The 113,917-nt window shown below is 64.2% G+C and carries 108 protein-coding genes, 3 pseudogenes and 1 riboswitch (1 of these 112 cut by a window edge); of the genes and pseudogenes, 47 read left to right on the top strand and 64 right to left on the bottom strand.

What is annotated here, in order from left to right; all coding sequences use genetic code 11:
• Positions 1 to 529, bottom strand: a 529-nt coding sequence (locus tag SJY41_RS21860; RefSeq protein ID WP_380784442.1) for a hypothetical protein, incomplete at its 3' end; no start/stop codon positions are given.
• A 455-nt stretch (positions 530 to 984) separates the two neighbouring features.
• On the opposite strand from SJY41_RS21860, the gene SJY41_RS21865 reads away from it, so the two are divergent.
• From SJY41_RS21865 to SJY41_RS21940, 16 genes are all read left to right on the top strand, one after another.
• Positions 985 to 1,632, top strand: coding sequence for a muramidase (locus tag SJY41_RS21865; protein ID WP_380784443.1), 648 nt, complete (start codon positions 985 to 987; stop codon positions 1,630 to 1,632).
• On the top strand, positions 1,629 to 1,982 hold the full coding sequence (locus SJY41_RS21870; RefSeq protein WP_380784444.1) for a hypothetical protein: 354 nt from the start codon (positions 1,629 to 1,631) through the stop codon (positions 1,980 to 1,982). The genes SJY41_RS21865 and SJY41_RS21870 overlap by 4 nt, the downstream gene beginning before the upstream one ends.
• Entirely contained in the window at positions 1,979 to 2,578 is a 600-nt protein-coding gene (locus SJY41_RS21875) for a lytic transglycosylase domain-containing protein (protein ID WP_380784445.1), read from the top strand. The genes SJY41_RS21870 and SJY41_RS21875 overlap by 4 nt, the downstream gene beginning before the upstream one ends.
• A complete protein-coding gene (locus tag SJY41_RS21880; RefSeq protein WP_380784446.1) occupies positions 2,575 to 3,903 on the top strand; it encodes an LPD7 domain-containing protein in 1,329 nt (442 codons plus the stop codon). The genes SJY41_RS21875 and SJY41_RS21880 overlap by 4 nt, the downstream gene beginning before the upstream one ends.
• A 21-nt stretch (positions 3,904 to 3,924) precedes the next feature.
• A complete protein-coding gene (locus SJY41_RS21885; RefSeq protein WP_380784447.1) occupies positions 3,925 to 4,251 on the top strand; it encodes a TrbC/VirB2 family protein in 327 nt (108 codons plus the stop codon).
• Between the two features lies 1 nt (position 4,252).
• Positions 4,253 to 4,588, top strand: coding sequence for a type IV secretion system protein VirB3 (locus SJY41_RS21890; protein ID WP_380784448.1), 336 nt, complete (start codon positions 4,253 to 4,255; stop codon positions 4,586 to 4,588).
• Entirely contained in the window at positions 4,581 to 6,947 is a 2,367-nt protein-coding gene (locus SJY41_RS21895; RefSeq protein WP_380784449.1) for a VirB4 family type IV secretion/conjugal transfer ATPase, read from the top strand. Before SJY41_RS21890 ends, SJY41_RS21895 begins: the two co-directional genes overlap by 8 nt.
• Before the next feature lies 1 nt (position 6,948).
• Positions 6,949 to 7,674 carry a type IV secretion system protein gene (locus SJY41_RS21900; protein WP_380784450.1) on the top strand — a complete coding sequence of 242 codons (726 nt, stop codon included), beginning with the start codon at positions 6,949 to 6,951 and terminating at the stop codon, positions 7,672 to 7,674.
• A 2-nt stretch (positions 7,675 to 7,676) separates the two neighbouring features.
• The gene (locus SJY41_RS21905; protein WP_380784451.1) at positions 7,677 to 7,949 is read left to right on the top strand and encodes a hypothetical protein; all 273 of its coding nucleotides are present in this window, start codon (positions 7,677 to 7,679) and stop codon (positions 7,947 to 7,949) included.
• A 59-nt stretch (positions 7,950 to 8,008) separates the two neighbouring features.
• Positions 8,009 to 9,073 (top strand): type IV secretion system protein, encoded by a 1,065-nt coding sequence (locus SJY41_RS21910; RefSeq protein ID WP_380784452.1) that lies wholly within the window; start codon positions 8,009 to 8,011, stop codon positions 9,071 to 9,073.
• Between the two features lie 70 nt (positions 9,074 to 9,143).
• Positions 9,144 to 9,503 carry a hypothetical protein gene (locus SJY41_RS21915; RefSeq protein WP_380784453.1) on the top strand — a complete coding sequence of 120 codons (360 nt, stop codon included), beginning with the start codon at positions 9,144 to 9,146 and terminating at the stop codon, positions 9,501 to 9,503.
• A gap of 13 nt (positions 9,504 to 9,516) precedes the next feature.
• Entirely contained in the window at positions 9,517 to 10,194 is a 678-nt protein-coding gene (locus SJY41_RS21920) for a virB8 family protein (protein WP_380784454.1), read from the top strand.
• 1 nt (position 10,195) lies between these two features.
• Positions 10,196 to 11,203 carry a TrbG/VirB9 family P-type conjugative transfer protein gene (locus SJY41_RS21925; RefSeq protein WP_380784455.1) on the top strand — a complete coding sequence of 336 codons (1,008 nt, stop codon included), beginning with the start codon at positions 10,196 to 10,198 and terminating at the stop codon, positions 11,201 to 11,203.
• 1 nt (position 11,204) lies between these two features.
• A complete protein-coding gene (gene virB10, locus SJY41_RS21930; protein WP_380784456.1) occupies positions 11,205 to 12,515 on the top strand; it encodes a type IV secretion system protein VirB10 in 1,311 nt (436 codons plus the stop codon).
• A gap of 4 nt (positions 12,516 to 12,519) precedes the next feature.
• Positions 12,520 to 13,542 carry a P-type DNA transfer ATPase VirB11 gene (virB11, locus tag SJY41_RS21935; RefSeq protein WP_380784457.1) on the top strand — a complete coding sequence of 341 codons (1,023 nt, stop codon included), beginning with the start codon at positions 12,520 to 12,522 and terminating at the stop codon, positions 13,540 to 13,542.
• Between the two features lie 13 nt (positions 13,543 to 13,555).
• Positions 13,556 to 15,481 carry a type IV secretory system conjugative DNA transfer family protein gene (locus SJY41_RS21940; protein ID WP_380784458.1) on the top strand — a complete coding sequence of 642 codons (1,926 nt, stop codon included), beginning with the start codon at positions 13,556 to 13,558 and terminating at the stop codon, positions 15,479 to 15,481.
• Positions 15,482 to 15,609: 128 nt separating this feature from the next.
• Here the strand turns inward: SJY41_RS21940 and SJY41_RS21945 are convergent, their stop codons facing one another.
• The 10 genes and pseudogenes from SJY41_RS21945 to SJY41_RS21990 form a co-directional block, all read right to left on the bottom strand.
• Positions 15,610 to 16,866: an AI-2E family transporter gene (locus tag SJY41_RS21945; RefSeq protein ID WP_380784459.1), complete on the bottom strand. Its 1,257-nt coding sequence runs from the start codon at positions 16,864 to 16,866 to the stop codon at positions 15,610 to 15,612.
• Between the two features lie 133 nt (positions 16,867 to 16,999).
• Positions 17,000 to 17,410, bottom strand: a complete 411-nt coding sequence (locus tag SJY41_RS21950; protein WP_380784551.1) for a BLUF domain-containing protein — start codon at positions 17,408 to 17,410, stop codon at positions 17,000 to 17,002.
• 141 nt (positions 17,411 to 17,551) lie between these two features.
• Positions 17,552 to 18,934, bottom strand: a complete 1,383-nt coding sequence (locus SJY41_RS21955) for an NAD-dependent succinate-semialdehyde dehydrogenase (RefSeq protein ID WP_380784460.1) — start codon at positions 18,932 to 18,934, stop codon at positions 17,552 to 17,554.
• Positions 18,935 to 18,976: 42 nt separating this feature from the next.
• On the bottom strand, positions 18,977 to 20,014 hold the full coding sequence (locus tag SJY41_RS21960; RefSeq protein ID WP_380784461.1) for a zinc-dependent alcohol dehydrogenase family protein: 1,038 nt from the start codon (positions 20,012 to 20,014) through the stop codon (positions 18,977 to 18,979).
• A gap of 148 nt (positions 20,015 to 20,162) precedes the next feature.
• A complete protein-coding gene (locus tag SJY41_RS21965) occupies positions 20,163 to 20,813 on the bottom strand; it encodes a sensor histidine kinase (protein WP_380784552.1) in 651 nt (216 codons plus the stop codon).
• Positions 20,814 to 20,855: 42 nt separating this feature from the next.
• Positions 20,856 to 21,047: pseudogene (locus SJY41_RS21970) on the bottom strand (PAS domain-containing protein); the annotation flags it as partial.
• Between the two features lie 208 nt (positions 21,048 to 21,255).
• A pseudogene (locus SJY41_RS21975) lies at positions 21,256 to 23,358 on the bottom strand (copper-transporting P-type ATPase); the annotation flags it as partial.
• 148 nt (positions 23,359 to 23,506) lie between these two features.
• Complete coding sequence (locus SJY41_RS21980) at positions 23,507 to 24,154, bottom strand: BON domain-containing protein (RefSeq protein ID WP_380784462.1); 648 nt, start codon at positions 24,152 to 24,154, stop codon at positions 23,507 to 23,509.
• 91 nt (positions 24,155 to 24,245) lie between these two features.
• Positions 24,246 to 24,827, bottom strand: coding sequence for a hypothetical protein (locus SJY41_RS21985; RefSeq protein WP_380784463.1), 582 nt, complete (start codon positions 24,825 to 24,827; stop codon positions 24,246 to 24,248).
• Positions 24,824 to 25,471 (bottom strand): BON domain-containing protein, encoded by a 648-nt coding sequence (locus SJY41_RS21990; protein WP_380784464.1) that lies wholly within the window; start codon positions 25,469 to 25,471, stop codon positions 24,824 to 24,826. The genes SJY41_RS21985 and SJY41_RS21990 overlap by 4 nt, the downstream gene beginning before the upstream one ends.
• 258 nt (positions 25,472 to 25,729) lie before the next feature.
• Here SJY41_RS21990 and SJY41_RS21995 point away from each other — a divergent pair, with 258 nt between their 5' ends.
• Genes SJY41_RS21995 through SJY41_RS22005 form a run of 3 tightly spaced genes read left to right on the top strand, consistent with a single transcriptional unit; the run spans position 25,730 to position 28,351 of the window.
• Positions 25,730 to 26,314: a GNAT family N-acetyltransferase gene (locus tag SJY41_RS21995; RefSeq protein WP_380784465.1), complete on the top strand. Its 585-nt coding sequence runs from the start codon at positions 25,730 to 25,732 to the stop codon at positions 26,312 to 26,314.
• A 23-nt stretch (positions 26,315 to 26,337) separates the two neighbouring features.
• Complete coding sequence (locus tag SJY41_RS22000; RefSeq protein ID WP_380784466.1) at positions 26,338 to 27,063, top strand: alternative oxidase; 726 nt, start codon at positions 26,338 to 26,340, stop codon at positions 27,061 to 27,063.
• A gap of 4 nt (positions 27,064 to 27,067) precedes the next feature.
• Entirely contained in the window at positions 27,068 to 28,351 is a 1,284-nt protein-coding gene (locus SJY41_RS22005) for a glycoside hydrolase family 130 protein (protein ID WP_380784467.1), read from the top strand.
• Positions 28,352 to 28,890: 539 nt separating this feature from the next.
• On the opposite strand, the gene SJY41_RS22010 is transcribed toward SJY41_RS22005, so the two are convergent.
• The 5 genes from SJY41_RS22010 to SJY41_RS22030 all read right to left on the bottom strand — a co-directional run bounded on the left by SJY41_RS22010 (position 28,891) and on the right by SJY41_RS22030 (position 35,924).
• Entirely contained in the window at positions 28,891 to 30,537 is a 1,647-nt protein-coding gene (locus SJY41_RS22010) for a SulP family inorganic anion transporter (RefSeq protein WP_380784468.1), read from the bottom strand.
• A complete protein-coding gene (locus SJY41_RS22015; protein ID WP_380784469.1) occupies positions 30,530 to 33,172 on the bottom strand; it encodes a cation-translocating P-type ATPase in 2,643 nt (880 codons plus the stop codon). The genes SJY41_RS22010 and SJY41_RS22015 overlap by 8 nt, the downstream gene beginning before the upstream one ends.
• Positions 33,169 to 34,149 (bottom strand): L,D-transpeptidase, encoded by a 981-nt coding sequence (locus SJY41_RS22020; RefSeq protein ID WP_380784470.1) that lies wholly within the window; start codon positions 34,147 to 34,149, stop codon positions 33,169 to 33,171. The genes SJY41_RS22015 and SJY41_RS22020 overlap by 4 nt, the downstream gene beginning before the upstream one ends.
• Before the next feature lie 369 nt (positions 34,150 to 34,518).
• Entirely contained in the window at positions 34,519 to 35,277 is a 759-nt protein-coding gene (locus tag SJY41_RS22025) for a VIT family protein (protein WP_380784471.1), read from the bottom strand.
• Positions 35,274 to 35,924: a BON domain-containing protein gene (locus tag SJY41_RS22030; RefSeq protein WP_380784472.1), complete on the bottom strand. Its 651-nt coding sequence runs from the start codon at positions 35,922 to 35,924 to the stop codon at positions 35,274 to 35,276. Before SJY41_RS22030 ends, SJY41_RS22025 begins: the two co-directional genes overlap by 4 nt.
• 222 nt (positions 35,925 to 36,146) lie before the next feature.
• Between SJY41_RS22030 and SJY41_RS22035 the strand changes: the two genes are divergently transcribed.
• From SJY41_RS22035 to SJY41_RS22105, 15 genes are all read left to right on the top strand, one after another.
• Positions 36,147 to 36,965 (top strand): universal stress protein, encoded by an 819-nt coding sequence (locus SJY41_RS22035; RefSeq protein WP_380784473.1) that lies wholly within the window; start codon positions 36,147 to 36,149, stop codon positions 36,963 to 36,965.
• A gap of 10 nt (positions 36,966 to 36,975) precedes the next feature.
• Positions 36,976 to 37,959: a zinc-dependent alcohol dehydrogenase family protein gene (locus SJY41_RS22040; protein ID WP_380784474.1), complete on the top strand. Its 984-nt coding sequence runs from the start codon at positions 36,976 to 36,978 to the stop codon at positions 37,957 to 37,959.
• A gap of 169 nt (positions 37,960 to 38,128) precedes the next feature.
• A complete protein-coding gene (locus SJY41_RS22045; protein WP_380784475.1) occupies positions 38,129 to 39,604 on the top strand; it encodes an FAD-binding protein in 1,476 nt (491 codons plus the stop codon).
• Complete coding sequence (locus tag SJY41_RS22050) at positions 39,601 to 40,509, top strand: NAD(P)/FAD-dependent oxidoreductase (protein WP_380784476.1); 909 nt, start codon at positions 39,601 to 39,603, stop codon at positions 40,507 to 40,509. The genes SJY41_RS22045 and SJY41_RS22050 overlap by 4 nt, the downstream gene beginning before the upstream one ends.
• Positions 40,510 to 40,586: 77 nt before the next feature.
• Positions 40,587 to 40,727 carry a hypothetical protein gene (locus SJY41_RS22055; protein WP_380784477.1) on the top strand — a complete coding sequence of 47 codons (141 nt, stop codon included), beginning with the start codon at positions 40,587 to 40,589 and terminating at the stop codon, positions 40,725 to 40,727.
• 127 nt (positions 40,728 to 40,854) lie between these two features.
• The gene (locus tag SJY41_RS22060; RefSeq protein ID WP_380784478.1) at positions 40,855 to 42,438 is read left to right on the top strand and encodes a PAS domain S-box protein; all 1,584 of its coding nucleotides are present in this window, start codon (positions 40,855 to 40,857) and stop codon (positions 42,436 to 42,438) included.
• Positions 42,431 to 43,054 carry a response regulator transcription factor gene (locus SJY41_RS22065; RefSeq protein ID WP_380784479.1) on the top strand — a complete coding sequence of 208 codons (624 nt, stop codon included), beginning with the start codon at positions 42,431 to 42,433 and terminating at the stop codon, positions 43,052 to 43,054. The genes SJY41_RS22060 and SJY41_RS22065 overlap by 8 nt, the downstream gene beginning before the upstream one ends.
• Before the next feature lie 73 nt (positions 43,055 to 43,127).
• A complete protein-coding gene (locus tag SJY41_RS22070; RefSeq protein WP_380784480.1) occupies positions 43,128 to 43,547 on the top strand; it encodes a response regulator in 420 nt (139 codons plus the stop codon).
• A gap of 117 nt (positions 43,548 to 43,664) precedes the next feature.
• Positions 43,665 to 45,326, top strand: coding sequence for an oleate hydratase (locus SJY41_RS22075; RefSeq protein ID WP_380784481.1), 1,662 nt, complete (start codon positions 43,665 to 43,667; stop codon positions 45,324 to 45,326).
• Positions 45,327 to 45,453: 127 nt separating this feature from the next.
• Positions 45,454 to 46,059 (top strand): general stress protein, encoded by a 606-nt coding sequence (locus tag SJY41_RS22080; RefSeq protein WP_380784482.1) that lies wholly within the window; start codon positions 45,454 to 45,456, stop codon positions 46,057 to 46,059.
• Positions 46,060 to 46,062: 3 nt separating this feature from the next.
• Positions 46,063 to 47,250 (top strand): NAD(P) transhydrogenase subunit alpha, encoded by a 1,188-nt coding sequence (locus tag SJY41_RS22085; RefSeq protein ID WP_380784483.1) that lies wholly within the window; start codon positions 46,063 to 46,065, stop codon positions 47,248 to 47,250.
• A gap of 1 nt (position 47,251) precedes the next feature.
• Entirely contained in the window at positions 47,252 to 47,593 is a 342-nt protein-coding gene (locus tag SJY41_RS22090; protein WP_380784484.1) for an NAD(P) transhydrogenase subunit alpha, read from the top strand.
• Position 47,594: 1 nt separating this feature from the next.
• The gene (locus SJY41_RS22095) at positions 47,595 to 49,046 is read left to right on the top strand and encodes an NAD(P)(+) transhydrogenase (Re/Si-specific) subunit beta (RefSeq protein WP_380784485.1); all 1,452 of its coding nucleotides are present in this window, start codon (positions 47,595 to 47,597) and stop codon (positions 49,044 to 49,046) included.
• Positions 49,047 to 49,067: 21 nt separating this feature from the next.
• A complete protein-coding gene (mgtA, locus tag SJY41_RS22100) occupies positions 49,068 to 51,644 on the top strand; it encodes a magnesium-translocating P-type ATPase (protein ID WP_380784486.1) in 2,577 nt (858 codons plus the stop codon).
• Entirely contained in the window at positions 51,641 to 52,669 is a 1,029-nt protein-coding gene (locus tag SJY41_RS22105) for a YbhN family protein (RefSeq protein WP_380784487.1), read from the top strand. Before mgtA ends, SJY41_RS22105 begins: the two co-directional genes overlap by 4 nt.
• Here the strand turns inward: SJY41_RS22105 and SJY41_RS22110 are convergent.
• From SJY41_RS22110 to SJY41_RS22160, 11 genes are all read right to left on the bottom strand, one after another.
• Positions 52,666 to 53,616 (bottom strand): CHAD domain-containing protein, encoded by a 951-nt coding sequence (locus SJY41_RS22110; protein ID WP_380784488.1) that lies wholly within the window; start codon positions 53,614 to 53,616, stop codon positions 52,666 to 52,668. The two genes, SJY41_RS22105 and SJY41_RS22110, sit on opposite strands and share 4 nt — an antisense overlap.
• Positions 53,617 to 53,670: 54 nt before the next feature.
• Positions 53,671 to 53,961 (bottom strand): hypothetical protein, encoded by a 291-nt coding sequence (locus tag SJY41_RS22115; RefSeq protein WP_380784489.1) that lies wholly within the window; start codon positions 53,959 to 53,961, stop codon positions 53,671 to 53,673.
• 116 nt (positions 53,962 to 54,077) lie between these two features.
• Positions 54,078 to 55,145: an acetate/propionate family kinase gene (locus SJY41_RS22120; RefSeq protein ID WP_380784490.1), complete on the bottom strand. Its 1,068-nt coding sequence runs from the start codon at positions 55,143 to 55,145 to the stop codon at positions 54,078 to 54,080.
• Positions 55,145 to 57,550 (bottom strand): phosphoketolase, encoded by a 2,406-nt coding sequence (locus SJY41_RS22125; RefSeq protein ID WP_380784491.1) that lies wholly within the window; start codon positions 57,548 to 57,550, stop codon positions 55,145 to 55,147. Before SJY41_RS22125 ends, SJY41_RS22120 begins: the two co-directional genes overlap by 1 nt.
• Complete coding sequence (gene adhP, locus SJY41_RS22130; protein ID WP_380784492.1) at positions 57,547 to 58,584, bottom strand: alcohol dehydrogenase AdhP; 1,038 nt, start codon at positions 58,582 to 58,584, stop codon at positions 57,547 to 57,549. Before adhP ends, SJY41_RS22125 begins: the two co-directional genes overlap by 4 nt.
• A gap of 173 nt (positions 58,585 to 58,757) precedes the next feature.
• Positions 58,758 to 60,272: an acetyl-CoA hydrolase/transferase family protein gene (locus SJY41_RS22135; protein WP_380784493.1), complete on the bottom strand. Its 1,515-nt coding sequence runs from the start codon at positions 60,270 to 60,272 to the stop codon at positions 58,758 to 58,760.
• A complete protein-coding gene (locus tag SJY41_RS22140; RefSeq protein ID WP_380784494.1) occupies positions 60,262 to 60,738 on the bottom strand; it encodes a potassium channel family protein in 477 nt (158 codons plus the stop codon). The genes SJY41_RS22135 and SJY41_RS22140 overlap by 11 nt, the downstream gene beginning before the upstream one ends.
• 243 nt (positions 60,739 to 60,981) lie before the next feature.
• Positions 60,982 to 61,686, bottom strand: a complete 705-nt coding sequence (locus SJY41_RS22145) for an NAD(P)H-dependent oxidoreductase (RefSeq protein WP_380784495.1) — start codon at positions 61,684 to 61,686, stop codon at positions 60,982 to 60,984.
• 226 nt (positions 61,687 to 61,912) lie between these two features.
• Positions 61,913 to 62,791, bottom strand: a complete 879-nt coding sequence (locus tag SJY41_RS22150) for a hypothetical protein (RefSeq protein ID WP_380784496.1) — start codon at positions 62,789 to 62,791, stop codon at positions 61,913 to 61,915.
• Positions 62,788 to 64,185 (bottom strand): relaxase/mobilization nuclease domain-containing protein, encoded by a 1,398-nt coding sequence (locus tag SJY41_RS22155; RefSeq protein WP_380784497.1) that lies wholly within the window; start codon positions 64,183 to 64,185, stop codon positions 62,788 to 62,790. Before SJY41_RS22155 ends, SJY41_RS22150 begins: the two co-directional genes overlap by 4 nt.
• A 32-nt stretch (positions 64,186 to 64,217) precedes the next feature.
• Entirely contained in the window at positions 64,218 to 64,799 is a 582-nt protein-coding gene (locus tag SJY41_RS22160) for a hypothetical protein (RefSeq protein ID WP_380784498.1), read from the bottom strand.
• Between the two features lie 290 nt (positions 64,800 to 65,089).
• Here SJY41_RS22160 and SJY41_RS22165 point away from each other — a divergent pair, with 290 nt between their 5' ends.
• Both SJY41_RS22165 and SJY41_RS22170 read left to right on the top strand, forming a co-directional pair.
• Positions 65,090 to 65,350 (top strand): hypothetical protein, encoded by a 261-nt coding sequence (locus tag SJY41_RS22165; RefSeq protein WP_107959486.1) that lies wholly within the window; start codon positions 65,090 to 65,092, stop codon positions 65,348 to 65,350.
• A gap of 70 nt (positions 65,351 to 65,420) precedes the next feature.
• Positions 65,421 to 65,819, top strand: a complete 399-nt coding sequence (locus tag SJY41_RS22170) for a VOC family protein (RefSeq protein WP_380784499.1) — start codon at positions 65,421 to 65,423, stop codon at positions 65,817 to 65,819.
• 424 nt (positions 65,820 to 66,243) lie between these two features.
• On the opposite strand, the gene SJY41_RS22175 is transcribed toward SJY41_RS22170, so the two are convergent.
• The 4 genes from SJY41_RS22175 to SJY41_RS22190 all read right to left on the bottom strand — a co-directional run bounded on the left by SJY41_RS22175 (position 66,244) and on the right by SJY41_RS22190 (position 69,070).
• Positions 66,244 to 66,609, bottom strand: a complete 366-nt coding sequence (locus SJY41_RS22175) for a hypothetical protein (protein ID WP_128082145.1) — start codon at positions 66,607 to 66,609, stop codon at positions 66,244 to 66,246.
• Positions 66,606 to 67,292, bottom strand: a complete 687-nt coding sequence (locus tag SJY41_RS22180) for a ParA family protein (protein ID WP_029624110.1) — start codon at positions 67,290 to 67,292, stop codon at positions 66,606 to 66,608. The genes SJY41_RS22175 and SJY41_RS22180 overlap by 4 nt, the downstream gene beginning before the upstream one ends.
• A 675-nt stretch (positions 67,293 to 67,967) precedes the next feature.
• Entirely contained in the window at positions 67,968 to 68,114 is a 147-nt protein-coding gene (locus SJY41_RS22185) for a hypothetical protein (protein ID WP_380784500.1), read from the bottom strand.
• Between the two features lie 563 nt (positions 68,115 to 68,677).
• The gene (locus tag SJY41_RS22190; RefSeq protein ID WP_380784501.1) at positions 68,678 to 69,070 is read right to left on the bottom strand and encodes a DUF3768 domain-containing protein; all 393 of its coding nucleotides are present in this window, start codon (positions 69,068 to 69,070) and stop codon (positions 68,678 to 68,680) included.
• A gap of 247 nt (positions 69,071 to 69,317) precedes the next feature.
• Here SJY41_RS22190 and SJY41_RS22195 point away from each other — a divergent pair, with 247 nt between their 5' ends.
• Positions 69,318 to 69,644 carry a hypothetical protein gene (locus tag SJY41_RS22195; RefSeq protein ID WP_380784502.1) on the top strand — a complete coding sequence of 109 codons (327 nt, stop codon included), beginning with the start codon at positions 69,318 to 69,320 and terminating at the stop codon, positions 69,642 to 69,644.
• A gap of 194 nt (positions 69,645 to 69,838) precedes the next feature.
• Here the strand turns inward: SJY41_RS22195 and SJY41_RS22200 are convergent, their stop codons facing one another.
• Positions 69,839 to 70,003 carry a hypothetical protein gene (locus SJY41_RS22200; protein WP_380784503.1) on the bottom strand — a complete coding sequence of 55 codons (165 nt, stop codon included), beginning with the start codon at positions 70,001 to 70,003 and terminating at the stop codon, positions 69,839 to 69,841.
• Between the two features lie 749 nt (positions 70,004 to 70,752).
• Here SJY41_RS22200 and SJY41_RS22205 point away from each other — a divergent pair.
• Positions 70,753 to 70,953, top strand: a complete 201-nt coding sequence (locus tag SJY41_RS22205) for a hypothetical protein (RefSeq protein WP_380784504.1) — start codon at positions 70,753 to 70,755, stop codon at positions 70,951 to 70,953.
• Positions 70,954 to 71,047: 94 nt separating this feature from the next.
• Here SJY41_RS22205 and SJY41_RS22210 read toward each other — a convergent pair whose 3' ends face one another.
• The 18 genes and pseudogenes from SJY41_RS22210 to SJY41_RS22295 form a co-directional block, all read right to left on the bottom strand.
• The gene (locus tag SJY41_RS22210) at positions 71,048 to 71,458 is read right to left on the bottom strand and encodes a single-stranded DNA-binding protein (protein WP_131534417.1); all 411 of its coding nucleotides are present in this window, start codon (positions 71,456 to 71,458) and stop codon (positions 71,048 to 71,050) included.
• 815 nt (positions 71,459 to 72,273) lie between these two features.
• Positions 72,274 to 72,429, bottom strand: a complete 156-nt coding sequence (locus SJY41_RS22215) for a hypothetical protein (RefSeq protein ID WP_380784505.1) — start codon at positions 72,427 to 72,429, stop codon at positions 72,274 to 72,276.
• 189 nt (positions 72,430 to 72,618) lie between these two features.
• Complete coding sequence (locus SJY41_RS22220; protein WP_380784506.1) at positions 72,619 to 73,578, bottom strand: DUF2493 domain-containing protein; 960 nt, start codon at positions 73,576 to 73,578, stop codon at positions 72,619 to 72,621.
• 227 nt (positions 73,579 to 73,805) lie between these two features.
• Positions 73,806 to 74,291 carry a hypothetical protein gene (locus SJY41_RS22225; protein WP_380784507.1) on the bottom strand — a complete coding sequence of 162 codons (486 nt, stop codon included), beginning with the start codon at positions 74,289 to 74,291 and terminating at the stop codon, positions 73,806 to 73,808.
• A 52-nt stretch (positions 74,292 to 74,343) separates the two neighbouring features.
• Complete coding sequence (locus SJY41_RS22230; RefSeq protein ID WP_380784508.1) at positions 74,344 to 74,502, bottom strand: hypothetical protein; 159 nt, start codon at positions 74,500 to 74,502, stop codon at positions 74,344 to 74,346.
• Between the two features lie 50 nt (positions 74,503 to 74,552).
• Positions 74,553 to 75,533: a hypothetical protein gene (locus tag SJY41_RS22235; protein ID WP_380784509.1), complete on the bottom strand. Its 981-nt coding sequence runs from the start codon at positions 75,531 to 75,533 to the stop codon at positions 74,553 to 74,555.
• The gene (locus tag SJY41_RS22240; RefSeq protein WP_380784510.1) at positions 75,526 to 76,137 is read right to left on the bottom strand and encodes a DUF6927 domain-containing protein; all 612 of its coding nucleotides are present in this window, start codon (positions 76,135 to 76,137) and stop codon (positions 75,526 to 75,528) included. The genes SJY41_RS22235 and SJY41_RS22240 overlap by 8 nt, the downstream gene beginning before the upstream one ends.
• 24 nt (positions 76,138 to 76,161) lie before the next feature.
• Positions 76,162 to 76,797 (bottom strand): hypothetical protein, encoded by a 636-nt coding sequence (locus SJY41_RS22245; RefSeq protein ID WP_380784511.1) that lies wholly within the window; start codon positions 76,795 to 76,797, stop codon positions 76,162 to 76,164.
• Positions 76,798 to 76,870: 73 nt separating this feature from the next.
• Entirely contained in the window at positions 76,871 to 77,080 is a 210-nt protein-coding gene (locus SJY41_RS22250) for a hypothetical protein (RefSeq protein WP_380784512.1), read from the bottom strand.
• Positions 77,077 to 78,048 (bottom strand): phosphoadenosine phosphosulfate reductase family protein, encoded by a 972-nt coding sequence (locus tag SJY41_RS22255; protein ID WP_380784513.1) that lies wholly within the window; start codon positions 78,046 to 78,048, stop codon positions 77,077 to 77,079. The genes SJY41_RS22250 and SJY41_RS22255 overlap by 4 nt, the downstream gene beginning before the upstream one ends.
• Entirely contained in the window at positions 78,045 to 78,968 is a 924-nt protein-coding gene (locus tag SJY41_RS22260) for an ArdC family protein (RefSeq protein ID WP_380784514.1), read from the bottom strand. The genes SJY41_RS22255 and SJY41_RS22260 overlap by 4 nt, the downstream gene beginning before the upstream one ends.
• A 139-nt stretch (positions 78,969 to 79,107) precedes the next feature.
• Positions 79,108 to 81,165 carry a ParB/RepB/Spo0J family partition protein gene (locus SJY41_RS22265; protein WP_380784515.1) on the bottom strand — a complete coding sequence of 686 codons (2,058 nt, stop codon included), beginning with the start codon at positions 81,163 to 81,165 and terminating at the stop codon, positions 79,108 to 79,110.
• 125 nt (positions 81,166 to 81,290) lie between these two features.
• Positions 81,291 to 82,925: pseudogene (locus SJY41_RS22270) on the bottom strand (strawberry notch C-terminal domain-containing protein); the annotation flags it as partial.
• 33 nt (positions 82,926 to 82,958) lie between these two features.
• Complete coding sequence (locus SJY41_RS22275) at positions 82,959 to 85,937, bottom strand: Tn3 family transposase (RefSeq protein WP_380784516.1); 2,979 nt, start codon at positions 85,935 to 85,937, stop codon at positions 82,959 to 82,961.
• A gap of 4 nt (positions 85,938 to 85,941) precedes the next feature.
• Positions 85,942 to 86,526 (bottom strand): recombinase family protein, encoded by a 585-nt coding sequence (locus SJY41_RS22280; protein WP_183937244.1) that lies wholly within the window; start codon positions 86,524 to 86,526, stop codon positions 85,942 to 85,944.
• Between the two features lie 221 nt (positions 86,527 to 86,747).
• Positions 86,748 to 88,166: a YncE family protein gene (locus tag SJY41_RS22285; RefSeq protein ID WP_055879837.1), complete on the bottom strand. Its 1,419-nt coding sequence runs from the start codon at positions 88,164 to 88,166 to the stop codon at positions 86,748 to 86,750.
• Positions 88,163 to 88,543 carry a DUF305 domain-containing protein gene (locus tag SJY41_RS22290; protein WP_268795101.1) on the bottom strand — a complete coding sequence of 127 codons (381 nt, stop codon included), beginning with the start codon at positions 88,541 to 88,543 and terminating at the stop codon, positions 88,163 to 88,165. Before SJY41_RS22290 ends, SJY41_RS22285 begins: the two co-directional genes overlap by 4 nt.
• A 23-nt stretch (positions 88,544 to 88,566) precedes the next feature.
• Positions 88,567 to 89,046, bottom strand: a complete 480-nt coding sequence (locus tag SJY41_RS22295; RefSeq protein ID WP_156348345.1) for a hypothetical protein — start codon at positions 89,044 to 89,046, stop codon at positions 88,567 to 88,569.
• 244 nt (positions 89,047 to 89,290) lie between these two features.
• Here SJY41_RS22295 and SJY41_RS22300 point away from each other — a divergent pair, with 244 nt between their 5' ends.
• From SJY41_RS22300 to SJY41_RS22325, 6 genes are all read left to right on the top strand, one after another.
• Positions 89,291 to 90,460 carry a YncE family protein gene (locus tag SJY41_RS22300; protein WP_051583499.1) on the top strand — a complete coding sequence of 390 codons (1,170 nt, stop codon included), beginning with the start codon at positions 89,291 to 89,293 and terminating at the stop codon, positions 90,458 to 90,460.
• 46 nt (positions 90,461 to 90,506) lie between these two features.
• Positions 90,507 to 91,490 (top strand): malate dehydrogenase, encoded by a 984-nt coding sequence (locus SJY41_RS22305; protein ID WP_380784553.1) that lies wholly within the window; start codon positions 90,507 to 90,509, stop codon positions 91,488 to 91,490.
• An 88-nt stretch (positions 91,491 to 91,578) separates the two neighbouring features.
• On the top strand, positions 91,579 to 92,451 hold the full coding sequence (locus SJY41_RS22310) for a LysR substrate-binding domain-containing protein (protein WP_380784517.1): 873 nt from the start codon (positions 91,579 to 91,581) through the stop codon (positions 92,449 to 92,451).
• A complete protein-coding gene (locus tag SJY41_RS22315; protein ID WP_107955916.1) occupies positions 92,448 to 93,599 on the top strand; it encodes a TDT family transporter in 1,152 nt (383 codons plus the stop codon). The genes SJY41_RS22310 and SJY41_RS22315 overlap by 4 nt, the downstream gene beginning before the upstream one ends.
• A gap of 106 nt (positions 93,600 to 93,705) precedes the next feature.
• Entirely contained in the window at positions 93,706 to 94,950 is a 1,245-nt protein-coding gene (locus SJY41_RS22320; RefSeq protein ID WP_267396390.1) for a molybdopterin-dependent oxidoreductase, read from the top strand.
• A gap of 12 nt (positions 94,951 to 94,962) precedes the next feature.
• A complete protein-coding gene (locus SJY41_RS22325) occupies positions 94,963 to 95,439 on the top strand; it encodes a hypothetical protein (RefSeq protein ID WP_107955917.1) in 477 nt (158 codons plus the stop codon).
• Between the two features lie 9 nt (positions 95,440 to 95,448).
• Here the strand turns inward: SJY41_RS22325 and SJY41_RS22330 are convergent, their stop codons facing one another.
• The 11 genes from SJY41_RS22330 to SJY41_RS22380 form a co-directional block, all read right to left on the bottom strand.
• On the bottom strand, positions 95,449 to 96,813 hold the full coding sequence (locus SJY41_RS22330) for a voltage-gated chloride channel family protein (protein WP_267396388.1): 1,365 nt from the start codon (positions 96,811 to 96,813) through the stop codon (positions 95,449 to 95,451).
• Between the two features lie 23 nt (positions 96,814 to 96,836).
• Positions 96,837 to 96,913, bottom strand: a riboswitch (Fluoride riboswitch).
• A gap of 240 nt (positions 96,914 to 97,153) precedes the next feature.
• On the bottom strand, positions 97,154 to 97,594 hold the full coding sequence (locus tag SJY41_RS22335; RefSeq protein WP_267396387.1) for a YidH family protein: 441 nt from the start codon (positions 97,592 to 97,594) through the stop codon (positions 97,154 to 97,156).
• Entirely contained in the window at positions 97,594 to 98,679 is a 1,086-nt protein-coding gene (locus SJY41_RS22340) for a sulfite oxidase (RefSeq protein ID WP_267396386.1), read from the bottom strand. The genes SJY41_RS22335 and SJY41_RS22340 overlap by 1 nt, the downstream gene beginning before the upstream one ends.
• A gap of 301 nt (positions 98,680 to 98,980) precedes the next feature.
• Positions 98,981 to 101,608 carry a strawberry notch-like NTP hydrolase domain-containing protein gene (locus tag SJY41_RS22345; RefSeq protein WP_380784518.1) on the bottom strand — a complete coding sequence of 876 codons (2,628 nt, stop codon included), beginning with the start codon at positions 101,606 to 101,608 and terminating at the stop codon, positions 98,981 to 98,983.
• 177 nt (positions 101,609 to 101,785) lie between these two features.
• Entirely contained in the window at positions 101,786 to 102,688 is a 903-nt protein-coding gene (locus tag SJY41_RS22350; RefSeq protein ID WP_133192380.1) for a replication initiator protein A, read from the bottom strand.
• 264 nt (positions 102,689 to 102,952) lie between these two features.
• Positions 102,953 to 104,287, bottom strand: a complete 1,335-nt coding sequence (gene repC / locus SJY41_RS22355) for a plasmid replication protein RepC (RefSeq protein ID WP_267382051.1) — start codon at positions 104,285 to 104,287, stop codon at positions 102,953 to 102,955.
• A gap of 680 nt (positions 104,288 to 104,967) precedes the next feature.
• The gene (locus tag SJY41_RS22360) at positions 104,968 to 105,438 is read right to left on the bottom strand and encodes a MarR family transcriptional regulator (RefSeq protein ID WP_267382052.1); all 471 of its coding nucleotides are present in this window, start codon (positions 105,436 to 105,438) and stop codon (positions 104,968 to 104,970) included.
• Positions 105,408 to 105,887: a hypothetical protein gene (locus tag SJY41_RS22365; protein ID WP_267382053.1), complete on the bottom strand. Its 480-nt coding sequence runs from the start codon at positions 105,885 to 105,887 to the stop codon at positions 105,408 to 105,410. The genes SJY41_RS22360 and SJY41_RS22365 overlap by 31 nt, the downstream gene beginning before the upstream one ends.
• Positions 105,888 to 105,910: 23 nt before the next feature.
• On the bottom strand, positions 105,911 to 106,252 hold the full coding sequence (locus tag SJY41_RS22370) for a hypothetical protein (protein WP_267382054.1): 342 nt from the start codon (positions 106,250 to 106,252) through the stop codon (positions 105,911 to 105,913).
• Positions 106,253 to 106,279: 27 nt separating this feature from the next.
• Positions 106,280 to 106,789 (bottom strand): RNA polymerase subunit sigma-70, encoded by a 510-nt coding sequence (locus SJY41_RS22375; protein ID WP_267382055.1) that lies wholly within the window; start codon positions 106,787 to 106,789, stop codon positions 106,280 to 106,282.
• Positions 106,790 to 107,004: 215 nt separating this feature from the next.
• On the bottom strand, positions 107,005 to 107,316 hold the full coding sequence (locus tag SJY41_RS22380) for a hypothetical protein (RefSeq protein ID WP_267382056.1): 312 nt from the start codon (positions 107,314 to 107,316) through the stop codon (positions 107,005 to 107,007).
• A gap of 670 nt (positions 107,317 to 107,986) precedes the next feature.
• On the opposite strand from SJY41_RS22380, the gene SJY41_RS22385 reads away from it, so the two are divergent.
• Positions 107,987 to 109,120, top strand: a complete 1,134-nt coding sequence (locus SJY41_RS22385) for a retropepsin-like aspartic protease (RefSeq protein WP_267382057.1) — start codon at positions 107,987 to 107,989, stop codon at positions 109,118 to 109,120.
• Positions 109,121 to 109,160: 40 nt separating this feature from the next.
• Here the strand turns inward: SJY41_RS22385 and SJY41_RS22390 are convergent, their stop codons facing one another.
• Positions 109,161 to 109,565 carry a helix-turn-helix domain-containing protein gene (locus SJY41_RS22390; protein ID WP_267382058.1) on the bottom strand — a complete coding sequence of 135 codons (405 nt, stop codon included), beginning with the start codon at positions 109,563 to 109,565 and terminating at the stop codon, positions 109,161 to 109,163.
• A gap of 75 nt (positions 109,566 to 109,640) precedes the next feature.
• On the opposite strand from SJY41_RS22390, the gene SJY41_RS22395 reads away from it, so the two are divergent.
• Both SJY41_RS22395 and SJY41_RS22400 read left to right on the top strand, forming a co-directional pair.
• On the top strand, positions 109,641 to 110,267 hold the full coding sequence (locus SJY41_RS22395; RefSeq protein ID WP_267382059.1) for a cation transporter: 627 nt from the start codon (positions 109,641 to 109,643) through the stop codon (positions 110,265 to 110,267).
• Entirely contained in the window at positions 110,267 to 112,222 is a 1,956-nt protein-coding gene (locus SJY41_RS22400; protein ID WP_267382060.1) for a cytochrome c/FTR1 family iron permease, read from the top strand. The genes SJY41_RS22395 and SJY41_RS22400 overlap by 1 nt, the downstream gene beginning before the upstream one ends.
• 38 nt (positions 112,223 to 112,260) lie before the next feature.
• On the opposite strand, the gene SJY41_RS22405 is transcribed toward SJY41_RS22400, so the two are convergent.
• Both SJY41_RS22405 and SJY41_RS22410 read right to left on the bottom strand, forming a co-directional pair.
• Positions 112,261 to 112,584 (bottom strand): copper-binding protein, encoded by a 324-nt coding sequence (locus SJY41_RS22405; RefSeq protein WP_267382061.1) that lies wholly within the window; start codon positions 112,582 to 112,584, stop codon positions 112,261 to 112,263.
• A protein-coding gene (locus SJY41_RS22410) for an efflux RND transporter permease subunit (RefSeq protein WP_380784521.1) crosses the window boundary here: on the bottom strand, positions 112,581 to 113,917 show its end. Its footprint extends 1,825 nt past the window's final position; 1,337 of the gene's 3,162 nt are visible here — the last part of the coding sequence; the start codon falls outside the window, past its right edge — the gene reads right to left on this strand; the stop codon is at positions 112,581 to 112,583. Before SJY41_RS22410 ends, SJY41_RS22405 begins: the two co-directional genes overlap by 4 nt.

Below are 113,917 nucleotides of genomic sequence, written 5' to 3' on the forward strand. Positions count from 1 at the left end.
CGCGGCGCTCGCAGACCAGTCGCCACAAGACATAGGCCAAGGCATTTTTGTCGCCCGCGTTCGCCTGGCCGCGCCGGGGCTGCAGCCACAGATCGCGCAGGTCGAGCGGCGCGCCGCCAAGCGAGATCGGGATCAGATGGTCGAGTTCGTAATCGGCTGACGACTCGCCCGGATGCTGCGCGTCCATCAAACGCCGTTTGATCGGCTCGGTAACCGCAAATGCGGGGCGGACCGATCGAGCATAGCCGGGTCGGCAGATCGTCGCGCCGATGTTCGCCTGGGTGATAGAAGGGGCGACCGCCCCTGGCGTGTCGCGGGGCGGCAGGATGCTGGTTCGGTCCACCCGCAAGAGGGGATTGCGGAGCGCCGTCGATAGGCCGGCAACGGCATCGCAGAAGTCATCCGTCGCGGCGACGCGGCAGGTCGAAACCTCACCTCGCTTCACAGCCCGTTCGTCGTCGGTTGGCCGATGCCAAAAAGCGATGGCGATTAAGAGCGCCAACCCGCCTGATATAGCTTGCAGCTTCAAGAGCTCATCGCCCGCATATCCACGCTGTTCCCAGTCGTCCCGAAATCACTCGACAAGTTAATTAGCTAGGCTCTGGCCTTGCTCACGATTTTCAAAGCCGTCTAAACATTGCCTCCAAGGATCAGAGTGCAATAGCGCGCATCTAGTCGCAATGGTTTCCACCACATTACTCCATAATCGTGACTGGTTCGCTCCAAATATGCTGTTGTTTGCGTGTAGCTTCGGACCTAACCTTTTGATGCAGATGTCTTTCAGATACTGACATCTGCTTGGGTACAATTCAGTAACGGTGCGTTGATGTGCTTCCGGCAAGTATTGTAGCGAAGGCAATTCAACTCTGTGCCGCCGGGCTTGCCGGGGCCGGAACGCCATCTCCCGCGTCGCTCACGGTCTCCGTTCGTTCGGGTGCGGTCCTTGCTAGGCAGCCGAGCAACGCAGCTGACGCAGAGGCGACGGTGCGTGACCTGATCGCGCTGGGTGCCGACTTTAGCGCTGGACCATTGAAGATCGCGGGCCACGACTTTGCGAGTTACGGTATCACGTCGGCGAGCGTTTTTGATGCCTGCGCGCTCGCGCATATCGAAGACGACCAGTCTCCTGTCGGCTCCCTCGGCGCGCCCTCAGTGTCGAACGTCGCTGCCCTCGTCCGTCGCGCCTTTGGCGCGCGGATCACCGATACGATCCGCCCGAGGAACGCCAGCTACGGCGCCCGGTATAGCTGGCATAAATACGGCCAAGCGATCGATTTCGTGCCAGCAGGCGGCGTCGACGCGATCGACCGCGAGCAGGTTCGCGCCCTCATGGGACAGAGCGGCATTCGTATCATCGAGCTGCTCGGGCCGGGAGATCGCGGTCACTCGAACCACTGGCATATCGCGTTCGCGCGGCCTGGGCAGGTCATCGACCGGACCCGACCGGTCGAAGGCGACGAGGACTGGCTCATCACCGTCGCACAAGCGGACAAGCCGGCATCGCCCACGCCCGTCGGAGCCAAGGCGCCGACCGCGCCCGCCTCGACCCTCGCCTTTGCCGCGAAAGCCCCGCCGCAATGGGACGTGTTCGCAATCGAGGAATGGCGCGCAACTCATGGAGGTGGCTCATGATCCGACATTCGATGACGAAGTTGGGCAGCACTATTGGCGCCATCGCGCTGTGCGCGGCCGGCGTCGTGGCGGTTGCCGTCCCGCAACCTGCCTACGCGTCGGACTGGGGGTGTCAGGTCGTCCTCTGCCTCGCGACCCCCGGTTCGCCGACGAAATATGCCGAGTGCGTCCCGCCGATCACGAAACTCTGGAACGCCCTCGCTATCGGCGGGTCGTTCCCGACCTGCACCGGAGTCGGCATCAAGACGACGAAGGCCAAGCACGGCTACGACCTGACCGTGACGCAAGCCGATGGCGGAACGTCGCGGTACGCGCTCGACACCCGCTACCAGACGGTGACGCCGCAATGATCCACGCCGTCGCCGCGATCATCATGCTCGCGCAGCAATGCGCGCCTGAGATCGCGACCGAGGCGGTCGTTCCCCTCGTCCTGACCGAAAGCAGCGGCGACGATCTGTCGATCAATATCAACAAGGGGCCGCGTGTCCGCGCCGCGTCTATCGCCGACGGTGTCGCGCTGGTGCGCCGGTATATGGCGGCCGGCTATACCGTCGATGTCGGGCTGGCGCAGGTGAACTCGGCCAATTTCGCGCGATTGGGTGTCACTGTCGAGCAGGCCTTCGACCCTTGTACGAACCTGCGGCTCGCATCCTCGATGCTGCGGGCGGGATATGGCCTCGCGATCCAGCATTATACGGGGCTGGACGCGATCTCCGCGACCTATTCGCTCTACAACACCGGCACGCTGACGCGCGGTTTCCGCAATGGCTATGTCGGTCGCGTCTGGTCGACGGCGAGCGGCATGGGGACGATCCAGACACCCCCGCCCATCCCGGGCTCACCGTCCGCGGCGGTTCCGACGGCGAGCCCGACCAAACCAGCGGTCGCCATCGATAGCTGGGTGGTGGGGCAGATCGCTTCCAGCACAGTCGAGGTCTTCAAATGACCGCGGATAACAGCGTTGCGCGGGGCGGACGCGACGCGGAGACGCAAGCCGGACAGGCGGCGTTCCAGATTCCGCCCGAACTGGCGACACGTTATCAGGTGCGTATCATCGAGCCGTCCGACGGCAGCGAGCGCCGCGTCGGCATGTTCCTGCCGACAGATCGTGACAACCCGTCGATCGAGATCGCCGGCGATCGCATCATTGCTCGAAACGAGGACCCCGAGACCGTCTCGGCCCTGGTCACGATCGCCAAGCACAATGGCTGGGCGGGGATCGACGTCGAAGGTTCGCCTGAGTTTCGCCAGGCCGTGTGGACGGCGGCGTCGCGCGAAGGCCTGACGGTGCGCGGCTATGAGCCGAGCTTCGACGAACAGGCGCGGTTGGAAGAGCTGCGTCGCGCCGCTGCTGCACGACGCGACCGTGAGGTGGCGGAGAAGCCGGCTCCGACTGTCGAACCCGTCGCTGCGACGGCGGCTGTCGGAGCGGCCGAGGCGACTATCCTCGCGCCGTCGGCCGACGTGGAGAAGAACGGCGCGCTTCAGCCGTTGCCAAGCGGAAGCAGCACCGAATTATCCGACGCGGACAAGCGCCTCCTGTTGACGGTGAGCGTCCACACGCAGGATCGCAAGGCGCTCTACGAGGCCGTCAGCGCGGACATGGAGCCGCTGCGCAGCGAGGTCCAGGCCGAGCGCATCGATCTGAACAGGGATGCGCTGAACGGGGCGCTGGAGCGGGCCTTGGACAGCCCGACGCTGGTCAGCGCCTTCTCCAGGGCCGGTTATGAACCCGACGATCTGCGCCGGATGGCGCGCGAGGGAGCGTGGGACGGCGAGGTCGCCGACGCGATCTACCTCGTCCGGTCCGCGCTCAACCGGCACGAAGTCGGCAGGGAAGTCGGCGCGAACATGTCGCTCGGCGACGAACTCGCCGGCGCGCGCGAAGACCGCCTGGTCGGGGGGTCGACGGCCGAGCCCGAACGGCAGCCCGAACCGGAACCACTCCTCGTCCGGGAGGAGCGCCTACATCGGCCCGCGCCTAAGCGACGTCACGAGAATGACGAACTGGCCGAGCTGTTCCTGCATGGCGAGGCGAAGCGGATTGCTGCCGAGCCGCGCCTCGCCAACGCGCTGCAGGCGCAGGCGGCGATGGAACAGCATCTCGGTGCAGCTTTCGACGGAGACGCGGACTGGATGGCGTCCGCGAGCGTCGAGAGCCGCCACATGATCTCGGACGTGCTGCGGCGCGGCCTCGATGTTTCGGTCCGCGAGCCGACACCTGTGCGGCAGGTCGAGCAGATCCGACCCACCCACGATCTCGAGAGGTAACCTCAAGCCATGGAGACCCGTATGAAGTTCACTCAGCCCATGGGCAGGATGATGTCCGACGCCCGCGCCCGGCAGGTCATCGGCTTTGCCGGTGCGCTTGTTCTCCTCTCGATTGCGCAGCCCGTCCTTGCACAGAGCAGCGGCACGTCGATCGAGACCGGGCTTGGCACGATCAGGACCTGGATGACCACCGTCGCGTCCGTCGTCGGTGTCATCGCCGTCATGGCGGTTGGCTATGCCAAGCTGACCGGTCGGATGGATTGGGGAAAAGCGGTCACGGTGCTGATCGGCATTGGCATCATCTTCTCGGCAGCGACGATCGTCGGCTGGATGGGCGGATCTGCGTAACATGGACGACAAGCTCGCCGAGGATAAGGTGTTCCTCGCCCTGACCAGACCATCGGTGTTCATGGGATTGCCGCTCGAGGCGATCCTGCCGATCATCATGGTCTGCATGGTGATCTGGGGGATCTTCCACAATCCGTTCTACCCCCTCGCCTTGTTCGGAGCGCTCTACTTCCCGGCGCGCATGATCTGTCACTACGATTTCAATGCGTTCCGGCTGTGGGGCCTGTGGTTCCAGACCGGCTTCCTATCCAAAAACCGCAAGTTCTGGGGGGGTGGGAGTTACTCTCCCGTCCGCCTCGCCAAAGGCGTGAAGCGGAAGCATTTCGGCAATGACTGATACCAGGCTGAGGCATAAGAAGATCGCGGTTCGCGAGACGGATGACATCAAGTTCATTCCCTACACGCGGCACGTCGACGACACGCTGGTTGCTCTCGAAGACGGCTCGCTCATGCGCATGTACCGCGTCGATGGGCGGCCGTTCGAGACCAGCGACATCGGCGACCTCAACACCTGGCATAACAAGCTCAACATCGCGTGGCGCTCGATCGGTGACGATCGCGTCGCGCTGTGGACCCACCTCGTGCGGACAGCCACCGACCCCGTTCTCGGCGGCGACTTCCACTCCGACTTCGCGCGAACCTTGCAGGAGAAATACGCCGACACGCTGAAGGAGAAGGTTCTCTACCACAACGAGTTCTACGTCACGATCATCGTGCGGCCGTCGAGCATGGCCGGCGAGCAGGTGACGCGGCTCTTCTCGAGGCGAAAAGCCAACGCCGAGATCGACGATCGCGCGCTCACGATCATGGCGGACAAGTGCCGCGACTTCGAAACGCTGCTCGCCGATGTCACGCCGGAGCCGCTCTCGATGTATGAGCACAACGGCATCCTTTTTTCCCGACCGATGGAGGTGCTGCACTTCATCCTGACCGGCGACCGCATCCGCGTGCCGCTGCTCGACGGCAGGCTGGGTCAAGCCCTGTATGCCTCACGGGTGGTGTTCGGTCGCGAGGCGGCCGAGATCCGGCTGCCGCACAAGTCGCATTTCCTCGGCATGTTCGGTGTGCGCGAGTATGTCGCCAGCACGCGGACCGGTCAGTTCAACAGCCTGCTCACGCTCGACTTCCCGTTCGTGCTGACCCAGAGTTTCGCGCCGTTGGTGAAGTCGGTCGCGAGCGAGCGGTTCACCAAAAAATACAAGCAGATGGTTTCCTCGGACGATGCCGGCGTCAGCCAGGCGGAGGAGCTGCTCGACGGCGTCGACGATCTCATGGCGAACCGCTTCGCCATGGGCGAGCATCACCTCTCGATCGCGGTCATCGACGAGAACCCGAAGCGGCTGCTCGAGCGCTTGTCGATCGCCCGATCGGCAGCGGCCGATACGGGCATGGTGATGGCGCGCGAGGACGTCGCGCTTGAGGCCGCCTTCTGGGCGCAGCTTCCCGGCAATTTCAAGATGCGCGCGCGCCCCGCGGTCATCAACACGCGCAATTTTGCAGGCCTGAGCCCGTTTTACACCTTCCCGGCCGGCCGCAAGTCGGGAAACCACTGGGGCGAGGCGGTGACGCTGCTCAAGACCCGCGCGGGCTCCTCCTTCTGGTTCAATTTCCACCGGGCCGACATCGGCCACACGCTCATCATCGGGCCGACCGGTGGCGGCAAGACGGTGCTGCAGAACTTCCTTCAAGCGCAGCTCGAAAAGACCGGCGCGAAGCAGGTGTTTTTCGACAAGGACCGCGGCGCCGAGATTTTCGTGCGCGCTTGTGGCGGCACCTATCTGGCGCTGCGCGATGGCGAGCCGACCGGCTTCGCGCCGTTGAAGGGTCTGACTCCGTCTCCGCACGACATCGCGTTTCTGCGGCAGTTCATTCGTGTCCTGGTACGCCGGGACAACCGGCCGCTCAGCGTCGCCGAAGAGCGACTGATCGACGAGGGTATCGAGGCGGTGATGCGGCTGCCGGGGCCGTCACGCTCCTTCAGCGCCCTGCGTGAGATGCTGGGCTACGCCGATGCCGAGGGCATCGGCGCCCGGCTGGAGCGTTGGTGTCTGGGCGGCCCGCTCGGCTGGGCTTTCGACGGTCCGCAGGACGAGGTGTCGATGTCTGCGCGGTTCATCGGCTTCGACATGACGGACTTCCTGGAGAACCCGGAAATCCGCACCCCGACGATGTTGTACCTATTCCACCGCGTCGATGAGTTGCTGGACGGGCAGCGTGTCGTGGTCGACGTCGACGAGTTCTGGAAGGCGCTTCAGGACGATGCCTTTCGGGCGTTTGCGCAGGACGGCCTCAAGACCTTCCGTAAGCGCAACGCCTTCATGGTGTTCGGCACGCAGTCGCCGGCCGATGCGCTGCGGTCGCCGATCGCGCACTCGATCATCGAACAGACCGCGACCAAGATCCTGCTTCCCAACTCGGACGCCAAGCGATCGGATTATTGCGACGGGCTGGGCCTGACGGACGCGGAGTACCGGCTGATCCGTGAGGATCTGACGCCGGAGAGCCGCACCTTTTTGGTCAAGCAAGGGCACACCTCTATCGTCGCGAAGCTCGATCTCGGCGGGATGCCCAACGAGCTGAAAGTGCTTTCTGGCCGCGAGGAGACCCTCGTCGCCATGGAGGAGGCGATTGCCCTAGCAGGCAACGATCCAGCGGCGTGGCTGCCGCATTTCTATGCAAATCAAAGGAGAAGCTGACATGTCGCTAAAGCGCATCATCATGGTTGCAGCCGCGCCGATCGCGCTCGCTGCGTTCGCGTCGCCGGCTGCTGCGCAGGGCATCCCCGTTTTTGACACGTCCACCTATGTGCAAGCGCTCGCCCAGGTTCAGAATACGATCAAAATGATCCAGCAGGGCGAGCAGCAGATCCAGACGGCGACGACGACACTCAGCTCGCTTCAGAAGCTGACCAACGTCAACGCTGTCGCCCCGCAATTGCTCAACGCGCAGGTGCGCAACATCCTGCCTAACACGACGATCGACGCCGCGACGCTGCTCGGTGGCGACCTGTCGAAGATCGGATCGCTGGGTTCGCTCGCATCGAGCATCCAGTCTCGTTACGCACTGCCGGCAACATCGTCCTCCGACGCGGACGCGGCCTACAACCAGGCGCTCAGGGACGCGACCGGTTCATCGGCCGCCACGGCCGCCCTGGGTGAGCATACGCTCAGCATCGCCCAGACCCGGATGCAGGGCCTCGACCAGCTCCGCGAGCAGCTGTCGTATGCCAAGGATCCGAAGGACGTGATGGACCTGCAAGCCCGTATTTCGGTCGAGCAGGCGCAGCTTCAGAACGATATGCTCAAGATGCAGGCGATCCAGATGGCCCAGGCCGGTCAGGCGAACATGCAGATCAGTGCGGCGCAAGTGGCGGCCGGTCGCGACGAAGCAGCATTCTTCAGTGCAAACACAATCAGGAAGTAATCGTGCGCAAGATACTAGCCCTATGCTCTTTGCTCGTCGTCTGCGGATGCCAGCAGAACGTCGTGGTGCCTACCGCCAAGGAGCTGATCGCCAGTCCGCAACTCCTCACGGAGTGGCAGGCGAAGTGCGACGCGGGGGAGTACAGCCATCTCCCTGCGGATCAGAAGGCCAAAATGTGCGCGACGACCGGAGACGCCACCATCTCGGATGCCCAGACCAAGGCCGGTAACGAAGAAGCCGACTTCTTCAAACAGAACACGATCCGCAAGAAGTAGACTTACTCGCTGCGCTTTGATCGCCGCGCTTTGATCGCCGAAGATCGGAACCTGACGTAATGGCTGCCGGCCCACCCAACATAATGACGCTGTTCACGACGATGTATTCGTATGTGGAGACCGCCATAGCGACCTCGGTCGCGAGCTTCGGGTCGGGGCTCGTCAGTTTCGTTGCAGCGCCTTTGGCGCTGGCGGCGATCATCTACTTCTTGCTGTTGGGCTTCGCCGTGCTGCGGGGTGCTATCCAGGCCCCCTTGCGCGAACTGGTGTTCCAGGCTGGCAAGGTCGGGTTCGCCCTCGCGGCTGCCAGCGCGGTCGGCTATTCGGCGTTTGTGGTGAACGTAGTCACCAACTTGCCGAGCGATATCATCGCGGCCGGATCGGGCACGCCCGTCACCAACCCGGGCACCACCTTCGATACCTATGTCTCCGATACCGGCAAGCTTTCGGAGAAGTTGGTCAATGCGAACCTGAAAGTTCAGTCGCAGGAGCAGAAGGGCATCACCGACTTTCGCACGCCAGTGATCCAGCTCAGCGCCACCCTGATCACCTATCTGTGCGTCGCCGTCCTCTACATCTTCGCGTTCCTTTCGGCGTCGATTGGCTTTTGCATCGTCATTTTTGCCAAACTGTCGGTCGCGATATGCGTAGCGCTCGCACCGCTCGCGCTGGCGTGTCTGCTTTTCAACTCCTCCCGCTGGCTGTTCGACGGGTGGTTGAAGCAGACCGTCAATTTCATCCTGCTGATGGTCGTCATGGCGATCATGACGAAGTTCATCACCGGCCTCCAGGAAGCCGCGATGGACGGTATCATGGGATCGATCCCCGAGGATGGCTCGTCCTTCGTCATGGCGCAGGACGGCTACATCGTTTTGAAAGCTGCCGTGATGCTCGTCGCGACGATCGCCTGTGCGGCGATCTACATCGTCGGCACGATCTTCTTCTTTCAATCGCCGGCCATCGCTGCGGGTATCTCGGGTGGTGCGTCATCCGGCGGCCACGGGTTCCTGCAGACCGGGGCGAACATGTTGACCAATCGGCTCATGTTCCGGCGCGCGGCGCAGGCGAACCGTCCCCCCGCAGCAGGAAGCGGCACGGGCGGCTCGGCCTCTCGGTCCAGCTAAACCGGCCGGCCCGTCCAGAACCATGAATCACGAAACACCGCAGGTGCGGGACCTTACGAACGGAGACCGTATGAAAAGGCTGACCATCGTGGCGATAGGCGCGCTTGCGCTTGGCGGCTGCACCGGGACCCGTATCAAGCCCGTCTCGGTCTGCGACGGCAAGCACCGGCGTCCCGCCAATCTCTACGGGTCGATCCTGCCGAGCTTGCCGGTGCCCCTGCCGGCGTCACAGCAGGGCGCAGGGCAGTCGATGGTGGCTCCGCCATCTCGCGAGCCGGCACCGATGCCGCTCCCCGCTCCGGCTCCGGCCCCGACGCCCGGTGCCGTGGGCGCGCCTGCCGCCCCTATCGGACCTGGGGCCATGAATATCCCGCGATCGGCGCCACGCATGTCCGAGCAGGACGTCGCGCCGACCTACTCCTCCTGCTGAAGGGATCGACGCCATGGGCGCGGTGAAGGCCGAAGATAAAGAGAAATACTACGAGACCTCGAGAACGTGGGAATATGATCGTATGCGTGCGGCGATCCAGTCCAAGCGGCTCGCTTGGGGTGTCGCCGCGGGTGCCTGCACGCTCGCCGTGGCGTCGGTTGCGGCAGTCGCGATGCTGAGTCCGCTAAAGACCGTCGAGCCCTATGTCATCAGGGTGGACAAGAGCTCGGGCGAGACGCAGGTCGTGACCGCGCTCAAAGGGCCGCAGCCGCGTACCTATGAGGATGCGGTCAACCGCTACTTCATCTCGCAATATGTGCGGTTGCGCGAAGGCTGGCTCAACGATGCCGCGCGCGAGAACGCCTATACCGTCATGCTGACCAGCGATCAGGCCGAGAGCGGTCGCTATCTGAACAGCGTTCAGGCCAACAACAAGAACGCGCCCTCCAACATCTATGGCGACAAGGGCTTCGTCTCGATCTCGATCCGGACGATCAGTTTCCTCAGTCCTACCGTGGCGCAGGTCCGCTTCACGAAGATCATTACCTTCGGGCAGAACACGCCGATCGCGCAAAATTGGAACGCGATCATGACCTTCAGATACACGACGGCGCCGGAGCATGAGAAGGATCGGAATATCAATCCGCTCGGCTTTCAGGTCGTGAATTATCGTTCTGACCCGGAGGCGTGACATGAGCGATCAGCCAAATACGTCGGACAAGGGCGACCGTGTCGTCATCCCCTTCCTGCCCGCCCTCCGCAAGACGCTGGACCTGCGCCTGTCACCGCGGGCGACGGAGTTAGTGCTGACGGAGGATGGCGCCAGGAACCGCTTCTGGCGCGGGGTCGGGGCGGTATGGCACCGCCTCGTCGCATTCTCGATCGTGGGTGCCGCGGCAGTCACGCTCGCGCCTCACCCCGCGTCCGCATCTGAGACCCCCGTTCCCGGGGCCAAGGACGCCCGCGTTCGCAACGTCAACTACGATCCGGATCAGGTGGTGACGATCGTTGGCAGTTTCCGGCACGCGATCGAAATCCAGTTCGGGCCCGGCGAAACGGTCACGCAGGCCGCCTTGGGCGATACGGTCTCCTGGCAGATCGCGCCCGTAGGCAATATCGTCTTTATCAAGCCCCGCGAGAGGGCTGGAGGCACCAACCTGATCGTCGTCACCAACGCGGGCGGCGGGCCGCGCACCTATCATTTCAACCTCGCGCTAGGGACCGGCGCCACGATGTACGGCGTGCGGTTCCGCTATCCGCGCGAGGAACGAGCGATGGCGGCGCTGCAGCTGCAGCTTGCCCAGATCCAGGCCGCCAAGGCAGTCGAGACCACCATCACCACCGCCGCGCTCGACCATGCCGTGATCGAGGGCACCCGGAACATGAATTACACCGTGCAGGGTGACGTCGCGCTGCAACCCACGGAGATCTCCGACAACGGCGAGTTCACCGTGCTGCGCTATCCGGGCCACGCCGACATTCCCTCGATCTTCGCGGTCGACGTCGACGGGACCGAGACGATCGTCCCCTACGATGTTCGCGAGGATTTCGTCGTGATCCATGCGGTCTACCGTCAGCTACGCCTGCGGCGCGGGGCGACGGTGCTGTGCATCTACAACGAGGCGCCACCGCGGAACGATCGCGGCGATCGAACGGGCACCGTCTCCAACGTCGTCGAACGCAAAGTGAAGGGGCAGTAACATGGTCGGAACCGTCATTGACCGCGGCGGCGAGGTCGCTGCCGACACCGTTGCTTCAGGCGAGGTGGATAGCCCGGTCGCGCGTAGCGGCGGGTGGGGCAATATCGCTTTCATCGGTGCGGGCATCGGCCTGCTCGGCGCCATGGGCGGCATCGTGATAGGCTATGGTGCGTTCCACCAATCGGCGAGCACCGCGGCTGCGGCGCAGCCTGCCAAGGCTAGTGACCGCTCCGTGGACGACGTGATGGGATCACCGAACGCGCAGCGAGCGGCGCTCGCGGGTCAGCTTGGCCAGCAGGGTGCGGCGCAGACCGACATTTTCGGGCGGCCGATCGCCGCAGCGGCGGGGACGCAGGTCGCCGATGCCAACGGAAATCCGGTGCCGACAACGGGCGGGACAACCACCGCCACGGCGAACGGACAGCAATCTCCCAAGCAGCGACGTGCCGAGCAGGCGCGCGCCATGGCCGATGCAGCGCGGCGATCGCCGATCATGGCCTTTGGCAACACCGGGCTGACCTCTACCGCTCTTCCCGCCTCCGCGCCCGGTGCCGACGCCCAACAGGGGATGGACCTTGACGACCGGACGCGCGGCGCTGGACAATCCACCGTCGCGCGGCGGGGTCTAGGTGCCAGTGGCTTCGGAGCGCCGGGGGAAGACAGTCCGGCCGAGATTGGCAAGGGCTCGACCGATTTCAGCGATCAGCTCGGCCATGCCGCGATCCAGACGGTCCGGGCAACGATGGTCGCGGACCGCAACCTTCTGCTGAGTGCGGGCACGGTCATCCCCTGCACGCTCCAAACGGCGATCAACTCGACTCAGGCCGGGTTCGTGTCCTGCGTCATCAATCACGATGTCTATTCCGAGAACGGCCGCATCGTCCTTCTCGACAAGGGGACCAAGGTCCTCGGGCAATATTCCGGCGGCATCACGCAGGGGCAAGCGCGCCTGTTTGTGCTGTGGACGCGCGCCCTGACACCACGCGGCGTCGCAATCGACCTCGGGTCACCGGCAGCTGATAGCCTTGGTCGGGCCGGTTTGCCGGGCGGTGTCGATACGCAATTCTGGGCCCGGTTTGGCGTTGGGCTCGTCATCTCCGTGCTGGAGGATGCCTCGCAGATCGCCGGTCGGGCGGTTGCCAATGAGGGAAGCAACACCACGCAGGTTCCCGGGCAAACCGGGCAGACGGTCCTTCAGCAAACCATGAACATCAAGCCGATCCTGAAAAAGAACCAAGGCGACACCGCTGCGATCTTCGTCGCCAAGGACTTCGATTTCCGCTCGGTCTATGACGTGGGACTGAGGCGTTAAGGCCGTGGCATCCAGTCCGACGTCGCTGATCTACGAGCATAATGCCGAGCCGATCCGACGGCACCTTCTGCGCGATGATGTGACCGAGCTGGTCATCAACGAGCCGGGGATGATCGGCCTTGAAACGCGGGATGGCTGGGAGTGGCATGAGGAGCCCGCATTGGACAATGCGGCACTCATGACGCTGGCGAAGCTGATCGCGGGGCTGACCAAGCAGGACATCAATTCCGAATATCCGATCTGCTCCTCGGTCCTGCCGGGCGGCGAGCGCGCACAGGTCGTCGTTCCCCCGGCAGTCGAGCAAGGCTTCATCTCGATTACGATCCGCAAAGCGTCGGGCGTGACAATGGACATCGACGATTTCGAGCGCGGCGGCCTGTTCAGCGAGGTCCGCGCGCACGGTCTCTACGAGGAGGTCGACCCCGACCTGCTGCGCCTACGCGAGGCGGGCGACTGGCGCGCGTTCTTCAAGCTGGCGGTCGAAGCCCGCAAGAACATCCTCATTTCCGGAGCGACGGGGTCCGGCAAGACGAGCTTTTCGAAGGGACTCATCAAGCTGATCCCGGACTATGAGCGGATCCTGACAATCGAGGACACACGCGAGCTGGTCGTACCCCAGCGCAACCACGTCCACATGATGTACGCCAAAGACGGGAAGAGCCTACAGAAGGCCGGCGCCAAGGAGTTGCTAGAGTCGGCGCTGCGGATGCGGCCCGACCGCATCCTTCTGCAGGAGCTGCGGGACGGCACCGCGTTCTTCTACCTGCGCAACGTCAACAGCGGTCATCCCGGTTCGATCACCACGGTCCACGCCAATACCGCCGAGGGTGCGCTCGAGCAGCTGACGCTGTTGGTGAAGGAGTCGGAAGGCGGCAACGATCTGGACCGTCACGACATTCGGGCGCTGCTGCGCTCCCTCGTCGATATCGTCGTGCAGATGCACCGCCTGCCGCCCGGCGAGGGCCAGCCGGCACGCTATCGCATGACCGAAGTATGGTTCGATCCGGCGAGCAAGCCGACCGACTGAAGGGGATGCCGGCATGAACGGAAAGTGGGTGCGAAGCGACGAAGGGTCGCAGCCGGGCGCGATCGCGTTCCTCTGCGTCGTCGGCCTGTTCGTCAGCGCCGCGATCGGCGCCCTCGCCGTCCTTTGGCGTGCCCACCTTCTCAACGTCCATACCCCGTGGCGCAAGGTGCCGGCCGCCCTATGGGCGCTGAAGGGGTATCCGATCGTCTACACGCCGTTTCTCATAGGGCTCGGGATCGGCCTGGTCCTGACGATCGCCATTGTCGTGTCCACGCTGTTTTCCCGACAGAAACTTCACGGCGAGGCGCGATGGGCACGCGTTGGGGAAGTCCGCAAAGGCCTGCTGCTCGCCCAATCCGGGATCGTACTGGGAAAGTTCGGCGGCAAGGTCATGCGCTTCGGCGGTCCCGAACACGTCCTGCTCGAGGCCCCGACTCGTGCCGGCAAAGGCGTGGGCGTCATCATTCCAAATCTGCTCGACTGGCTCGATTCTCTGGTCGTGCTCGACATCAAGCAGGAGAATTACGACAATACCGCCGGATATCGGCTGAAGGTGCTCGGGCAGCAGGTTCTCCTGTTCAACCCTCTCGACCCACAGGGCCGGACCGTCCGCTACAACCCGCTGAGCTACATCAACCGCCGGGACCCGGTCGAGGTGATCAACGAGCTTCAGAAGATCGGCGTCATGCTGTTTCCCGACCCGCTGTCGGGCGAGAGCTTCTGGGCGGAGAGCGCGCGGACCGCCTTCCTGGGAGTCGCGGCCTATGTGGCGGCAACGGTGGACGATGGTAATGACGCGTTGCCCTTTACGATCGGCGAGATTTACCGTCAGTTTGCTGCGGGGGACGCCGCCAAACGCTTCCCGAGGATAATCTCGAAGCGGGAGCAGGCCGGCAAGCCGCTCTCGGGAGGATGCGTCTCGGCGCTCCGGGATTTCGTGACCGCATCGCCCAACACGTTCACGTCCATTCGCCAGTCGGTAACTGCCAAGATCAACGCCTGGCTGAACCCGTATGTCGACGCGGCGACGTCCGAGAGCGATTTCGACCTAAGCGAGTTTCGCGACCGGCGGATTTCACTGTATCTCGGCGTCTCTCCCGACGATCTCGAACGGGTGGCCCCAATCTATGGATTGTTGTTCCAGCAGCTCATCGACCGAAACGTCCGCGAGCTGCCGAAGGGCGACCGGCACCAAATCAAGGTGCTGGTCGCCTTGGACGAGTTTGCGAGTCTCGGGAAATGCTCGGTGCTGGCAAATGCGTTCAGCTATGTCGCGGGCTATGGATTGCGCCTGCTTCCGGCATTCCAGTCGATGGAGCAGATCCAGGGTGTCTATGGTGACAAGGTCGCCGCCGACATCGAGCGCAACTGTGCCGTGAGATTGGTCCTGCGCCCGGCAGGGCTATCGGATGCCAAGAAAGTTTCGGATCAGTTGGGCACCTACACCTTCAAGGCCCGATCGCGCTCGATGGGCACCTGGGGCGGCGGAGGCGGGTCGACTTCGGAATCGGATCAGCGCCGGCCGCTTCTGCTGCCGCAGGAGGTCGAGATGCTGCCCGAGAACGACTTGATCGTATTCCGGCGTGGCATGTATGCGACCTACGGCAAGAAGGTCCGCTACTATGTCGAGAAGAAGCTGGCGGCGCGGACAAAGATACCGGCACCCGAAATGCCGACGATCCGCGTCGATCCGACGGTCGCCCACAACAGCCTTCGCGTGATCGCCGCCGCGGAGGCTGAAGGCAACGCCAGCGTCGCACCGGATAGCTCTGCTACCGCGTCCTCCCACGGCATGCAGCAGCCGGCTGATGCCTTCGCGCCGGGCACACGTCGCTTGAACAGAGCGGCGATCGAGGCCGCCAGAGCGGCCCCTCCCGGCGAGCGCACGACCAGATTATTCGAGCACCTCGTCGCTGTCGGACCTAGCGCGTCCGGATGATGGCCGCGTATGATAACGAGCGGATCACTGGCTATTCGGACGAGACACTACGTGTCCCGCATGGGTCTCTCTCGAGCGTTCGATGACAAATTGGCCGGCTTTACCGATGGCTTCGGCGATAAGCGCCTCTACGGCTTGAGGTCCTCGCGTCGAGGGCACGTTCCACGCGCGTGGCTCTCCGCCATGCCAGCTGGGTCTGCGGGAAGGCAGGCGTGATCGCTCCCCCCGGCCGCAGATCTCGTCAGACCGGGGGTCACGTGCCCCCATACCGAGATGAACAATGCAGCCGCCAGGGGACCGATCAGAAGCCCGTTGAAGCCGAATGCCGCAAGGCCGCCGAGGGTCGCGACCAGCACGAGGAAGTCCGGTATCTTCGTCTCACGTCCGATCAATATCGGGCGAAGCACGTTGTCCACCGATCCTATGATCAGGAGACCCGAAAATAGCATCGCAAGTCCATGCCACATGCCCGCCGTCGCGAAGAGGTAGATCGACACCGGCAGCCAGACGATGCCAGTCCCAACCGCGGGCAAGAGCGACGAAAGCGCCATCACAACCGCCCAGAGGAGAGGGTTCGGGACACCGAGCAGGGCCATGATGACACCGCCTACCGACCCTTGCGCTACGCCAACGATAACGCCTCCCTTCACCGTCGCGCGGACTACCACTACGAAGCGATCGGCAAGCAGCCGGCGGTCGTCGGCGATAAGCGGGACGGCCGAGCCGATCGTTCGTGCCAAGGCGCGCCCGTCGCGCAGCAGGAAGAATGTCAGGTACAGCATCACTGCCAGCGAGAGTAGGAAGCTCGCCGCCCCTTGCCCGATCGTCAAAGCATGCGAAGCCAGCACCTGCAGTCTGGCTGTGATACCGATCGAGATCTGTTCGCGGAGCGAGTCCAGATCGGTGACCCCAGTCCGTCGCAACAAACCGGTCGTCCAGTCCGGGAGAGACGCCTGAAGACGCTCGAACGTAGCGGCTATGTCGATCTGGCCGGTTTGAACCGCGGCGTAGATCGTTCCTGCCTGGTCGAGCAGGAACATCGTCAGCGCGACGGCTGGCAGAACCGCCATTGCAATGACCACCAGAAGAGTGACGGCCGCGGCCAGATTTTTCCGACGAGGAAAGCGCGCCAGAACCCACTCGTTGAGCGGTGAGAACATGATCGTGGCGACGACGCTCCAAAGGATGGCACCAACAAAGGCAGCGACCGACCAGACGAAGATGACCGAGATCGCCGCGACGATAAAGCCGAAGGCGATCGTCATGAGGCGCGAACGCCGCAAGGGCCGGGGAGTGATCCCGCCAGCATCCTGCAAAATTACGGGCGCCATATGAGTACGAGCTCTTGCTGGATGCCAATCACCGCAAGCAGCTCGGCGCACCATGCGACGGACATGCTGACTGGAAGTATCAACGCTGCATCGCTGGTCTGCCCTGCCCTATTTTGCGGATCGTACTGGGGCGAATACACCCTGAACCGGTTGAATGGCTGAGCGGTGATTTCGGATACGCCGAACATCAGAGCGAGAACTCGTAGATCAGGGCTCGTAACTGCTTGGCGGCTTCGCCCTTCTGCATCCCGGCAGCTGGATCGAACAATGCGGTGATATGGCGCTCTACAAAACGAACGCGACCCGAATAGGCCATGCTCCACTCATCAAAACGACGGTGGAGCGCCGGCAGCCGATCAGCGACGACAATGTCCTTGTGCCGAGGATCGGATTCGATCGAGCCCATCATGAGGTCGACCGATGCCGTGGGTCCTTCGAAGATCTGGGCGAAGTTCGATCCGGTGAAGATCAGCGCCCCGGTCAGGTTCAACAGCGGATTTCTTCGGTGGGCCGTCGCGACGATGTCCAACACAGCCGCTTCGGCCACCGAGGCCGCAATGGTGCTTCGACTCACATAGAGGAGCGACAACAAGGTCATCGGTGCCACGTCCCTTTCGTTTTCCGATACGCCGAAATGGCGACGTCGTGACCGCGACTGCCGGGCTCGCCACCGATCAAGGTGGCAGCAGCTACCTCGATGCAGCCCGGCAGACTCGACCCGTCTAAGACTACAAAGCCATCAGGCAGGCGCTGGCATCGACGCCGTGCGGACCAGCTTCTTGTTAACGAACTGCTGGATCCCCATGTCGCCCAACTCGCGGCCATAGCCTGAGTTCTTGATGCCGCCGAACGGCAGCTCGGCATCGGACCAATCGATATTGTTGATGAACATCATCCCCGTCTCGACCTTGCTGGCCACCCGGCGACCGCGCGCGACGTCTTTCGTCCATACCGACCCGCCTAGCCCGAAGTCAGAATCGTTGGCGAGCGCGATGGCGGCCGCTTCGTCCTTTACCCGGTAGAACGATGCCACCGGCCCGAAAAACTCATCCCGGAACGCGGGATTATCAGGCGCAATATCGGCGAGGATGGTTGGCGCCATGAACGCGCCGGGTCGATCGATACGTTTACCGCCCATCACGAGCCGGGCCCCGTGCGCAACGGCGACATCGACCTGAGCCACCAGCTGGACCAACGCTGCTTCGCTGGAGAGCGGCCCTAGCGTGGTGGCCGCATCCAGCGGATCGCCGGCCCGCAACGCCTCGAGCGCGGCCTGAAACCGTGTCAGGAACGCGTCGGCCAGCGATTCCACGACGATGAACCGCTTGGCCGCGCAACAGGTCTGGCCGGTATTGTACATGCGGCCCCAGACCGCCCACGGGATGGTGTGATCGAGATCGGCGTCATCGAGCACGATGAAGGCATCGCTGCCGCCCAGTTCCATCGAGGAGATCTTCAGGTTGCGCCCGGCGCGCGCCGCGATGCTCTGGCCCGCAGCGACGCTACCGGTCAGCGCGACGCCCTTGATGCGCGGATCGTCGATCACGCGATCGGATTGCTCATGGGTGATGAGCAGGTTGGTATAGAGGCCGACCGGGGCGCCTGCGTCGAGAAGCAGCTTCTCGAAGGCGATCGCGCATCCAGGCACGATCCCGGCGTGCTTCACCACCAGCGTGTTGCCGGCCATCAGGTGCGGGCCAGCGATCCGGGCGAGTTGGTAATACGGGAAATTCCACGGCTCGACACAGAAGATGACGCCGATCGGGCTGCTTTCCATGTGTGCCTCGCCGACGGTCGGATCGAGCTTGGTCGGTGCGAGGAAACGTTCGGCGTTCTTGGCGTAATATCGCATGATGCGCGCGCTGAAGGCGACTTCGCCGCGTGCTTCGCCTATGCGCTTGCCCATCTCCAGGGTCATGGTCCGCGCGAGCTCGTCGGCCCGTTCGTCGAGGAGGTCGGCTGCCCGCGCGATGATGACGGCGCGTTCGGCGTAGCTGGTGTGCCGCCATGTCTCGAAGCAGGTTTGCGCCGCGGCCAGCTTCACCTCGAAATCGACGTCGGACAAGTCGGTGAAGTTCTCGATCAGCGTGCCGTCGAACGGATTAAGGCTCTGGTAGGTCATGGCTGGTCCTTTCGGGATCCGGATCGTGTGCATCGGTGTCGGTCAGGCTTCGATGATGACCTTGAGCGCCCTGGTTTCCGCGGCATTCCCGAAGGTCTCGTAGGCCTCGAGCATCTGCTCGAACTTGAAGCGGTGGGTGATGAGAAGCGTGGGATCGATCTTCTTCGATCCCACGATCTTCAGCAGCATCGGCGTGCTCGAGGTATCCACCAAGCGCGTCGTGATTGCGATGTTGCGGTCCCACAGCGCCTCGAGATGGAGGGCAACCGGTTTGCCGTGGACGCCGACGTTGGCGATCACGCCTCCAGGCGCGATGATCCGCTCGCACATCTCGAAGGTCGCGGGCACGCCGACCGCCTCGATGGCGGTATCGACGCCGCGATTACCAGTCATCGCCATCACTTGCTCGACGGCCGTGCCAGCCCCGCTGTTGACGGTCGCAGTTGCGCCGAAGCGCTTGGCGATATCCAGGCGGTTGTCGTCGAGATCGATCATGATGATCTCGGCCGGCGAATAGAATTGCGCGGTGAGCAGCGCGGCCAGGCCGATCGGTCCCGAACCGACGATCGCCACGGTCGCACCAGGCTGCACCTTGCCGTTCAGGACGCCGCACTCGAAACCGGTGGGGAGGATGTCGCTGAGCATGACAAGAGCCTCTTCGTCCGCCCCTTCCGGGATGGGATATAGGCTGGTGTCGGCATGCGGTGTTCGCACGAACTCCGCCTGCGTCCCGTCGATCGTGTTGCCGAGGATCCAGCCGCCCGTCGTGCAGTGGGAGAACATGCCCTTGCGGCAATATTCGCACTTGCCACAGGCGCTGACGCACGAGATCAGGACCCGGTCTCCCGGTTTGAACGCGGTCACGGCAGCCCCCACGGCATCGATGACGCCCACGCCCTCGTGGCCGAGGATCCGCCCCGGCGTGCAAGTGGCGACGTCGCCTTTCAGGATATGCAGGTCCGTGCCGCAGATCGTCGTCCGGGTAATCCGGACGATGGCATCGGTCGGATCGCGAAGCTCCGGCTTGGCGTGTTCCTCATACGCTTTGAGGCCTGGGCCCTTGTAGACGAGAGCTTTCATGGACGAGTCGCTTGCATCCGAGGTCGCTCGCTGGCGCGGTCATGCCATCAAGCGGATCACAGCTCGCGAAGAGCGCAGGATCTGGGACGCCCGCTTTAGAGTGATGTGTACCCGCCCGGGCAGCCTCGGGAACTACGCAAGCCCCGCATCAGGCAAGTCGAGCGGGATCGATGCAGAGAGCAATGACGACGCCCTCGCTCGACCAGTCGTATTCGATCGAACCGCCAAGTTGGCCAGTCATGCTGCGCTTGATCAGCGTGCTGCCAAAGCCTCCAGCGCCTTCCGGCGCGACTACCGGCGGCCCGCCCCGCTCGGTCCACAGAAGGACAAAGCCCTCCGCTTCGATACGCTGCGAAAGGTCGAGGGTGCCGCTCGCGGTCGAAAGCGCGCCATATTTCAGTGAATTGGTCGCAAGCTCATGGATCACTAGCGCGAGCGTGGTCGCCGCGCGTTCGCCGACGCGCATCCTCGGCACGGCTACCCGCACCCGTCCGCTGAAGGCACCATCGTCGTCGTAGGGGGCGAGCAAAACCGAAAGCAGATCACCGAGCAATGCGCCGTCCACGTCACCGCCCGGCACTGGCCGCGTCAAATCGTGAGCGCGACCCAGGGCAACCAGGCGCTGGGACAGTGCCTTGGCCATTTCAGGCGCGGACTTGGACGTCCGAGCCGTGATTTCCGTCAGACCCGACGCGATGGCCAATAAGTTCTTGACCCGGTGGCTCATCTCGCCAGCGAGCAATTCCTGGCTCTCCTCGACCTGCTTGCGAGCGCTAACGTCGAGGAAGATGCCGAACATCACGCGATCGACGATACCGATGTCATCGCCCTTGCCACGCGCGGAGATCCAGCGAATCTCATCCCCGATCATGATCCGGAAATCGATCTCGTAGGCTCCGAGAACAGCGCGTGTCGCAGCGAATGCTACCCGTACCCGGTCCCTGTCCAATGGATGGATATGGACCGAAAGATCCTCGAAAGTGACTGCCCCGCTGGGCGCGACTCCCCAGAGTTCGAACGCCCGATCGTCCATTTCGAACAGATCATCATCGACGTTCCAGGACCATAGAGCGACGCCCGCAGCCTCCACGGCGAGCCTCAGCCGTTTGGCACCCCAGAATGATGAAACGCGGTCGTCGGGGCTTACGGTGATAGATATTCCTTCCGATTGACGCAGGTTAGGTAGCACGCGGCGGCGTAATAGCGCCCGCGGTTATGGTTCGATCGACCGATGATCGCGATCACAGAGCCACCGTCCTCAGCCGCAACGCGTTCAGGACAACCAGCAGCGACGACAAAGCCATGGCGGCGCCAGCGAGCATCGGTGATAGCAGCAGACCGGTCCACGGATAGAGCGCGCCCGCCGCGATCGGCACGCCAAGCCCGTTGAAGACGAACGAAAACAGCAGGTTTTGCCGGATGTTGCGCATCGTCGCACGCGCAAGTCGTCGCGCCCTTACGATCGCCATAAGATCGCCGCCGATGAGCGTCACGCCGGCGCTTTCGATCGCCACGTCGGTGCCGGTGCCCATCGCGATACCGACGTCGGCCGTGGCAAGAGCGGGCGCGTCGTTGACGCCGTCGCCGGCCATCGCGACCTTCGCACCGGTCGCTTTCAGTTCTGCGACGATGCGGGCCTTGTCCTCGGGCCGCAGATCCGCGCGAACCTCGTCCAGTCCCCCAACCGTGCGCCCCACGGCGTCGGCGGTGCCCCGGCTGTCGCCGGTCAACATGACGATGCGAAGGCCTTCCTGCCGAAGTGCGATGATGGCAGGCGCTGCCGATGGTCGGATCGGGTCGGCGACGGCGACCAGTCCCGCAAGGACCCGGTCGATTGCGACGAAAGCGATGGTCGCTCCCTGACGGCGCCACCGTTCTGCCGCCTCGGCGACGGGTGCGATGTCGACGCCGACGGTGCCCATCTGCGCTTCGTTGCCGATCGATATCTGCCGGCGCTCGACCATGGCGCTGACCCCCGAACCTGTCTGCGACGCAAAGTTCGATACCGCACCAGATTTCAATGTCCGCGCGCGCGCTTCCGCGACGATTGCGGCAGCCAGGGGGTGCTCAGACATCGCCTCGACCGCCGCTGCGAGACCAAGCACGGTATCCGCCTCGAAGTCGCCCGTTGTTTCGATGCCCACCACGCTAGGCTTGCCCTCGGTGAGGGTGCCCGTCTTGTCGATGACGAGCGTGTCGACCGTATCCAACATCTGTAGCGCCTCGGCGGCCTTAACGAGGACGCCGGCCCGCGCGCCACGCCCCGTCCCGACCATGATCGAGAGCGGCGTTGCGAGACCGAGCGCACAGGGACAAGCGATTACCAGCACCGAGACAGCGTTCAGCAGGGCATGGCCGACCCGAGGCTCGAGGCCGACCAGCATCCAGATCGCGAAGGTGCCGACTGCTACCAGAACGATAGCCGGCACGAACCAGGCGGACACGCGATCCGCGAGGGCCTGGATCGGCGCGCGACTGCGCTGCGCATCTGCGACCATCCGGACGATCTTTGCCAGCATGGTCGCTGACCCAACCGCGCGCGCTTCCATGATGAAACTGCCGGCGCCGTTCACGGTGCCAGCGGTGACGACCGCGCCGACCTGCTTCGCCTGTGGCGAGGGCTCGCCGGACAGCATCGACTCGTCGATCCAAGACTGCCCCTCCAGCACGACGCCATCGACCGGGATGGCTTCTCCAGGACGCAGGCGCACCCTATCGCCAACGGTAAGACGGGCGACGGGTACGACGCGTTCGGTGCCATCTGGCATCACGCGACTGGCCGTTCCGGGGGCGAGATCCAGCAATGCCCGTATTGCTTGGCCAGTCTGCGCACGAGCGCGGAGTTCGAGCACCTGTCCCAGCAGGACCAGTGTCACCACCACGCCGGCCGCCTCGTAATAAACCGGCACTGCGTGCCCGTCGCCGGCCGCAGGGATAAGGCCGGGTGTGATCGTTGCCACCAGACTGAAGAGAAAGGCCGCCCCGACGCCTAGGGCGATCAGGGTGAACATGTTGAGTTGTCGGGTACGCAGCGATAACCACCCCCGCTGAAAGAACGGTGCCCCTGCCCACAGGACGATCGGCGAAGCCAAAGCGAGTTGGATCCAGGCGACGTGGGTCCCAACGATGTGCGTCCACCCCGGCATGTTCGTGGCCATCGCGATGATCAAAAGAGGAATCGCGAACGCACTCGCGACCCAAAGCCGTCGCGTGAAATCTATAAGCTCGGGATTGGGCGCCATCGCCCGCGTCGGCACTTCGGGTTCGAGCGCCATGCCACAAACCGGGCACGCGCCCGCGGCACGTTCCCGAACTTGCGGGTGCATCGGGCAAGTCCAAACGCTGTCGTCGGGTTCGGCCCCTTGGTCGACCCGCGCAGCGATAGGAGTGGAAATCTCAGCGGCCACGTCGGTATCCATTTTGGCTGATCGCGACTGCGGCGCACACACCAAGGCCGTTCGCGATGTCTCGCGAACGGCCCGGTCGATCAGATCATGCGACGATAAGGTCATTCTCGACATCGGTTGCGCCGACGGCACCCCAGGCGGTCGCGCCTGCGACGAGCCGGTCACCCGGTGTCTCCACGGTGCCGGTCAACTTGACCTTCCCACCCTGCGTCGAGACGGTGATCGTCTTCGGATCGAACCAGGAACGATGCAGCGCCTGATCGATGCTGTGGCCGATGTTGATGGCATCCGCGCGGGGCTTGATCGTCGTCTGGTTGAACACGCCGATGACACCCATCAGCCCGCGGACACTACGCTCGGCGGCCACCTGCTGGTAATGCCATTCGACTTGGCCGGTAAGCGTTACCAGGCCGCCCTCCACCTTCACCTTGACCTTGTCGCGCGGCACGGTGACTTCCCATGCCAGACGATCGACTGCGGCCCTGGCGATGTCCTCGTCGGTGCGGCGCATGCTGGAATGAAGTTCGACCTTGATCTCCTCGACCACCGCCTTGACGCCCTTGACCCGCGCGGCTGCCTTCTCCGCGGCGCGCTTCTCGAGGTAGTTCTCGACGTGGCCGGTCAGGGTCACGATACCATCCTTTGCGGTAACGCCGATATGGCCGCCGTTGACGCTGGGCTCCCAGATGAACTCTGCGAGGACGGCTTCCTGAAGTTGACGATCCTGAGACATACGTGCTCCTGTGTTGCGGCGAATACCGGCACGGGTCTTGTACTGATCGCCTGAAGCCGCGGCAGCGTCGGGAACTACGCAGGCCATTGAGTCAGCCGCGCAAACCATCGCGAAATTCGGCCAGGCGCGTCCGATATCCATCGGCATCGCCATATTCGAGGAACTCGTAATAGCGGTGCAGCGGGTCATTGACGCGCAGGGCGTGCTTGATCGGACACCAATATTGCTCGGTACGACTGCTGACCTCCCTCACGAAACCGATCAGACCGTTGGCGTAGGAGCAGAACATGCAATTCAGCGCCTCGACCCGGTTCAGATAGGCCAGGTGCCGGCGATCAAGGAGGATGAAGTCCGATCGCCGGACACGTTGGATCCGGTACGCACGAAAGCAGATCGCTTGATAGAGACTGACCCATAGGTCGACGACAACCAGCGGCACGATCAGCGAGTAGATCACCGGCGCCGTCAGCCAGGACACAAATTCGGAGTCCGCGACAAAGCGCCCGACCGAAACCCGCAAGCGGCGCTGCGCCTCGAGAACGCCACGTTCGAAACCGACGATTTGACCAGCGATCTCCACGCCCAACGCCCGCCTTCGCCCTTCGATCTCGCGGTCCAGTTCGGCCTGAAGCCGAACGATCTCATGCGCCAGATCCTGCATCCGCTGGGTCATGCGACAACGAGGTTGTTCTCGACCTCGGTGGCGCCTCTGGACTTCCATGCGGTCTGACAGGCGACGTAGCGATCGGTGAGAGTCGGCACGGTGCCGCTGAGCGTGATCTTTCCGCCGTCCGCCGCCACTGTGATGGTCCGGGGATCGAACCGCGAGCGATGCAGTGCCGCGTCGATCTCGGCCGTCACGTCCTGCGCGATCGGATGAACCTTCGTGATGATCTCGTTCTGGATGCCGACAACGCCAACCAAACCGCGCAACACGCGCTCGGCGGCCTCGCGCTGGAAGTGCCATTCAACGCATCCCGTCAGCGTGACCCATCCATTCTCCACCCGGATCGTCACGACATCCTTCGGCACATCGACCTCCCAGTCGAGCCGGTTGAGCGCCGCCTTGGCGATTTCTTCGTCGCCGTGCTTCAGGGGAAACGGCAGCCGGACCTCGAGTTCCTCCACCACGGCCCGAACCCCCCGCACCCGGGCGGTAGCCTTCTCCGCGTTGCGTTTCTGGAGAAAGTTTTCGACGTGACCGGTGAGGGTGACGATGCCGCGTTCGGCGGTAACACCGATATGGGCAACGTCCACGCTCGGCTCCCAGACGAGCTCGGTCAATACCGACTCCTGCAGCGCACGGTCCTGGGGCATGATTTTCTCCTGGGGCCGCGGTCGGTGAATTCTTGCACGCGGACAAGCAAACCGTCGTAGCGACCGCCTGGCTGCCAGATAGGCTCGGAAACTACGGTGATACGCCAGCCGCAAGCCCTGGCGACCGTCGACTGCCGGGAGAGGCATCCTCGTGCACACCCGCTACGTGTTTCCCGATGCTGCAGCGATCAGGCCCCTGCGGCTATTCGACCAACACCCCTTCGCACCCTGCCGGCGGGTCCATTTGCGAAGGAACTGATGATGGTCGAACTCCTGAGAGACCGCCCGAGTACTACCGAACCGGCGACAACCGTACCGGGCGACACGTGGAGCGCCGACCTCGTGACGAGGAGCGGCTACGCCTTCCACGTGCGCCCTGCCATGCCTTCCGATGAGATGGCGCTCGGGGAATTCTTCACCCATGTCGACAAGGAAGACCTGCGCTTCCGCTTCCTGACGGCGATCCAGAAGGTTGGCCACGACCAGTTGCAGGCGCTCGTCACGGTCGATCACCAGCGCACGGAGAACTTCCTCGCGATCGAACCGGGGACTGGCCTGATCATCGCCACCGCCATGCTGGCTGCCGATGAAACGCTTACCAATGCCGAGGTCGCCATCGCGATCCGCGCCGATTTCAAGCGCGGCGGCATCAGTTGGACACTGCTCGACCATGTCGCCCGCTTCGCGGTCGCCAAGGGAATAAAGACCGTCGAATCCATCGAAAGCCGCGACAACCATGAGGCGATCGAACTCGAACGGGAGCGCGGCTGGACCGCTTCGGGATGCCCTGGCGATCCGACCGTCATGGTGCTGCGCAAGACGCTCGACGTCGCTGCCACCTGATTCACGCCTTCAAAGGACAGCTCATGGCCAATACCATTCTCGTGCCCGACGCGCGTGCGCTTACCGAAGAGCGAGCCGCCGAACCCGTCATCCATCACGACCCCAAGGGGTTCTCCGACCGGTTCGCGCTTGGCTTCACCAAATTGCTTCGGTTCAGCGCGGATACCTTCTTTGCCAAGCGTTACGGACACCGTGCGATCGTACTCGAGACGGTCGCGGCCGTTCCCGGCATGGTCGGGGCGATGTTCACCCATCTCAAATGCCTGCGCTGGATGCGCGACGATCAGGGCTGGATCCGGACCCTGATGGAGGAAGCCGAGAACGAGCGCATGCACCTGATGACGTTCATCGAGATCGCCAAGCCGACCTGGTTCGAGCGAACGGTGATCCTGCTGGTCCAAGGTGTGTTCCTGATCGGCTTCTCGATCCTCTATCTGCTCTCGGCGAAGACCGCGCACCGCGTCGTCGGCTATTTCGAGGAGGAGGCGGTGACAAGCTACACGCTGTATCTGCAGGAGATCGACGAGGGGCGCTCGCCCAACGTCCCCGCTCCCGCGATCGCACGTCATTACTGGAAGATGGCGGACGACGCGACCTTGCGCGACGTCGTGCTGGTGGTCCGCGACGATGAGGCGCATCACCGCGACGTCAACCACGGCTTTGCGAGCACGCTCGGCGGAAGGCCCCGCGAGCTGACCCCCGTCGCGGCCTACCCGACCCACGCGACAGAGCTGAACGTCGGCGCATGACCGCGTGACGAACGCCGCATTTGTCGAGCGCCTGCAGATCGTCCTGCGGCCCGATCCCTCGCGCGTCGTCATCCGGCCTTACGTACCGGGCGCGGACGGCGATCACGCCCGCGCCAAACGGATCGCCGGGCGCGTGATGGGATTGGGCGATGCGGCGATAACTGAAGAGCTGAGCGATCTCATGCGCGACTTTGCCGGCCACCACGCGGAAGTGGAAGCGGTGTTCGCGCAACGTTATGCCGAGGTGCAGGGCGTGATCGGCAATGACGCGCCGGTCGTGGGCGAGCGCGCGCTGCTGATCGGCGCCTATTTCTGCCAGGAATATGGCTACGAGGCCGCCGCGCTCTTCAATCCCAGCATCGCGCCGCATCCCGACCAGACCGGATTGTCCGCCGGCGCGGTACGCTTCATCCTGTCGCTCCGCGCCGTCGGCGAAGGCCATGTCTCCTCGATCGCGTTCAGAACGGGTATCTGCGACCTATCAGGCGACATCAGTCTGGATCCGCAGGGACCTCGCGCGATCGTCCCTCGGATCGAGGACGCAGCGCTCGGCGGCTCGCGTGCCGCAGGCGTGCGGATGCGCTGCGAGAACGGCTACGCCCTGTCCGAGATCGTCATCTTTCCGTCCACGCCGAGCCAGCGCAACGGGATCGAGGATCTGCGCCTTGTCCGTTTCGCCGACGACGACGGCACGATCACCTGGTTCGGGACCTACACGGCCTACAGCGGTGACGGCATCCGCCAGGAGCTGCTGCGCACCGGCGATTTTTGTGCCTTCGCGCTCGACCCGATCCGGGGTCCGTCTGCCGCGAGCAAGGGGATGGCGCTGTTTCCGCGGCGGATCGATGGCCGGTATGCGATGCTGGGCCGGGAGGACAACGAGACGATCTCGTTGTCCTTCTCGAATGACTTATACGAATGGCCGACGGGTACGACAATCGTCGAGCCGCACTGGCCATGGGAGTTCGTCCAGATCGGCAATTGCGGCTCGCCGATCGAGCTCGATGAAGGCTGGCTGGTGCTGACCCACGGCGTCGGCGCGATGCGTAACTATGCGCTCGGCGCCTGCCTGCTGGACCGCGACGATCCATCCAAACTTCTCGGGCGGATGACCCTCCCGCTCGTCCGGCCCGATGCAACCGAGCGCAAGGGTTACGTGCCCAACGTCGTCTATAGCTGCGGCGCGCTGCTGCACGGCAGGACGCTGGTCCTGCCCTATGCAGTGGCGGACAGCTTCACGACCTTTGCCAGGATGCCGGTCGATCGGCTGATCGATGCGATGCGCTAGGCAAGCGACGCCCGACGATCAACTCGCGCTGCGACGATGGTTGGAGCGCCGCCGGTGCCAACGATGGGGCGCCCGTCATCAGTAAACGAAAATCATGAAGGCTGTTACGGATGGGCGCGGTGTGGTCGACAGGGGTAGCGTATTTCGGGATCGTGTTCGGCTTCGCCTTCGCGACGGGGGCAGCTCGTGTCCTCCTGGTTACGCCACAAATCGGCGATACCGCCGCGTTGCTTCTCGAAGTTCCCGTCCTGATCACGGTCAGCTGGCTGGTCGCCAGCCGGCTGCTGCGCCATCGCGCTTTCCAACCCGGACAATGCGCCGCTATGGGCCTCCTCGCTTTTCTGCTGACGATGGGGAGCGAGGCAATACTGGCGTACATTCTGCGGGGGCAAAGCGCTGCCGAGTGGGCAAGGACCGTGGAAACCCCACTCGGATTTGTAGGACTCACGGGACAGCTTGTTTTTGCCGCGATACCATTCCTTCTGGCCAGGTTTAGGCGGCCTTCAAAAAGAGTGTGGCATCGATCGCAGTGACGAAAACTATTGATCGCCGGCGATCGCAATAGCCTCTGCATATAAGGCGGTACGAGCAGGCGCACTTATCGGGTCTTTACTCAGTGCGCGGTCCAACATCGCGGTCACACTCGATCGTGCTCCACACAAGATGACGCGGGTCCCGGACACGTTCGCTCGTTTGACCATTTCGCCGATCGCCGCCGCTCCGCTGGCGTCGAGCACCGGAACTCGATCCAGGCGGAGGATCAGCACACGCGGGATCCTGCCCAATGCGCGATAGGCGTCCATCAACCCTGCAGCCACACCGAAGAAAAACGGCCCGTCGATCCGAAAGACCTCGACACCCGTCGGTAGAGCGTTGCGCTGGTCGGTGTCGTCGGCTTCGGTCTCGCCGCCGCGGTCGATGCTGACCGTGTCGCTCATGCGCGCCATGAACAGCAACGATGCCAGCGTCACGCCGACCCCGATCGCGACCGTGAGATCGACCAGCACGGTCAACACAAACGTCAGCAGCAACACCAGCCGGTCGCCATTCGGCATCCGCAACAGGCCACGGAACCGGTCATGCTCGCTCATGCCCCAGGCAACCACGAACAGGATGGCCGCAAGCGCCGCCATCGGCACGTACCGCATCAGATCGGCACCGAAGAGCAGGAAAAGGAGTACGAAGACCGCATGGAGCATGCCGGCGACCGGCGTCTGCGCGCCGGCCCTGATCGCGGTTGCGGTCCGCGCGATCGCGCCGGTCGCGGGAAGTCCTCCGAACAGCGCGGACGCGATGTTGGCAATCCCCTGCCCGACCAGTTCCTGGTTCGACCGGTGCCGCGATCCGATCATCCCGTCGGCAACGACCGCCGACAGCAGCGCTTCGATCCCGGCGAGGAACGCGATCGTGAATGCAGAAGGGAGCACTGCCTGCACCTTGGCGAACGTCCAGACGGGCAGCGCAGGCAAAGCGATGCCCGCCGGCTTGTTCGGAAATCGCGACCCGATGGTGTCGACGTCCAAGCCAGTCACGATAACGATGAGAGATGCCGCGACGACCGCAACCAGAAATCCGGGTATCCGCGGCGCGACCCGTCGCAGAGTCAGGATCACCGCCAGCGCACCGGCGCCGACCGCGACGGTCGCGGCGTCGACCGTCCTGATCGCACCCAGATAGGCGGCCCATTTCGGCAGGAAGTCGGCGGGCACGGCGACCATGCGCAATCCAAGGAAATCCCTGACCTGGCTCGACGCAATGATGACGGCGATCCCGGCGGTGAACCCGGTGACGACCGTGTAGGGGATGAAGCGGATCAGTTCGCCGAGCCGGGCATAGCCGGCGACGATCAGGATCACGCCGGCGAGCAAGGTCGCCAGCACAAGGCCGTCATAACCATGCTGAGCGATGACGTTGAAGACCACGACGACGAACGCGCCGGTCGGCCCACCAATCTGCACGCGCGAACCGCCCAGCGCAGACACCAGGAAGCCTGCGACGATTGCCGTGATCAGCCCCTTGTCGGGCGACGCGCCACTGGCAATGCCGAGCGCCATCGCCAGCGGGAGGGCGACGACCGCCACCGTCGCTCCGGCGATCGCATCCGCGCGGAATTGCGTTAGCGTGTAGCCCTCGCGCATCGCCGTCACGATCTTAGGGGTGAAGGCACCTGCCGCCCGGTCAGCCACGGGGAGCGCTCCGCTGCCAGCGTGCGACAAGCTGCTTGGTCACCTCGGTGACGACGACGGTCGAGGCCGTGGCGGCCAGACAAAACCATAAAGTGGTAGTCGAGACGAGTGACGTACCGAGAACCCCGCCGAGCGTGGGCCATGTCATCGCGATAAGCTGGAAGGTGAGTGCGACGCCGACACCCAGCAGGAGCCATGGGTTGGAGAACGGCGGTTCGCGCAGCACCGAGCGCCTCTCGCTACGCATGCACAGGACGTAGACGTTCTGGAAAAGCACCGTCATCAGCAGCACCGCGTTCTGGATTTCGGCAAGCGGCCGTCCATCGTGGTGCATGCCGTAGACGAGGTACAGCGCGAGGCCGGTCATCATCAGGGCGGGCGGGATCATAAGGGCGATCGCGCTGGAATCGAGGATCGGTTCTTCCGGACGCCGAGGCGGCTGACGCAGTTCGTCGCCCTCGCCGCGGCCGAAGCCGAGCATGACGTCCTGCGCGCCGTTTGTGACGAGGTTCAGCCAGAGCAGCTGCACCGCAGTCAGCGGCATCGGTAGTCCTAGCGCCACCGCGCCGAGGAACATGCCAATCTCCGCCATGCCCGTAGCCAGGAGGATGATGACGATGCGACGGACATTGGCGTAGGTGACGCGACCCTCCTCGACACCCGCGACGATCGACGCGAAATTGTCGTCTGCGAGCACGAGATCGGCCGCGCCGCGCGCGACGTCGGTTCCTGCCATCCCCATCGCGACACCGATATGCGCGGCCTGAAGCGCGGGCGCGTCGTTGACGCCGTCGCCGGTCACCGCGACCAGCTCGCCGCTCTTTGCAAGGATCCGGACGATCTCCAGCTTCTGCACCGGCTCGATCCGCGCGAAGACGCGCCCCGCGAGCACCAGCGCCGAAAGCTCCGCCGGCTGGTCCGCCAGGTCTGCCATCTGCGTACCGGTGACAACCTGGTCGGCGTGCACGTCGAGACCGAGCCCGCGCGCGATCGTCAGCGCAGTCCCCGGATGGTCGCCGGTCACCATGCGCACGCCGATCCCGGCTTCCGCACAGCGTGCGATCGCGGCGGGCACTTCGGGACGGACCGGATCGATGAGGCCGATCCAGCCAAGGAAGACGAGATCGTGCGGGGCCTTGGCATCGACCGTCGTAGATCCATCGGCGGCAGCAACGGCGATGATCCTGTAGCCGTCCTCCGCCATTGCGACCGCCTTGGCGATAGCGGCGGGATCGATCGACCGGCACATCGGGCGAACGACCTCAGGCGCGCCCTTGGCGAAGACGCGAACACCCTCACCTTCGTCAACCGCGACGGTCGAGAATTTGCGTGCGGGTTCGTAGGGCAGCGCCGCGACGCGTATGATCGCATGAAGCGCGGCCAGGTCGGCGCCGCCATCGCGCGCGAACCCGAGCAGCGCGACGTCGACCGTATCGCCGACAGGAATGCCGTCCGGTCCCAACGCCGCCTCGTTGCACAGCGCTGCGGCGTGGCGGATCGCAGCCAGCGCATCGGCGTGCGCGGGCCAGTCAGCGCGGTTCCATACGGTGCCGTCGGCGAGCAGGACGCGCTCGACGGACAGGACGTTGCGGGTCAACGTCCCCGTCTTGTCACTGGCGATGATCGTGCAGGCGCCCAAACCCTCGACTGCGGGGAGCGAGCGGACGATTACCTTGCGCGCCGCCATCCGGCGCGTGCCCGCCGCCAGCGCGACGGTGACCGCGATCGACAGTCCTTCGGGGATCGCCGAGACCGCCAGCGCGACCGCGAGCAGCAGGATCTGGTCGCCCGGCCGCCCCTGCATCAGCAGGACAAGCGCGAATGGCACGATGAGCGCGATCGTCGCGATGCTGATCTGCCTCGCGAGGCGATCGAGGCGCAGCACGAGCGGAGGGGGCGTCGCCTTCGTACCGCGAAGCGACGCGTCGATCGCGCCAAGCGCGGTGTCGGCGCCGGTCGCGACGACGACGCCGCCCCCCCTGCCCTCCTCTACCATCGTGCCTGCCAGCAACATCGTCGTGCGCTCGGCAGGTGGCGTGCGCTCGGGCACCATGACGCCTGCATCCTTGGTGACGGGCATCGATTCGCCGCTGAACGTCGACTGATCGATACGCAGCGCGCTGGTCTTGGAGAGGCGAATGTCGGCTGGAACCGCCATGCCGCTCTCGACCTCGACGATATCCCCAACGACGATGTCGCGGGCATTCACGACAGAAATCGCTCCTCCGCGCCGCACGCTGGCAGTCTGTCCGACCATCTGCCGCAACGCGGCCAGGCTGCCGGCGGCCTTGCCCTCCTGGAACGTCCCGATGAGTGCATTAACGACCAAGACAACTCCGATGAAGCCGGCGTCGGTACGGTGCCCGAGGCCGAGCGACACGACAGCTGCGGCGATCAGGAGATAGATCAGCGGGCTGTTGAACTGCCGTAGGAACAGCAGGATCATCGAGGGCGTCGGCGGAGGCGCGAGTTCGTTGAGACCATCCCGCACAAGACGAGCGGCCGCGTCCTTGGCCGTAAGGCCAGCATCCGAGGTCCCGAGCCGAGCCTCGACGTCGGCGCTGGATATTGTGTGCCATGCGGGCGAGGTCCGGACGGGCTTCTCGATCGTATCGAACGGTCGCTCCACGTTCACGAGCCGCCGCCCTTGTTGCCAGGCTCGTTGCCAGCCTCGATGATGGTCACCGCCTTGCCAGTGCCGGCGCTCGCCAGCGTCTCACGGGTCACCAGCAGCGTCGCGCCGGGCGTCAGCACCGTGGCGAGCCCGGCACGGAAGCCCTCGGGCAGATGACCCTTGCTGCGATCCTCGGCACTCAGTTCACCGGATCGGGGGTCACCCGGCAGCGAAAGTCGAAGCCAATGCTCCCCGTCAGCATCGATCGACTGGAGCGTGAAGGCGGCGGTTTGGTCGACCGGAGCATCCAGGACGATCGGGCTGGATCCGATCTCGATCCCGTTTCGCAGGACGACGACCCGTCGGTCACGCCCGCTGATGACAATCGATACAGGACCGCTCGGGGAACGGCTCGGTGTCCAGACGAATGGCGCGGTCGAGGGAATAGCGTCGCTATCCGGCTTCAGAAGGCCCGGCGAGGTGACGACAACCGGCACGAGCGCATCCTGCGTGATGACCACGGTGACGCCCATCCGGGTGATCCCGAATAGCAGCTTCGCAAATGCCAGCGGCAGGCGAATGCAGCCATGGGATGCGGGATAGCCGGGAAGGTTGCCCGCATGCATCGCGATGCCGCCCCAGGTCAGCCGCTGCATGAAGGGCATCGCGGCGTCCTTGTAGAGGTTGGACACGTGATCCGCGTCCTTCTGGAGCACGGTGAACACCCCGGTCGGGGTGGCATAGCCGCGCGTGCCGGTCGATACCGTCGAGACGCCGATGACGACGCCATTGCGATAGGCATAGGCTTTCTGGGTCTTCAGGCTCACGATGACCGTGACGGGTCCCGCCGGCGCAATTGCGGGCGCCCAGAGATACTCGCCCGGCTTGAGCTTCTCGATCCTGCCGTCCGATGTCGTGATGGGCGGAGCTTGAGCGATCGCGACCGCCGGCAGCGAAGACGACAAGACCAGCAGCGCCAGCGCAAGCCTGTTCCTCACGCGGGGTAGATCACGCGGCGTGTCGAAAAGAGAGAAGCGTTGACGGTGCGCGGATCGGACCAGTCGCGTTTGGGCCGGTCGGAAACGGACCCTTGCGATCCTGCAGGAGCCGAGGACAAATGAAGAATGGGTCGGCGGACAACGTTCGCGTCACGCTCTGGCGCGCTCGATACGCCAACTACCAAGGAGCTGTCGGTGATCATGGGGTTTGCGATCCTTGCTGAACGATCGCGAGAACCCGGTGGTCGAGCGGCGATGCGTCGAGCCCACACTACCTCGGACCCCGATCAGGGATCACCGTCGGGAACTACGCAGGACGCGAAGCGAGGATATGCGCCGACCGTCAGATCAGGCTCGTCGATGGGTTGATCAGGCTGCTGTCCCGATAACGCTGCCGATACCGGCGGTCGCGGCCATCGCGAAGGCACCCCAGAATGTCACCCGCACCGTGCCCCGCCAGACGCTGGCGTTGCCGGTTCGCGCGCCCAACCCGCCGAGGATCGCGAGGAAAGCCAATGACGACACGGAAACCGTTGGGATGAGCAATCCGGCTGGCGCGAGGAAAATGGCGAGCAATGGCATAGCCGCGCCGACGGTAAAGCTGGCCGCGGAGGCGAGCGCCGCCTGGACGGGCCGGGCGCGAGCCCCGACGGAAATCTCGAGTTCGTCGCGCGCATGCGCCCCGAGTGCGTCGCGCGCCATCAACTGGGTCGCCACCGACAGCGCTGTTTGGCCGTCCACGCCCCGCGCCTCGTAGATGCCGGCAAGCTCGGCGAGTTCACCAGCCGGATCGTCGGCGAGTTCGCGTCGTTCGAGCGCCACCTCGGCTTTCTCGGTGTCGGCTTGGGCGCTGACCGAGACATATTCGCCGGCGGCCATCGACATCGCACCCGCCACCAATCCGGCAGTCCCTGCGATGACGATAGCCGACGTCCCGGCCCCGCTCACTTGCGCCGAAGCCGCCGCAACACCGATGATCAGGCTCGCGGTGGATACGATCCCGTCATTCGCACCCAGCACGGCCGCGCGCAGCCAGCCGATGCGATCGACGACATGCCGTTCCCGGTGAGACGGTGGCGTTCGGTCTTTGGCCCTACTACTGCCGGATGGCGACTGCGTCGTGATCACACGACCTCGAGGAAATTCTCGACCTTCACCGCGCCCGGCGCCGCCCATGCGGTCTTCTCCGCGACCCGTCGATCATGGAGCGTATCGACCGAACCGCTCAGGCGGACGGTGCCACCATCGACCGAGACCTTGATCGTATCCGTATCGAAGAAGGGCGAGCGGTGTAGCGCCGTTCGGATGTCGTCGCGCACGTCGAGGACATCGACGCGTGGTGTGACGGTTACATGGTTGAGCACCCCGATCACGCCCGCGAGGGTTCGTACCGCGGTTTCGGCGGCTTCCTTTTCGAAGTGCCACCGCACCTCTCCGCGCAGACTGACCCAGCCATCCTCGACCTGCGCCTTGACCGCATCCTTGGGGATGGTCGTGTCCCACGAGAAGCGCTCGACGATCGCGCCGGCAATCGCCTCGTCACCCCGCTTGAAACGATCTTCAAGCTGCACATCGAGTTCCTCCGCGATCGCCTTGACGCCCTCGACGCGCGCTGCGGCACGTTCGGCTGCGAATTTGGCCGCGTAGCTTCCCACATGGCCGGTCAGCGTGACGATGCCGCCGCTCGCCGTGACGCCGATCTGGGCAGCTGGGACGCTTGGATCCCAGTTCAGTTCGGCCAGGACCGCCTTCTGGAGCTTGATATCATCGAACATGGAGATCTCCGTCGAAAGCCGGCCCGAAGCGCGCCGACCGGTGATGGATCAGGGGATACGCCGTGCTGCCAGAGCAAACAGCATCGGGAAGTACGCAGTTCGGGCGGCCGACAAGTGCGTTTCGACGATGCAAATGCGTAGTTTCCGATCCTGCCCTCTCCGCTCGAAATCCCGCAGGAATGGATGAAGTGATCGCGAATGCAGCGACACGGGAGATCAGGCGTGACCTATTCGACCTTGATGGTGCATCTCGATGGCGCGCGACCGAACGCGGCTGTGCTGGACGCGACGGCAACGCTTGCGAAGCAATATGATGCCCGGGTGATCGGAATCGCGGCGTGTGAGCCCGTCCAGTTCGGTGCCTCGGACGGATACATGGACGGCGCGCTCGCGGTTCTCGAGCGAGACATCGTTACCGACGAACTGGCGCATGCGAAGGTCGAATTCCACGCCCATGCAGGGTTGCGATCCCATGTTCTCGAATGGCGATCGATCCCGACCCTGGAAAACGTCGCGCATACCATCGCGATGCAGGCACGCTGCGCCGACCTGCTGATTACCGGCGTGGGGCCGGTGCCGGGCGACCTCTCTACGCATGCCGACACCGGCGACCTGATCCTGCGTGCCGGCCGTCCCGTACTGGTCGTGCCGGACGCCAACGTGACAGCGGATTTCCGGAATGTCGTCATAGCCTGGACCGACACGCGCGAATGCCGGCGTGCGGTGATGGATGCGCTGCCGATGCTCCATGGCGCCGACCGGGTGACGCTTGTCGAAGCCAGCAACGATCCCCTGGGCGCGCGCGACGGTATCGAGGACCTTGCGGGTTGGCTCGACCGGCATGGGATCGGCGCGGACCGCATCGTCTCGCGGATGAAGGGGTCGGGCGCACAGACGCTGGCGGCGATCGCAACCGAGGTCGAGGCGGACCTCGTCGTAGCCGGCGCCTATGGGCATAGCCGCATTCGGGAATGGGCCTTCGGTGGCGTCACTCGCGACCTGTTGTTGCACGAGCGGCGCTGTACGCTGCTGTCGCACTGAGCCCGCCATCATGCATGCGATGATCCTGAAGGCGATCGGTCGCCCGCTAGAGTGGGGCGAGTTACCGGATCGCCAGCCAGGCCCGGGGCAGATCCGGGTCAAGGTGTCGGCCTGCGGCGTCTGCCGCACCGATCTCCACGTGGTCGACGGCGAGCTGGCCGCCCCACAGGTGCCGATCATACCGGGCCACGAGATCGTCGGGCGCGTCGACGCGCTCGGCGCGGGGGTCGACGCACTCCGGATCGGCGAACGCGTTGGCGTGCCGTGGCTGGGCTATACCTGTGGCGTCTGCCCCTATTGCCGGATTCACGCGGAGAATCTGTGCGATCGCCCGCTCTTCACCGGCTACACCCGCGACGGCGGCTTTGCGACCGCGGTGGTGGCAGAAGCGCGGTATGCCTTCCCGCTCGGCGAGGACGGCGACGACGCGGCACTGGCCCCCCTCCTCTGCGCTGGTTTGATCGGCTGGCGATCGCTCGGCAAGACCGGCGAGGCCAAGAGGCTCGGCCTCTACGGCTTCGGCGCGTCCGCTCATATCGTGGCGCAGGTCGCCGCGTGGCAGGGTCGATCGGTCTATGCGTTCACCAAGCCGGGCGACCTGAAGACGCAAGACTTCGCGCGGTCACTGGGCGCGGTCTGGGCTGGCGGGTCCGATGAGATGCCGCCCGAGCCGCTCGACGCCGCTATCCTCTTCGCCACTGTAGGCGATCTGGTGCCGCTCGCGCTCAAGGCCGTCCGCAAGGGCGGCCGGGTCGTGTGCGCCGGAATCCACATGAGTGATATCCCGAGTTTCCCGTACAGCCAGCTGTGGGAAGAGCGCGAGATCGCATCCGTCGCCAATCTCACCCGCCAGGATGGGCTGACCTTTTTGAAGCTGGTCCCGGAGATCGGCATCGTCACCACGATCCATCGCTATCCGCTGCAGCAGGCGAACGAAGCGCTCGGGGACCTGCGCGCGGGCCGCTTCGACGGCGCCGCCGTCCTCCTTCCCTGACGCCGCAGCGAGCGAGGTCGCTGTCAGCGACTAGTGCGTAGTTCCCGATGGGCTCGGATCGCCCGCACATTGGGTAGTCCAGCGTAGCGTCGATCGAAGGCGTGACGATCCCAATTCCTGCTGTCCCGAGCCGATCCCGGTCGCGATCCCCCTTTCCGAGGCAACCATCATGACTCTGGCGCCACTACACTGGGACGAAGAGGCGGAGGTCGTCGTCGTCGGTTACGGCTTTGCCGGGGCGACGGCGGCCATGGCGGCCCATGACGCTGGCGCCAAGGTGCTGCTGCTCGAAAAAGCGCCGGAAATTCACAAGGGCGGCAACAGCCGTGTCTCCGCCAACATCGTGTTCTGGCCGGACGATGTCGACAAGGGCAAGGCGTACTTCCGGGCGATGGCCGGCCCGTTCATGGACGACATCCCGGAAGAAATGCTGGACGTCTGGGCCAAGGAGATGTTCGCGAACAGAGCGTGGCTCGAGGGCCTGGGAATGACGCCCGTCGAGATCCCCTATGTCGAGTTCCCCGATTTCGCAGGCGCCGAATGCGTCAGGGTCCTGTTGAACGGTGAAGGGCCGATCGGCGGTGAGCGGTTGTGGAACCTGATCGAAGCGTCGGTCGAGGCGCGCCACCTTGATACGCGGTACGAGACTGCGGTCATCCATCTGGTCCAGGAAGAGCGGGAGATACTCGGCGTCATCGCCGAACGGCAGGGAAAGCGCGTCGCGATCCGGGCTCACCGCGGTGTCGTTCTTACCTGCGGCGGCTTCGAGAACAATCCCGTGATGATCCGCAACTATGTCAGCGGGCTGCCCAGGGTATTCCCGGTTGGCACGCCCTACAACACGGGCGATGGCATCCGCATGGCGCAGGAAATCGGCGCCGACCTGTGGCACATGAACAATGTTTCCGGGCCGATATTGTCCTTCAAGGCAGAGGAAATCCCGGTCGCCCAATGGCTGAACTTGCCGCATGGGCAGAGCTACATTTTCGTTGGCGCGGACGGCACCCGGTTCACGATGGAGGGCGAGCCATGCTCGGTCGGCGACGCCCATGGCAAGGTCAAGCGACATGGCCAATGGGGCCAGCAAACCCTGCCCCTGCCGATCTACATGATATTCGACGAAGCCTACCGGACTGCCGGACATATCGGGAAGGCGGGTGCGGATTGGGACGTCAGTCATGGCAACCGGTACGACTGGAGTGACGACAATCTTCGCGAGGTAGCGAAGGGCTGGATCAATACCGCGGGAACAGTGCGCGAACTGGCCAGCCTGATTGACGTTTCTGCCGAAGCGCTCGAAGGCACCGTCGCGCGCTTCAACGCGTCGGCAAAAGACGGCGACGATCCAGATTGGGGTCGGGGCCGGGCGACGCTGGCGCCCATCGAGACCGGCCCGTTCTATGCTATGGAATTGACGCCGGCGCTCGTGAACACGCAGGGCGGACCGAGGCGGAACGCTCAGGCGCAGATCGTCGGCATTGATGGCGAGCCGATCGGTCGGCTTTTCTCGGCAGGTGAGCTCGGCTCGATCTACTCGTTTCTCTACCAGGGCGGCGGCAACATCGCGGAGTGCTTCGCCTTTGGCCGGGTCGCCGGACGCAACGCGGCAAAAGGTATATCCGACAGCGGCGCTTCCCAGTCGTGACCGATACCCTCGACTGCCTGGTTATCGGCGGCGGCCCGGCAGGGTTGACCGCGGCTATCTACCTGAGCCGGTTCCGACGCAGCGTCCTGGTCATCGACAAGGGCTGGAGTCGCGCCAAGTGGATCACGCTCAGCCATAATCTGCCGGGCTTCCCCGAAGGCATCTCGGGAGCCGCCTTGTTGGAGCGGCTGCGCGACCAGGCCCGTCGATATGGCGCCGTGTTGGAGCACGGCACGGTCGAGCGACTGCACCCCGCCGCCGATGGCCTGTTCGCCGCCGAGATGGGCGGCACTGCCATTCTCGCGCGTACGGTCGTGCTCGCGGGGGGCGTGGTGGAGAACAACCCGCCCCTCCCGCATGTCGCAGACGCGGTGAAGAACGGTCTCATTCGAACGTGCCCCATCTGCGATGGCTTCGAGGCGATTGGCAAAAAGGTCGCGGTGCTTGGCGATGGAGAGCATGCCGCCGCCGAAGCGTTGTTTCTGCGAACCTTCTCATCGCACGTCACCTTGTTGCTGCCAGCTGAAGACGCGGTTCTTCAACCGGAAACGCGCGCCGCGCTGCTGGCCGCGAACGTCGACACCTACTGCGTCGCGGTCGGCTCGGTCACGATCGGGGCCGACGGCGTGACGGCGGTAGGGGACGGTGGTGGTCTCCCACACCGGTTCGACATGGTCTATTCGGCGTTCGGTATCATCCCCCAGACCATGTTGGCGATCGAGGCCGGCGCAAAGGTCGACGCCGCCAACCGGCTCCTCACCGATGAGCACCAGGAGACAACGACCCGCGGTCTCTTCGCGGCCGGTGATCTGGTGCGCGGCCTTAACCAGATCGCCGTAGCCGAAGGCGAAGCCGCTATCGCCGCGACCGCGATCCATAACCGATTGGCGAGATCGGTAGCCTAGTTATCCGTGAAATTGCGGAAAACCACAATATGACGTCGTCGCTGGAAAGCCCACTACATCTCCGACGGGAGAGAGAGATGGCGACCATGACCCAGGCGTTTCAAAAGTATTTCGAACCGCTGATCACGATGAACCGTAGGATTTCCATCGGTGGTGGTGTTCTGGCATTGATACTAATTGGCGAGGGCGCGATGTCGTTTATCAAGCCGTTTGCTTAACATGGGTCAAATAGCCTCGTTGAACGTTGACGGGTTACGGGTTGCCGACGGTTCGGGAACGTGCCGGACCAAAGGCAGACGTTATGATGAGCCATCGCCACGCCCCTCGACCAATCGAACCTCCGGTATGAGTGGTGACCGGTCCTTTACTGCACAGGAAGCCGCCGATGCCACCGCACGGCAAAACGCGGCGATGGCGGAAGAGCTTGGGCTGCTGATCGACGGCGCAACGAGCTATGCGATCTACATGCTCGATCCGACAGGTCGCGTAACGATCTGGAATCTCGGTGCCGAGCGCATCAAGGGCTGGACCGAGGCAGAGATCATCGGCTCGAATTTCGCGAAATTCTATACGCCGGAGGATGCAGCCGCCGGCAAGCCAGCCGACGATCTTGCGCGAGCCGCGGCTTGCGGCCGCATCGAGGAAGAAAGCTGGCGGATGCGCAAGGACGGCTCGGAATTCCTCGCCAGCGTCACGATTACCGCACTCCGAAATGATGCGGGCGACCTGCGTGGTTTCGGCAAGGTGATCCGGGACATCACGGACCAGAAGGCCGCAGAAGCGGCGCTGGTACGACGCGAACACCATCTGCGTTCGATCCTCGCGACCGTACCCGATGCGATGATCGTCATGGGCGAGGACGGCATCGTGACGTCGTTCAGTGCGGCCGCCGAGCAGGTATTTGGGTATGCGAAGGCGCAGGTTGTCGGGAACAACGTGGGCATGCTGATGCCGCCGAGCGAACAACGCGACCATGACGATCACCTGCGCACCTATCTGCGGACCGGCATACAGCATGTGATCGGCAACGTCCGCATCGCCACCGCGCAGCGCGCCAATGGCGAGATCTTCCCGATCGAACTGGCGGTAGGCGAGGCGGTAATCGCAGGCGAGCGCATCTTCACCGGCTTCGTTCGCGACCTTACCAATCGTCAGCTGACAGAACGCAAGGTCAAGGAACTTCAATCCGAGCTGGTCCATGTCTCGCGCGTGAGCGCGATGGGCACGATGGCCTCGACGCTCGCCCACGAAATCAACCAACCGCTGACGGCGATCGCCAACTATCTCGAGACGACCCGCGCGATGATCGGCCCGATGACCGGAGGGGCCGAAGACGGATTGCTTGGCGAGATCGCCGAGGCGCTCGACCTTGCCGCCGCGCAGTCGCTGCGCGCAGGCACGATCGTGCGCCGTCTGCGCGCCTTCGTCGATGGCGGCGATACCGGTTTTCAGATCGAGCGGCTCGACGAACTCGTCGAGGAAGCGACCAGCCTCGGCCTGCTCGGCGCGCACGAAGCGGGGATCGAGGTGGTCATGACGATTGCCGCCGGCCTCGACAAGGTCAGGGTCGACCGCGTCCAGATCCAGCAGGTGCTGGTCAATCTCATCCGCAACGCGATCCAGTCGATGGCCGGATCGCCCACCAAGACGTTGACGATCGCGACCGCACCCGATCGTGCGGGCTGGGTGCGGGTCACCGTCGCCGACACCGGCGCCGGCCTAGACCCCGACATCCGCGAGCGACTGTTCGAGGCGTTCGCCACGACGAAGGAGGACGGCATGGGCCTCGGTCTGTCGATCTGCCGCACGATCGTCGAAGCACATGGCGGTCGGATCTGGGCCGAGGCGGCACCGGGCGGCGGGACGGCGTTCCACTTCTGCGTGCCGCTCGCGGACGACGACCCGGCGATAGGAAACGAAAATGTCTGATCCTGCACGCACCATCCATATCGTCGATGATGACGAAGCTATTCGCCAGTCCGTCGGCTTCATGCTGCGCAAGGCGGGCCACGTGGTGGAGACCTATTCGTCGGGCACCGTATTTTTGAAGACCACGACGCGCGCAACGCAGGGATGCGTGTTGCTCGACGTTCGCATGCCCGAGATCGATGGACTTGAGGTTCAAGCGCGTCTGGGAGCGCAGGGTATCACGCTGCCGATCATCATGCTGACCGGTCACGGCGACGTCACGCTCGCTGTCCGTGCGGTCAAGGCCGGAGCCATCGAATTTCTTGAGAAGCCGTTCGAGCGGTCAGTGCTGCTGCAAGCGATCGACGAAGCCCTCGACCAAGCCCGCCGCATCGATCGCAGCCATCTCGCGGCGAGCGAAGCGGTCGTGTCCCTGGCGGCGCTGACGGCGCGGGAGCGCGATGTCCTGGACGGAATGGTGGTCGGCCGGCCGAACAAGCTGATCGCCTTCGACCTCGGGATCGCGACGCGAACCGTCGAAGTTCACCGTGCCAACCTCATGGAGAAGCTGTCCGCGCGGAGTTTGTCGGATGTGCTGCGGATCGCCTTTGCGGCCGGCCTCGGCGAAGCGGCCTGACTACCCTCGCCTTCTACGTACAGACGGCGGGTACTTCGACATGCGATCCTAAGCTCAATTCAAGGAACCCCGCATGTCAGACGACACCATGATCTCTACTCCGGCAGGTATCGGCGTTTCGCTTGTCGATGGCGACCCGGTGGTACGCCATGCCCGGCAGCTGATGCTTCGGTCGGAGAAGTACGAAGTCCGTTCCTATGCGACGTGCGCCGCGCTGTTGGCCGACCCGCGCTCGCGGGACTATCCGTGCATCATCCTCGACCTAGAGATGGAGGATGTCGATGGGCAGGATCTCCTGCGGCAGATGCGCGCGACGGGCTGGCGCGGCAAGGCGCTGCTGCTCGATGGCCTCCACCCGGATAGTCCGATGCTGCAGGAAGCCGAACGCCACGGCGACCAGGTTCTGGAGCGCACCGTCGGCGACAGGGCATTGCTGACCGCGATCGCCGGCTCGATCGACCATAGCTGGGCCGGTTGGAACGCCGTAGGCTGACGCTTAGGTACTTTCCGACGCTGTGCCGCGGGGGGCCCCTAGCGATAGTCGACATCTCGCCCAGCCAGGTAATCGCACCCGCTTCGGGTCCGACGGCAGCGGCACGGAGACATCGCGATGATCATCAGCCCCGAGGGTGCCGCGCTTGCAACCTTCACGCGTCCCGCTCGCCGCGCTGGCGGCAAGGCCTATCTCGTCGGGGGCGGCATCGCGTCGATGGCGGCGGCAGCCTTCATGATTCGTGACGGCGACATGCTCGGTGCCGACATCAAGATCCTCGAAGAAAGCGGGGTGATCGGCGGAAGCCTGGATGGATCGGGCAGCCCGGAAGACGGCTATGTCCTGCGCGGCGGTCGCATGATCGAGAGCAAGTATCTCTGCACCTTCGCGCTCTTCGACTCCATCCCGGCGCTCGAGGGAAAGGGCACGGTCACGCAAGAAATCCTGGCGTGGAACAAGACGATGCAGACATCGTCGAAATCTCGATTGTTCGTCGATGGTCACCGCGAGACCGCCCCCGACTTTGGCCTCACCGAACGTCATATCCTGACGATCGAGCGTCTCGCGCTCGAGCCGGAAGCGTTGCTGGGCCGATCGAGCATTGAGGATCAGTTCGACCCGGCGTTCTTCGAGACCAATTTCTGGTTCATGTGGTGTACGACGTTCGCCTTCCAGCCCTGGCATAGCGCCGTCGAGTTCAAGCGCTATCTGGTCCGTTTCGCGCACATGGTTGGCGGCTTCAATCGGCTGATCGGCATCATGCGGACGGTCTATAACCAGTATGACTCGCTGGTACGGCCCCTGCGCAAATGGCTCGACGATCGCGGCGTCGTGTTCGAGACGGATACGAGAGTGGTCGATCTCGACTTCGTCCACCGCGATGGCGGGGATGCGGTAACCGGGATCGTGATCGAGAAGGCCGGGAAGCGCGATCGCGTCGAGATCGCCGAGCAGGACTATGTCCTCGTCACGCTCGGTTCGATGACGGAGGCCTCGACGCTGGGCGGGATGGATAGCGTCCCGGTCCTCCAGGGCAAGGCCGATGGCGGTGCGTGGCTGCTCTGGCAGAATATCGCCGCCGGCCGAGGCGACTTCGGGCGACCATCGGTGTTCGCCGATCACATCGACCAGTCGAAATGGGTGTCGTTCACGACCACGCTCGACAATCCGACGTTCCTCGATCTCGTGCGCGACGAGACGGGCAACGTGCCCGGCGAAGGCGGTCTGATCACCTTCCCCAAATCGAGTTGGCTCGCGTCGATCGTCATCCCGCATCAACCACATTTCATCGGCCAGCCCGCTGACATCACCGTCTTCTGGGGATACGGCCTGAAGGTCGATGCGATCGGCGACTTCGTGAAGAAGCCGATGTCAGCCTGTACCGGGCGCGAGATCATGACCGAGATCATCGGACACCTCGGGCTGTTGCCGCACAAGGAGGCGATCCTCGGTGCTGCGAACTGCATCCCCTGCATGATGCCCTTCATCACCAGCCAGTTCCTCCCCCGCGAGCATGGCGATCGACCGCAGGTCGTACCCAGCCAGTCGGTGAATTTCGGCTTTGTCGGCCAATTCTGCGAACTGCCCGAAGACGTCGTGTTCACGGTCGAATATTCGATCCGCTCGGCGCAGGTCGCGGTATCCGAGCTGTTCGGCCTCGATCGATTGCCGCCCCCGGTCTATCAGGGAAAGCTCGATCCGCGCGTGCTCCTGAAGGCGTTCGTCGCGTTGCACGATCTTGGAAACGACCCGGTGCCACGCGTGCTCGACACCGTGTGACAGCGTCGTCCCAGGCGGGCTGGCAGGCGTGCCGGCCTGCCACCCTATGCCGATAGGTAGTTCCCGACGCTAGTGACCTCGGCACCATCTTCTAGGGTTTGGATCTGCCAGATCCGAGGAAACTCCCATGAAGTTCAGCCATTCCATCGTCGCCGTGTTCGACGATCACGACCGAGCCGATGCCGCGGTCAAGGCGCTGGCCGCTTCGGGGTTCGCACTCCGCCGCTTGAGCGTCGTCGGCAAGGGCTTCCACACCAGCGAGACCGCGACCGGGTTCTATAACACCGGCGATCGCATCCGCTTCTGGGGATCGCGCGGCGCATTCTGGGGAAGCCTGTGGGGCCTTTTCATGGGCGGGCTGTACGCCACGGTGCCGGTGGTCGGCGGCGTCGTGTTGCTTGGCCATCTCGCTGCGGCCGGCATCGCCGCGATCGAAGGTGCGGTGGTCCTGGGCGGCACGGGAGCACTCGTGGCCGCGTTGACGAGCCTCGGAGTCCCCGAAGACAGCATCGTCACCTACCAGACCGACGTGGAGTCGGACGGCTTCCTCGTCATGGCTCATGGCACCGCAGGCGAGATGGAACGGGCCAAGACGACCCTCGAGCCGCTCGCACCGCGCCGGATCACCGTCCACCATGCCGATCGCCTGCAGGATGGGCCACACCAGCAGCTCGACGGAGAGCTTCCGATCCCGGCGGCGATTCAACGCGCGCCGATAAGTACGGTCGCCTGAGCGATGTACGTCAATGTCGCCGTCCTCAAGGAAACACGCGTCGGCGAGCGGCGGGTCGCTCTGGTCCCGTCGGTGACGGCCAAGCTGATCAAGCTCGGCGCGCGTCTGCATATGGAAACCGGTGCCGGACTGGGCGCTAGCCACGCCGATAGTGCCTATACCGACGTGGCGATCATGACCGATCGGCTGGCGATGGTCGCGGCTGCGGACGTCGTCCTCGCAGTCCAGCCGCCCGATCGCGCGGTGATCGAGGCGATGAAGCCGGGCGCCATCCTGATCTCCTTCGTCTACGCCGAGAAGGAGCCGGATCTGGTCCGCGCGTTGACCGATCGGCAGATCACCTGCTTCGCAATGGAACGCGTGCCCCGGATCACCCGTGCTCAGGCGATGGATGCGCTGTCTAGCCAGTCGGCTCTGGCCGGCTATTATGCGGTCCAGCTCGGTTCGACGCATCTGCGCCGCATCCTTCCGAAGCTCACCACGGCCGCCGGCGCGATCGGCCCTGCCAAGGTACTCGTCATGGGGCTGGGTGTCGCAGGTCTCGAGGCGATGGCGACCGCACACCGTCTTGGTGCCGTCGTCGAAGGCTATGATGTGCGGCCCGATACCCGCGAGCAAGCCTTGTCGCTCGGGGCAACGTTCGTCGAGACCGGCGTCGATGCGCGCGCCAAGGGCGGCTATGCCCGCGCGCTGACCGATGCCGAAGCTGAGGTGGTCGCCAAGGTCGTCACGCAGCATCTGGCAGCTGCGGATCTCGTCATCACGACGGCGGCCATCCCGGGAAAGCCTTCGCCCAAGCTGATCAGCGCTGCGCAGCTGCGTGGCATGAAGTCGGGCGCGGTGATCGTCGATCTATCGGCCGAGGGTGGCGGCAATTGCGAGGATACACGTCCCGGCGAGACGATCGAAGTTGACGGGGTCACGATTGTCGCACCGCTGAACGTGCCGTCGCTGATCGCAGGGGATGCGAGCGTCCTGTACGCGAAAAACCAGTACAATCTGCTCGCGCTGATGATGGGCGACAATATCGTGAAGATCGATTGGCAGGACGAGATCCTCGCGAAGACGGCGCTGACCCACGAGGGCAGCATGCGCGACGGTTCGCCGCCGCCCGAACCCGCCAACGCCTCAGCTGCGACAAGCGTGCGCGTACCCGCCTTCGCCACCGGCGGCCATGATCGGACACGATGACATGACCACGCACCTCGCCGTCACCGGCTTTTCCGCGCTCTACATCCTGATGCTCGCCGGGTTCGCCGGCTGGGTCATCATCGGCCACGTCCCGGCCATCCTGCACACGCCGCTGATGTCGGGGTCGAACTTCGTCCACGGCATCGTCGTCGTGGGCGGCATCTTCGCGCTCCTGAACGCCGCGACGACGCAGGAGCAGGTCATCGGTTTCCTGGCGGTCCTGCTCGGAGCGGGGAACGCCGCCGGCGGCTATGCAGTCACCGATCGCATGCTCGCGATGTTCCAGCCGAGTACGGCAAAAACGCACCCTGCCAAACGCGCGCACCGCGCCAGAAAGGGCTGACATGGTCTCCACCATCGCCACGCTTGTCGTCGGCGCGACCGGCCTGATCGCCGCATTCCTGCTTTTGTTCGGACTGAAGCGCATGTCCTCGCCCGTCACCGCGCCGTCCGGGATCACGGTCGCCGGGATCGGCATGCTCGTCGCGATCGGCGCGAGCTTCCTCTACGCGTTCGATGTCGAAGCCGCGGCGCGGCCGCATCTGCCGGTGAATATCGCCCTGGCCCTGGCCGCCCTGGCGCTTGGTGGAGGCTTCGCGTGGTGGAGCGGGCGCAAGGTCGCGATGACCGCGATGCCGCAGATGGTGGCCCTCTACAACGCGATGGGCGGTGGCGCGGCGGGCGCGATCGCCGGCGTCGAGCTACTCGGCGACCGGGCCACGGGAACGACCCAGCTCGTCGTCACGCTGCTCGGCGCGTTGATCGGCGCTATTTCATTCTCGGGTTCGATCATCGCCTGGGCGAAGCTCGACGGCCTGATCGACAAGCCGCTTCGGCTCCGCGGACAGCAGATTCTCAACGGCGCGGTCATGTTCCTGACGATCGCGATTGGCGGCTATATCGTCGCGAGCAGCATCGGCGTCTTCGCGCCCGTTGTCACTACGCCGACCGCGGTCGCGGTGTTCTTTGCCAGCGCGGCGGTCTTCGGCATCCTGATGACGCTACCGATCGGCGGCGCGGACATGCCGGTCGTCATCTCGATCTTCAACGCCTTTACAGGGCTTGCCGTCGGTCTCGAGGGCTATGTGCTCCAGAACCCTGCGCTGATGGTCGCAGGCATGGTCGTCGGGGCGGCCGGCCTGCTCCTGACGCTCTTGATGGCCAAGGCGATGAACCGGTCGGTCGGCAACGTCGTCTTCACGAACTTCGGACCCGCGGCGAAGCAGAAACGGGGCGCGATTACGGGAAGCCTGAAACCAATGGACCCGAGCGATGCCGGCATCGCGATGCGCTATGCCGCCAGCGTCATCATCGTCCCCGGCTATGGTCTCGCCGTCGCGCAAGGGCAGCAGAAACTCTACGAGTTCGTGAAGCTCCTCCAGGCCGCCGACGTGAAGGTCCGGTTCGCGGTACATCCCGTCGCGGGGCGGATGCCGGGGCAGATGGACGTGCTGCTCGCCGAGGCCGGCGTCCCCTACGACCTGATCTTCCAGCTCGAGGACATCAACGATGATTTCGCCGCGACCGATATCGTGTTGGTCATTGGCGCCAACGACGTCGTCAATCCGGCGGCACGGACCGACAAGGCGTCACCGATCTTCGGCATGCCGATCCTCAATGCCGACAAGGCCAAGCAGGTGTTCGTCGTCAAGCGCGGCGAAGGCAAGGGCTATGCCGGTATCGTCAATACGCTGTTCTACGGCGAGAATTGCAGCATGGTGTATGGCGACGCGCAGGCCGTCCTGATCAAGATGATCGAGGGCGTTCGTGGGCTGGGACTGGCGGCGGCGGCATGACCCGCGGTTCGATGGTCTCCGGTGGACGCTGATCCGGCGGCCACGCGCACGCTGCCACCGCCAACCGCTCCGTTCTGGACGCAGTCAGCCGACGCGCTGCTCGGGAAACTCGGTGCCACGCCCGATGGCCTGAGCGTCGTGGAAGCGTCGGCACGGCTGGCGTCGCATGGTCCCAATAGCGACAGTGCCGAAACGCGCGTGGGATCGATACGCGCGATCGTCCGTCGGCTGCTGGAGCCGTTGTCGCTGATCCTGCTTGCTGCCGGCATCGTGTCCGGAGCGACCGGTGACGCCATCGGCGGATCGATCATCGTTGTCATCCTCGCCGTCTCGGTCCTGCTCGACACCTACCAGGAGGGCCGCGCCGTCCATGCCGCCGAGACGCTGCGCCAGTCCGTTGCGGTATCCGCCAGCGTCCGACGCGGCGGCGCATGGACTGAGGTCCCAATCGATTCCGTGATCCCTGGCGACATCGTGCGGGTGAAGGCCGGCGACATCATCCCGGCCGACGCGCTCATCCTCGAGAGCGTCGCTTTCACCGCGAACGAGGCGGCGCTGACCGGCGAGCCCTATCCGGTCGACAAGAAGCCCGGCATCGTAACGGGCGAGACCGCGGCTGAGGCGACGAACGCACTGTTCAGAGGGGCGATCGCCCAGACCGGCTCGGCGACGGCGCTGGTCGTCGGCACGGGACGCGACACGCTGTTCGGGTCGGCCGCAGCCGCTTTGGCGATCGCCCAGCCCCCCTCCCCGTTCGAGCGCGACCTGCATGCCTATGGCCTGTTGACGACGCGTCTCACGCTGGCGCTGGTCGTCGTCGTCCTGGCGGCGAGTATCTTCCTCGGGCGGCCGCTGCTGCAATCGCTGCTGTTCGCGGTCGCGCTGGCCGTCGGGCTGACACCCGAGTTGCTGCCGATGATCACCACCGTCACGCTGTCGCGCGGCGCGATGCGGATGGCGAAGCGCAAGGTAATCGTGAAGCGCCTTGCGTCTATCCACGACCTCGGTGCGATGACGATCCTGTGCACCGACAAGACGGGCACGCTGACCTCGGCGCAGATCAGCCTTGCACGCAGCATCGGCCCGGCAGGCACCGATGGTCCCGAACCTTCCCGGCTCGGCGGGATCGCAGCGGCCCTTGGCGGCGACCATGGCGCGCTCGACGTCGCCCTTGTCACGGCGACTCCCAAGGCGGCTGACGGCTGGACGCTCGCCGCGCAGAGCGTATTCGATTTCGAACGGCGGCTCGGCTCGGTCCTGGCGCAGGGCCAGGATGGCTTGGTCCTGATCTCGAAAGGCGCGCCCGAGGCGGTGCTGGCCGCGTGCTCGACCTCCAGCGCCGGCGTTCTCGATCCGGCAGCGCGCGACGCCGTGTTGGAGCAGGTCCGCCAACTCGCCGAGCAGGGCCTGCGCGCCATCGCGATCGCGTCGCGCCGCTGGACAGGCGCGGTGCACTCCCCGGAAGCGGCCGACGAGGCGGGCATGGTATATGAGGGGCTGTGCGCCTTCGCGGACCCGCCCAAGGCAACGGCGCAGGCCGCGGTCGCGCGGCTGAAGGCGGCCGGCATTCGCCTGAAGATCCTCTCGGGCGACGATCCGGTCGTGGTGGGGCGGCTGGCCGGACTCGTCGGTCTTGCGACCGAGCGGGTCCTGTCAGGTGCGGACATTGCGCGGCTCAGCGATGACGCGCTTGCCGTGCAGGTCCGCTCTGTCGACGCTTATGGCCGGCTGACGCCGGACCAGAAGGCGCGGCTTGTCCGCGCGCTTCAGGCAAGCGGCGCCGTGGTCGGATATCTGGGCGATGGCATCAACGACGCGCCGGCGCTCAAGCTCGCCGACATCGGCCTGTCGGTTGAGGGGGCGGCCAGCGTTGCACAGGCATCGGCCGACATGATCATGCTCGACAGCGATCTGGGCGTCGTCGCGGACGGCGTCGAGGAAGGACGGCGGACGTTCGCCAACATCCTGAAGTACGTCCGGATGGGGGCCAGCTCGAACTTCGGCAACATGCTCTCGATGGCGGCGGCCTCGCTGTTCCTGCCTTTCCTGCCGATGCTGCCGACCCAGATCCTGCTCAACAATCTGCTCTACGACGTATCGGAAATCGGCATCCCGTTCGACGGGGTCCGCCCCGAAGCCGTCGCGCGGCCGCAGGTCTGGGATATGCGCGGCCTGATCCGGTTCGCAGCGGTCATGGGTCCTCTTTCATCGGTTTTCGACCTGCTGACCTTTGCCGGGCTGTCGCTCGTCTTCCATGTCGCGCCGGCCGAGTTCCGCACCGCCTGGTTCCTGGAGTCGATGGCGACGCAGATCCTGGTGATTTTCGTGATCCGCACCAATGGTCGGCCATGGGCGGACTTGCCGCGCCCGGCGCTGGCGGCATCATCGCTTGGTGCGCTGGCGGTGGCAATGATTCTGCCGTTCACGCCGGCTGGCAGCTGGTTCGGTTTCGTGACTCCTCCCCTGCCCGTGGTGTTAGCGCTCGGTGGCGTGACAATCGCCTATCTCGTGATGGCGGATCTGCTGAAGACGTTCCTGTTCGAGCGCCTGCACCGCCCGGTGGCCCATCGCTCGCGCAAGCGTGCCCACCGGGCATGACCATGATGACGTCGCTTCGCCGCAGTCTGCTGCGACACACCGGGTGGATTCTTGGTCTCGCGGCGATTGCGCTCGTCGTGACCGCGGTCGTGCGGATCGGGGATCTGGACGCGTTCGCCGCGATGCTGCGCAGCGCGCGTCCGGGATGGTTGTTCGCAGCGCTCGTCCTTCAGGCTGCGACCTATCTCTGCGTCGCCACCGGCTGGAAGATCGTCCTCGCGGCGGCGGGAACGCCGAAACCGATCACGCGGCTTTTTCCGATCGCGATCGGCAAGCTCTTTGCAGATCAGGTCGTGCCGGTCGCCGGCATGGGCGGGAACATGTTCGTCGTCGATCGGCTGACCGGGCTCGGCGTCAAGCGGGGTACTGCCGTGGCGGCATTATTGGTGTCGATGACCGGCTTCTATGCGGCCTATTCGATCTGTGCGCTGGCGATGCTGGCGATCCTCTGGGGCAAGGGTCTTGCGTCGCTGTGGATCGGTGCCTTCGTGCTGCTCTTCCTCGTAGTCGCGCTCGCGATACCGGCGCTGGCGATCTTGATCCGGTGGCGCGGTCGACACCCCCTGTCTCCCATGCTCGCCCGCTTCGCCGTCGTTCGAAACCTCATGCTGATCGTCGGCGAGGCACCGGGCAGTCTGCTCGCCGATCGCGGTCTCATCTCTCGCGCGGCTGCCGTGAACGCGCTCGTGTTCCTCGCGGACTCCGCAAGCTTGATGGCCTGCTTCCTCGCGCTCGGTCAGGATGTTTCTTTTCCCACCGCGTTCGTCGCGGTCATGGCGGCCTCCATGGTCGCGACGCTCGGACCCATCCCGCTTGGCCTCGGCACGTTCGAAGCCGGCTCAACGGGGATGCTGAGCCTCATGGGCGTACCGCTCGAGGCAGCGCTCGCAGCGACCCTCCTCCTGCGCGTGTTCACCCTGTGGCTCCCGCTGCTTCCGGGATTCGTGCTGATCCGTGCTGCGTTGCATACCAAGGCAGCGATGCGGTCGCAGACGGTGGAAACCGCAGGTCGACGTCACGCCTAGCGCGACGGCCGGTCTCGACCCCGATCATGGGGCGCCGACGCCCAGAACCGTCGGGTACGCCGAAACACGTCATGCGAGCGCTTAAGGTCCATCAGCGCCGAGCGTCGTCGGTGTCTGTTCCAACGTTCAAGCGCTTCGACGGACGTGGCACAATCGGCTCGGCCGTCCGACTTCAGTTCGGCGACGAGCTGCTTGGTGACCGCGGCGTCGTTGGCAAGTCCGAGGATCTCCTGGAGCGCCATGCAGTGCGTGCGATAGGTCTCGACGTCTCCAGTGGCGAACGTCCGGGTGAAGCTGCCCGTATCGTCAAACAGTCTGTCGAGCGATTTGCGGTAGGTATGGAGCATGCGGGCCGAGAGGCGGCGGACATGGCGCCCGCGCTTAGCGGTCCGCCGAGCCATCCGGTCGAGAAGGACTGGGGCGCTGATCGCAATCGATCGGAAAAAGCACGCGTCGCGATAGTGCGGGGACGAACGATGCTTTGCACGGCTCAGGATCGCCAGACGATCGAGCAGGAGTGTGAAACGAGCCCCTTGAAGGGCGCCCGTCACGGCGCGATGCGAGGCGGCGCGGTGGGTCTGTGCGGCATCCAACAACGCCGGGGAGGCCACGGAAGGGCGTGCAAGCCGCGCAGCCGGTAGGGTCTCGAGGCAGAAGACGTCCCAATCGCGACCGACCCCGCAAATCCGGCAGACCCGCTGCAGATCCCGGTCCAGCGATGCCATCCCTGCGACAGGCATCATCGGAGAGAAGAGCTGAAGCACCGCCCGCGCACCGCGGAGCGCGATGCGCAGACGGTGAAGGCCTTCCGGGTTTCCACCCAAAGTGGGTCCGATATTCGTCTTGATCTGGATCAGCTTCGAGTCGAGAATGATGCGGAAGGCCGCTGCCGTGGACAGGTCTGGCTCGATGACCGTGATCGCGGGAGATCGCAGGGCTTCCGCCATCTCAAGACTTGAGGGCTGAATGGAAAACGGCAGCGTTCGCCGCGGCGCTGGGCATCACGCGAGCAACAGCGACGCCAGTTGCCGTTCTTCGTCTGCCAGCGCGAGGATCATCGTCTTCTCCTGTCCCGTTCCGGTTGGAACGTCGGCGCGCGTCGCGTTCGCCAGCAGCGCATGGAATGTCGGGCGACCCGGACGCGCGATCAGCGCATCGATCTCCTCGCCGTAGAGCCGCGCCAGCGTCAGATGCGCGATCTGGGCGCAAGGTCCGGCAGCGGCCGCCGCCATGGCTAGCGAGTCCTCTACGCGTCTGCGAAGATATTGCGTCTCGGCTTTCCGTTCGGTCATGGGCAATATCCTCGTCGGCCGCCCGACCTCGGGTCCCGCATGGTGCGGCGACCGACCGGTGGGGTTCCGTGAGAAAAGTCATATCCCGTATCCGGCGGGGCGTCGGGCATCGGAAATCACGTACCTGCCTGGGACCGCCCGGCGGTCGGCGGTGCCAAAAGCGACGCATGGCGTGCGATCTGGTCGTCTTCCTGCGACGCAATCATATTGACCCGAAGCCCGGGAAGCCAGGCGAGCCCTGTGCGGATCGACTGCACCGTCGCCGCGTCGTGCTCGCCTATCCCACCGGTCAGCACGAGCATATCGATCCCGCCGAGCGAGGCCGCCATCGCGGCGACCTGTTTGCACACCGAGCGCTCGAACATCCGAATCGCCAGATCAGCATTGATATCGGCCCCATTGGCAGCCCGCAGGCGGCGCATGTCGCCCGAAAGCCCGGAAACTCCCGTCATGCCCGAGCCGTGGTCGATCATGGTGGCCAAGGCCTCTGTGGACATGGCCTTCTCGCGCAGCAGATGGAGCAGCACCCCTGGATCCAGGTCGCCGGTGCGGGTCGCCATCATCACGCCGCCGGACGGCGTCAGGCCCATGCTGGTGTCGATCGATCGACCATTCTCGACCGCGGTAATGCTGGCACCGTTGCCGAGATGAGCGATGACCAGGCGCTGCGGCACATCGTCTCCCATCTGGCGGATGATCGACTCGCACGACAGCCCGTGAAAACCGTACCGCCGGAGCCCATCGGCGCGGTACGCGAGCGGGATCGGCAGCGTCCGCGCAACCTCGGGCATCCCCGCGTGGAAGGCCGTATCGAAGCATGCCACCTGCGGCACCCCCGGATAGCGCGCCTGCGCCATCCGGATCAGTGCAAGCGACGCCGGCCCGTGCAGCGGCGCGAAGGCGCAGGCCGTCTCGAGATCGGCCATCACCGCGTCGTCGATCACGCAATGCTCTGAGCGATGCGGGCCACCATGGACGATCCGGTGGCCGATTACGGTGGGGGCTGGCGCGCTTACTTTGCTGAGCGCTGTGGCGACAGCGTCGAAGAAGCTACCATGCGCGTCGGCGGTCTCGATCGTGCCGCTGAGGAGCGATGCAGGGACGCCGCTCTCCACAGCATACAGTCCGTATTTCAGCGACGACGACCCGCTGTTGAGCGCCAGCACCACCGCGTCGGTCGGCATCAGCGCCTCCACTGCCAGTCGCGCACCTCCGGCATGTCGTCGCCATGCTCGGCGATGTAGAGCTTGTGGCGCTCCATCGTCGTCCAGTAGCGCGCGGTCTCGGCCGGCACTCGGTCACGGAGCCGCGGGATGCGCTCGATCGCGTCGAGCGCCAGGCGATAGCGGTCGAGATCGTTCAGCACGACCATGTCGAACGGCGTCGTCGTCGTGCCCATCTCCTTGTAGCCGCGCACATGAATGTTGGCGTGGTTGGCACGCGCATAGGTGAGCTTGTGGATCAGCGCCGGATAGCCGTGGAACGCGAAGATCACTGGCTTGTCGCAGGTGAACATCGCGTCGAACTCGCGGTCGTCCAAGCCGTGCGGGTGCTCGGATCGCGGCTGCAGGACCATGAGGTCGACGACATTGACCACCCGGATGCGGATATCGGGCACATAGGCACGCAGCATCGTGACCGCGGCCAGCGCCTCCAGCGTCGGGACGTCGCCAGCACACGCCATCACGACGTCGGGTTCCGCATCGTCCCCGGCCCAGTCCCAGACGCCGGCGCCTGCCGTGCAGTGCCGGACCGCCGCGTCGATCCCTAGCCACTGCCATTCGGGCTGTTTGCCCGCGACGATCACGTTCACATAGCCGCGGCTGCGCAGGCAGTGATCGGCGACCGACAACAGGCAGTTCGCGTCCGGCGGCAGGTAAATCCGCGCCACGTCCGCGGTCTTGTTGGCGACATGGTCGATGAACCCCGGGTCCTGGTGCGACAGCCCATTATGGTCCTGTCGCCAGACATGCGAGGTCAGTAGATAGTTGAGCGAGGCGATCGGCCGGCGCCACGGGATGCCCTTCGTCACCTTCAGCCATTTGGCGTGCTGGTTGACCATCGAGTCGATGATGTGGACGAACGCCTCGTAGCACGAGAACAGCCCGTGGCGGCCCGTCAGCAGATATCCCTCGAGCCAGCCTTGGCAGAGGTGCTCGCTCAGTACTTCCATCACGCGGCCATCGGGCGAAAGGTTTTCGTCGACGGGCTCGATCTCGGCCATCCAGACCTTGCCGCTGACGCCGTACACGTCGGCCAGGCGGTTGGAGGCGGTCTCGTCGGGCCCGAACAGGCGGAAGTTCACCGTCGCCAAATTGAGCTTCATGACATCGCGCAGATATGCCCCGAGGACGCGGGTCGCCTCGGTCTTGACCTGGCCGGCCTCCACGACCGGAACCGCATAGCTGTGGAAATCCGGCAGCGACAACGGCACCATCAGTTCGCCGCCATTGGCGTGCGGGTTTGCGCCCATCCGGCGGTGCCCGGTTGGCGCGAGCGAAGCATATTCGTCGAGAAATTTACCGTCGGCGTCGAACAGCTCTTCAGGACGATAGCTACGCATCCATGCCTCGAGCTGGCGCAGGTGCTCGGGATCCTTGAAGTCGGCGATCGGCACCTGATGCGCACGCCACGTGCCCTCGACGGGCTTGCCGTCGACGAACTTCGGTCCCGTCCAGCCCTTGGGCGTCCGGAACACGATCATCGGCCAGCGCGGGCGCTCGGGCACCACGCCCTCGACACGCGCTTCAGCCTGGATCTCCTGAATGCGCGCCAGCGCACGATCCATCGCAGCGGCCAGCGCCTGATGGACCGTGTCGGGATCGCTGCCCTCGACGAAATAGGGCTCATGGCCATAGCCGCGCAGCAGCGCATCGAGTTCATAGGGCTCGATGCGTGCCAGGATCGTCGGGTTGGCGATCTTGAATCCGTTGAGATGCAGGATCGGCAGCACCGCCCCATCGCGCGCGGGATTGAGGAACTTGTTCGAGTGCCAGCTTGTCGCCAGCGCACCGGTCTCCGCCTCTCCGTCGCCAACTATACAGGCGACGATCAGGTCCGGGTTATCGAATGCCGCACCGTAGGCATGCGCCAGCGAATAGCCAAGTTCGCCGCCTTCATGGATCGACCCCGGCGTCTCGGGCGCGACATGGCTCGGGATACCGCCCGGCCAAGAGAATTGCCGGAACAGGCGGTGCATGCCGCTGCGGCTGCGCTCGATCGCGGGATAGCGTTCGGTGTACGAGCCTTCGAGATAGGTGTTGGCGACGAGGCCCGGCCCGCCATGCCCCGGCCCGATGACGTTGATCATGTTGAGATCATGCTCGACGATCAGGCGATTGAGGTGGACGTAGAGGAAGTTCAGCCCCGGCGTCGTGCCCCAGTGGCCGAGCAACCGCGGCTTCACGTCGGCGATCGTCAGCGGGCGATCAAGCATCGCATTGTCACGCAGGTAGATCTGGCCAACCGACAGATAGTTGGCGGCGCGCCAATAGGCGTTCATCCGCCTCAGCATGTCCGACGTCAGCGGCTGCTGTAGGTAGGGAACTTCCCGGACGAAACGCTGATTTGGAAGCGTAGTCGTACTCATGACTGACTTCCAAAATCGAGGACGACACGCGAAGGCACCTTGCCGTGTTCGAGGCGGTCGAACACATCGTTGATTGCCGACAAGGGCTGGAGCTCGATGTCGGCCTTCACCTTGCCGTCGGCGGCAAAGGCCAAGGCTTCGGCCATATCCTTGCGGGTGCCGACGAACGAGCCGCGCACCGTGATGCAGGCCGCCACGACGTCAAACAACGGCAGCGGAAAGTCGCCGGGCGGCAGGCCGACGAGGACGCAGGTTCCGTGCCGCCGCGTCATCGCGACACCCTGGTTGAATGCGGTCAGCGACGGGGCAGTGATGAGCACGCCGTGCGCACCCCCTCCTGTGCCGTCCTTGAGCGCGGTAATCGGATCGCGCTCGCGCGCATTGATCAGGAGTTCCGCGCCGAGTGCCTTCGCGTGCGCCAGTTTGTCGTCATCGACATCAACCGCGCAAACGCGAAGACCCATCGCCTTGGCATATTGCACGGCAAGATGCCCAAGTCCGCCAACCCCGGAGACGGCAACCCATTCGCCCGGTCGCGCGCCGGTTTCCTTCAGCCCCTTGTAGGTGGTGATGCCGGCGCAGATGATTGGCGCAGCCTGAACAGCGGATAGGCCGTCGGGGATGTGCGCGACGTAATTCGGGTCGGCGAGGATGTATTCGGCGAACCCACCGTTGCGTGTGTAGCCGCTGAACTGGATCTCGGGACACACCGTTTCCCAGGCCGAGAGGCAATATTCGCAGTGCCCGCACGCCGAATACATCCAGGGCACACCAACGCGGTCGCCTTCCTTGACGATCGTCACGCCTGCACCGAGCGCGACGACGATCCCGATTCCCTCATGACCGGGGATGAACGGTGGCACGGGCTTGACCGGCCAGTCGCCGCGCGCGGCATGAAGATCCGTATGACAGACGCCGCAAGCCTCCGTCCTGACCAGGATCTGGCCCGGGCCTGGGACGGGCACGCTCTGCTCCCGCAGCACCAAGGGCTTGCCGAATGCCTCCACAACGGCGGCTTGCATCAAATCAGGCATGGAGATTCCTTGAGTGCGCGGGATCGCTAAGCTTTAGAGCTGCCACAGCGCACCTGATTACACCTGCCGCCGTCGCGCTCTCACCCTCGGAAATTACGCAGTTTCGTTAGGGTCGCTGTTGGCTGCCCGGAATGCACGGGCTCAGCGTTATCGATGGGGGTGGCTTGGTCCCGTCACATCCGCATCGTGCCGGTGTCCATGAAGCGCTGATGCCAGGACAATGCTTCGGACGGTAGCGATGGTGTCTGCTGTCCGTAGGACGAACGGCGTGCACGCCGGTAATAATTCTCGAGTGCCAGCCGGTAGCTCGGGTGCGCACATTTGGCGATGATCAGCTCGGCGCGCTGCTTGGGCGATAGGCCGCGCAGGTCGGCCAGACCCTGCTCCGTCACGATAACCTGAACATCCTGGTTGATGTGATCGACGTGTGACGCCTGCGGCACGATGGCCGATATATTGCCCTCGCGCGCCGTGGAGGGGGTCATGAAGATCGAGACATATGCATTTCGGGCAAAATCGCCTGAGCCGCCGATGCCGTTCTGGATCCGCGACCCCATGATGTGGGTCGAATTGACGTTCCCGTAAATATCGGCCTCGATCAGCCCGTTCATCGCGATGCAGCCCAGCCGGCGGATAAGTTCTGGGTGGTTACTGATCTCCTGCGGGCGGAGGATGAGGCGGTCGTGATAACGGCCAAGATCGGCATTGAGCGCTGCCGCAGCTTCCGGACTGAGCGAAAAGGCCGTTGCCGACGCCATGCGCAGCTTCCCGCAAGCCAGGAGGTCGAGCATGCCGTCCTGGATTACCTCGGTATAGGCCGTCATGTCCTCGAACTCGCTGTCGACAAGCGCGCCCAGCACGGCGTTGGCGATATTGCCGACCCCAGACTGTAGGGGAAGCAACGCTGGCGGGAGCCGGCCGAGACGGACCTCGTGGCGCAGAAACTCGAGGAGATGGCCGGCGATGGCCTTTGCGGCTGCGTCCGGGGCCGCGAACGGCAGGTTGCGATCCGGCGCGGCGGTTTCGACCACAGCAATGACCTTATCTGGGTCGCACCGGAAATACGCGTCGCCGATCCGATCATCGGGACGAACGAGCGGAATAGGGATGCGATGCGGCGGGAGCGCCGTCCCGTAATAGATGTCGTGCATCCCTTCGAGCGCGGGGTTTTGCCAGCTGTTGACCTCGAGGATGATCTTGTCCGCGCGGTCGAGCCAGGTTTTGTTGTTACCGACCGAAGACGACGGGATCAGAGATCCGTCCGCGCGGATCCCGGCGACCTCGATGAGCGCGACGTCGAGCGGGCCGAGAAAGCCCTGCCACGCCATTGGCGCAACCTGACTCAAGTGCATGTCGAAATATTCCATCTCGCCGCGATTGATCTTGTCCCTGGCGATCGGGTCGGAGTTGTAAGGCAGCCGGAACTCGATCCCGTCGGCCTTGGCCAGCGCGCCGTCCAGTTCAGGCCCGGTCGAAGCACCGGTCCAGATTCGCGCCTTAAACGGCCGTCCGGCCGCGTGTTCGCGCTCGATCCTGGCCGCCAGCGCCAACGGCACCGCCTTGGGATAGCCCGAGCCGGTGAAGCCGCTCATGCCGACCGTCATGCCGTTGTCGATCAGTCCGGCCGCATCGTCGGCGGACATGATCTTGGCAGCGAGCCCTGGATGATGGATGCGATCATTTGTCATGAGCCTCGTCCTGTTGGTGATGCACTGGTGCATCTAGTTCGCGCTCGAGAAGCTTCATCCGGTCGACGACCGAGAACAGGAACGCGGTCGACCAGCCGAACAGGAGGATTCCGTTGGCGCCTTCGATCGCGCCGATCAGCCGGCTTTGCAGGGGAAGGACGACATCGCCGTAGCCGATCGTCGCATAGGTCGATGTGGAGAAATAGAGCCCCTGCTCGAACGACGTGAAGACATCCCTTTGCCAGTAGAGGGCCGCGTAGAGCCAGATTTCCGCGCTGTGCAGTGCAGACAGTCCAATCGCAGCGCCGAGGATCGCAATGGCATCTCCGATAGCTTTCCGGCGATGATTGGCGTGTCCGTGATAGCGACGAACCACTACGAGCAGCGCCGACAAGCCGATGAAATGGATCAGCACCGTGGCAAAGACCATTACGGAAGCGATACCCAGCTGGACCAAAACGCTCATAGGCGATCGCCAAGGAGGACCAAGCTGGGAGGATCAGGCCCGTCGAAGGATCTCAATCCTAGGCGCATCGCCACAGGCCCAGCGCCAATGTTATGAGCAAAGTCAGGAGCAAGATTTCCGCGGCTCGTTTACGCGTCAAAGCCTTGGACGATGACGCTGCGGTAGCTATGGGAACTACGGACAGCGGCACAGCATCGACAGCTAAGCGTGCCCGCATCGGTATACCGCCCAAGGCATGCGTCATCACCGCGTAAAGCGGCGCGCGAGCTTGGGGTCCTGAAGAATGGCTTCGTCACCAAATGCGATGTGAGCACAGACACGCTGCGCGTGACCCTCAATCTCCAGGAAATACTGGTGCGCGAAACGCTCGCTGAGCCCCGGCGTGATGTGATCGAAGCGGTGATGCTCCTGCGAGTGCATGCCGAAGGCGTGCATCAAATAGTTGTCGAGGACGCTACGCAGGCCCTGCTCCTGGCCCTGCTCGTTCAGCCAGATGTCGGTCGTCGCCGAGGTGGTGAAGCTGAGCAATCGCTTGTTGCCGAGCAGATCGGTACGAACCTGCTTCTGGATGTCCGCGGGTACAACACCCGAGCCCAGCACACGCTCGATATAGCCCTTCATCATCGCCGGGGGCGAGCCGAACCAGATCGGATAGATCAGGACGAACACGTCACATCCCGCGAGCAGATCGAGCTCTGCTGTCACGTCGGTCGATAGGGCCGGGTGGGCGATCGTCGGCATCTCGTCCGCCTTCAGCACCGGATCGAACCCGATCGCGTAAAGATCGCGAAAGACGACGTCCTGCCCGGCGGTACGGACGGCATCGCAATAGGCCTTCGCGATCCCGTGATTGAAGCTGTGCGCATCGGGATGACACAGAATGACGGCATGCCTCCCGGCATGCGCCACGATTTTCTCCTGTACGCTCATGTCGAGGCCCGATCTCATGCGCAGTCGCTGCCGGGGTCGCGGCAAATCGTAGGCCGCACCCATCCAGCGCGCGCTGCAAGGTACCATTGGCTCTAGGCGCTCCGACGGGTGCGGTTGAGCCTCGGGAACTACGCAGTCCAAGGACGGAGAGACGCTGCCTTCAGTGGGATGCACCGACGAGCACCATTCCATCTGACCGCGTTGAGCGTTGCCGAATGAACAATACCGGTCGCGTGGTATGAGCCTACCGGTGCCGATCGGGCTGCATCCCGACCTCACGGTAATCATCATTCTGTGTATGCCCCTCGGCCGCCGAGGGTCGCTCGCCCGCTGCAAGCCGGTCGCCGAGCATGCGATGGAGGTCAGCGAGTCCGGTCGACAACAGATCATCGGCAAACCCCTCCCCCCGTCGCTCGGCCTGCGCAAACAGGTCGAGCGAGCCAGCAAGCTCGGGGTCGGCGAAGAGCGCTGCGCTCTCGCCCGCCCGCCAAAGCTCGGCAAGTTCGTGAGACCGGATCATGCAAGCCGAGGCCGTCCGATCGCCCGCAACGGTGGTGCTTGGCGGTGCCGGCGGCGCGGCACCCCTGCCCTTGATTTCGGCCCGCGTGAGTGCCGCCAGACGGTAGCGCAGAACCCGGGTTTCCGGGGTATCCGTTGCTGAAGGCAGGTACTGCCAGTTCAGGAGAGCAATAAGCTCCGCTGTGCTGGTGGCCGACGCGGCTTTGCGCCAGTCCGCCAAAGCCCGCTCGTTGGACGACAGATCCGCGGGTTGAGCCAAGACGAAACGCTCGAAGAGTGGATTGCTGGCTACTGCGACAGGCAGCGGTGCCGGGTTACCGTTAGCCGCGGAATGGGCGAAGCCGACGGCCACTGCAATCGTACCGAGCTGCGTCGTCATGATCGCACGATCGTCGATCGATCGTCCAAGGATCATCTCGAGGACTGGCGTCAAATCCGCCACTGCGGCCTGGCTCGCATCGATCGTGTCGAGCCTATGGATGATCTCTCTGTGTGTCGCCTCGATGCGCTGGCCGCTTTCGGTCAGCGCATCGAGTTGCTCCTGCACGAGCGTCAACGCGTCCAGAACGCCTGCCAGAGCAACGCTTACCTGGTCCGTGCTCATCGTTCTGGCCCACCCCTATCCGGCGAACGCGCGCGGTCCAGAGTTGCGCGATCACGATCCAATATCTCGCGAAGGACCTCCTGCGGCTTGCTTGGCGTCGGTGCTGTGGCCTCCCGTTCGGCCTTGTCCATAAGCGAGCGAAGGCGCTCCGATACACCCGAGGGTAGGCGTTCATGCGGCATGTCTTTGGCTCGGTCGGGGCTCTCCCGGAGTGCTTGCTTGGCCTCCAGCTTTCCACGCGTGACGCGAGAACGCTCCAGTGCTGCTGCGATCGAATCGAGCCCGGGGTCCGCAACAGACGGGCGCGTCCGAGCATCGACGATCGCGTCGCGCCTGCGGGACGGTGAAACGGCACGCATCGCCCGGGTGGAGTTGGGCTCGGGCGGCGGCAATGCCGCGACGAACCGCCCGAGGCTCTGTGCCACCACCTGATCGGCGAGGGAGGGCGAAGCCGACAGCTCTGCGACGGATCGCATATAGGTCGCGCGAACGATGGCCTGCCGACTTGCAAGAACGGCCTCGACCGGGTCGGAGATACCCTGGTCGCGGAGGCGCATGGCGCGCTCCGCCCGGCTCCTATCGAGCCGCGGAACCTGCCCCTTGTCGCGCATCTTTTGTACCGCAATGTGCTCATGCGCGGGGTCAATACCGCGCGCCCTGGTCGGCGTGGCGTTGGCCTCGATGCCGCGTTCGCGAAGCTTCTCGGCGAAGCGTTGCCGCCATCGAAACAGATCATCTCGGTCCGGATGAAAGCGGCGCCCGTCAAAGTCGCGACGCGCGATCGTGATGTGAACGTGCGGATGGTCGCGATCGACGTGAAGGCCGGCAACCCACGACCGGTTCGCAAACTCTTCGCGTGCGAAGTCCAGGGCCGCCGCTTTCAAACGCTCCGGATCGGTCCCCGTCGGCATCGAGAGGATCATCGATATGGACGTCGCACCCTTGCGTCTGGCGTCCCCGTCCATCTCGAAGTTGTGCCAATCCTTCGCGAGAATTTGCATGTCCCGTCCGTCGCGCAGCACGATGCCCTCGCTGGTTTCAAGCCCGAGTTCCTCGTCGGGACCATGCCCCAGCCGACTGATATAGGCGAAGTTGGCAAGGACGTGTCCGCCGCCATGCTGACGCCCCGTGATCCGCACCATGACCTCTGGAACGCGACGTGATGTGCGCTCCGCGATCATTATGGCACGGCCGTTCATCCGGGCCTGCGATCCGCCCCCGAAAGCGTGCTTCGCCTGCGCACTGGGACGCGACTTGGCCGGGGAGGATGCGGCGTTCGGGACCATCGACGCGACAGCCAGGCCGAGCATCGTGCCCCCGGTACTCGGGCCCTTTGCACTGCCGCCTCCGGTCCCGAGGCGGTACTTCTTGGGCGGCGCGAAGACGCCCGCCATGGAGTCCATCGTTCCGGAAGAGAAGCGGAAGCTCACGTTCCTGACGCTCGGTAGGTTTCGGTCCAGTACCCGACCTCTGCCCCGATCGAAGCAGAGAGGGCCAGCCGGGTCGTAAACAGCAGCTTCTTTAGTTCCTCACATTTCTCGATAAAGGGACCGGCGATGCGAGCGATGTCGAGCGAGCTTTCGGGCTGGTTCGCGGCGTTCATCGCATGGACCGCTTGATTGATGTTCCGGCCGATCAGAAGCACCTGCTTGCGCAACTTGACGATCTCAGCCTGGGTGGCTGGCGCCAGCCTCAGCACGCCCGCCTTGTCCCAAAGCTGCCAGCGAAGCGTGCGTTTGATCCATTCGTTTCGCGTCATCTTCATCGGCGCCGCTACGGTGTCGATGCCTTCGACCTCGCTCCGGTCGAGCCGGACGGTGACGCGAACGAGGTCGTCGGGATGCCCCCTGCCCTGAATTGGCAGCACCGGGATGTCATCGTTCTCCGGAGCCAGCACGGCGTTGGCCAGCACGCTTGCCATCCAGCTGCTGCGGTTCTGCCCGTTCGCTGTGGCAACGCGGTCGATCTCGGCGACCAACTCCTCTTTCAACCGCAGGCCTACATTCATCGCAAAAGCCCCGTGCAGCGGCGCCCCACAAGCCAATGTTAAACATTGGTGCCGTGAGGCATATCCTGCCATCCCTAGTAATTGCCTATCCTCATGAAACAACGATCTTTTTGGAGCTAAATCACTACAAGCGCGGAGGTGAAAAGAGATTGACTGTGCGCTTGCGACAAGTAGCTTTCGGTCTTGTGGTCCCGGCGCAAGGCGTTTGCACCATTAGGCACGGCTAACTGCTATTTTCTGGATTGCCCGCAACCTCCTAAGTTGTTCTCTATTGAAACCGGATTCAAAGAATGGCCCGAACAAGAAACGCCGTCGATCTCGCAACAATCGAGGCTCGGCGGGAAGCTCTAAAAGCGGAACTTGCTCATCTGGACGAACAGGCAAAGGCGGCGGAGCAGACGGCTCGAGACGCTGGTCGTCCCGTTCTCACCGCAGCGCTCGAGCGGGTTAAAATTGCAGCGATCGACAAAGCGGATGCCCGGGCAATCGCGACGGCTATCTCGAAACACGGCGGCAAAGCGGTGGCAAGCCAGCTTGCGTCGCTAGGCTAGGCTTCCCGATCCACCATCAAGACGAGAAGCCGGCGTTGGCTTGGCGTCCAGGTTAGGGCAGCCTCATCGGATGCCTCAACGCTTGAACCTGACCGCTCTCCTTGTCGACGAATATGACACCGCGCTCTCCTTCTTCGTTCAGAAGCTTGGCTTCGAACTGCGTGAAGATATCACGCTGACTGATGACAAGCGGTGGGTGGTGGTCGCGCCGCATGGTGCGGCGAACGGACTGTTACAAGCGCGAGCGGTTGGCGACCGGCAACGTGAGGCGATCGGCGATCAAAGCGGCGGTCGCGTTTTCCTGTTTCTCGAAACAGACGACTTTGCCCGTGACCACCTCGCTTACACGCAGCGGGGCATCCGTTTTGTCGAAGTGCCTCGCCATGAACCATATGGCACGGTGGCGGTCTTCGAGGACCTCTACGGAAACCGATGGGATTTGATCGAACCTAGCGTGGGCAAGGGATGACCTTCGATCCACCATTCTATGCGGTAGGTTCATTGGCCGGGATCGAACGCAGCGGTTCTCCAATCTTGGCAGCCACGGCCTGTCTGGGTGTTGCGCCGACGGAGGCTGACCGCCGGCGCTCGCTTCAGCGCGGCCGAGCAGGATACCCGAAAGCAGATTGACGGCGCCAGATCAGGCTGCCCCCTTCCCTGCCGGCCCACCACAGATTGCGTCGGGTTAGTGGCCGGCAATCGTTCGTGCGCCACTGCACGCTGGCGCCGCTCGTATCGTCCTGCGGGCGCCGTCGCGGTCCCGCCAAGCGAGGTATCACGCCCTGTCCATTCGATCGTGGGGCCACCTTTAACGAGTTTCTGCGGCGCGCGGGCGGTCAACCAGGATTGCGTTGCGTCGCCGCACTAACGGCCATGCAAGCCCACTGCCCTACCTATGGAGCAGCCCCGCCAATCTCGCGCTCGTAGAGCAGGAGCGTCGCGTCTGCGACGACGTCGGCGAGCACGCGCTTGCGTGCCGGGTCCGCGTCGCGAAGAGCATAGAGTCTCGCAGCGGTCTCGGGATCTACCCTCACGTTGATCGCAATATTGCGATTGCCGGTTACGCGTGGCGGACGTTGGAATGTCCCAGCTTGGGGACGCTCTTGAGGCACGGGCGCCGCTACAGGCGGGGCCGCTACAGCCGGAACAGCGGGACGCGACGGAAAGCCGGCTCCGTCGCTGATCTCGCGTAGCTTGGCTGGATCCTTGTTCGGGGGCGTGTCATCGAACTCCGAGAGATCGAGCCTGGACCGGGTCATGCTGCCTCCTTCACGGTACGCGCCTTACGCAGCCTCGCGATCACTGCCGCCGCATAGGCCTCGGCGTTCTCGAGCGCTGCCTTCATGTTACCGACGCCTTTGTCGTTGATGGTGCGAAGCGTTCCACCAGCGGCGAACATCGCGCGATAGGCCTCGCGATTGTAGATCATGACCGGAAGGACTGGAATTTCAGCATCGTTGAACTGCTCCGCGATGTCCTTCTGATTGTTCGAGCGCAGCGCCGGCGGGATTTGGCTGAACAGGATCGCATAATCGATCTCTGTCCTGGTGCCGCGCGCCGTCTGTTTGACGAGCTTGATAGCGCGGGCGGCTTGGGTGGCATCCAGATGCGACCCCTTGCAAGGAATGATCACCAGATCGCTTTGCGCGATTGCGAACGTGACGGTCGCGGTCGCCGCGCCTTCGAGGTCGACCAGCGTGAAGCGCGCTTCCGACGCGCCCCTCTCGATCTCGTCGATGATCGCGTTTTCATCGCGGCACCCAACGACAGTGATGGCATCTGGACGTCCCGGTAGCTGCCCCCACTCAACCAGCGGAAGGTTCGGGTCAGCATCGATAAGGCGCACGGTGCCCCCCGCGTCAGCGAGTTCTCCGGCAAGCAGAAGTGTTGCGGTGGTTTTGCCCACCCCGCCTTTCGGGGACACGAAGCTAATGACTGGCATGCTGCTCTCCGCTTGCGGCCTGGTTGCTACCAAGTAGCAGCCAACACTCAAGCGCCACCATAAGCCACGTTGGTAGCTAACGTCTAGCTGCCTTGACGCGATCGCGACGCGATCTAATCGCAACCGACATGGTAGTTTGTAGCGAGGTAATTGCGGCAATGATGCGCTTTGCGGGCTATCGGGTTGCTGCCCTCTCGCAACTTGCACGCACGCTAGTTGGTAGCAGGTTGCGAGCGGGGTAAACCGGCAACGTGGTTTGACCCGAACGGAGACCATATTCCCCTCGCGTACAATGGCATACTGAAAATGACGGGCTTCCAACAGCGTGCTGCCGGATTGCTGCCTGGTTGCTACCAACTAGCGATGCGTTAGGTCCAAACGTTCCTGCGACTTCGCTCAAAGGCGACCCGCCAGGCCGTATCGAACTGCCCGCCGAAAAACCAACCAGCCCCGAAAGGCGCCGCATCCAAGAAACTCCACGCCTAAGCATAGCGGCCGCCGCCTCAGAACCGCGGAAAAACGGACGAAGCGCGGCATCGGCGTCATCCGGCGTCGATGTGGCGAGGACGGCCGTCCGAAATCCGCGGCTGGCGCCTTGCTAACCCCACGGGAGCCAACGAAAATAGCGCGGCGTGTCTTTGGATCGAGGGGCTGCCGAAGCAGCCCCGTTAATGATCATTCCTCCCAGAGCGGTTTGAGCTTGCGGGTCCGCTTGCCTGCGGGCCGGGGTGCCGGCGCGGGTATCCCGTGCGCTGCGATCTCTGCCTGGATGCTTGCGAGTTCCGCGAGCCATGCCTGGGTGCGTGCGGTTTGGACGTGCATGTAAACCTCCGTCTGTTCGTTGAGACGGATGCGGGCTGACGATCGGGTGGGGTCAGGGTCACAGGACCGCGCAGCGGCCGTGCAAGCGGGGCGGGGGGGTGCCGATTTTGTCGTGGTCGAAGCGCAGCGGAGGCCGCGTCAAAATTGGGGGAACCGCGCATCCTTGACGCTGGCTCCGCCCGGTCGTCACGATGGACAGAGTCGACGACAGAGCCTTTCCGACGTTGGTAGGGCAGGGGAGGCGCCGACCCACGCGACGGTCTTCCCTCCCACCGCGCGCCAGTCACCCTTCCCGGACAACCGTCGATGTCGAGATAGCGACCGTCAGCTGGTCTCAATCAAAATCTGCGGCAAGTCGCGGGCATTTAAGCACTCGATCTCATCGGAAAGAATGCCGCCATCACGACGACCGCTGCCACGAGCGAAGCGATCTAAGACCCCGGTCGCTCCCGCACGGCCGTGCTGATCGCCGACCGTCGTGTGGGGAAGGGGGGCTCGAAATTCATGATCTCATCCTTTCCGCAGCAGGGGGAACCCCGGCGCCATCGCGCCGGGGCGGCGCGTCATCGTTCGTCGACGCGCATGATCGTCAGGACGCGCGTGGTTTTGAAGGGATCGGCCGGATCTTCCGAGCCCGCACTCAGGTCGTGATTGTAATAGTCGATCTTCCAGTAGCAATCGGTGCCCTCGAACAGAAACCGGCCCAGGTCGTGCTCGCCGTAGGGGTCGATTGCGTCGTCGAAGGCATCGAAGTCGCGAACCGCGCGGAGCAGCTCCGCCCGCTTGCGGAAATTTCGGAAGAGGCTGACGTCGCCGATCAGGTCTGCGATCCCGCTGGTCATCACGACCCGGTTGTTGCCAGGGGCGGTGAGATGCTGCCGCAGCCAGTCGTTGAGGCGGGCGATCTCCGCTGCGCCACCCTTGGCGCGGTCTGATTGAGGCGTTTGCTTGGCCATGATGGTCTCCTGCCAATGACCCCGACGATCGGGGCCTTTCGACAGGCGACAGGACGGCCGGGGCATAGGTCGCTCGAGCACCCGTAGGGTCGCAACGGAGTGGAGAAGCCCGCTTGCGGGCTTGCGCGGGGGGGCGCCCCGGCCAGGACGTAGGAGCCCGAAATGCCGCGGGGATCGGCGACAGGAAGAGACTTCAGGTTCAGGCTGATGCTGGACGACCACGCCGATCGGGGCGTATCGTTCGACCATGGAAACGGCTGCCAACATCGTTGCCCTATGGCCCCGCTGGATGGACAGCGCTGGCGATATGCTCCGGATGAAGGCGTTGGTCCGGACCCGGTGCTGCAAATGCGGGACGCTGATGCGGGCCGAGCTGGAAGACATCGTGGCACGCCACGGCGCCGATTATTCGCTGGTCGACAAGCTGGAGCGCTGTCGGATGGTCGAGTGCGAAGGGTCTACCTTCTATCTGGCGTCGCGAACCTATGGCCGCGAATGGGTGACGCTCCTGCGCGACCCGCGGCTGATGAAGATGTTCGAGGAACTGCCGCCTGTCCGGACGGCGTGGAGCTGATTGCCCGCCTCCGGAAGAGATACCGTCTGAATTTGGATCCCGCACCCAAGCGGTGGATAGAAAGAAGCAGATGCCCTTCGTCTCGCGGCGCTGCCGTGCTTGCGCAGCGGCGGCGGGGCGGGCTCGATGTCCGCTCCGCCGCCTTCACGGCTGAAGCGCGGGGAGGGGAGGGGGGCCTGAGCCCCCCGAACGTCTCAGGCGAAAGGGTCGTATTCGTTGACGATCGTGAGCGAGCTGTCGTGATCTTCGGCGGTGATGACGGCGTACCCTGTGCCGACGGCGATGACCATGGTTGCCACCATCAAGGTTCTTGCAAGGCCCATGGCGTTTTTGCGGGCGATCCAGATATCGTTGAACATGTCCGAGGCTCCTGTGAAGCCGGCGGGGTTCATCCCCGCTCGACAGGCGCCCGACAGGACGGGGAAGGGCCGCGATCACTTTTTTCGCTTGCGAAAAAAGCCGTAGCGAAGCGCCCGGACCCCTTGCGGGTTGATCGTACAAGGCCCTGAGCCGGCCCAAGGATTGCGCCTCAAGAGCGGGGTGAAGCCCGCCTGCAGGGAACGTCGTGCTCAGCGTTGGTTTGCCGGTAACGCGCCCCCGCGCAGGCGAGGTGGACGTCTGGCCATTCCGTTCCCTCTCTGCGTCCCGATCCCGATGGAGAGAGTGAGCTGGGCGGCGGTGCGGCCTCGGCTCGGCCGGATGGAAGGGAGTTGCCGCTTTTCGGAAAGACGTTTCCGCGCTGCGCGTCCGGCAGTCGATCGTCACCCGAACGGGCCGAGACCGGCTACGGGCTCGGTGGAGCGAAGCGGAATAGAGCGACGGTCCCGGCTTCGCCGGGAGACACCAACTCGTCTCGAGACACCAACACAGGCTACCTGGCTTCATGATAAGGCTTTAGACTGCATGGCGATTCCTACCGCCCCCTATGCATTGGTAGTCGACGACGATCCGCTCATTCTCAGGCATGCGTGCGACATTCCGGGGGGGCGGGTTTTCGCTTTCACGAAGCGGGTACGGGTGAAGAGGCCAAGACCTTCTGGGCGATCATACCGATGGTGTGACGCTCCTGTTTTCAGACGTGGCGATGCCCGGCGACAGCGACGGGTGCGTGCTAACCCATTACTTTGCCGAGCATTGGCCCTGGATCGAGATCGTGATCGCAAGCGGCAACGTGACGCCATGTCCGGGGGACATGCCCGGCAAAGCGACGTTCATCGGCAAGCCTTTCGACGATCGCATGCTCCAGCAACGTCTCACGGAGACGCTGCCGGACAACAAGCAACTCGAGCAGCTCAAGCACGCGGCTTAGCTGTGTCTTCGTGAACTTGTGACCTTGCGGTCCTGATTGCCGGTGAACGCGAGAAGAGGCCCGGAGCGCCAGCTCCGGGCCCGTACTGCCTCCCTCAGAAGGGTACGTCATCCGCCTCATCGTCCTGCGCGGCGCCTTGGCGTTCCTGGCGGTTCTTGCCGTAGGAGAGGAAGGTCACTTCGTCGGCGATGATCTCGACACCGTAGCGCTCGATGTTCTGATCGTCGGTCCAGCGGGTGTAGTGGATGCGGCCCCGGACCATGACCTTCTGGCCCTTCTCGACATACTGCGCGACGGTCTTGCCGACGCCGTTGAAGCAGGTGATCCGGTGCCATTCGGTGTCCTCGACCCGGCGACCTTCGCCATCCTTCATGGTCTTGCCGTCCTGGTCGCGCTTGGGGCGCGAGGTGGCGAGGGAGAAGTTGGTGATCTTGGTGCCGCCCTGGGTGGTGCGGACTTCAGGCGTGGCGCCGACGTTGCCGGCGAGGATGACGAGGTTCTGCATTTCGAGGTTCCTTTTTTGCTCGCCGGGGGGACCGTCCCCTCGACTGAACACCAAAAAAGACGGCCAGGACGCCCTCTCCACCGGAAGCGCGAAGACGCGCAGGGGAACCCCGATCGAAGGGGTGGTGCGGGCAGCCGTGGCACACGGCAACTCGGCCCGAACGATCGCGGGTTGGAGGGGGTGGACGGCCGGATTAGGTCGTTCAGGAAAGAGAGGGGATGGACCCCCACCGGCGGACAACGGACATGGAACCGTGAAGCAGGACGCCCTTGTCGCGTCGCTCGTCCGGCAGTGCCACTGTGCCTTGATCCCGCTATCCGGGCGGACCTGACACCCTCCCTCGGTGGTGCTCGCGCCCTGCGCCGGTGTCTGTCGTGAAGGATGATGGTTGCGGCGTGGACCTTGGTGCCGTCTTTCGCCGTCACGGCGCGCGCGCGTCGTGCGTGTCGAGATGACGATGGGGTGTTCGTGCTGCGCAACGCCCCGCCCGGACGGCAGGAACCGGACGCGGCTGTCGTGATTCCGGCAGCGCATCCCCCCTGGCATAGAGCGGCGAAGCCGGCGCAGAGACCAACGCGGTGAGGTGGCGTGTGGCCTGAACGAGAGGCACACGGCGCGGGGCAGACTCCGGCCTCGCCCCACGGAACCGCTCCGCGTCGGAATCGCGATGCGGGCACGGTAAGCCCCCGTCAGTCGATCGTCACCCGAATGGGCCAAGACCGGCTAAGGGGCTCGGTGAAGCGAAGCGGAATAGCGCGCTGGTCGCGACACTATTGGCCCCGAACCTTCGCGAGCTTGCTCTTAGAAACCAGTCATCACCGCTCGGCTGTTCGCCCTGGGAAGCCTGCACGACCGATCATGTCCTCGACAGCGCGATCCGCGTCCTCACCATTCAGGCGGGGGCCGGAGCCGGCGACGGTGACGAAAAGCCTCTTGCCGCTCGCGAGAAGAGCGCTGAGGTTGTCCGTCATGACGCCGTGGTAGGTGTCGCCGTCAGCCGAAGCGCGAAACGCGAAACGCGAAACGCGAAACGCGAAGCACCAGCAATGCGCAGCCGTCTGTAACGGATTGGGCGAGGCATCGATTTACTTCTCTATGGGGTGGAAGTGAGTGGATTTCTGCGGGGAGGCTGCTGGCTTTGCTCGCGGCCGAGCCGAAGCTCAGGCGACCTCTCGGTCGCGCTGAGCGTTCTGAGCTGCGGGAGGGGTTCCGAGCGGACCGCGACGATCGACCACGCGGATGCCGGCCTTCTTGGCGTCGATCACCAGACGTTCGGTCACGCCGTTGCCCTGGAAGGCAATGACGTAGCGGGGCTTCAGCGAGAGCATCTGTTCGTTGCGACGGAAGCCGGCACGATCACCCAGCTTGCGATCGAGACCGAAGCGGACTTGTTGGATACCGTTTTGCTCGGCCCACGACGCCGCGATGCGCTCGATCCCCTTCATGTCGCCGCCATGGACGAGATACATGTCGCCGACACGCTCCCGAACCGCACCCAGGGTACGCAGCAGATTGTCGCCAAACGCCTTCATATCCTCATCGGTCCGGAAGGTCAGCCGTCCCCCGGCAAACACTACGGGCGTGCCCTGTGCAGTGTTGGCGTCGCGGACCCGCTCGCGCCGAGCCTGCAGGAAGGCGCGTCCGTCAACGATTGCCGACGTAACACCGAGCGAAATGCGGTTGCCGGTCGACGGGATCCAGGAACGGCCGGTCTCGCGGATATAGTGTGCCGCTGCAGTATCGCGCATGTGCTCGTAGCAGGTGGCGGCTTCCTCGATCTTCTTGGCAAGGTCGATCTTGTCCTCGAGGTTGGCGGTGTTGATCTCCGAACCGTCCTGCTCGGCAATCAGCAGCCTGATCTCATCGGTGAGGCGGTCGATGGTCGCGTGCTTCTTGGCCGCGGCCCGGTGGAAGAGGTTGACCAAGCCCCAGCCCATCTCCTCGATGTCGCGCTCGAGCGAGGTGTTCTGGAGGGTTGCGAACAGGTCGCTCCAGATTGCGGTGGTGGTCTGCTCCAGCGCCTCAGTCGAGGGTGGGCACATGCCCGAGACGTCTTCGGCGCGGGGTTCGAGGTGTCCAAGCTCCAGTGCGGCAAGTGCGGCAGCAAGCGAAGTGGTCATAGCGTATAGCCCTTCATCTGATCGAGGCCGGCGGCCTATCCGCCGGATGCGCACCTCCTGGGCGGCCGAATGAGAGGCCCCCGCACCGCAGCGTAAGCGGAGGGAAACCACAAAAACCGGGGTGGAGCGGGCAGCCGCACAGCGGCAACTCGGCCCGGATTTTTGCGGTTGCGGGGGTCTCGCGGCCGCCCATGTGCCGCATCCCTCTGGCGGAAGGCTGTCAGGCGTCAGGTGGCAGTGGGCGGAACCGCGACCACAGGAGTTGCCGCGTTCGGATTGGAGCCAAGCCCGAACCCGTCAATATCGTCGAGAATGGCCTTTCCCGTGGCGCACAGGCGGACCATTGCCGAGGGGGTGATCCTCAACCCTCCAACAGCATCGATGGCATCGATCATGATGCGGAGCTGGGGAACCAGATCCTCGCTCCGGGTCGCGGCATAGCCCGCGAGCATTGCCACATCCGAGAACAGGCGAGGGACGGGCAGGACGGAGGAATCCTCCCCATCGGGGACGGCGCGCCAGGGGTCGACGTCCGCTCCTGCTGCGAGCGCGCTGACATAAGTGCGCTGCTCCCAGTCGAGGGCTTTCCAAGCGTCCGTCTCGTTGGCGCTCAGGATGGCGGTGCGACAAGCGCTGACCGCATCCTCCGCCTCGACCGTGACCTCGGCGCGGTAGATCAACGGATATTCGCAGTGGACGGTGAAGGTTGTCATGGGACCGACTCCTGACGTTCGGAGAGAATATGATAGACCCGAGTGGTTCGGGTCATTCGTAGCGGGGACGCTCGGCCGGGAAGGCGGCAGGGGGCCAGCCATCGTGGACGCAGGCCTCGAAGCGACCGGCGGAGAGGACGCTGCTGATCGCGCGCGCGTGATCGCCGATGTTCCAGTCGCGATCGAGATGCACCTGAACCTCGTCCGCCATCGCTTTCGCGCGGGCCTCGTGCCCGTCGGTGAAGGTGGTGCCGAAGGCAGTCAGCTCCGGATCGGTGCAGAGTTCGCCGGAATCTCAGTACCATGGTGATGGTCTTCGGCCAGCGCATCGGACGCGCGATGAAAGTCGTCGAGCCAGCGCCCCATCGGAACGCGTTGCTCAGGGAGAAGTGCGGCCTGCGCGGCCTGAAAATCGAGTAGCGCTAAGGGCGCGGTCGCGATGATGCGGTCGACTTCGGCGGGTGAGAGGAGGCCGCGTTCGCGGATGAACTCGGTGATGCTGCCGGGACGCGGCGTCGCACCGCGACGGCCAAGCACCGGCTTGCGCCACAGACCTTCGACATTGCGGAGGCGAGGCTTGGCTCGCGCTTCCATCAACACGATGATGCGCAGCTCCTCGGTTGAAAGCTCCAGCACCTCGTCGGGTTTGATGCTGCCGCAGAAGTAGCAGCTCGACTTGGGCGGGACGGGGAGGCCAGCGCGCGCGATACGCGCCTCGCAGTCGGCGCGCGCCCATTCCCATTCCCGCAAGGGGTAGCGGTAGGAGTAGCGAGGATCTTCGCACCCGACCGCGTGATGGTAACGCTGCGTGTCGCGTCCCGAAGCGTCGTAGCCGATCAGTTTTACCACGCGCCCGCCTGCGTCCCAGCAGCGGCGCGCGGGTTCCCACTGGGCGGTCCAGGCATCTTGCGGGGCCGCCTTCCATTTCTGGCTGCACGACCCGCCACCAAATACCACGGAGGGCAGGGTGGCGTTGGTCAGCATGTTCTCGGCGATGCCCGCATAGGGCGGCCAGTGTTTGAAGTTGCGGGGCTGGTAGCGGACGATCTCGGATGGGATGCCGCGTTCCGACATCCAGGCCCGGAACACGGGGATGAACGCATAGGTCGCCGACTTTTCGGCGCCGGGATCGGCGAAGAGAACCATGTCGACGGGCTCGCCGCGTTCGGCGAGTTCGACGATCATGGCGGTTGAATCGACGCCGGCACCCCAGGCCGCGATGACGGGCGGGCGGTCAGCCACTGGCCGCGTCCCTTACGACGATCGCCGCATGGACGATGCGGTAGGCGCGTTTGCGAAACCCCGGGATGCGACAGATCGCGCGGCTTTCCGGGTCGCGGAACAGCGGCGTCTTGCCCTTGGGATTGGCGACCACCTCGAAGCGGCTGCGGTCGCTACCGTCGCTGAAGCGCATGGGCTCATCGAAGATGATCGTCTGCCCGGGCTTCGGGGTCGGCTTGGCCCGGTCGAGCTTCTTCGCGAGCAGGTTGGCGCGGCACCGCGCGCGCCAGGCCAAGGCATATTCGCTGTCCGTGGCGGTCAGCTCGTCGAGGATCGCAGCCGGACACTCGCTCTCGTTCGGCCCGACCGTTTCATCCATATCCTTGTACCCGAACGTGCAGCCGTCGCGCGCGCCGATGCTGCTCTTGGTGAGGCAGACGATGCCGAACACGATCCGTTCGGCGTCGTCCGCGAGGCGCTCGCAAGCGGCGTAATAGGTAGATCCGACCATGACGGACGCCAGCACGGTCAGACGATGCGTCTCGCGCTGGTAGGTGAACTGGTTGTCGAGATACGAGCGCGGGGTGGCGTAGCCGCCCATATCGCGCATGAATAGCCAACCCATGATAAGTCTCCAATGACGTGAGGATCAGGCGGCAGCGGCGAGGCGCGGAGCGCCAACGTCGCCAACCGTCGCGGTAAGCCGGCGCTGGAACGTGCTCACGTCCAGCAGCTCGGCGATCGGCGCGCGTTGAACGGGGCCCGCGTGTTCGCCGCCCCGGCAGCGGTTGAAGGTGATCTCGCTGTCGGGGAGGAAGCTGTACGGCCGCACCCGGACCGAGAGATCGGCGTGGCGCAGCTCTGTCGTGCCATCGTCTGCGATACCGCCCATGTCGGTATCGATACGGACGTCAGGCCCCTCGAGGCCGATCGTCTCGGCGAGCGAAGCGAGCGCGAGGCGTGCCTGCCGATGGAAGGTCCGTTTCGTCGCGCCATCGCCGGCGACGGTATTGCCGGCGATGGCGAGCAGCGCGGATCCGGCGATGACGGTGCCCCGATCTTCCGCACAGCGCAGGCGCAGTTCGTTGGTGCTGGGCGCACTACGTTCGGCGACGGACGCTAGGTTGCGGATCAGCAGCAGGATCGACGCATCACGGTCGATCGGCTTGCCGGCACGCCGGCAGTCGTCAACGCCCGCGTTCAGGGCATGAAGCGCAGCGGGCAGGGTGCCGAGTGCTTCGGGAGAAAGCGCCTCGTTGTGGCGGTAGTGGGTGTCGTAGAGCATGGCCGAACCTCCTGAGCGCCAGGGCGCGCTCAAAAGGCCGAAGGCTCCCTCTCCTCCGTGGACAGGGCCTTGCTCAGATCATCCCGCCGACAGGATCGGCCGATCGTGAGGCCGCGTCATAGCCGGACTGCCAAGCCGTGCGGCCCTTGCTCCCTCGGCGGTAATGGCACCGGTCGTTGCCCATGACGAAGCAGCGCCATCCCGATTTCTCAGCTTCCCACAGCGGGTCTTCCCGCGTGGGAGCGAGCAGGTCCATGAGATCGACGCGCGTGGCGGCGTTCATGGCGGGCCTGCATGGTCGCCGAATGCGCCGGCAGAGAGCGTCCAGCGATCCGCCAGGATCGAGAGACGCCAGACCGGATCATCGGCTTGCGCCAATTCGTCGGGATGGAGTGTCGCGGCCGGGAACGCCGTGCCGCGGTCAGCGAGCTGCGTGACGGTGAGCGAGCGATGGATCGTCTTCCCGCTCGCGGCTTCGCGAGCCGCGACCCGTCTGAAGGCGGCAGGGAAGACGAGCCGGAGCGTCGCCCATTGGTCGGGCGAGCCGAAGATGCAGGCTCGGCAGGACAGGCGGCCCCAACCCAGGACGTAGGCCGGGTGGGGACGGATCCGCGCTTGCGCGATCGCGTCCCAGATCAGGCGCTCGGTCCAGTCATGGACCGGGCGCCAATGATCGACCGCACGCGCGAGGGTCGATGTGCGATGCGGCTCGAGCGTCGCATAGCGCGCACGCGAGGGACTTTCCTCGGCGCGCTCGCCGGTGATGACCAGCGTGCGGCCGTCGAGGAAGCGCGGCTGATTCCGGATCGCGGCCGCGAGGACGTCGATCTTCAGCGCGGGGCTGCACCAGCGCACGCGAAGATCGGGAGACGTCTGGGGAAAGAGCCCGCGCGTGCCGGCAGGGCCGTTGCCCCCGGCACGGCCGATGCCGGTCGGCGTCTCGAACGCGATCGGGGCGGTCGGCGCGTCGTCGCGCGCCAGCTCGCGCGCGAAGCCGCCCTCGCGCCACGAGACGTAGAGGGCGATGCCGAAATGGTCGGCGATCGCGCGGACATAGGCGGGGGTGCACGGCCAATCCATGAAGGTCGGGCCGTGGCCATCGACATCATGGTGATGCAGCTCGATCGCGTGTGCCGGCACGCCGAGGCTGAGGAGGTGGAGCAGGGCGGCAAGGCTGTCCTTGCCGCCACTGAATGCCACGACGAAGCGCCGGTAGGCGCCGAGGTCGGGGAGGGCGGCCGGAGCGGTCATGCTGCTTCACGGATCTGTTCCTCGGGCTCGGCCGAGGCGTCCAGCCCGGTTACGCGGAGCAGATAGCCGGCTGCCGCTTCTGCCTTCGCCGCGGCGGTCATGATCGCGCGGCTATCCTTGCGCAGCACCTTCAACCACGAGCCGATATAGGCGGCATGGTCGTCGATATGCGACGTCGGCAGACCGAGATCGGCACCGAGCAGCGCTGAGGTCATCTCGGCGCAAAGCTCCTCGAACGCATAGGCGTCGTCGCCGAAGCGCTTGCCGAACGTGCGATCGAGCCGGTCGGGATGGCCGCTCCAGTGGCCAGCCTCATGCGCGAGCGTCGCCGCGAAGTAGGCGCGCGTCGAGAATAGCTCGACGGGCGGCATGGTGATGCTGTCGGCGGTGCGGTCGTAGAACGCGCGATCGCCGCGCATGTAAACCGTCGCCGGCAGCGCATCGAGGAAGCGCTGCGCGCGCTCGGGCAGTGCATCGGCTGGGGGCACGATGCTGACAGGGCTCGGGTAGAAGTCGGGAGACAGCCCGTCGATCTGGTCGCAGTTGAACACGGCGTAGGAGCGCAGCACGCGCCGCATCTCGTCGGTCGTGTCGCCTGTGACGACGGATTCAACGGTTTTGCTGTAGGATTTATAAAAGATCGCGATCTGCGACCGCTCGCCCTCGCGGACTTGGCCGCCAAGAGCCTGCGCCTGTTTGTACGTCATCCAGGTGCGCGAGTTGTAGCCTGCGCCCTCGGCACACAGCCACAGCCAGAAGCAGTTGATGCCCTTGTACGGGTCGCCAGTCGCGCGCAGCGGACGGCCGCCAAGGCCGGGGCGCCACGGCTTGACCCAGGGACGCACCCCGGATTCGAGCTTGTCGATGATCGTGTTGGTGATGATGTCGGCAGGCGAGGGCTTGTCGGTGGTCTGTGCCACGATCGTTCTCCTGATTGGGTTGGGGCAAACCCGCGTGAGCATCCTCCCCTCTGGAAGGGCGGTGCCGGGTCACAAAAAGAGGGGCGACACTTGCGCGAAGAGTGCCGCCCCCAGGTGCCTCGAAATGTGCAAGCCGGCGTCAGGCCGCTTGGCTGAAATCCTCCTCTTCCTCGTGATCGATCACTGCATCGTCACCGGCGTCGAGGTCGGTATCCTCGTCCGGATCGGTGCCGTTCTCGTCATCGGCGAAGCTCGAGCGCAGCGGCGTGCGTGCCGCCTTCTCGATTCCGTCGAAGCGCATGGCTTCCGGCAACCAGGCCGTCGCCTTCTCGCGGATCTCGGCTTCGACGATGCCCTGGCCGTTGCACAGCGAGGCACAGGTGCCGGCAAGGTCGCCCTTCTTGGCGTCCTTGTAGCGGCCGCGCAGGACCGGGCCTCCGATCTCCTCGAGCGCGTCGAGCATGACGGTCTTCTTGACCCGGCCGAAGAAGTTCTCGGCCGTCGGGCGCCACCAATTCTCGACCTGGATGTCGAGGAGGCGACCGAGATGGTCGTGGAAGCCGTTGCTCCGATAGCCCTCGGCGACGTTGAGCGTCGGTTCGAGAGTTCGTGCTATCGAGTATGCAACCCAAGCGCCCCGGGCCTCGTCGTCGAGTGCCCGGAAGGCGTCGAAGCGCGCGGTCATGGTCGGCAGACCCGCCCAGCTCGTGTCGAGCCCCTGGCGCTGGTCGTCGATCGTCTGCGACGCCATCGATCCCTCGTCGCGGAACCCGAAGATCGGGAAGCCCGCGGCGCTCGACTTCAAGGTCGAGTGGTTCGGGATGTGCGCCTGCTCGAACACCACGTTCTGCGCCATCAGGAAGATGGTCAGGTCGAGTGCAATAGCCGGGTCGCTGGCGACGTGGGCGGCGAGGATCTGGCGGCGCTGCGTCGCCAGTTCATCGATCAGCGTGGCGCTGAGCTTCGGTCCCTGTTCGGCGTCGCCGGCATCGCCGTCCCCGGTTGCACCGCCCGACTCCTTGGGCGGGGCGTTCGGATCCACGACCGGCTTTTCGCTGAAGAGGCGAGTGTGGACGCGGGGTTCACCGTCACCCCCGATATAGACGAACGTCCCGATCTGCGCCTTCAGCGCCGGATCGATCTCATGACGGGCGTCCTCGATCGTCTCCAGCTCGCGCTCGATCGCCTCGATACGCGCGTTCGCTGCTTCGGCTTCGGCGCTGCCGTCGGGCAGTTCCTGCTCGAGCCGGTCGACCAGCGCGTCGTTCTCGGCCGACAGAACCTCGACACGCGCCGTCTCGTCCTCGGTGAGGGCGCGGGCGGGAGCGTGATACTCGTGAAGCTGGCGCTCGAGGTCGTAGGGGACGTGCGTCGCCGCGATCGGCGTGACGAACGCGAGGCCCTCGGCCTGCGCCAGTTCGGCCGCTGCGGCTTCGAGCTTCGAGGCGGCAAGCGTCTCGATCAGGTCGACGTCGATCCAGTTCTCATCGCCTTCCGTGGCGAACAGGTCGCCCTCGATGCGACCGCCTGCGGCAACGTAGGCTTCGCGACCGACGAAGCGGGCCTTGGCGTCGTTCGCCTTGACAGTGCCGTTGAGGATGGCGCGACGGATATTGTCGGGGTTGTCGCCATAGTAGGACGTTTTCATCTGGGCGAACACACGCGACTGGCGGTCGACGTCGGTGGTGACGGCGTAAGCCTGCGCAACGCCGAGCGTGATCTCGCCGGCTGCGAGCGCCTCGAAGACAGGCGGGGCCAGCTCGGCAAGGCGCACGCGCTGCTCGACGAAACGGGTGGTCACGCCCTGACGTTTGGCAACGTCCTCGGCCGTCATGCCCTTCTGGATCAGGAAGTTGAACGCGGTGCATTCGTCGGCCGGATTCATCGGCACGCGCTGGAAGTTCTCGGCGAGGCTTGCCTCGATCGAGTTGTCGTCGTCGCTGAGGACGAGGACCGGTACGGTGTGGTCAGCGGGGAGGGTGCCCTGCTGGATCAGGAGCTGGAGCGCGCGCAAGCGGCGACCGCCCGCCTTCACCGTGAATGTACCCGCCTTCTTGAGCGGGGTGACGATCAGGTTCTGCAACAGCCCCTGGGCTGCGATGTTCGCGGCGAGGGTGTCGATCCCTGCGTCACGGTTGGATTTGCGCACATTGTCCTTCGACAGCGTCAGGTTCTTGACCTTCACGGACTGGATCATCGGTCATACTCCATTCGAGATCAGCGCGCCGTTGTCCGACGGTCACGCGAGCCTGCTCATCAAGCTCAAAAAGCCGAAGGCTCCCTCCCCTCCCTTTGATGATCGGGAAGAGAGCCTCGTTCGGGTCAGGCGGTGATGCGATCGATCACGGTCGCGGCGGTCGCGACGGGCACGAACATGCGCGTCTTGTGCTGGATGATCTCGGTGAAGCATCCGGCTGCCTTCAGCTCGGCCAACCGCGTGTGCGGCCAGTCGAGCAGTTCGAGGCGCTGCTGGCCGGCGACCAGGCTGCGCTTCAGCCGGTACGCACCAAGCGCGGTGATCTCGCCGCTGCCCATGACGTGCTTGGCGGTTTCGGCACCCGACACCGTGATGGTCGCGGCGATGCCGAAGGCGTCCGCGAGCTTGGTCACGAGCGGCGCAGGGACGATGCGGCCAAGGAAAGACTGGCCGTCATCGGTGTTGAGACGCCAGACCTGGACGTGATCGTCGGGCAGGCGGTCCCAGACCGGCAGGAGCAGGCCGGTGACGAGGTAGAGCGTATTGGTGCGGGTCTTGCCCGACATCTCCTCGACCTCGGCCTGCCAGAGCGCGGAAAACTCCGCCTCGCTCGCATCTTCCCACATCGTTTCGAGGAGAAGATCCTGCCGCATCCGTTCGGTGCGCGTCGGGCGGACCAGCTCGTAGCGGCGCACGATCTCGCCATCGTCGTCGGTGAGCGAGTAGGTGCTGCACCGGATCGCGGCTTTGCCCGACTTGCGGTTGACGATCGGACGAGCGTCGTCGCTGAGGATCCGGATAGCGCGATCGAGCGCGAGCGGCTTGTAGCGTTCCTCGGTCTCCAACCGGAGGATCTCGGTCTCGGCGCCGCTGGTCTGGTCGCGCCGGATGACGGTGCGATCGAGGATCGTGATGCGCTCGGCGTTGATGCTCTCGACGCCAAGATCGAGCGTGCCGGCTTCCTTGGCCGCCTCGATCCGCGCCTCGATCAGCCCGAGATATTCGTCGAAGATCGCGTTCTGCATGGCGATGCGCAGTGCGAGGATGCGATTGAGCCAGCGCTGGATCGGGGGCATCTCCTCCTTGAGCCCGCCACCTTCGCCCTCCAGCTCGAGGCCGGTCAGTTTCTGGAACTCGTCCAGCGTGGTAGAGCGCAGCTTGCCATTGGCGAGCAGGCGGAACCACTGTTCGAGCGACTCCTTGGCATAGTCGCTTTCGAGGTTGTCGCGTGGGTCGAACAGGCCCTGACCGCCAGTCTGTCGCTGACCGCGGGTGAGCGCGCCCAGGCTGTCGAGCCGGCGCGCGATCGTCGAGATGAAGCGACGTTCGCCCCGGCAGTCGGTCGAGACCGGCCGGAATAGCGGCGCGGTCGCCTGATGCGTCCGGTGCGTACGGCCGAGCCCCTGGATGGCGGCGTCAGCACGCCAGCCCGGCTCGAGGAGGTAATGATTGCGGCGCGACTGGTTTTCGCACGTCAGGCTCGCGTGATAGCTGCGGCCGGTGCCGCCAGCGTCGGAGAAGATCAGGATCTTCTTCGCACCGCGCATGAAGGCGTCGGTCTCGGCGAGATTGGTGCGGGGCGAGCGGCTTTCGACGCGCTGGCGGCCATGGGCGTCCATGATGACGCGACGGCTACGACCCGTCACCTCGGCGACCGCACCTGTGCCGAAATGCCCGATGATATGATCGAGCGCGGATCCGACGATCGGCAGCGCGCAGAGCTGCTCGAGGAGATTGTCGCGCATCTCCAGCGCCTCCTGGGGGTCGGTACATAGAACGGACCCAGATATACGCTAAGGTTTCGCCGGGCCTTCTACGGCGCGGGTCTGGCGGAGCGGCCTGAGGGCTTTCGATGGCGCGTCGGGATCGGTCCAGAGATAATCGCCGGTGAGGTTGATGTGCTGCCAGCCGAGCGGCGAAAGGTGTTGCAGCAGGTCCGGGGAGACCGGCCGGCCGAGGTTGGCGAGATGCTTCCGGGCGGCTTGCAGGTAGGTCGTGTTCCACAGGACGATGGCACCTGCGACGAGATTGAGCGCGCTCGCCCGATGGCTCTGCGCTTGCAGCGCATGGTCGCGGATACGGCCGATCCGGTGGAAGAAGATGGCGCGTTTCAGCGCATTTTCGGCCTCGCCCTTGTTGAGTTCGCGGGTAGCGCGACGCCGCTGTTCGGGCTGCTCGATCCAGTCGAGCGTGAACAGGGTACGCTCGACGCGGCCGATCTCGCGCAATGCGAGTGCCAGGCCGTTGGCGCGGGGATAGGAGCCGAGCCGTTCGAGCATGATCGACGCGCTCACGACGCCGGTGCGGATCGATGTTCCCAGACGCAGCACGTCGTTCCAGTGCGCGGCAATCAGGGCTTCGTCTATCCCGCCCGCGACCAGCGGCGCGATATCGGGTCCGGGCTCAATGCCGTCGAACAGGTGCAGACGGCGCGCGGCGATGTTCGGGATGCGCGGCGCGAATCGAAATCCGAGCAGATGGCATAGCGCGAACACATGATCCGACACGCCCCCGCCATCGACGTGGTGCTCCTCAATATGCAGATCGGCACCGTGGTGGAGCAGCCCGTCCAACACCTGCGCGGCCTCGCTCGCGGACGCCGAGATGACGGTGGAATGGAACGGCGCGTAGCGATCCGAGACATGGCTGTAGAAGGAGACGGCAGGCTCTGCCCCCTTGTGCGGATTGACCGCGCCGGTTGCCTGGGCGCGGCGATCGAGCGGGAAGTTCTGACCGTCCGAACTGGACGAGGTGCCGGACCCGAACAGGGCGGCGAGTGGCTCGGTATGCTGGGCGTCGACCAGACGAGCGAGAGCGCGACCGTAGGTTTCCTCGCGCAGATGCCATGAGGCGAGCCAACCAAGCTGGCGCTGGGTCACGACATTGCAGGCTTCCGCCATGCGCGTGTGGCCCAGATTGGTCGCATCCGCGAGCACCGCCGTCAGGATCGCACGCGGTTCATCGGCGACACGGCCACTTTGCAGATGCGTGAAGCACTGGCTGAATCCGGTCCATCGATCGACTTCAGCAAGAAGGTCGGTGATGCGGATCGCGGGCAGATGGGCATAAAGCGGTGCGAGCGCGGTATCGGCTTCTTCGGGCGTGATCGCCTTCAACGGCGAAATCCGCAGCCTGCCGAGGCTGAGCTGCACGTCTTCCAGCGCGTCCGTCTCCGCCTTTCGCTCGACCTCGGCCAATCGACGGGCAAGGCGGGCGCGTCGTTCGGCCAGCCAGACACCGGCCGTATCCGGTGCCGGGATCGGCAAGGGACCGGCCGCGCGCATGGCAGCGAAGACGGGACCGGAAATGAGTTGTTGTTCGACGGCACGATAGCGCCGGCTTCCCTCGACCCACATGTCGCCGGCGCGCAGCCGGTCGCGAAGCTCCACCAGCACGCACAGTTCATAGGTCCGGCGATCAGGAAGGCCGGAGCCGATCGTCCGACGCCAGGCCTGTCGGATGAAGCCGACCGGCGCATCGGACGGCAGTTTTCGCAAACGACCGAGATGAAGGTCGCGGATGATCGCAACCGCTCGCGCGAGCGCATGGCAGGCCGGCACCGCCCCGAACGTGAACGACGCGATGAATGAGGGGCCGACCTGTCGGAGAACGGGGTAGTGGGTCGCGGCGATCGTGACGGGATCGACGGCATCGGGGCGGATCAGCTTGCGGGCTTCATCGACCTCACGGCCGAGATCGTCCCATCCGATCGCGGCCTCGACCGCAGCGGCGATGTCGCCGCCCGACACCCTGGCGGCAAGCAGGGCATCGCCGAGCCGGGCGAGCAGCCGGATCTTGCCGTTGATGGTGCGCCGGTCGCGCTTGAGCGCGGTGTCCGCGCTGTTCTGCTCGCGCCGGAACATCTGCCCCAACAGGCGGTCGAACATCAGCACCGCATCGTCGGTGAGCGTGACGATAGTTTCGAGTATCGTCGCCACCAGGACCGCGCGACGCCGCGTCGCTTGCAACGTTCGGACATGTTGCGCGGTCAGCCGCGCCCCTTGCTGACAGAGGCGTCGCAGGCGCTCAGGGTGGATGCCCGTAGCGATATCGGGATCGATCCCGATATCGCGGAGCAGCGCGAGCCGCTGGGCGATGATGGCGAACGTCTTACGGCCCGGCTTGCCGGGTGGCTGTCGCACCCATCCGAGGCTGCTCATGTTCGTACCGGCATGATGCAGGAGAAGGGCATCGAGCAGACGGCATTGACCGGTATCCAGCCCTCGGGTGAGATGGTCGGCGACATGGCGCTCGGCATCGAGCAACCCCTGCGCGACCATCCGTTCGACCGCACTGATGCCCGGCATGATGATGCGCCGTCGCCGGCACTCGCCCAGCAGCAACCGCGCCAGCCCGGCACCGCTGGTCGTCGTCAGCGCGATCGGCAGGAGCCATTCCTGCAATGTCGTTCGCAGCGGCCGACTGAGCGGCGAAAACCCGAACGCATCGCGCAGCGCATCGAGTTGTTCGTACCGGGTCGGGCCGCGTGTCGCGTAATCGGCCAGCACCTCGGCCGCGACCTGCAATTGCTCGGCGACGAACGCGAGCGGGGTGGCGGGGATCAGTTCACCGGGGCGGAGCAGGCGACCGGGATAGCGCAGCGCGCAAAGCTGGATGGCGAAACCCAGCCGGTTGTGCGGCCGCCTCCGGCGCACGATGACGGCCAGGTCGTCGTGGCTCAACGTCCAGTGCTGGACGAGTATGGTTTCGTCGTCGGGAAGCGCGAGCAGTGCCGCGCGTTGTTCCTCCGACAGAACGGCGCGACGCGGCATTGGCTCAGACCTTGGCGGGCGGGGTCCAGCCGATCCGGGCCAGCGTCCCAAGGAGGGTCGAGCGCGGCACCTTGAAGGTGCGACAGACGGACGCCTTGCTGGCGCCGCCATCCAGCGCGGCGGTGATCCGTTCGAGCGTTTCGGCGTCGATCATCGGCGGACGCCCGCCCTGTCGGCCCCGGCGCTTCGCGGCAGCGAGCCCCGCCATCACCCGTTCGCGCGTCAGCGCCCGCTCGTACTGTGCCAATGCACCGAACAGTGAAAACAGCAATTCGCCATGCGGGGTGGTCGTATCCATCGCTTCCGTCAGCGATCGGAAGGCGATGCCGCGCGCCTTCAGGTCGGTGATGATCGTCAGCAGGTGCGGCAGCGAGCGTCCGAGCCGGTCAAGTTTCCACACGATCAGCGTGTCGCCTGCGCTCAGATAGTCGAGACAAGCTTTCAGCCCCGACCGATCGTCGCGCGCGCCGGATGCCTTATCGGTATGGAGATGCCGATGATCGACACCGGCTGCGACCAGCGCGTCGCGCTGTAGATCGACCGTCTGGCGGTCGTCGACCGACGACACCCGCATATATCCGACCAGCATGTACGACAAACCTCCGAACGCATGTTCCCACACACTCTATCAAAGCGACAGGGTTTGTCGATTGTTATGGGCGGTGGCGCGTGTGGTTCGGCGAAGGCACAGGTCCGGGGTGTCGCTTATCATGTGTTTTCCGACAGTCTCAAGACGCTGCGGCAACCTATACCGGCGTCATGACCAAGATACTCGATACGGACAGGAGATCGCAGGGTTCACCTGAACCCTCATTTCTGCACCTGAACGACAGCGCTCGGCATCATCGGGTCGCCTGACGCAATGACGAGGTACCGGCGCATGTCGCCCTTCGCGTCGCTGACGATCTGGCGGAGCGGTCCGAGCGTGTTGACGATCGCGCCGCCCGCGGGATTGGTCATGAACTTTGCCAGAGGCTGGATCACGCCGCCACCATCAGCGCGGGAGGATAGCCCAAGGACATAGGGCATCTTTGGGCTGAGGCCCGCAACCGCCGCCTGCAGGATCTGGACTTGGCCTTGATCGAACAGCGTGACCTGGCTGCGGCCAGTCCCGGCGAGGGTCAGCTGGATCTTCATGCCGGCCTGTGCGAGCGGTATCAGGTTTGCACGGCCTTCGCCTACCGGCACCGCGCCGGGAACATAGGCCACGCCTTGCGGCCCCTGACCGATCGGAATCGTCGCGATGACGGTGTTGCTGGCGGTGTCGATCGCCGCAACAGCGTCGGCGTTCTCCAGCCCGACATAGATCCGCGAGCCGTCGCCCGACGGCCACAGACCGTGCGGCAGCGCGCCGACCGGGATGCTCGCGACCTGCACGAAGTCGGTGGTGCGGAACACCTTCACGACATTCTCGGTGCCGACCGTCACATAGGCGAACTGGCCGGCCTTGGTGCGGGCGATGTTGACGTGGTTGGTGATCGCGCCGGTGTCGAACGTCTTCAGCACTGCGAAGGGTGGCTTGGCGTCGAACACCATGACCTTGCCGACGTCCTTCAGCGTCAGCCAGACCTGCTTGCCGTCGGGCGTCGCGGCGATGTCGGGGCAGAACGGGCTTGCCTGCTTGACGCGACCGACGATCTTCTTCGAGGCGGTGTCGATCACCACGGTCTCGGGTGAGAAGCTCGAACAGACATAGCCGTATTTCCCGTTCGGCGAGAAGATCGTCATGCCGGGGCCGTTAGGTACGGGAATGCGCGTCGTTGGCGCGAACGTCTTGCCGTCGAGTACCTGAATGTAATCCTCGCCGCGCACCGCGACCCACACTTCGCGACCATCGGGACGGAAGAACGCCTCGTGCGGCGAGCGCCCGACATAGGTCGTGTGCTTCACGGCGTTGGTCGCGGTGTCGATGAACGTCACCGAGTTCGACCCGATGGAGATCACCGCCAGCGTCTTACGGTCGGGCGAGAAGCCCATGCCGTGGACGAGCAGCTGCCCCTTGTAGAGTGGGCTGAGATTGGCGGGGGTCTGGTCACCGAGCTTGATGACGCCGAGCAGCGTGTTGGTCGACGGATCGATCACCGACACGGTGTTGGAGAACTGGTCCGAGGTGTAGAACCGGTCCTGCGCGCTGACGGGTATGTCGGGGCTCGCGTTCGGAACCTGCTGCGCAAATGCCGGGGCCGAGAAAGACAGGGCGGCACAGGCGGTTAAGGTGAAACGCTTCATGGACGGTCTCCTTGATGGGGGTGACCGGTCGCGGTCGGTTCGGTGTGGGGCGGCAACGCGCCGCCTTCGGATAGGATGCTCTGCATCACCGCGATTTCCTGTCGTTGTTCGACGATGATTCCCTGCGCAAGCCGGCGCAGGCGTTCGTCTTTGCCATAGCGCAGTTCGACTTCGGCCATGTCGATCGCGCCCTGATGATGGGGAATCATCATCCTTGCGAAGTCGCGATCGGGATCGCTCGAATAACCGGTCATCATCGCGCCGTGCATCCGCGTCATCGCCGCATCCATAGCGGACGCGAAGCTGTCCGTTTGCGCTATAGCGGCCGTCGATCCGGACAAGGCTATCGCGATCAGCAAGGTCGTGCGTGATTTCATCGTCATGCCCCTAGTCATCCCATTTACGACACGCGAGCGATGATGCCGATAGTCGTTGCTAGCACGGCCATGCAGCCCGGGAGAAAGAGCATCTGTATAGCCGCTTCGCGCCCTGTGATCGTGCCCGTCAGGATATCGACCGGGCCCTTGATGAACTCCGAGAACGAACGGAGGGGTTCGCCGGGGGCGGGAGTATCGCTGAGTACGATGCCGCCAGCAATCAGACCGAAATACAGGATCATGAAGACCGACACGACCGTCAGGACGAGCGCCGTAGCTGCATCACGTGCGAAGAAGGTCCAGAAAGTCAGCAACATTGCTGCATACACGCCGACGAGCAAGCCCAACGTGGCAGGATGGACGCCGCGCGATGCGATGCCTGGAGCCGTTCTTTCCAGCTCGTCATAATTGCCTACATCCGGCACGATTGCGAGATGTCGACGCACAGGCTTAGGAGCAACGAGTGTCTCGGTAGCGAGATCGTAGATCGGCTGTGTTGCCATGAGGAAGTCTCCGCGCGTCTCGATGAATGCCGAGCGTGACAGGATAGATGATTGCGGCGGGGCGGTCGGTCCAACGCATAACCACGGTCATTCCAATCATTTAACAGGAACGGTCGGCGATCTATAATCGCGTTTTCGTATTGAAATCATCGCGACCATGCGTTGGACGCGAGGGACATATCGGTCGATCTAGCGGCATCGGACCGGCACGATCACCCGCCGGGTCCGTGATAAGGATCAAACGATGAAAGCTGCGATCGTTTTGGTTGCCGCGATGTTGGCCTCCGTAGCGCCAGTCCCGGCGATCGCTCAGGCCTATTGGGCTGCACCTGCGGCGGACGACTTTCCCTACGATATCAAGGCGGTTCAGGCACCGTGGTCGAAGGCTGATATCGACCTCAGCCATCATGACCGGATCTATGTGTCTGACCCTACATCGACGAAGATCGTTGTCATCGATCCTGCAGCGGGCAACGAACTGGGACGGATCGACCTCGCCAAAAGCGCGATAGCTGAGCCCAGCTTTTCCAGCCCCAAAGTCCAGCACCTGGCTGCAACGCGTGACGGGCGGACCCTGGCGGTATCGGCATTAGCGCAGCACAGTGTGACGCTCGTAGATCTGGCCACGAACACGGAACGAGGCCGGACCGTGTTCCAGACGTCGCCTACCGCCGTCGCGTTTACGCCCAATGGGCACGAACTCTGGGTTTCGCTCGGCGATGAACATGCCATCGCGGTCGTGGATCCTAAGACCGCGCGGGAGATCACCCGCGTACCAGCAAGTGGCGGAGCGGGCGCGACCATCCTGTCGCCAAACGGACGCTATGCCTTTGTATCGCTTACTGAAAGGCCGTCCATCCTGGTTGTCGACGTCGAGCATCGGCGCGTCGTCGGACACGTTGCCAGCAACGGTGCAGGTGCGGGAGCAATCGCGGTCTCGCCAGATGGCAAACAGATCTGGGCAACACGCCGCGAGAGCGGCACGACCACGGTCTTTGCTGCCAAACCGCCGTTTGCGGTACGCGAAGTGATAAACACTGGTCCAGCAACGGGCGCGGTCAACTTCGCCCAGCGCGCAGACGATTCCTTTGCCTATGTCAGCGTTGGCGGCGATCAACCTGCAATCAAGGTCTATAGAACCGACAGCCTGGAGGCTGTGGCAACCGTCCCGCTACAAGCGGCTCCGAGTGCGGTTTGGCCGTCGGGCGATGGTACGAGGATCTATGCCAGCCTGGCCGGAACCAACAAGGTCGCTGGGATCGACACGCTGACGTACACCACCGTGTCGACGATCCCGATCAGTACGGATGCGCAGAGCCTGATCTACGTTCCTGGTGCCGTAAGATCAGGAAAAGGTCTCGCCAATCTGGTGCCATCCGGGCGCGATGCGGCGCTTGCCCTGGCGGCGCGTTGATCGGTCTCACACCGTCTGTAATCTCCCAACGAAAGCCCTTTCCAAAATGACCAAGCCCCCCGTCAGGATCGCGATCAGCGGTGCCGCAGGACAAATTTGCTATTCGCTGCTCTTCCGGGTCGCGCAGGGTGACGTGTTCGGACCGGACCAGCCCGTTATCCTTCAACTGCTCGACGTGCCGCAGGCGCTGGACGCAGTACGCGGCGTGGTCATGGAACTGGAGGATTGCGCGTTCCCGCTGCTGGCAGATGTGATCATTACTGATGATCCGATGGTGGCTTTCAAGGACATCGATGCGGCCATGCTGGTCGGGTCTCGTCCCCGCTCGAAGGGCATGGAGCGCCGTGATTTGCTCGCTGCCAACGCAGCGATCTTCAAGACGCAGGGCGCAGCGCTGGACGCAGTGGCCAAACGCGACGCCAAGATCCTGGTCGTCGGTAATCCCGCCAACACAAATGCCTGGATCATTGCGCAAAGCGCACCGGGTTTCCCTGCCGAAAACATCACGTCGATGATCCGCCTCGATCACAACCGCGCGCAGGGACAGCTTGCGGCCAAGGCGGGTGTCGGTGTCGATGCGATTACAAAGCTCGTCGTCTGGGGAAACCATTCGCCGACGATGTTTGCCGACTGGGGGAATGCCGAACTCGATGGCCAAAAGCTTGCCGACCGTATCGGAAACGAGGCCTGGTACCGCGAGACCCTGATCCCCACCGTTGCGCAGCGCGGAACCGCGATCATCGAAGCACGGGGTGCGTCCTCGGCCGCGTCGGCAGCAAATGCGGCGATCGACCATCTGCGCGATTGGGTGCACGGCGCAGGCGACAATTGGGTGTCGATGGGCGTGGTGTCAGATGGCTCCTACGGTATCCCGCAAGGGCTGGTGTGCGGCGTGCCGGTGCACTGCAAAAGCGGTGGGTATGCGCGTATCGAAGGACTGATCCTCGATCCATTCCAGCGAACGATGCTTGATCGCACGATTGCCGAACTGGTCGATGAAAGTGAGGCGGTTATCGACATTCTGAAATGACCGATCGGTATATCTGATTGGAATGACCGTAATCTTTGGTTGGTGCGATTGATCTCCGTTCCCTATCATTGGGGCAAGGAGATCGGGCATGACCCTGGAACAACTCAGGATTTTCGTCGGTGTCGCTGAGCGCGAGCACATGACGCGCGCGGCCGAAGCGCTCAATGTGACCCAGTCAGCCGCAAGCGCTGCCATCGCCGCGCTGGAAGCCCGGCACGGCGTGCCGCTGTTCCACCGGGTCGGCCGTGGGATCGAACTGTCCGAAGCGGGCCGCATGTTTCTGGTCGACGCACGCGCAGTGCTTGGCCGTGCCGCCAGCGCGGAACTTGCACTGGCCGAATATGCAGGACTGGAGCGCGGCACTCTGCGGCTAGTCGCAAGCCAGACGATCGCGGGCTATTGGCTGCCCCGCCAGCTGGCCGCGTTCCATGCGCGCTACCCCGCGATCTCAATCGAACTGGCGATCGACAACACCGAGGGGGCCGCGGCGCGCGTGCTCGACGGTGCGGTCGAGCTCGGCTTCGTCGAGGGTGTGATCGACGAGCCCGCGCTCGCGCATTGGACGGTCGCGAACGACCGCATGGTGCTGGTAAGCGACCGCGCAGCCGACACGATCGACGAGGACTGGATCCGCGCCGCACGCTGGATCGTCCGCGAGCAGGGATCGGGCACGCGCTCGTCGTTCGAGGAGGTGCTGCGCCAGCGCGGCGTCGATCCGTCGGACCTCACCGTGGCGCTGATGCTACCATCGAACGAGGCGGTACGTAGCGCGGTCGAGGCCGGGGCGGGCGTCGCGGTGCTGTCGCAGCATGTCGTCGCACCTGCAATCGCGGCCGGCACGTTGCACGATCTACCGCTCGGTCTGCCGCGGCGTCTGTTCTACGCGCTGCGCCATAAAGAGCGGTATCGAACGCGGGCGGCCGATGCGCTGACCGATCTCATCAAGGAGACTGGCAAGTGACCGCCGATCTGAAACCCGTTCTCGATGGCCTGAAGCCCCTCAGCCGGCTCGACTCCCCGCGCGAGATGATCCGGCAGTTCACCCCCAACTGGTTCGCCGCGACGATGGGCACCGGCATTCTCGCGCTCGCCTTGCCGCAGGTGCCGGGCGTCGGCGCATCGCTGCACCCGGTCGGCGAGGCGCTGTGGTACTTCAACATCGCGCTCTTCACGCTGTTCGCCGGGCTCTACACCGCGCGCTGGACGATGTTCGGACACGAGGCGCGGCGGATCTTCGGGCACAACACCGTGTCGATGTTCATCGGCACGATCCCGATGGGGCTGGCGACGATCATCAACGGATGTCTCGCATTCGGCCTGCCGCAGTTCGGCGCGGGCGTGATCCCGATCGCCGAGACATTGTGGTGGATCGACGTCGCGATGTCGCTCGCCTGCGGTGTGGCGATCCCCTACCTCATGTTCACGCGGCACGAACATTCGCTCGACGGCATGACCGCGGTGTGGCTGCTGCCGGTGGTCGCGGCGGAGGTCGCAGGTGCGAGCGGCGGCCTGCTCGCCCCGCATCTGGCGGACGCGCATCACCAGTTCGTCGTGCTCGCAACGTCGTATGTGCTCTGGGCTTATTCAGTGCCGGTCGCGTTCGGCATCCTCGCGATCCTGATCCTGCGGATGGCACTGCACAAGCTGCCGCACGAGAGCATGGCCGCCTCGAGCTGGCTCGCGCTCGGTCCGATTGGCACCGGCGCGCTTGGGATGCTGGTGCTCGGCAGCAACGCGCCCGCGATCCTCGCCGCCAACGGCCTGGGGCAGATCGGCGCGGTAGCGCAGGGGATTGGCACGATTGCCGGGCTGCTGCTCTGGGGTTTCGGTCTGTGGTGGCTGGCGCTCGCGACGCTGATCACGATCCGCTACTGGCGCGCGGGCATTCCGTTCAACCTCGGCTGGTGGGGCTATACCTTCCCGCTTGGCGTCTACACGGTCGCCACCTTCAAGCTCGGCACGACGCTTCAGCTCGGCTTTTTCGGGATCGTCGGCACTGTCCTCACAGTGGCGCTCGCAGCAATGTGGCTGCTGGTCGGCGCCAAGACGGTCGCGGGCGGCTGGCGCGGGAACCTGTTCGTGTCGCCCTGCATCGCCCAAGCCAATTGATGGGCCGAACTGATCGTCCTGTCGGATCGAACCGTCGCATCCGATCGACCCGTACCGGGCAGACCGGCGGACGGGTCGCGCATAAAAGCATGACATCGAAGGGAGAATGCTGGTGGACAGCCTGGATATGAAATTGGCGCAGGCGACGAACCGCCGTCGCTTTCTCTCAGAAGCCGCGATCGGTAGCGGCGCGCTGATCGCCGCACCCGCGCTGGCGCAGAGCATGGTCGATCTGCATCTGCCAGGTGGCCCATCGGAACGGCCCATGACCAGCGCGTTCCCCGGCAAGGGCAACATGATCCTCCAGCGTATCCACCCGCCGTTGCTGGAAACGCCGATGAGCGTGTTCAATGGCGACGTCTTCACGCCGAACGACCAGTTCTTCGTCCGCTGGCACTGGGCCGACATTCCGACCGCGATCGATGTCGAGGCGTTCCGGATCAAGGTGTACGGCGCGGTCACGCGTCCGCTGTCGATCTCGCTCGCGCAACTGCTGAAGCTGCCGCGCGTCGAGTTGGCGGCAATCAACCAATGCTCGGGCAATTCGCGGGCGTTGTTCCAGCCTCCGGTGGCGGGTGCGCAGTGGCGTCACGGGGCGATGGGCAACGCCAAATGGCTCGGCGTGCGGCTGCGGGATGTGCTCGATATCGCCGGCGTGAAGCCGGGCGCGGTCGCGGTGCGGTTCGGTGCGCTCGACCAGCCGGTGGTCGCGGGCGGACCGGATTTCGCCAAGTCGCTGTCGATCGACCATGCGCGCGACGGCGAGGTGATGCTCGCCTTCGGGATGAACGGCAAACAGATGCCGCTCCTCAACGGCTTCCCGGTCCGGCTGATCGTACCCGGCTGGTATTCGACCTACTGGGTCAAGATGCTGAACGACATCGAGGTGCTTGCCGCGCCCGACGACGGTTACTGGATGGCCAAGGCGTACAAGGTGCCCGCCACGCCCGGCGCGAACGTGCGGCCTGGCCAGAAGGATTTTCCGACCGTCCCCATCAACAAGATGATCCCGCGCAGCTGGGTCACGAGCCTCGACGAGGGGCAGGCGATCGCGTTCGATCGCTCGATCCCACTGGGCGGTATTGCGATGGGGGGCGATTGCGGCGTCGCCAAGGTCGATGTGTCGACCGACAACGGCAAGACCTGGTACAAGACGACGCTCGGCCCCGATCACGGCAAATACAGTTTCCGCCGCTGGGATGCGCAGGTTCCACTCACGCATGCGGGCCCAACAAAGCTGATGTCGCGCTGCTGGAACACCGCCGGCATCGCGCAGCCGATGACGCCGATCTGGAATCCGGGCGGGTTCATGCGCGGCAACATCGAAACCACCAACATCGTCGTCGGCTGAGGAGCGCACCGCATGAAAACGCCTTCCATCGGCACGCTGTCGTTCGGGTTCGTCGGCGCGACCGTCGTTCTTCTGCTCGCGATCGGTGCCCCGAACAGCCGCGTCGCCCCGCCGCCTGCGGCCCCGACCGCACCACCGCCGCCAAGCGTCTCGGCGCGCGGCTTTTCGCTGGCGTCCACCTCGGTCGATCTTCCGACCGACGAAGGTCAATATCCCGCCGGCCCGCATGCCGATGTCATCAATGCCAACTGCACGTCGTGTCATTCGGCGAGCATGGCGCTGAACCAGCCACCACTCTCTGGCGACCAGTGGACCGCGGAGGTCACCAAGATGCGCGAGGTCTACAAGGCACCCGTCGCCGCAGCCGACGTACCGGCGATCGTCGCCTATCTGACTGCCATGAGCACGAAGCAGCCGGGCGCCGCGAAGGGCAAGGCACAGGACCCCGATCCGAAGGCTGCGCCCGACGTATCGGGAGGATCAGGTTAAGCCATCAACTCACGACACGCGGTTTTGCGCGCGAAGTGCTGTGCGGCGTGTACGTGTCTCGCGCAGTGTCGCATTGGGCGCCAGACCGTCTGCCGGCACCTTGGGTATCGCAACGCGCTGCGACAGGTAGATGCCGTTGTGGCCCGAGCAGAGATAGGCCACGAAACAGGCGACGGCGATCGGCACCGCATAGGCGGCGCCGAACAGTTCGATTCCCCTGAAGGTGCAGGCGAGCGGGGTATTGGCGGCCCCGGCAAACACCGCGACAAAGCCGATCGCGGCGAACAGGCCCGTCGGCACGCCCAAGAAAGGCGCCAGCGCGTTACCGAGCGCTGCGCCGATGAAGAACAAAGGCGTGACTTCACCGCCTTTGAAACCCGCGCCGAGCGTGACGACGGTAAACAGCAGCTTGATCGCCCAACTCCACCGATGCGTGTCCGGTCCGAAGAAGCTGGCGATGGTAAGGCTGTCGGGCCCCGCTGCCAGGACACCCAGGCCCAGATAGTCGCGCGTGCCGAACAGGAAGACGAGCGCGATAACGACGGCCCCGCCGATCACTGGACGTAGTGGACCATAGGGAACGATCCGCTTGAGCCATCCCCCGACCACGTGGTTGGCTTCGGCGAAGGCCAGACCGACCAGTCCGAATATGATCCCCGCAACACCTGCCTTCGTCACGAGCAGCGCATCGACGGGTATCAACGCACCGATCGGGTAGACACCGTGATGGATACCCCAGGCGAGGCACGTCCAATCGCCGACCAGCGCTGCAACAAGGCAAGGCACCAGCGCGGAATATTCAACGCGGCCGATCGCCAGCACTTCGAGCGCGAAGACCGCTCCTGCGATCGGCGTGCCGAAGACCGCGCCGAACCCGGCTGCGATACCCGTCATCAACAGGATGCGCGTGCCGCCCGCATCGAGGTGGAGCGCGCGGCCGAAACCGCTGGCAAGGCTTCCGCCTAATTGGACGGCGGTGCCTTCACGTCCGGCCGAGCCACCGAAAAGATGCGTCACCACTGTGCCGAAGAAGATGAGCGGCGCCATCCGCAGTGGCACACCGCCGCCCGGCTCGTGGATCTGCTCGACGATCAGGTTGTTGCCGCCTTCCACCGTGCGCCCGGTGACATGGTAAAGGAATCCGACCACGAACCCGCCCACCGGCAGCAGATAGAGCAGCCAAGGCGACGCAAACCGCAGGCGGGTAACGGTATCGAGGCTCAACAGGAACGCCGCACATAGCGTCCCGACGAGTGCCGCCATGGGCAGCAGGATCAGCGCCCAACGTACGACCGAAACGGCATGCTCGTGCCGATTGCGCATGAATGCCGCGACGTTCAGCATGTCGACGAGATTGCGAAAGGTAGCGCGCACAATTCCTCCTTGCTGCCTGACGGCGCCAAGTAGGAATCATCAGCTCATGTCAGAGCGGTTCGGCCAAATTGCCCGGCAGAAATCCAGTGCCGAGATCGATCTATGAGACGTTTGCCCCAACCGTCAATGGGCATGTTGGTCGGGCAAATGCTCGGACCTGTCAGTCGCCAGGGTCTATCTGAGCCCGTTATATGGACCGACCCGGGTACGCTACATGCGGGACCGATCGGTTTCGACCCGCGCGTCGTTTTCGGGCTGCGTCACAAGGGGCGATACCGCACGAAAGCCGCCGATGCGCTGCCGGGTCTGATCGGCCCGTAGCGTGGTTAGCGCTGCTGCGCTACGAGCGCGCCGTCCAGATGCCGACGAGCGCGGCCAGCGACACGAGCATAAGAAACCCGTTCATTACCAGGAGCAACGCCGCTGGCAGGCGCTTGATGTCGGGTCGTGGCGGCGGGGCGCCGGCACCCATCTCGCGCCACACCGCGGCGACAAAGCAAAAGGCGCTGAACAGGATCAGCATGGTCCCGGTCGCCGTCGCCAGCCACGGGAACACGACGTCCTTGAGCAGCGCGCGCGCGCCGATCCCGGAAGCGAGCGCCGCCAGTCCGGTACGCACCCAGGCGGCATAGGTGCGTTCACCGGCGAGGATTGTGCGGTCTGCGGCAAGCTCCGTGCGACGATCAGCGCTGTCCACCTGCTGGACTGCGCTGTCCTTCAGCGTGCTCGCGCTCTCCGCCAGCTTCGCATGGGCCCGATCGGCGTCGTGCGGCGCGTTCATCAGCCGGCGGTGACGGTGATGCGATGCCAAGCGGTCGAGAGATAGCCGGCGAAGTTCCAGATCGCCTCGGGTCGTTCGGGCTGCATCTGCCCGGCACCGTCGACGGCGCGCACGACCAGGACGTGGAGTCCGGGAGACAGATCGACCGTGACGTGCCACTGTGTCCAGCTCCAGGGTGCATCGGGTTCCGTGGTCAGTTCCGCCTGCAGCCAGTCGGTGCCTCCATTGACGGAGACCTCGACGCGAGAGACCGCTCGGCCGAAGGCGATCGCATAGCCCGCGATTCCGCACGCGCCGGCGCCGACATGCCCGCCGTCCACGGGCGAGCAGATCGCAGCGTTGAGCGGCATCTCCTCGATCGTCAGGCCCTCATCCCAGTCTGCGTCCTCCTTCGCTACCGATGCCGGAAAGAGTTTATAGTCCTTGGCCTGGATCGGCGCATCGGATGGGCGATCGCGCACCTCGATGCGCGTCAGCCACTTGGCGCTACGAACGCCCGCATAACCCGGCACGACGAGCCGCAGCGGTGCGCCATGTTCGGGGGCCAGCGCCTCGCCGTTCATCGCCCAGGCGATCAGCACGTCAGGCTCTAGTGCCTTGGCGATCGAGATCGAGGCACCGAACGGCGCCGTCTCACCATCGACATCGACGTCGTCGGCACCCGTAGTGCCGACGAACGACGCGCCGTCCTGGATGCCGGCCGCGGCGAGCACGTCGCGCAGTGCGACGCCGGTCCAAGCCGCATTGCCGATCGCGCCCACGTCCCAGGGATCGCCCGAAGTCTTTTCCACGTCTTGAAGATGTGCCCGACGATTGCCGGCGCACTGCATGGTCGCGGTCACTGTCCGGGTCGCAAATGCCGTTTGAAGTTCGGCGACCGTGTAGGAGCGCGGGCGGTCGACCAAGCCGTCCAGCGCTATACGATGATCGTCGGCCAGCTCCGGCGTAGGTCCGTGACTGCGGATGTAGAAATTCGCCTGCGGCGTCAGGAAGGACGTGATCAGTTTATCCGGAGGCGTTTCCGCATTGAGCGGCTCCGGACAGCGGAGGATTAGATTCTGTTCGGCGCGATCGGATGCGGTCATGCAAGCGGCCTACCATGATGAAATCAATAGCGAAATTGATCGTTTGGCTGGACGATGTCACCCAGACTCTTTCGATAGCCTATCCCTTTCTAGACGGGGGGAGCGATCGCCATGCCGTCGCGCAAGAGGCGCCGAGTGCAAGACAGCCTTTCCCGTAGATCGACTCAATGTGGCTGAGCTTGCTACGACGGCTTTGTCCCAAAAGTCGTCGCTAGGCACCAGGGATGACGGAAAACCCTATCGCCATCGCAGATGCGCGACAAACGGGTGTTTTCGGACACCCAAGCAGACCTGTCGGCGCTTAGCGTATATCTGGGTCCGTTCTATGTACCGACCCCTCCTGGCTGAACACGGGGCGGCCGTCCTCATCCGACATCGGTTCGGAGCGCGTTTTCCCGGTCTCGTCGACAAAGGTCTTCATCTGGCGAACCGGGAAGGCGGCCGTCAGATAGGACATGAGGAACTCGCGCGGGGATAGCTCGATGTCGAGGTTCGCCCGCTCTTCGACGGTCAGCGCGGCGAGCGCCCGGTTGAGCATCGCCTCGGACGTCGACACGAGCTGGATCACGACGCTCTCGCCGCGGGCGAGATCGGCTCGGATCGCGGGCACCAGTGAGGGCAGCTTCATGCCGATCAGGAGTTGGCAGAAGAACCGCTGCTTGGTGGATTCGAAGATCGACAACGCAGCGGCCTTGGCGCCGCTGTTATAGGTGTCGTTCGAGAAGCTGTCCGTCACGCGGGTCGCGTCCAGCGCCGCGCGAAGGTTGCTGTGGATGATCGCCCAGGCGTCGGCGTAGGCGTCGTACACCTCGATCTGGTCGACGGTCAGCTTGTGTTCGAGGATGTCGTACTCGACGCCCGCGAAGCTCAACGCACGCGAGACGTAGAGGCCCTGCATTTTCAGGTCGCGCGCGATCAGCTCCAGCGCGGCGATCCCGCCCCGGCGCAGGGAGTCGACGAAGGTCCGGCGATCGGCGAAGGCCGTGCCCGGACCCCACAGGCCAAGCCGCGTGGCATAGGCCAGATTGTTGACGTCGGATGCGCCGGTCGCGGACACGTAGAGGACGCGGGCGCGGGGCAGGAGGTTCTGAAGACGGACGCCGGCGATGCCCTGGTCGGAGCCCTGTTTGGTGCCGAAGCTACCTTCGCCGCCTGAGACACCGGCCATCTCGTGCGCCTCATCGAACACGATCATGCCGTCATAGTCGTCGCCGACCCACTCGAGGATCTGCTGGAGCCGCGTTCCCTTGTCACCGCGATTGGAGCGCAGCGTCGCATAGGTGAGGAACAGCACGCCTTCGGCCGCGCCTACGGGCGAGCCCAGCTTCCACTGGTTGAGATGCTGGATGTCGAGCGCAAGACCGCCAACGGCGGCCCAGTCGCGACGCGCATCTTCGAGCAACGTCTCGGTCTTGGAGACCCAGATGTGTTTTCGGCGTCCGCGCAGCCACTGGTCGAGGATGATCGCGGCAACCTGACGGCCCTTGCCGGCCCCGGTGCCGTCACCGAGGAAGAAGCCGGTCCGGTAGGGACGCCCATCCTCGGACGGTGCGATCGAGAGCCCCTCCTCGACAGGTTTGAACAAGCCGGGGATATCGCGCTCGAACGCGTCGCCGGCATAGATCAGCGTTTCGAGCTGCGCGTCGGAGAGCGTCTTCGCATCGACGACGGCTTGCGGCAGAGTCGGGACATAGATCGGCCGCGGTGCGGTGATCGATCCCATGGCGATCGATTCCACCAGAGCGGTTGGATGCGCCGATGCGCAGCCGATCGCGATGCGGCTCGGCCGATAGGGCAGGTACACACCGACAGACTCGCCGGTCGGAAGTGGCTCGGCGAACACGGTGTAATCGATCGGGGCCGCGGTCTGCGACCGCGCGGCTTTTGCGGGTGGTGCGCTCAGGCGCGGTTTGCTCGCCAGGCCGCCAAGAAGCGAGCTGCGCACGCTCGGGCGGATGAGCAGCGAGGCCGTGCGCGGGACAGGCTCGGACACAGGCGGAGCGGCCTTAGCGGTGATCGCCGCGAGCGCATCGGCGAGCGTCGCGCAGCGGATCAGCTCGGCAGGCGTGCCGGTCCCCTTTTCCAGCACCATGATCTTCACGATCTGGCTGGTGCCATGCTTCGCATAGGCGTTCGCCGGCAGTTCGAGGTGCAGCGTCAGCGTGCAACCCTCGGTCCCCTTCGCCCAGGCGCGGCTCGACGTGTCGACGCGGTCGGGCAGGATGGCGGCGCAGCGGCCTCCGGTGCCGAGACGCATCAAGGCGGCGCGAAGATGCCGGAACGCTGCCAGCGGGTCGGCGTGGCGACCCATGCTGCGCGAGAAGGGAGGATTGATGAGGACGGCCGTGGGCCGGATCGTTGGTTCGAGTAGATCGTGGATCAGCTCGCCGTCGTGGCGCGTGACAGCGACGCCCGGGAAGGCGGCCGCAAGCATCTCGGCGCGGGGCGGATCGATCTCATTAAGGATCAGGCGGGCACCGGCGCGGTGCGCGAAGGCGGCGAGCAGGCCGGTGCCGGCAGACGGTTCGAGAACCAGATCAGTGGCCGCGATTCTGCCAGCGAGCGCCGCGAGGTACGCAATCGGCGCCGGTGTCGAGAATTGCTGGAGTTCGATCTGCTCTTCGCTGCGAACAGTGTGGGTCGGCAGATTGGCGACCAGTTCGGTAAGCGCCGCGACACAAGCGCCGGGATCGGGGGGAAGGTCTGCTTTTGCGAGGTACATAACCTCGGCGAGTTCGAGCATGTCGTAGGCGTCGCGGAGCGACCAGCGACCATCTGCAGACGAAGCGCCATAGGCTTGCTCCATGACCCACAGCAGCGTGTCGCGCTGGAGCGATCCATTCCGGGCAATGGCGTCGGCGACGGCCTTGGCGGCGGTGATTGACGGTTCGGTGAAATCGAATTCGAGAGCTGCGGCTGAGGTGCGCATCGAGGGCTTCCTTCTTGTCGCCCGGTGCTCATCACCGGATCAACAAGCCGAAGGCTCCCTCTCCTCTGAACGCGTTGTGCCCGACGAAGCATCGCTACCGCGAAGCCATCTTCCAAAGCCGGTCGGGACACGTCTGCCGCAGATAGTCGCGCAGGACGTCAGGCATATGGATCGATATCAGGCGGCCAACGCGGCTCGACTTCCTGTCAAACGATCCTTGGGCTTCATCACGACGACCGTCTCGGGCTTCCCGACCCGTCGGCCTAGTTTATCCCGCGCAGGGACTTCCGGAACAACTTCCCGCACTTCGATGGAGTAGCTCGGCATTTTATTCTCGGCTGCGATCTTCTTCAGCTGACTTTTCAACGTGCGGAGCGGCGACGTTGAGCCGATCTTCGCACCCAGCATTTCCAGAGGCATTTCATATTCTTCATCACGACAATAGCAGTGCGCCAATTCATAAAGGCGTCGCTCAATCGAGCCGAGACGGAAGTAATCGTTGTGGTAATCGTAGATACGGCTGTCACGCGAGACCGCGCGGACGAGCCAGTCACAGAGCTGGACGCGGACCGGCATGAGTTGATCGACGCCGCTCGCCGTTTCGCGAGTGGTCGCCTGCGCTTCCGCGAACCAAGAGAAGAAGCCCTTCGTCCCCACGGTGCCAGTTTTGATGTTCGTCCGGATCTGCGTGCCCTGCAAACGACCGAGCGCTTCGATGAAGCGATCGTAATCACGCTTCGATGGGCGTCCGACGCCGGTCGCTCGGAAGAAGTCGTGTGCATTGAAGGTGAAGACGTTCTGTACTTCACCCCCGGTCCGACCAATATGCTGCACCATCAACGACAGGACGTAGATCAGGACCTCTTTATCCCACATCGTCGCGATACCGCTCGAACTGGGCTTGATCTCGATTTTGACGCCGTCCATCTCGTAGGTCATTGCCTCCATCTGAGGCCGCTTCGCTAACGAGAATAGTGGAAAGTCCATAATGCTCTGCTCGCCACGGACTTTGCCGTGCAGCGGGCTGTCGAGATAGTCGAACAGCTTACCCTGGGTGAGAGCGACTTCTCGCGAATCCATCGTCGGGGCTCCCACCAGCTTCACTTAGCAAACCCGCTTATAGCGGATCGGCCGCAAACCTGCAGTCGGATAAGCGACCGCGTTATCGATAGCACGAGGATTTGGAGCGATTTAGCCGGTAAATCGGGGTGTGTTTCACATTTCGGTAGGTGCGGGCCACCGCAAACTCGGTCGGGACTCGTGCTATCGGTAACGCCGTGAAAGCCGTTCAAAGACCAGGTGTGCAGTACGAGGTCCAGGCCTTTGAAAAGATGACGAGATCCGTCATCGTAGTCCGGCTCCCCGGGAAACCAGCCGCGACATTAGGCTACCGATCGGCGTCGCATCGGTCCCATCGGACATCCCCCGCATGGCGACCGTGCGGCTCGTGTCCTTGAGGCCGTGGAGCGTCCGCCCAAGGTTCAATTCGCCCTTGTCAGCTTTGCTGCTCATTCCGCGAAGATACGCGCCGGGCCGCTGAACCTCGCCGCGCCGGTATTTCTGGATGGTGGCGATGACGGAGGCAGCAGCACCTCGCTGGCCCATGATGCGACAGGCTTCCTTGAACGCGTGATTGCTGATCCCCGACTGGCCCGCAAGCCGCTCCGCGGTGGCGACCACCTCGCCCCACGATCCATCGCGGTAGAGTAGACCGGAACATAGCTCCGGAGCGATCGACATCATGAATTCCGGATCGACACCGTGTTTCTCCAGATCGTCGTCGACGGCAGTTTGAGGTTGAGAGGGGAGGGCGTCCCCATTCTCACTACTTTTCTTCGCCAAGCCACTACGGGTATCTGCTTTAGCAGATTGGAGTTGGTTTGTAGTTGTAGAGTGAGTGTCCTCAGGTCCATCCCAGCATGAACTATCATCCTGATCGCTACCCGTATTGGGGACGGCAATCTTAGCCGAAACAGCCCCGGCAAGACGACGCGCACGCTCTTCGATCTGCTCCACACAGGCCGTCAGAAGGCCGGCATCGCGGACGCAACGCATCTGGTCGGTGGCCATCAACGCCAACGCGAGATCGTCACCCGCCTTCAAATCGTGAAGATCGGCATCGAATGCCGTTTGGGCCAGAGCCCTGATATTCCTGCGGGCAGCGGCAAGGCGCTTGCGGAGCACTGTGAGTGCCGCGTCCTCTGCGGCTCCCTTGGCCGCGCGGGCAGCAAATTCTTGAAGCCTGGTACCGATCGGAGCGAGCACGATGCCGTAGCCCCACGTGATGAAGCCGTCGGCCCCGCGGCGTCCACCACGATGACCGTTCGGACTATCCCGAAAGCTGATCAGACCGAAGGCCTGTGCCTGGTTCAAGAGCTTTTGAACCTGTCGGACGGTTACGCCCAGCTTTTGCGCAAGCAGGTCGTTCGATGGCCAAACGACGGGGATTTGTCCACCCTTCCAGTCCTGCGGCTTCGTCCAGGCAAACAGCAGATCGATGACGGAGACCACGCGCAGGGGGACGCCCATATAAGGAGCAGCCCGTTTAAGCGCCGCAAGCGCGTTGGAAGGTGCCATTCCGGTCTCGAGCCCGCAAAATTCGTCGACAAGCTTTGTCGCCTTGGCGGCATGCTCGTCAAACCGGCGTAGTCCCCGGCCGGGGCTTTGGGCAGCAGCCATCGTTCGTTCTCCCTGGGAGGGGAGCCCGTGCAGACACAGCGACACCGTGGCGCCACGGTCGACGCTTTGGGGTAGCAATATGAAAGGGAGCCAGCTAAGTGAGGGTTCTCACATCCGCCCTAGCAGGCGTCCCGAAAAGCCCGGCCTCGTGCCGGGTTTTTCATGTCCGCACAGCGTCCCCCTTGATCGTTGTGGCGCCCGCCCGGGTGGACGGCGGCGGTCAGCGTTGAGCCGATCCACAACGTTGATTGTTAAGCATCGCTGGCGGGTCGGTCGTGCGCGATGAATCGTGCTATCGGTAACGGGACGGGTAATAATCACGTGCTATCGGTAACGAAGCGTCGATCTTCGCTCGTGCTATCGATAACGCCGTGCCGCTGAGACACGTGCTATCAGTAACGCCGTCGCGTTCTCGCTCGTGCTTTCGGTAACGGCGTGAGAATCGTGCGATTCGTCTGTCTTACGTGACATGTAGCGCAGAGGGAGAGCATCCTCCTCTGTGCCGCGCCGGATAGGCGTGGCGGGGCAATGGCAGTTAAGTTAGCGAGGCACTGCAGGTTCGGGCTCGAAATTGGCTGACGCCGTCTGTCCAAGCGGTAGATCGAACGAGACCTTTTCAGTCGTTCGATATGTCTCTGACGATCAAAAGAACGGAGTCTAGTGTGAGCCGTAGAAAATCGTCAGCCCGATCTCCGATCCTGTATTCGGGACTCCGCGATTTGAAGATCGAGCCACTGCTCCGAAGCAGCAAGAAGGGGAGTGAGCGTGCCGACAATCAGGCGGCGTCCGTCATCGGGATCCGACTGTCTGACTATGTATCCAAGCGCCTCGAGATGCTCGATGTGGCGCAAAGCGGTGGTCGTCGAGCCTCCGCTAAGCTTACAAAGCTGGGACACAGCGATGCGGCGCCGCTCGCACGTGGCCACGTAAAGCTCCAGGATCATGTCCCAGCTCGGATCATAGAAGCGGACCCCGTTGAAGTGGGTCGCCCGCCGACGCCGGCCGACCAACACCGCCCTGGCCTCGGCAAGCCTGCGCTCGGACAGGTCGCTCGCGTCTGGCGGCATAGACAGCAAAGTGTCCTCGATCGCCTTGCGCGGCAGCCGCACAACGACGTCGATCAGGTCGTCTCCTTCAGATGCTGCACCCATAATCGTCTTGATCCGTTTCGGATGTAGGGCTCGGCGTTCGCCGGCAAGCGGAACGTGCCGAGCGCAAGCGCGCCGAGCGCGAGGTAGGCGTAGATCCCAAGCCCGGTGTGGTAGGCAAAGAGCGGCACGCGTGGCAGCAGGGCGCCGAAGATGCTCATGAAGATGTCAGCGACTGCGAAACCGGCCGCCCAGATGGGCCAGAAGCGGATTGTAGTTACACCGAGCCAATAGAAGCCGCCCGCTACAGCGAGATCTATCAGCAAGGTGATCGTTTCCGCGGGCGCGAAATACGCTGCATCCATCAGCCGAAGGGCGGTCGTAACGACCGAGGCTGTAAGATTTATAGCCGCTCCGACACGCTCAGGTCGTCCGCCCTTCAGTGCGGCATAGCCACAAGTGAGCAGCAGCGTGACGTCGAACAGCAGAGCCAAAATAATCTGCAGCGACATCACTTCTCCTGAGGGGTTCGCCCCTAAATTGGAAGGCTCTCAAGCTCGGGCAAAGTGGCCAATGCGGGCTTCGGTGCGCCTTCCCCCCAACTCGTCTCGGTCAGCCCCAGCTGTCGGCCGACCTTTTCGATCGAAAGATGCGCTCGTATCGTCATGTGATCTTGGCCTTCGATGAGGGAGGCCAGAGCTGCGACCGTAGCTTTGACGGTCCGCTGTGTCATCGCGGGAGATAGGCGGTGCGCCTCCGTCGCATCAAGCGTCGTCAGCAGAAATTGCGCCGTGTCACGCGCGGCCAAGTTGATCGATCGCTCCGCTTTGCGCAACTCATCGGCGATAATCCGGCTCGTATTCGAAATTGCTTGCATTACGCCTCCTCGGACGTCGGGCGCCCATTACAGTGTTTTAAGCCCAAGCAGGAGGAGCAGCGTTACGATCGCCATACCGGCCGCAGTCAGCCCCAACGGGGTCACGATCGAGATGATCGCGGTCCAGAAGGCAACCTGCTTCCAGGTGAGCAAATTCGCTGCCGCCCCAGCGGTCGGCAACGGGAGGGGAAGCGGGAAAGTTGGCGGCGCGGAAGGGAGGTCGTTTGCAGGGGGTAAAGGCTCTACCCCTGCGTCGTAATCCGCCAAGAGTCGCGCGGCATCAAAACGGGTCGGCACACCGAGGATATTATTGGCCTTTAACAGCTGCTTATCGACCGCCCTGTGGCTGCTGCCCGTGGCCGCGGCGATCTCCTTCGAGTTGCGGTTCTGAAGCACAAGGCGGAGATAAGACCGTTGCCGATCGGTCAGGCTGGCAATGCGATCCGGTGCGCTTACATCGGGCGTCGGGGTTGGGGGCGTCCGTTCGGCAGGACGTCTGCCCGGTTCGTTGGTAAGCATGCTCTCGAAAATACTCACGACGCGGAATGATTCGGCTCCAGATCAGGGATAACTCCTGACGGGCTCTGTCGATCAAATTGACATTGCGAATGAGTTCAGTCGGCGCGCGAACGCGGCGAACAGGTCACGTTCGACCGCCCACGACGCGTCGGCGAGTTCTTAATTTCGAAGCAGGCCACCCCCATGCGCACCTCGGCGATCGGCAGCGGCCGCCACTCAGCATGAGTGAAGCCCTAGTGAACGGACGGAAATTTGCCGAGAGTTGCGGCTGTGTCGTTCAAGCGCGAGGCCCAAAAGGAAAGGATCTGTCCCTCGGCAGGGCGATCTTCGGCTGTATGCGCGGCAAATTCGGCCAGGGTGCGGGCAAGTTCGGCGCCTGTAATAACGCGTTCGCGTTCCAATATTGTGGCCAGAAGAGCCAGCCAGTCACCATGTGCCTGCACCAGCGCTTCGACCTGAAGCATTCCCGAACCATTTCCGGAGAAACCCTTTGAAGGGCTTTGACGCCGGCGAAACCTCATAAGCAAACTTTTGATCAAGGACATGGCGCGCGTTCCATCAACCGCCCGTAGCCGGGACGGTTGAACACGCGGGAACACTGGTAACCACGCCCCACGTATTCCCCGCACCGACAAGCGGTAGCAAGGTCTTGTATTTCGCGGGCCGCCCGACGGAAATCGGGGACCCAGCATTCGACCGCACATGCGGGCCAAGGATGGTGTTCAAGCCATGCCCAAGCCCGACCGCTATGGCACAAGGCTCAGGCGAAAACACGCTGTCATTGCAAATCCAAGCAGACCCCAGCATCCTGGAAGCAGGCGTCGCGCTCGTTGCCGAATTCGATGTCAATCGGGTATTGATCTCGGGCTGCGCGCCCATAGGTGTGCCACGTGGCACACCTGACGCGAGGATCGTCACCCATATAAGACGGGATGCCAGAGCGGGCTCGGTCGACGCCCCTGCGTCGATAGAGCCGTGCCCGTAGGGGCACGCCCGCTGTTGGCGTATTAGCTTCCGCAACCATGCACAGCGACACAGAAGCGCTTGCTCCTCTAGTGACTGTAGCTTGTAGGCGACTTCTGCACCTTCCGTCGACGGAGGGTTGGAGATCGCTTTGTGTTGTTCGCACAACCGGGAACCCCGCGCGTGTCCCGGCGCTCGTTGATCGGCCGCCTGTTGGGTTTCGGTGTGTCTGCAGCTGTGGGCACCCCTGGCTTGGCGACCATCGCGCCGCATCTCGTTGGCCAGTGGAATTTTGGTCCGCTATCTCCTGACTGGCAGCCCCTGGAAGTCGCAACCGGTGACACGTTGCTGGTGAAGGCTCGGGTAGCGGGATCGCCAGTTGAGGCGGTGCTGGATAGCGGGAGCGGGGCGTCCATCATCGACGTATCGTTGGCGCGAACACTCGGGATGGCGGACGGCGAACGTCGCACGATAAGCGGTTTGGGCGGGAAAGCTGCGGTCCGCTTGATCCATGATGTCGAGGTGCAGCTCGGGCATCGAACACGTCGACTACAGTTCGCAGTGGTAGCGGATCTGGGCGCACTGTCAGCTGCGTTCGGAAGACGGATCAACATGCTGCTCGGCGCAGATATGTTCGTCGGGAATTGCATGGCTCTTGATTTTGGAAATCGGCAATTCGCGCTCATGCCGACCGGCAGTTTCCCCGGCGGTGCGGACTGGACGCCGGTCGCTTTGGGGCATGGTGCGAAGCAGGAGCTATACGTCTCTGCCGCGATCGCAGGATCGAGCGCGGTGCCGCTGATGATCGACCTTGGCAGCTCTGCAGCGCTCATGCTGTCTTCGGCCTATGTCGATGCGCATGGCCTGGCTCGCGGGCGAGCGACATCGACTGCGGCGCTCGGAGGTGTCGAAGGTGTAGCTACCGTCGATGTGTTCATAACGCCGAAGCTGGAGATTGGCGGTCTGGCTGCATGGAACATTCCGACCCTAGGAAATCGCAACTGGCTCTCGACCAGCACGGTCGGCAATATCGGATTGCCGTTAATTGGTCAGTTCGACGCCATATTCGACGTGACTGCCGGGTTTGTGTGGCTTCGCCGGCCCGCCTCGCGAAACCTCCTTTCCATGTTGAAAGATCGAAGCGGGCTTGGCCTTTCGGCGTCCGAACACGCGCTTACCGTCGTCCATATTGCGATCGGCAGTCCGGCAGCGAAGGCCGGATGGAGCGTGGGTGAGCATATCGTCACGGTGAACGGTCATCCCGTCGACACAGATTATACGCATGGGTCGCTCTGGAATTGGCGCTTCGGTCGCTCAGACAGCGTAATCAAACTTGGAATAGAAGGCGGCATCATGCGCGAGCTAAGACTCTCCGATTACTATTAGCTAAACTAGCATCGTAATAATCAGTTAGTGGACACTCGGGTCACACTCCCGCAATGGTTTGAATAATCCGGCAGTCTGCGATTTTTTTGTTGGTGCAGCTTTGGGCGAGCGTCGCCAGCTCGTTATGTAATGAAGTGAGCTGAGCTAGGCGGCGCTCCACATCTTCGAGGTGCCGCGCTGCAATGGCAGATGCCGAGCTGCAATCTTGGTTAGGTGCTTCCGCTAAGGCAATCAGCGAGCGTATTTCGTCGATCGAAAAACCCAACCGACGTCCGTTGCGAACGAAGTTGAGTCGTTGGATGTCGGATGCTCCATAAGTCCGACGTCCGGACGCGGTGCGAGGTGGCTCCGGCAAAAGTCCGATCGTCTCGTAAAAGCGGACGGTGGTCACCTTGGTAGCGGTTTCACGCGCTAGCTGGCCTATCATCATGGGCGCAATCGTCATCGTGTTACCTGCTAATGCGAACGGATCGCAGATTTCGCTTTATCCTACAGTTACTGTAGCATGTAGGGAGGGGCCATGGAACCCAATGAAGCAAGCTGCGGCTGCGCCGGCGAACCGGCTCGCGCGCAACATGATCCAGCCTACCGCCGCGCGTTACTGATCGTCGTGGTGCTCAATCTCGGCTTCGGTGTTGCCGAGCTGTTCGGTGGATTTATTGCCGACAGTCAGGCGCTGAAGGCGGACTCGCTCGACTTTCTGGGCGACGGCTCGATCAGCCTCCTTGGCTTGCTTGCACTCGCCTGGGCGCCCCGGGCGCGGTCTAATATTGCCCTCTCGCAAGGGCTGTTTCTTGGGGCTCTCGGAGTGGGCGTGATTTGCTTCGCGATCTGGCGAGCCCTCAACGCTACCGCACCTGATGCCGAGCTGATGGGCGCGATTGGCGTCGTCGCTCTGGCAATCAATGTCGCCTCGGCATTGGTGCTTGCACGCTTCCGGGAAGGAGACGCCAACGTCCGTGCGATCTGGCTGTTCAGCCGCAACGATGCACTCGCTAATGTGGCAGTGATCGCCGCTGCCGGGCTGGTCGCTTGGACGGGGAGCGCCTGGCCGGACTTGGCGGTCGCCGGTGTAATCGCACTTCTGTTCCTGCACTCGGCTTATGAGATTGTCACAGGCGCGTTGCGCGAACGAGGGCAGCGATAATGCGTATCCTCGACGTGATCAGGGCGCTGCTCTCGGTTCGGTTTTTGGCCACGATAGTTGCCTTGCTCGTCCCCACCGCGGCGATGGCCGATCCGGCTGATGTGCAAACCGCGTGGCGGCTGCTCGACTATGTGGCGGTCGATTATGGTGGTGCCGTTGAGGCCGGCAGGATCAAAAGCAAGTCCGAATATTCCGAAATGAATGAGTTTGCTGCATCGGTTTCGACACGGCTTCTGAGCTTGCCGGCAAAGCCCGAACGGCAAAGCCTCATTCAAGGAGCCGCCAACCTCCAAGCGCTTATTGGCCGCAAGGGATCGGCCGAACAGGTCGCTACCCTCGCGCATGGGCTCGCAGCCGATCTGCTGCGCGCCTATCCGGTGCCGCTTGCGCCCGACAAGGTGCCGGATCTCGCATCGGGATCTGCCCTATTCCAGCAGACCTGTGCCGCTTGTCACGGCATGACAGGGAACGGGCACGGTCCCGACGCGGCCAAGCTTTCCACGCCTCCGATTGCGTTCACCGATGTAACCCGCGCCCGGCAACGGAGTGTGTTCGCGCTTTATCAGGTGGTGACGCAGGGCATTGACGGGACGGCGATGCAGAGCTTCGCTGATCTGCCGAACGATCAGCGTTGGGCGGCTGCGTTCCGCGCTGGCAGCTTTGCCTTTACCGACGAACAGGCGCGAGAAGGCGCGCGGCTGTGGAAGTCGGACCCGGCGCTTCGCAGACGTATTCCGGATTTGAAAACGCTGGTCGCGCTCACCCCGGCTGCGCTCGCCACCTCAATCGGCGAAGCCAAGGCCGACGCCGTGCTCGCGTTCCTGCGTCGCCACCCCGATCAGGTGGTGCAACAGGCGCCCGGATCGCTCTCACTCGCCCGTGCCAAGCTCGCCGAAAGTGTCGCTGCGGCACGGCGCGGCAATGCGCACGGGGCAAAGGAGCTGGCCCTGTCGGCGTATCTCGACGGGTTCGAACCGATCGAACCGACACTCACGGCGCGCGATGCGACCCTGATGGGTCGTATCGAGGGCGCTATGGGCGAGTTCCGCGCCGCGATCGACCGCGGTGCCTCGCCCGAAGATCTCGCAGAAAAGGTATCGGTGCTCGACGGTTTGTTCGACGATGCGGAAGCCGTGCTGTCCCCTGATGCCGCCACGGGGGCGTCCACCTTCCTGGGGGCATTTACAATCTTGCTGCGCGAAGGGCTCGAAGCGCTGCTCATCGTCGTCGCCATGATCGCATTTCTGCGCAAGGCCGATCGCACCGACGCGCTGCGCTACGTTCATGGCGGATGGATTGGCGCGCTCGTCGCCGGCGGCGTCACCTGGGCGGTTGCCACCTATGCGATCGGGATCAGCGGCGCGAGCCGCGAGCTCACCGAAGGGTTCGGATCGCTGTTTGCAGCGATCGTGCTACTTTCGGTAGGCATCTGGATGCACGGCAAGGCGCAAGCCGATCAGTGGCAGCGCTACATTCGCGAGAAGATGTCGCGCGCGCTTTCGGGCGGCTCGGGCTGGTTCCTGTTCGGGCTTGCGTTTGTCGTGGTCTATCGCGAGGTCTTCGAGACGATACTGTTCTATGCGGCGCTCTCGGCGCAGGGGAACAACGCAATGCTCCTTGCCGGTGCCGGGTCAGCGGTTGCTTTGCTGGGCGTGATCGCCTGGGCCATGCTCCGCTACACCCGAAAGCTGCCGATCACGCAGTTCTTCCGCTTTAGCTCGTGGCTGATGGCGGCGTTGACGGTCGTGCTTGCGGGCAAGGGTGTTGCTGCACTCCAGGAAGCTGGGATCATCGACATAGCGCCGCTCGCAGACGTACCACGGCTGTCGATGCTTGGTCTGTTTCCGACCTGGCAATCGGTGCTCGCGCAAATTCTCATGGCGGTCGCTATCGCCATCGGGTTCGCGTGGAACCGGCGTGGCGGAAACCAGCCCCGGAAAGCTACCTCGGCCTAGAGTAGAGGCGGACCGCCTTGGACGGTCCGCCTGCAACGTCAACGTGGCTTTATGGCGGTCACGGTCGGCCCCGTCGCAGTGACCTGCACCGTAAAATCGATCCGCTGCCCAACCTTGACGCCTTTAAGGAGCGTTGGCGGGTTGGCGACAAAGGCCATCGTCATCCCGGGCCATGCCAGTGCGGCGATCGGCCCGTGCTGGAGCGTGACCTTGGCTGTCTTCGGATCGAGCGCCTTGACGATGCCGCTACCGTTGCCGGTTTTGGCGGCCTTCGCCGCCATGCCCGGCATCGGTTTCATCGGCTGTGCTATTACGGGGGTAGCCGTGAGGCTGGCAGCGATGAGTAGTGCGATCGGTTTCATATTTGCTCCTGAGTTGAAGGGGGAAGGGGGAACGTAGAAGCGGCAGGCTGGCGCGATCGTCGCAGCAGCAGATAGGCGGCGGGCAGCACCAGCATCGAAAGAAGTGGCGCCGTCAGCATCCCACCAATCATGGGAGCCGCGATCCGGCTCATCACTTCGGAGCCGGTGCCTGTGCCGATCAGGATCGGAAACAGGCCGGCCAGGATCACAGCGACGGTCATCGCCTTGGGCCGGACACGAAGGAGGGCGCCTTCGCGCACTGCCGCTACGACCGATGCGTCGTCCGGCCTAGAGCCGCGGGCATCGAGCGCGTGCTTTAGGTAGATCAGCATCACCACGCCGAACTCCGCCGAAACGCCGGCGAGCGCGATAAACCCGACACCGGTCGCGACCGACTGGTTGTAGCCGAGCAGATAGAGCAGCCATAGACCGCCGGTGAGCGCGAACGGCAGGGTGCCCATCACCAGCGCGGCTTCATCGAGCCGGCGGAAGGTCGCGTAGAGCAGCAGGAAGATGATGACCAAGGTCGCCGGCACGACGATCTTCAATCGCTCGACTGCGCGCTGCAGATACTCGAACTGTCCGGTATAGGTGACGCTGACGCCGGGGGGCAGTTTCACCTTGGCGGCGATCGCGTTCTGCAGATCACGAACGATGGTGGTGAGCGGCGCGCCGCGCCCGTCGATGTAGATCCACGTCACCGGCCGGCCGTTCTCGCTGCGTAGCATCGGGGGTCCATCGGTGATGCGAACGTCGGCGACGGTGCCGAGCGTGATCTGCTGCCCTGCCGGCGTCAGCACGGCCAGGTTGCGCAAGCCATCGATGCTGTCGCGCAGCTCGCGCGGGTAGCGCACGCTGATCGGATAACGCGCCAGTCCCTCGACGGTCTGGCCGATCGTCTCTCCGCCGATCGCGCCCGACACGATCGACTGCACGTCGGCGACGTTGAGGCCATAGCGTGCCGCAGCGGCCCGGTTGATATCGACATCGATATACCGCCCGCCGGTGAGCCGTTCGGCGAGCGCAGACCCCACCCCAGGCACGGTCTTCGCGACCTGTTCGATCTCGCGCGCGGCCGCATCGATTTCGGCGAGGTTGGACCCCGCCACCTTGATACCGATCGGACTCTTGATGCCGGTCGACAGCATCTCGATCCGGTTACGGATCGGCGGAATCCAGAAATTGGCGAGGCCCGGCACCTTCACTGCCTTGTCGAGCTGATCGATCAATTTGTCCTGCGTCATGCCCGCGCGCCACTGATCCTTGGGCTTGAAGCGGATCGTGGTCTCGAACATTTCGAGCGGCGCAGGGTCGGTCGCGGTGTCAGCGCGGC

Origin of the sequence: Sphingomonas sp. R86520 (genome assembly GCF_042466285.1) — a bacterium.
Lineage (GTDB): Bacteria > Pseudomonadota > Alphaproteobacteria > Sphingomonadales > Sphingomonadaceae > Sphingomonas.

What these genes read in the sequence shown, in the direction of transcription:
- SJY41_RS22150 (WP_380784496.1), bottom strand. Translation starts at nt 62,791, where the DNA reads ATGAGCACGGACCAGGTAAGCGTTGCTCTGGCAGGCGTTCTGGACGCG.
- SJY41_RS22225 (WP_380784507.1), bottom strand. Translation starts at nt 74,291, where the DNA reads ATGACAACCTTCACCGTCCACTGCGAATATCCGTTGATCTACCGCGCC.
- SJY41_RS22170 (WP_380784499.1), top strand. Translation starts at nt 65,421, where the DNA reads ATGCCTCAACGCTTGAACCTGACCGCTCTCCTTGTCGACGAATATGAC.
- SJY41_RS22215 (WP_380784505.1), bottom strand. Translation starts at nt 72,429, where the DNA reads ATGACGGACAACCTCAGCGCTCTTCTCGCGAGCGGCAAGAGGCTTTTC.
- SJY41_RS22360 (WP_267382052.1), bottom strand. Translation starts at nt 105,438, where the DNA reads ATGGGTGCAGCATCTGAAGGAGACGACCTGATCGACGTCGTTGTGCGG.
- SJY41_RS22110 (WP_380784488.1), bottom strand. Translation starts at nt 53,616, where the DNA reads ATGGCGGAAGCCCTGCGATCTCCCGCGATCACGGTCATCGAGCCAGAC.
- SJY41_RS22105 (WP_380784487.1), top strand. Translation starts at nt 51,641, where the DNA reads ATGACCATGATGACGTCGCTTCGCCGCAGTCTGCTGCGACACACCGGG.
- SJY41_RS22125 (WP_380784491.1), bottom strand. Translation starts at nt 57,550, where the DNA reads ATGAGTACGACTACGCTTCCAAATCAGCGTTTCGTCCGGGAAGTTCCC.
- SJY41_RS22080 (WP_380784482.1), top strand. Translation starts at nt 45,454, where the DNA reads ATGAAGTTCAGCCATTCCATCGTCGCCGTGTTCGACGATCACGACCGA.
- SJY41_RS22190 (WP_380784501.1), bottom strand. Translation starts at nt 69,070, where the DNA reads ATGGCCAAGCAAACGCCTCAATCAGACCGCGCCAAGGGTGGCGCAGCG.
- SJY41_RS22290 (WP_268795101.1), bottom strand. Translation starts at nt 88,543, where the DNA reads ATGAAATCACGCACGACCTTGCTGATCGCGATAGCCTTGTCCGGATCG.
- SJY41_RS21960 (WP_380784461.1), bottom strand. Translation starts at nt 20,014, where the DNA reads ATGAAAGCTCTCGTCTACAAGGGCCCAGGCCTCAAAGCGTATGAGGAA.
- SJY41_RS22395 (WP_267382059.1), top strand. Translation starts at nt 109,641, where the DNA reads ATGGAACCCAATGAAGCAAGCTGCGGCTGCGCCGGCGAACCGGCTCGC.
- SJY41_RS21880 (WP_380784446.1), top strand. Translation starts at nt 2,575, where the DNA reads ATGACCGCGGATAACAGCGTTGCGCGGGGCGGACGCGACGCGGAGACG.
- SJY41_RS21885 (WP_380784447.1), top strand. Translation starts at nt 3,925, where the DNA reads ATGAAGTTCACTCAGCCCATGGGCAGGATGATGTCCGACGCCCGCGCC.
- SJY41_RS22275 (WP_380784516.1), bottom strand. Translation starts at nt 85,937, where the DNA reads ATGCCGCGTCGCGCCGTTCTGTCGGAGGAACAACGCGCGGCACTGCTC.
- SJY41_RS21915 (WP_380784453.1), top strand. Translation starts at nt 9,144, where the DNA reads ATGAAAAGGCTGACCATCGTGGCGATAGGCGCGCTTGCGCTTGGCGGC.
- SJY41_RS22390 (WP_267382058.1), bottom strand. Translation starts at nt 109,565, where the DNA reads ATGACGATTGCGCCCATGATGATAGGCCAGCTAGCGCGTGAAACCGCT.
- SJY41_RS21925 (WP_380784455.1), top strand. Translation starts at nt 10,196, where the DNA reads ATGAGCGATCAGCCAAATACGTCGGACAAGGGCGACCGTGTCGTCATC.
- SJY41_RS22220 (WP_380784506.1), bottom strand. Translation starts at nt 73,578, where the DNA reads ATGACCACTTCGCTTGCTGCCGCACTTGCCGCACTGGAGCTTGGACAC.
- adhP (WP_380784492.1), bottom strand. Translation starts at nt 58,584, where the DNA reads ATGCCTGATTTGATGCAAGCCGCCGTTGTGGAGGCATTCGGCAAGCCC.
- SJY41_RS22160 (WP_380784498.1), bottom strand. Translation starts at nt 64,799, where the DNA reads ATGAATGTAGGCCTGCGGTTGAAAGAGGAGTTGGTCGCCGAGATCGAC.
- SJY41_RS21990 (WP_380784464.1), bottom strand. Translation starts at nt 25,471, where the DNA reads ATGCCCCAGGACCGTGCGCTGCAGGAGTCGGTATTGACCGAGCTCGTC.
- SJY41_RS21895 (WP_380784449.1), top strand. Translation starts at nt 4,581, where the DNA reads ATGACTGATACCAGGCTGAGGCATAAGAAGATCGCGGTTCGCGAGACG.
- SJY41_RS21950 (WP_380784551.1), bottom strand. Translation starts at nt 17,410, where the DNA reads ATGACCTTGTTGTCGCTCCTCTATGTGAGTCGAAGCACCATTGCGGCC.
- SJY41_RS21940 (WP_380784458.1), top strand. Translation starts at nt 13,556, where the DNA reads ATGAACGGAAAGTGGGTGCGAAGCGACGAAGGGTCGCAGCCGGGCGCG.
- SJY41_RS21980 (WP_380784462.1), bottom strand. Translation starts at nt 24,154, where the DNA reads ATGTCTCAGGATCGTCAACTTCAGGAAGCCGTCCTCGCAGAGTTCATC.
- SJY41_RS22075 (WP_380784481.1), top strand. Translation starts at nt 43,665, where the DNA reads ATGATCATCAGCCCCGAGGGTGCCGCGCTTGCAACCTTCACGCGTCCC.
- SJY41_RS22320 (WP_267396390.1), top strand. Translation starts at nt 93,706, where the DNA reads ATGCTGGTGGACAGCCTGGATATGAAATTGGCGCAGGCGACGAACCGC.
- SJY41_RS21910 (WP_380784452.1), top strand. Translation starts at nt 8,009, where the DNA reads ATGGCTGCCGGCCCACCCAACATAATGACGCTGTTCACGACGATGTAT.
- SJY41_RS22195 (WP_380784502.1), top strand. Translation starts at nt 69,318, where the DNA reads ATGGAAACGGCTGCCAACATCGTTGCCCTATGGCCCCGCTGGATGGAC.
- SJY41_RS22210 (WP_131534417.1), bottom strand. Translation starts at nt 71,458, where the DNA reads ATGCAGAACCTCGTCATCCTCGCCGGCAACGTCGGCGCCACGCCTGAA.
- SJY41_RS22250 (WP_380784512.1), bottom strand. Translation starts at nt 77,080, where the DNA reads ATGAACGCCGCCACGCGCGTCGATCTCATGGACCTGCTCGCTCCCACG.
- repC (WP_267382051.1), bottom strand. Translation starts at nt 104,287, where the DNA reads ATGGCTGCTGCCCAAAGCCCCGGCCGGGGACTACGCCGGTTTGACGAG.
- SJY41_RS22200 (WP_380784503.1), bottom strand. Translation starts at nt 70,003, where the DNA reads ATGTTCAACGATATCTGGATCGCCCGCAAAAACGCCATGGGCCTTGCA.
- SJY41_RS22000 (WP_380784466.1), top strand. Translation starts at nt 26,338, where the DNA reads ATGGCCAATACCATTCTCGTGCCCGACGCGCGTGCGCTTACCGAAGAG.
- SJY41_RS22310 (WP_380784517.1), top strand. Translation starts at nt 91,579, where the DNA reads ATGACCCTGGAACAACTCAGGATTTTCGTCGGTGTCGCTGAGCGCGAG.
- SJY41_RS22265 (WP_380784515.1), bottom strand. Translation starts at nt 81,165, where the DNA reads ATGATCCAGTCCGTGAAGGTCAAGAACCTGACGCTGTCGAAGGACAAT.
- SJY41_RS22350 (WP_133192380.1), bottom strand. Translation starts at nt 102,688, where the DNA reads ATGGATTCGCGAGAAGTCGCTCTCACCCAGGGTAAGCTGTTCGACTAT.
- SJY41_RS22065 (WP_380784479.1), top strand. Translation starts at nt 42,431, where the DNA reads ATGTCTGATCCTGCACGCACCATCCATATCGTCGATGATGACGAAGCT.
- SJY41_RS21945 (WP_380784459.1), bottom strand. Translation starts at nt 16,866, where the DNA reads ATGGTGCGCCGAGCTGCTTGCGGTGATTGGCATCCAGCAAGAGCTCGT.
- SJY41_RS21890 (WP_380784448.1), top strand. Translation starts at nt 4,253, where the DNA reads ATGGACGACAAGCTCGCCGAGGATAAGGTGTTCCTCGCCCTGACCAGA.
- SJY41_RS21955 (WP_380784460.1), bottom strand. Translation starts at nt 18,934, where the DNA reads ATGACCTACCAGAGCCTTAATCCGTTCGACGGCACGCTGATCGAGAAC.
- SJY41_RS22400 (WP_267382060.1), top strand. Translation starts at nt 110,267, where the DNA reads ATGCGTATCCTCGACGTGATCAGGGCGCTGCTCTCGGTTCGGTTTTTG.
- SJY41_RS22380 (WP_267382056.1), bottom strand. Translation starts at nt 107,316, where the DNA reads ATGTCCTTGATCAAAAGTTTGCTTATGAGGTTTCGCCGGCGTCAAAGC.
- SJY41_RS22295 (WP_156348345.1), bottom strand. Translation starts at nt 89,046, where the DNA reads ATGGCAACACAGCCGATCTACGATCTCGCTACCGAGACACTCGTTGCT.
- SJY41_RS22095 (WP_380784485.1), top strand. Translation starts at nt 47,595, where the DNA reads ATGGTCTCCACCATCGCCACGCTTGTCGTCGGCGCGACCGGCCTGATC.
- SJY41_RS22115 (WP_380784489.1), bottom strand. Translation starts at nt 53,961, where the DNA reads ATGACCGAACGGAAAGCCGAGACGCAATATCTTCGCAGACGCGTAGAG.
- SJY41_RS22030 (WP_380784472.1), bottom strand. Translation starts at nt 35,924, where the DNA reads ATGTTCGATGATATCAAGCTCCAGAAGGCGGTCCTGGCCGAACTGAAC.
- SJY41_RS22340 (WP_267396386.1), bottom strand. Translation starts at nt 98,679, where the DNA reads ATGACCGCATCCGATCGCGCCGAACAGAATCTAATCCTCCGCTGTCCG.
- SJY41_RS22240 (WP_380784510.1), bottom strand. Translation starts at nt 76,137, where the DNA reads ATGGGTTGGCTATTCATGCGCGATATGGGCGGCTACGCCACCCCGCGC.
- SJY41_RS21995 (WP_380784465.1), top strand. Translation starts at nt 25,730, where the DNA reads ATGATGGTCGAACTCCTGAGAGACCGCCCGAGTACTACCGAACCGGCG.
- SJY41_RS21920 (WP_380784454.1), top strand. Translation starts at nt 9,517, where the DNA reads ATGGGCGCGGTGAAGGCCGAAGATAAAGAGAAATACTACGAGACCTCG.
- SJY41_RS22180 (WP_029624110.1), bottom strand. Translation starts at nt 67,292, where the DNA reads ATGCCAGTCATTAGCTTCGTGTCCCCGAAAGGCGGGGTGGGCAAAACC.
- SJY41_RS22155 (WP_380784497.1), bottom strand. Translation starts at nt 64,185, where the DNA reads ATGGCGGGCGTCTTCGCGCCGCCCAAGAAGTACCGCCTCGGGACCGGA.
- SJY41_RS22285 (WP_055879837.1), bottom strand. Translation starts at nt 88,166, where the DNA reads ATGAAGCGTTTCACCTTAACCGCCTGTGCCGCCCTGTCTTTCTCGGCC.
- SJY41_RS22335 (WP_267396387.1), bottom strand. Translation starts at nt 97,594, where the DNA reads ATGAACGCGCCGCACGACGCCGATCGGGCCCATGCGAAGCTGGCGGAG.
- SJY41_RS21900 (WP_380784450.1), top strand. Translation starts at nt 6,949, where the DNA reads ATGTCGCTAAAGCGCATCATCATGGTTGCAGCCGCGCCGATCGCGCTC.
- SJY41_RS21875 (WP_380784445.1), top strand. Translation starts at nt 1,979, where the DNA reads ATGATCCACGCCGTCGCCGCGATCATCATGCTCGCGCAGCAATGCGCG.
- SJY41_RS22345 (WP_380784518.1), bottom strand. Translation starts at nt 101,608, where the DNA reads ATGCGCACCTCAGCCGCAGCTCTCGAATTCGATTTCACCGAACCGTCA.
- SJY41_RS22245 (WP_380784511.1), bottom strand. Translation starts at nt 76,797, where the DNA reads ATGCTCTACGACACCCACTACCGCCACAACGAGGCGCTTTCTCCCGAA.
- SJY41_RS22405 (WP_267382061.1), bottom strand. Translation starts at nt 112,584, where the DNA reads ATGAAACCGATCGCACTACTCATCGCTGCCAGCCTCACGGCTACCCCC.
- SJY41_RS22090 (WP_380784484.1), top strand. Translation starts at nt 47,252, where the DNA reads ATGACCACGCACCTCGCCGTCACCGGCTTTTCCGCGCTCTACATCCTG.
- SJY41_RS22175 (WP_128082145.1), bottom strand. Translation starts at nt 66,609, where the DNA reads ATGACCCGGTCCAGGCTCGATCTCTCGGAGTTCGATGACACGCCCCCG.
- SJY41_RS22045 (WP_380784475.1), top strand. Translation starts at nt 38,129, where the DNA reads ATGACTCTGGCGCCACTACACTGGGACGAAGAGGCGGAGGTCGTCGTC.
- SJY41_RS21870 (WP_380784444.1), top strand. Translation starts at nt 1,629, where the DNA reads ATGATCCGACATTCGATGACGAAGTTGGGCAGCACTATTGGCGCCATC.
- SJY41_RS22370 (WP_267382054.1), bottom strand. Translation starts at nt 106,252, where the DNA reads ATGCAAGCAATTTCGAATACGAGCCGGATTATCGCCGATGAGTTGCGC.
- SJY41_RS21965 (WP_380784552.1), bottom strand. Translation starts at nt 20,813, where the DNA reads ATGTTCGGCATCTTCCTCGACGTTAGCGCTCGCAAGCAGGTCGAGGAG.
- SJY41_RS22055 (WP_380784477.1), top strand. Translation starts at nt 40,587, where the DNA reads ATGGCGACCATGACCCAGGCGTTTCAAAAGTATTTCGAACCGCTGATC.
- SJY41_RS22305 (WP_380784553.1), top strand. Translation starts at nt 90,507, where the DNA reads ATGACCAAGCCCCCCGTCAGGATCGCGATCAGCGGTGCCGCAGGACAA.
- SJY41_RS21985 (WP_380784463.1), bottom strand. Translation starts at nt 24,827, where the DNA reads ATGACCCAGCGGATGCAGGATCTGGCGCATGAGATCGTTCGGCTTCAG.
- SJY41_RS22135 (WP_380784493.1), bottom strand. Translation starts at nt 60,272, where the DNA reads ATGACAAATGATCGCATCCATCATCCAGGGCTCGCTGCCAAGATCATG.
- SJY41_RS22325 (WP_107955917.1), top strand. Translation starts at nt 94,963, where the DNA reads ATGAAAACGCCTTCCATCGGCACGCTGTCGTTCGGGTTCGTCGGCGCG.
- SJY41_RS22280 (WP_183937244.1), bottom strand. Translation starts at nt 86,526, where the DNA reads ATGCTGGTCGGATATATGCGGGTGTCGTCGGTCGACGACCGCCAGACG.
- SJY41_RS22120 (WP_380784490.1), bottom strand. Translation starts at nt 55,145, where the DNA reads ATGCCGACCGACGCGGTGGTGCTGGCGCTCAACAGCGGGTCGTCGTCG.
- virB10 (WP_380784456.1), top strand. Translation starts at nt 11,205, where the DNA reads ATGGTCGGAACCGTCATTGACCGCGGCGGCGAGGTCGCTGCCGACACC.
- SJY41_RS22365 (WP_267382053.1), bottom strand. Translation starts at nt 105,887, where the DNA reads ATGTCGCTGCAGATTATTTTGGCTCTGCTGTTCGACGTCACGCTGCTG.
- SJY41_RS22255 (WP_380784513.1), bottom strand. Translation starts at nt 78,048, where the DNA reads ATGACCGCTCCGGCCGCCCTCCCCGACCTCGGCGCCTACCGGCGCTTC.
- SJY41_RS22230 (WP_380784508.1), bottom strand. Translation starts at nt 74,502, where the DNA reads ATGGCGGACGAGGTTCAGGTGCATCTCGATCGCGACTGGAACATCGGC.
- SJY41_RS22060 (WP_380784478.1), top strand. Translation starts at nt 40,855, where the DNA reads ATGAGTGGTGACCGGTCCTTTACTGCACAGGAAGCCGCCGATGCCACC.
- SJY41_RS22145 (WP_380784495.1), bottom strand. Translation starts at nt 61,686, where the DNA reads ATGAGATCGGGCCTCGACATGAGCGTACAGGAGAAAATCGTGGCGCAT.
- SJY41_RS22040 (WP_380784474.1), top strand. Translation starts at nt 36,976, where the DNA reads ATGCATGCGATGATCCTGAAGGCGATCGGTCGCCCGCTAGAGTGGGGC.
- SJY41_RS22165 (WP_107959486.1), top strand. Translation starts at nt 65,090, where the DNA reads ATGGCCCGAACAAGAAACGCCGTCGATCTCGCAACAATCGAGGCTCGG.
- SJY41_RS22300 (WP_051583499.1), top strand. Translation starts at nt 89,291, where the DNA reads ATGAAAGCTGCGATCGTTTTGGTTGCCGCGATGTTGGCCTCCGTAGCG.
- SJY41_RS22085 (WP_380784483.1), top strand. Translation starts at nt 46,063, where the DNA reads ATGTACGTCAATGTCGCCGTCCTCAAGGAAACACGCGTCGGCGAGCGG.
- SJY41_RS22185 (WP_380784500.1), bottom strand. Translation starts at nt 68,114, where the DNA reads ATGCACGTCCAAACCGCACGCACCCAGGCATGGCTCGCGGAACTCGCA.
- SJY41_RS22140 (WP_380784494.1), bottom strand. Translation starts at nt 60,738, where the DNA reads ATGAGCGTTTTGGTCCAGCTGGGTATCGCTTCCGTAATGGTCTTTGCC.
- SJY41_RS22070 (WP_380784480.1), top strand. Translation starts at nt 43,128, where the DNA reads ATGTCAGACGACACCATGATCTCTACTCCGGCAGGTATCGGCGTTTCG.